This window comes from Paraburkholderia sprentiae WSM5005, assembly GCF_001865575.2.
Taxonomy (GTDB): domain Bacteria; phylum Pseudomonadota; class Gammaproteobacteria; order Burkholderiales; family Burkholderiaceae; genus Paraburkholderia; species Paraburkholderia sprentiae.
This window is the reverse complement of record NZ_CP017562.2, coordinates 1600039-1715381: the sequence shown is the minus strand read 5'-3', so window position 1 is coordinate 1715381 and position 115343 is coordinate 1600039. Positions and strand designations below refer to the sequence as shown.

The following is a 115343-nucleotide window of genomic DNA, read 5'->3' as shown; positions in this document are numbered from 1 at the left end:
GCAGACACGCAAGCTCGACCTCATGTATCTGTCGACGACCGACTATATCCAGCACAAATGGGCGCCCGGCACCGAAGGCGCGAACGCGTTCTACGCGATGATGGACGGCTACCTCGCGAAGCTCGATGCGCTCGGCTGGGTGATCGGTCTGACCGCCGACCACGGCATGAACGCGAAGCACGATCCGCGAACCGGCGAGCCGAACGTGATCTATCTGCAAGACCTGCTCGACGACTGGCTTAACGCGGCGACGGCGCGCGTGATTTTGCCGATCACCGACCCGTATGTCGTGCATCACGGCGCGCTGGGTTCGTTCGCGACGGTCTATTTGCCGCGCGAGATCGACGCCGCGTCGGTGATTGCGCGGATCGGACGTCTGCCGGGAATCGAAGTCGTGCTCGATCGGCACACCGCGTGCGTGCGCTTCGGGCTACCCGAGGATCGTATCGGCGATCTCGTCGTGATCGGCACGAAGCACGTGGTGCTCGGCACGCGGCGCGACGAGCACGACCTGTCCGGGCTCACGGTGCCGCTGCGCTCGCACGGCGGGATTTCCGAGCAGGAAGTGCCGCTGCTGTTCAACCGGCGCGTTCAGCCATCGGGCCTCGGCAGCGAAGGCAGACGGCTGCGCAACTTCGATATCTTCGACGTCGCGCTCAATTGCGTGTCGGCATCATGAACACGGCGCTGCGGGACCATCCCGCGTTCCGCGCTGAAGCGCTGCGGCTGTGCGGCGAGCGCGCGACGCGGGCCCGCACGCTCGACGTGTTCGATCCTTATACCGGCATGCGCGTCGGCACGGTGCCGCTCGCCAGCATCGACGATGTGCGCGCAGCGTTCGACTACGCGCTCGCGTATCGACCGACGCTGTCGCGCTACGAGCGTTCGCAGATTCTCGAGCGTGCGGCGGTGCTGCTGCGCGAGCGCATCGAGCCGGCTTCGGATCTGATCTCGCTCGAGTCGGGGCTGTCGAAGCAGGACTCACGCTACGAGATCGGCCGCGTCGCCGACGTGTTCCGCTTTGCGTCGATCGAGGCGTTGCGCGACGACGCTCAGAGCTTCTCGTGCGATCTGACGCCGCATGGCAAAAAGCGTCGCGTGTTCTCGCAGCGCGAGCCGCTCGCGGGCGTGATCGTCGCGATCACGCCGTTCAATCATCCGATGAACCAGGTCGCGCACAAAGTCGCGCCGGCCATCGCGACGAATAATCGCGTGGTGCTGAAGCCGTCGGAGAAGGTGCCGCTGTCGGCGCTTTATCTGGCCGATCTGCTGTCTGAAGCGGGTTTGCCCGCGCCGATGCTGCAGGTGCTGACCGGCGATCCGCGCGACATCGCCGACGAGCTGATCACGCACGCGGCGGTCGAACTGGTCACGTTTACGGGCGGTGTCGCGATCGGCAAATACATCGCGGCGAAGGCCGGCTATCGACGCGTCGTGCTGGAGCTGGGCGGCAACGACCCGCTGATCGTGCTCGACGACGCCGATCTCGAGCGCGCGGCGACGCTCGCGGTGCAAGGGTCGTACAAGAACTCCGGGCAGCGCTGCACGGCGGTCAAGCGGATGCTCGTGCAACAGCGCGTCGCGGCGGAGTTCACGGAGCTGGTCGTCGAGAAGACGCGCGCGTGGACGTACGGCGATCCGTTCGATGCGTCCAACCAGATGGGCACTGTGATCGACGCCGCTGCCGCGCAGTCGTTCGAGGCGCGCGTGAACGAGGCGGTGGCTGCGGGCGCGCGCCTGCGTGTCGGCAACGAGCGCCGCGGCGCGTTGTATGCGCCGACCGTGCTCGACAACGTCGATCCGTCGATGACGCTCGTGCGCGAGGAGACGTTCGGGCCGGTGTCGCCGGTCATTGCATTCGATACGCTCGACGACGCCATTCGCATCAGCAACGGGACGCCGTTCGGGTTGTCGTCGGGCGTGTGTACGAACCGGCAGGACGCGATCACGCGCTTCATCAATGAGTTGCGCGTGGGTACGGTCAACGTCTGGGAAGTGCCGGGCTACCGGATCGAGCTGACGCCGTTCGGCGGCATCAAGGATTCGGGGCTGGGCTACAAGGAAGGCGTTCAGGAAGCGATGAAGAGCTTTACTAATCTGAAGACGTTTTCATTACCTTGGGAGTAACAGAGGTGGCATTGGGTCTCGACGATATCCGTGTGCTTTTCGAGCGACACGGCAGCCTCGCGTATAGCGGCGAACCGGTGACGCAGCTCGAGCATGCGTTGCAGAGCGGCGCGCTGGCCGAGGCGGAGGGCGCGAGCGACGAACTGGTCGCCGCGGCGTTTTTGCACGACCTCGGACATCTGCTGAACCTGCAGGGAGAGACGCCGACGGAGCGGGGTGTCGACGATCTGCATCAGTATTTCGCCTTGCCGTTTTTGCGGCCGGTGTTGTCGGATGCGGTGCTGGAGCCGATTCGTTTGCACGTCGACGCAAAGCGCTGCCTGTGCGCGGTCGATGCCACCTATTTCGGCCAGCTGTCGGCCGACTCAGTGCGCAGCCTGCAATTGCAGGGTGGGATTTTCAGCGAGGAAGAGGCGCAGGCGTTTGTGCAGAAACCGTATGCAGAAGACGCGATGCGTTTGCGCCGATGGGACGATCGCGCGAAAGAGAAGGATCGCGCTACGCCGGGGATCGACCATTATTTGGTCGTGGTCGAACGGGCGATGCGCGCGCATGCGACTGCGTGAATCGAAGTGCGTTGGGTCGAAGTCCGTGGGGCGCGGTAGGTTGCGCCCCGCGCTTCAAATATCGCTTGCAAGTGCCGATGGCGGCGACTAGAATCCCGCTCTTTCGTGCTCCGGATGCCGGGCACGGAGAAGCGGGAAGCCTTTGATGGCGAGGGTTTCAGCGGGGTGGGCAGGTTGATCGAGTGATAAAAACCTGTTGACGATCCAAAGGAAATTCTCCATAATCCCGCTTCTCTGCTGCTGATGCAGCGACGCCAGACGAAGCAGTGCCGGGTAGCTGTCATGCCGGTACGGCGGGTTGGGCGGACCGATCTTTAAAAACTAACAGCCGATAAGTGTGGGCGCTTGATGCGCAATGCGGCGGCAGGTTCTGCGGAATCTGCTGTCAGGCAGAAGTATCAAGAAGCCTCACACAGTATCAGAGGAAGGTTGATCTGTCGGAAGACGGATTGATCATCGTCAGTACGTTGAGTGAGCGACCGGTTCAGAGATGGACCGAAAACAGTAACAGGTTTGAACTGAAGAGTTTGATCCTGGCTCAGATTGAACGCTGGCGGCATGCCTTACACATGCAAGTCGGACGGCAGCACGGGGGCAACCCTGGTGGCGAGTGGCGAACGGGTGAGTAATACATCGGAACGTGTCCTGGAGTGGGGGATAGCCCGGCGAAAGCCGGATTAATACCGCATACGCTCGGGAGAGGAAAGCGGGGGATCTTTCGGGACCTCGCGCTCAAGGGGCGGCCGATGGCAGATTAGGTAGTTGGTGGGGTAAAGGCCTACCAAGCCGACGATCTGTAGCTGGTCTGAGAGGACGACCAGCCACACTGGGACTGAGACACGGCCCAGACTCCTACGGGAGGCAGCAGTGGGGAATTTTGGACAATGGGGGCAACCCTGATCCAGCAATGCCGCGTGTGTGAAGAAGGCCTTCGGGTTGTAAAGCACTTTTGTCCGGAAAGAAAGCATCCCTGTTAATACCGGGGGTGGATGACGGTACCGGAAGAATAAGCACCGGCTAACTACGTGCCAGCAGCCGCGGTAATACGTAGGGTGCGAGCGTTAATCGGAATTACTGGGCGTAAAGCGTGCGCAGGCGGTGCTGTAAGACCGATGTGAAATCCCCGGGCTTAACCTGGGAACTGCATTGGTGACTGCAGCGCTGGAGTATGGCAGAGGGGGGTGGAATTCCACGTGTAGCAGTGAAATGCGTAGAGATGTGGAGGAACACCGATGGCGAAGGCAGCCCCCTGGGCCAATACTGACGCTCATGCACGAAAGCGTGGGGAGCAAACAGGATTAGATACCCTGGTAGTCCACGCCCTAAACGATGTCAACTGGTTGTCGGGCCTTCATTGGCTTGGTAACGAAGCTAACGCGTGAAGTTGACCGCCTGGGGAGTACGGTCGCAAGATTAAAACTCAAAGGAATTGACGGGGACCCGCACAAGCGGTGGATGATGTGGATTAATTCGATGCAACGCGAAAAACCTTACCTACCCTTGACATGTATGGAATCCTGGTGAGAGCCGGGAGTGCCCGAAAGGGAGCCATAACACAGGTGCTGCATGGCTGTCGTCAGCTCGTGTCGTGAGATGTTGGGTTAAGTCCCGCAACGAGCGCAACCCTTGTCCCTAGTTGCTACGCAAGAGCACTCCAGGGAGACTGCCGGTGACAAACCGGAGGAAGGTGGGGATGACGTCAAGTCCTCATGGCCCTTATGGGTAGGGCTTCACACGTCATACAATGGTCGGAACAGAGGGTTGCCAAGCCGCGAGGTGGAGCCAATCCCAGAAAACCGATCGTAGTCCGGATCGCACTCTGCAACTCGGGTGCGTGAAGCTGGAATCGCTAGTAATCGCGGATCAGCATGCCGCGGTGAATACGTTCCCGGGTCTTGTACACACCGCCCGTCACACCATGGGAGTGGGTTTTACCAGAAGTGGCTAGTCTAACCGCAAGGAGGACGGTCACCACGGTAGGATTCATGACTGGGGTGAAGTCGTAACAAGGTAGCCGTATCGGAAGGTGCGGCTGGATCACCTCCTTTCCAGAGTCGAGCATTGCTCGCGTCAAGTGCTCACGCTTATCGGCTGTGGTTAAGAAAGCAACGCAGACAGGCTCAGGGGTCTGTAGCTCAGCCGGTTAGAGCACCGTCTTGATAAGGCGGGGGTCGATGGTTCGAATCCATCCAGACCCACCATCCTTGTCTGTGGTGCGGGGCCGGGGGAGTGTGCCCGGGTCTGTGTGGGGCCGGGGGGATTAGCTCAGCTGGGAGAGCACCTGCTTTGCAAGCAGGGGGTCGTCGGTTCGATCCCGTCATCCTCCACCAATCCTCAATGCCAAGGGTTCAGCGCGAAGTGAGGCTGAGTACTTGGCATTGGCGATTGAGCCAGTCAGCGCGGTACGCGATGGAATGTGATACCGGCTGTCGTTCTTTAACAATCAGGAAGAAGTAGTAAGGAGATTCACGAAAGCGTGCCTGGAGATGGGTGCGTGAGTAGGTGAATCAGGGTTGTGATTGTATCGATGTATTTTAAAGGTGATCGAGAGATCGCCTTGGAATACGGCGCAACACGAATACTCAACCTGTAGCGAGTGCGTCTGTCCCCTGCGGGGATGGGAGCCACGTCAGCGCCAGGGCGCTAACGTGGGTCGACACAGAGACACACCCGTTATAGGGTCAAGCGAACAAGTGCATGTGGTGGATGCCTTGGCGATCACAGGCGATGAAGGACGCGGTAGCCTGCGAAAAGCGGGGGGGAGCTGGCAAACGAGCTTTGATCCCCCGATATCCGAATGGGGAAACCCACTCCGAATGGAGTATCCATGACTGAATCCATAGGTCATGAGAAGCGAACGCGGTGAACTGAAACATCTAAGTAACCGCAGGAAAAGAAATCAACCGAGATTCCCAGAGTAGTGGCGAGCGAAATGGGATCAGCCTGTACTCTTTATTTGTAGTGCTAGCCGAACGCTCTGGAAAGTGCGGCCATAGCGGGTGATAGCCCCGTAGGCGAAAGCATTATGAAAGAACTGGGTGTACGAGAAGTAGGGCGGGACACGTGAAATCCTGTCTGAAGATGGGGGGACCATCCTCCAAGGCTAAATACTCGTGATCGACCGATAGTGAACCAGTACCGTGAGGGAAAGGCGAAAAGAACCCCGGGAGGGGAGTGAAACAGATCCTGAAACCGCATGCATACAAACAGTCGGAGCCTTTGAAAGAGGGTGACGGCGTACCTTTTGTATAATGGGTCAGCGACTTACATTCAGTGGCGAGCTTAACCGATTAGGGCAGGCGTAGCGAAAGCGAGTCCGAACAGGGCGTCCAGTCGCTGGGTGTAGACCCGAAACCAGGTGATCTATCCATGGCCAGGTTGAAGGCACGGTAACACGTGCTGGAGGACCGAACCCACTAACGTTGAAAAGTTAGGGGATGAGCTGTGGATAGGGGTGAAAGGCTAAACAAACCTGGAAATAGCTGGTTCTCTCCGAAAACTATTTAGGTAGTGCCTCGTGTATCACCTTCGGGGGTAGAGCACTGTCATGGTTGTGGGGTCCATTGCGGATTACTACGCCATAGCAAACTCCGAATACCGAAGAGTGCAATCACGGGAGACAGACATCGGGTGCTAACGTCCGGTGTCAAGAGGGAAACAACCCAGACCGCCAGCTAAGGTCCCCAAATATGGCTAAGTGGGAAACGAAGTGGGAAGGCTAAAACAGTCAGGAGGTTGGCTTAGAAGCAGCCATCCTTTAAAGAAAGCGTAATAGCTCACTGATCGAGTCGTCCTGCGCGGAAGATGTAACGGGGCTAAGCCATATACCGAAGCTGCGGATGCACATTTATGTGCATGGTAGGAGAGCGTTCCGTAAGCCTGCGAAGGTGCACTGGAAAGTGTGCTGGAGGTATCGGAAGTGCGAATGCTGACATGAGTAGCGATAAAGGGGGTGAAAGGCCCCCTCGCCGTAAGCCCAAGGTTTCCTACGCAACGTTCATCGGCGTAGGGTGAGTCGGCCCCTAAGGCGAGGCAGAAATGCGTAGCTGATGGGAAGCAGATTAATATTTCTGCACCATTGTGAAATGCGATGGGGGGACGGATCGCGGAAGGTTGTCCGGGTGTTGGAAGTCCCGGTCGCTGCATTGAAGAGGGTGCTTTGGCAAATCCGGGCACAGGACTCAAGGGTGTGGCGCGAGCTTCTTCGGAAGCGAAGCAACTGGAAGGGGTTCCAGGAAAAGCCTCTAAGCTTCAGTTTCACAGTGACCGTACCGCAAACCGACACAGGTGGGCGAGATGAGTATTCTAAGGCGCTTGAGAGAACTCGGGAGAAGGAACTCGGCAAATTGGTACCGTAACTTCGGGATAAGGTACGCCCTGCTAGCCTGACTGGCCTGCGCCAGAAGGGTGAAGGGGTTGCAATAAACTGGTGGCTGCGACTGTTTAATAAAAACACAGCACTCTGCAAACACGAAAGTGGACGTATAGGGTGTGACGCCTGCCCGGTGCCGGAAGATTAAATGATGGGGTGCAAGCTCCTGATTGAAGTCCCGGTAAACGGCGGCCGTAACTATAACGGTCCTAAGGTAGCGAAATTCCTTGTCGGGTAAGTTCCGACCTGCACGAATGGCGTAACGATGGCCACACTGTCTCCTCCCGAGACTCAGCGAAGTTGAAGTGTTTGTGATGATGCAATCTCCCCGCGGCTAGACGGAAAGACCCCATGAACCTTTACTGTAGCTTTGCATTGGACTTTGAACCGGTCTGTGTAGGATAGGTGGGAGGCTGTGAAGCGTGGACGCCAGTCTGCGTGGAGCCGACCTTGAAATACCACCCTGATCTGTTTGAGGTTCTAACCCTGGTCCGTGATCCGGATCGGGGACAGTGCATGGTAGGCAGTTTGACTGGGGCGGTCTCCTCCCAAAGTGTAACGGAGGAGTACGAAGGTACGCTAGGTACGGTCGGAAATCGTGCTGATAGTGCAATGGCATAAGCGTGCTTGACTGTGAGACTGACAAGTCGAACAGGTGCGAAAGCAGGTCATAGTGATCCGGTGGTTCTGTATGGAAGGGCCATCGCTCAACGGATAAAAGGTACTCTGGGGATAACAGGCTGATACCGCCCAAGAGTTCATATCGACGGCGGTGTTTGGCACCTCGATGTCGGCTCATCTCATCCTGGGGCTGTAGCCGGTCCCAAGGGTATGGCTGTTCGCCATTTAAAGAGGTACGTGAGCTGGGTTTAAAACGTCGTGAGACAGTTTGGTCCCTATCTGCCGTGGGCGCTGGATATTTGAAGGGGGCTGCTCCTAGTACGAGAGGACCGGAGTGGACGAACCTCTGGTGTACCGGTTGTCACGCCAGTGGCATCGCCGGGTAGCTATGTTCGGAAGAGATAACCGCTGAAAGCATCTAAGCGGGAAACTCGCCTTAAGATGAGATATCCCCGGGGCTTCGAGCCCCTTGAAGGGTCGTTCAAGACCAGGACGTTGATAGGTCAGGTGTGCACGTACAGTAATGTACTGAGCTAACTGATACTAATTGCCCGTAAGGCTTGATCCTATAACCGGTGTGTGTCGGCAGCCGTTAGCGCTTCAGCGCTTATGGATGCCCCACCCTGCGCAACGCGCAGGGTCTTATGCAGACCCCACACGGTTGAGACCGGTGTTGTGCCAGAAACACCACAACCCCCCCACACGAATCCCTTACGCTTCTTCCCGATTGGCTGTGGCGCGCCCGGCTGGCTCCAGCCCCGCGACGCAGCAACCCGTCATGCCTGATGACCATAGCGAGTCGGTCCCACCCCTTCCCATCCCGAACAGGACCGTGAAACGACTCCACGCCGATGATAGTGCGGATTGCCCGTGTGAAAGTAGGTAATCGTCAGGCTCCCCAGCACCTCAGAAACCCCACCCGCCGCGGTGGGGTTTTTGCGTTTACGCGCCGAAAAAACAGCAACATGCTGGACTGAGTACGAACAACAAACGTGGTCGGACGCCGTGCCAGCCGTTGCAAAAAAGTCGCATGTTTATCGACGCTTAGTTGCGCACACGGCTTGTGCATAAACGTAACCGCGCAATCGGAAATTTCCAAGGTAGTGTTGCTTCAACGATTAAATCTCAGGCGGTCTTTCTCTCCTGAGTGCGGCGTTGGAGCGCCGCCTTGGTTATTCCACGCGGTCGGGGTTCGATGCACAGCATGGACCACGCTGCCAGTTGCAGGAGAACGTTTCCATCGTAATGGATTGCGTTGCCGTGCGGTCAGAGTTGGGCGCGCAAATTCGGACAGTCGGATAAGCGGAATGCCCGGGGCCTGAGCCGGCGATAATGCCGACAAAGGAACCAGGAAGATGACGAAGAGAACCCGACGGACGCACTCAGCCGCGTTCAAAGCGAAAGTGGCGATGGCGGCCGTCAAGGGCGAGAGGACGCTAGCCGAATTAGAGCAGCAGTTCGATGCGCACCCGAACCAGATCACCGAATGGAAGCGGCAGTTGCAGGAACGTGCCGCCGACGCGTTTGGCGCAGGCGGCACGGCGCCGAGCGAGCCGCAAGTCGATTTGAAGGAGCTACATGCGAAGATCGGCCAGCTCACGCTGGAGAACGATTTTTTAGGCGGCACACTCAACCAGGCGGGATTGCTGAGCGCAAAGCGATGATCGATCGCACACGCGCATTGCCGGTCTCGCAGCAGGCGCGACTCGTTGGTATCTGCAAGATCGAGCGTGTATTACCGGGCGCAACCGGTGAGCAACGCAGACCAGCTGCTGATACGCCGGATCGACGAACTGCACATGGAGTAATGAGATGGTCACCCCCGCCCTATGAGCGGGCTACGCTGTAGGGGTCTCCATTGTGGAGAGGCCCATCATGCAAGACGTGACACTGGTAGGAATTGATCTTGGCAAACATCCGTTTCATCTCCACGGTCAGGATCGGCGCGGCAAAGCCGTGTTTCGCAAGAGTGTGGGGCGCAAGCAGCTCCTGGAGTTTTTTGCCAAGTTCCACGCCTGCACGATGGTCATGGAACCGTGCGCCGGTGCACATCATACGGCTCGCAAGCTGGTCAGCTTGGGGTACCGGGTCAAGCTGATCTCGCCGCAGTTCGGGCGGCCTTTCGTCAAGAGCAACAAGAACGACTTCGTGGAGGCCGAGGCGATCTGCGACGCGGCCTCGCGCCCCGCCATGCGATTTGTGACACGAAAGACGAATCACAGCGGACGCTGTCAGCCCTGCATCGGGTCCGCGATTCGCTGGCCCGTGATCGGGTTAAAGCCGTCAATCAGATGCACGGCTTTCTGCTTGAGTTCGGCATCAGCCTGCCGATCGGCAACGCCGTTATCAAACGCTTGCCGGCGGGTGCTCGCCGAACATTCACTGCCGCCGCACATCGTCGCCATCCTCGAACGCCTGCATGCGCACTTCAAGTACCTGAGCGAGCAGATCGCCGAGATCGACAAGGAGATGACGCGCCAACTTGCCGACGATGAATTCGGTCAGCGTCTGCTGAATTTTCCCGGAGTCGGCCCGATAACGGCGAGCGTGTTGAGCGCCGAGATGGGCGACGGCAAGCAGCCCGGATGCAGCCGGGACTTCGCGGCATCGCTTGGTCTCGTGCCACGCCAATACAGCACCGGCGGCAGAGCCAACCTGCTGGGGATCAGCAAGCGGGGCGATAAAAACATCCGGCGCCTGCTGGTTCAGTGCGCTAGAGCTTACATGCAGCGACTCGGGCGCCAGAGCGGCCCACTTGCCGATTGGGGTCGTGCCTTGCTGGCGCGGCGCCACTCCAATGTCGTGGCCTGTGCTCTCGCGAATAAGCTGGCGCGCACGGCCTGGGCGCTGGCCACTCGGAATACTGTCTTCGATGCGAAAGCGGCTGTCATGCCTGCCTGACCCGCCGATCCCACACTGTTTTACCGAGTACCTATCTGGTTTTGCGACCGCTGAAATTTGATGACGTGAACGGCACACCGGCCTGACGGAAACCCCGAAAACGGGAATGGCGCTTGAAGCCGATGTGTTTTTTTCGGACCGTCAGGCGCGATTCTCATCGTGGCGCGGGGAGCTATCCCTACAACGACGCCGGATAGATTTTGGCAAGCCAACCGCGCCGTCAAAAACAAAGTTGCAAAAACGGGGGTGACCATAGACTCCGATTGCCGGAGCGCGACTGCTGCGTCGCGAGGGACACGAGATTGGCCGCAGGCGCGCGCGCACGCTGATGAAGCGCATGGGTATCGAGGCGCTGTACTGCAAACCGAACACGAGCCGACGCAATGCGCGGCAGAAGATCTGGCCGTATCTGCTGCGGGGCATGACGATCGATCGCGCAAACTGGGTCTGGGCACTGGATACGAGCTATATCCCGATGGCGCGCGGCTTCGTGTATCTGACCGCCGTGGTGGACTGGGCAGCCGGAAGGTACTGGCGCACGCGTAGCGATCACGATGGAGGCGATGCCCGCTGTCGAGGCGTTGGAAGAAGCGTTCGCGAAGTACGGGCAACCTGAGATCGTCAATACCGACGAGGGCAGCCAGTTCACCGCGACAGCGCTCACCGAGGCCGTGCTCAGCCGGAGCATTCGCTTGTCGATGGACGGCAAAGGTGCCTGGCGAGACAACGTGTTCGTCGAGCGCGTGTGGCGAAGCGTGGAATATGAACAGGTGTATCTGAAAGCCTATGAATCGGTAGGCCACGCCCGGCGCTCAATCGGCGATTACATCAATCTGTACAACCAGAGACGGCCTCATTCGAGTCTGGAAGACCGCACGCCGGATGAGGCATACTTCGCAACGCTGCCTGCGATCAAATTGGCAGCGTGACTGCCCCGGACGTTCGACTTAAAAATCTCAGAAGACTGTCCGAACGGTGAGACCATCTCTGTCTCATAAAAACGCCGCCCGTTGATCCAGAGCGTCGTCATCAAGGTTGACAAGGCTCGAGCGCGTGGACCGGCCGGGTACTTCAGGTTCTTTGAACAGCGACTCGAAATATGGGTTGTCGTTGCTTACGCCGGCCCGACTCAACGACGGCATGACACCATCTACCCTGAGCGTGGCCAGCATCGTCGCACCCTTCGCCGCGCGCCGTTATCCGAATGCGGGATAATAGGCGGTAGGCTATATCGATTCGCGCGCGCAGAGCCTCTCAGGACTTCGCTGGCCACCACGCTGCTTTTCTCCGCATAGATCTGCCAGCCAACGAGCTTGCGGCTGAAGACGTCCAGAAACAGATATAGATAAAAATACTTCGCACAAACCGTCGTCGGCAGGTATGTGATGTCCCACGAACACAACTGTTCGGTGCGTCGGCGAAACCGAACGAGGTTTGCCGCGCGCGGACAAGCCGTTCGCTGCACCGATGGGCAGTCTATTGCTCGGCCTTCATCACCCGGTGGAATGTCGATTCGGATGCGACATCTACGGCTCCCATTTGCCCGACCTCAGCAAGCAATGCTTCGTCGCGCGCAATGACCTCCGGCAGATGCGAGCGCAGAAATTCGACCCAAGTGCGCGTCTTTGCATCGATAAACTTGCGCGACGGATATAGCGCATAAACAGTCGACTTCTGCAGCGTATATTCCGGCAAAACCCGCACCAGCGAGCCATCGCGCAACCCCGAAATGGCCGCGTAGAGCGGCACCATGCCGATGCCCATGCCTTCGCGGATCGCCGCGATCAGTGTTTCGGCGATGTTCACATGCACTGGTCCGTTGACTTCCATTAGCTCGCTGCCATTCGGGCCGTCGAGCGTCCACTCATGCGGGGGGAACGCCGGCGTATGGAGGATCAGACATTCGTGATGCGCAAGCTCAGCTGGTTTTTGCGGCACGCCGTGCGCGCGCACGTAGGCCGGCGATGCGCACAGGATGCTGAACGACGTCCCCAGCGGGAATGATACGAGGTCCGAATTGGGCAGCGCCGATGCGCCGATCACGGCAACATCGGCGCTGCCCTCGAACAGATCGGGCATGCGCTGCGATAGTGTCAACTCGACGGTCACGCCAGGATAAAGCGCGCGATAGCGCGAAATGGCCGGCAGTACATAGTGCTGGCCGATGCTCGCAAAGCTATGCATGCGCAGCGCGCCGGTTGGTCGCTCGTGCGCGCAACTGGCTTCTTCTTCCGCGATATCGACATCCGCGAGGATCTGCTGTGAGCGCTGAAGGTAGCGCTCGCCGGCGGTGGTCAGCGCAAGCCGACGCGTCGAGCGATTCAGCAGGCGCGTGCGCAGACGTGCCTCGAGCTCCGAGACTGCGCGAGACATCGCGCCGGTCGTTGAATTGAGCGATTGCGCGGCCGCGGTGAAGCTACCGGCTTCAACCACGCGCACGAACACTCGCATATTTTGTAGGGTGTCCATCAAACCTTCTGTTTCATCACCAAGATCATATTTTCCGTCAGCCACGGAAACCTATTGTTGTCCGTTCTGGAACAGACGTTCTGCACCCGTCGTCTTAATGCGCGCCTCGCACCCTCCTACAATCGGCGCCTCGCCTGCCGGTGTCAGCGATTATGCCCGGAGCCTCTTTCAGCCACCACGTGGGGCGCCTGTTTTCAGATGAAACCCGATCATCCGATCGAACCGTGGGCGGATTTTTTTGGTCCGCGGGGTGTCATGCGGCGCCGACTCGTCCGAGCCAAACTCAATCGGGCCGTGCGCGATTGGGCCAGCGGTGACGGTCTCATCTGGCTGCATCTACTGAAGACAGTCACCGCCGGTCTGCTCGCGCTCGGCATGGCGATGCTGCTCGACCTGCCGCAGCCGCGCATTGCAATGACCACTGTTTTCGTGTTGATGCAACCGTTCAGCGGCATGGTGCTCGCCAAGAGCTTCTATCGGATTCTGGGGACGGCAGTAGGGACTGTGGCCGCACTCGTGCTCGGCGGGCTGTTCGGTCAGCAGCCCGAACTGTACATGCTCGGTATGACCCTGTGGGTGAGCGCCTGTATTGCTGCGGCGGTCCGGTATCGGCATTTCAGGTGGTACGGCTTTGTGCTCGCGGGTTACACGGCGGCGCTAATCGGTATTCCGAACGTCATCGCGCCTCAGGGCCTGTTCCTCGCGGCACTCACGCGCGCGGCGGAAGTGGCGGTCGGCATCGTGTGTTCGAGCGCGGTTAGCGCGTTGCTACTGCCGCAGCGCTCGAGCCTCGCGCTACGACATAACCTTCAGGTGAGGTACGCGAATTTTACCGCGTTCACTCTCGATGTGCTCGCCCACGGGCTCGAGCGCAATCAGTTCGAACAGCGTTTCGCGGGTTTCGTCGACGAGATCGCTGGCTTCGAAGCAACGCGCACATTCGTCGCGTTCGAAGATCCAGCGATGCGCTCCCGCAGTGCGCATCTGGCGCGTCTGAATAGCGAATTCATGGACGCGTGCGCGCGTCTACACGCGCTGCATCAGTTGCTAAAACGGTTGCGCACGGGCCGTGCTGCATCGATATTCGCGGCCATCGATCCGTACCTTGACGAACTGCGGGGCTTGTTCCAGGTACAAGCTGAAGCAGGCGTCGAAGCGTCGCGCGTTGCTGCCTGCCTGCGCCTGTTTCGGGCGAACCTGCCAAGTCGGGTACGCGAAACCAGGCGGCTCCTCGATGCCGCGTCCGCGCAATCGATTGCAGACTTCGACACCGCAGCCGAATTGCTGTACCGCTTCGTTGGAGAATGGATAAATTATTCGGAAACCTATGCATGCTTGTGGCGCAAAGCGGAAAACCGGCAGCAAAACCTGCGACGCAGCTCAAGCCCACATAAAAGCCACCGCGCGAGCGGACCGATCAGCCGCACGAACCACTTCGCCGTTTTGTTCACGTTCTTGCGTTCAGCTGTCGTAATCGGGATCGCCGGTTGGTTCTGGATCGCGACCGGTTGGCCGAGCGGCGGCCTCGCCGTGATTGGCGCAACGCTGGTCTGTGCGTTGACGTCCACTGCGCCACGCGCCACCAGAATGGCTATCCAGATGGCGATCGGGGCCATGGTCGCGACGCTGACCGGCTACATGTTCATCTGCTACGTGTATCCGAACATCGATGGTTTCCCGCTGCTTTGCTCGGTACTCTCGCCGGTGCTCGCGCTCGGCGCATTCGTCGCGACGCGTCGCGGCGCGGCGGGGTTTGGCATCGGCTTTTCAGTGTTCTTCTGTCTGCTTGCCGGACCGGACAACGTCGCCAGCTATGTACCCGATCTGCTGATCGACAACGGCATCGCGCTGAGCGCGTCGATGCTGCTCGCGGGCCTCGTTTTCGCGGTGGTCTTTCCCGCCGATATGCGCTGGCTCATCGAGCGGACCATCGGCGATTTGCGAGCGCAAACAGTGTCGGCATGTAAGGACGGCCTGCCGGGCCTGAACCGCCGTTTCCAGTCGAGAACGCACGATCTGATTTCACAATTGCGCGTGCTGCTGACCCACCGTTCACGACGACGGCGCGACGCACTGCGCTGGATGCTCGCGACGATCGAAGTAGGTCACGCCGTCATCGATCTGCGCAACGAGGCCGCACGCGCCGACTATGCCGACATCCTTCAGCCGCGTTGGCGCAGCGCGATCGAACACACGTGCGACGCTCTCGCCCGGCTCTTCGAACGCCCCGGCCCGCATTCGCTCGAAGGCGCACTCATCGCTGTGCGCTCCGCCACCTGGCTTGCGCAAGACATGCTGCAGACAGTGCATGCCGATTCCGACCGGCGTCACGATCTCCGGCGCATTCTGAGCTGTCTGCACTTTATTCGTAGCGCGTTGCTCGACAAGGACGCGCCGTTCAACCCTCGCTGAGCAAGGCTTCGTGGATCTTTCTGCCAGACGGAAAGATCCCTTCCGGGCGCCCCCGTTTATCCGCGTAGGTGGCGGTCATATAGTTTCGTCACTGCCTCGCAGTACTCGTCGCAGTAGTCGTAAGCCCTGGAGAATGAGATGAAAATGTTGAAGATGGTCCTGATTGCATGTTCCTTGTCCACCGCCGCCGCCGCTTATGCGCAAACCCCGCCGGCCGCGCCCGAGCAGCAGATCGCCCAAGCGGATAACCAGCGCGCCGATCGGGTTGTCGCTCGCAAGCAGATGGAAGCACCGAAGGCGAAAGCCGATGAGTGCGTTGGCCCGATGAGCTTCTGCAACGTCTACTTCGGCAGCTAAGCCCGGTTGCGTCACGCGCAACACCTGTCGCGGACCATGTCACGCGACCCGTCATCTGCTTGCGACGCCGTCAGATCGAGACGCCGCGGCGGGTGCGGCAATCGCCTATCGAGCCAAGGACACCGCAGAGGTGCGCATCAGTGCTCGCGCGCCGTCTGCCGTTTCAGGTAGGCAAGACGCTGCGCGACGCAATCAATCGCGGCGAAGTGATGTTCGTCGATCAGCATCGGCTGCGCGCGAACCAGCTTGGCAAGCTCGTCGTGCGGCTGCGCGATACGGGTCGATGCTGCCGGCCTGATCGGCAAGGGCCACGGCGGCCACAGTTGTGACGATAAAACAGGAAACAGGCAAAAAAAAGCGCCGGCGGCACGAGGCCGCTGGCGCTTCATCGCATCCGATGCCGTGCTCAGGACCCTCGTCGCACGAGCCGGATAATAAACAGCAGAATGACCGCGCCGATCAATGCGGTGATGATCGAGCCGATCCAGCCGCCGCCGAGCGAGATATGCAGCACGCCGGCGAGCCAGCCGCCAATGAACGCGCCGACGATCCCGACGATGATGTCGACGATCAGGCCGAAGCCGCCGCCCCTGACCAGCACACCCGCGAGCCAGCCCGCAATCGCGCCGATGATGATCCATGCGATGATGCCGTGTTCCATATTCGAGACTCCATGGTTGACTGTGAACAAATCACGGTGACAGAGCTTAGTCGAAGGTTACGGGACAGTCCATGTTCGGGACGCGGAATTAACATTATCTGAATTTGCTGCCAGCTAAGTGTAGACGATGCGCCCGAACAAAGGGGCTGGCACCGTGCTTCACTCGGGCGTCGGCTCTGCTTCTCGCGCGGTCCAGCTGACGCTGGACACGCTCTTTTCCATGCTCAGGCGACTCGCCATCTGTTCGAGCTTCGATTGATCCTTCGGATGCATCTTCAGCGTCGCCGTCACGCGAATGCGCCCCGGCTCGTCCTCGACATCCTCGCTCGTCAGGCTTTGGAACGACAGCGGCGCCGAGTACATCGAGTTCGAAATCGCGGTGCGAATATGGATCTCGTCGGCTTCACGGCAAACGATCGTCAGCACGTACTCGCGAACGAGGTCGGCGTTCGACACCGACGTCGAATTGATCATCCGGCTGACCTCGCGCAGCACCGTGTTGGTCAGCAGCACGACCGCGGTGCCCGCGAGCGCCGGCCCATAGTGTCCCGCGCCGCTCAACACGCCGACGGCCGCCGAGCACCACAGTGTCGCCGCGGTGTTGATCCCCTGAATCGAGCCTTTGTCGCGCATGATGACGCCGCCGCCGAGAAAGCCGACGCCGGACACCACGTAGGCGGCGATCTGCGTGATGCCGCTGACGCCGTTGCCGGTCAGCACGCCAAGCGTGACGAACAGGCAGGCGCCGCTCGCGACGAGCGTGATCGTGCGCAGGCCGGCATTGCGCTGGCGCATCTGTCGTTCGAGGCCGATCGCGACGCCGCAAGCAAAAGCGGTGAGAAGCCGCAGGAAGAATTCGAGTGTCATCGTTCAGAAAGGTTGGCGTGCGGGTCGCCGCAGCGTGAAGCCTACGCGTGGGAACGTCACGTCGTCTATCTCGTGCACGGTAAGGGCAGGCCGGTGCGCGCGCGGCTAGCTATGCGCCCGCGCCGGTGCTCGACGATGCGGCATCGGCGTGAGATCGCGCCATCCCGCGCTTCACCGGCAGTACGGCAATGACAATGAAATGTGAACGACGTGCGCCATCGAGCTCTGGGGCAGGACGGCGACAGACAAGACTGACGCGGAAATCCTGCCGCTCAGGCGAGCGGGCAAATCGATACTCGGCTGCTACAACGACTACTGTCCAAGATCGTGATTCCGGGTAAAAGAAGTGCGCGAATTTTAGGGGGCCGCGCAAAGCTTAGTCAAGCCGCGATCGGCAAGGCGTGCGCATGCGGTTTTGCTATAGCGGTATGGCAGAGCGGTCCCGATTAATTAATGCGGACTGCGAACGTAGAGTTCAATCCGGTTCGCCCGGCACGAGTCTCAAGCGCGTGATTTCCGAAGGCGCACCGAGTCGTTTCGGCGGACCCCAATACCCCGTACCTCGACTCGTATACACCCACAGTCCGTTCAGGCGCGCGAGGCCCGCCGTGAACGGCTGTTGCAGGCGCACAAAGAAATTCCACGGAAAGAACTGACCGCCGTGCGTATGACCGGACAGCTGCAGCGTAAAGCCGGCGGCGGCAGCCGCTTCGGCCGAGCGCGGCTGATGCGCGAGCAACACCTTGATCAGCACGTCGCCGGGCGCGCCGGCGAGCGCCGCGACCGGGTCGCTGCGATGCGCGGGGTCATGATGACCCGCCGAGTAATCGGTGACGCCGGCGATCACGGCGCGCGCGCCGTCGTGATCGACGATCACGTGTTCGTTCAGCAGCACCCGCAAGCCGAGCCGGCGGAATTCGGCGATCCACGGGTTCGCTCCGGAGTAGTACTCGTGATTGCCGGTCACGAGGAACGCGCCGTGCCGCGCGGCGAGCCGCGAGAGCGGCTGCGTATGCCGGCTCAGCTGCGGCACGCTGCCATCGACGACGTCGCCCGTCACCGCGATCAGATCCGGCTGCAGCCGATTCACCGCGTCGACGATGGCGTCGACATAGCGGCCTTTGATCGTCGGGCCGACGTGGATGTCACTGATTTGCACGATCGTGAAGCCGTCGAGCGCGGCAGGCAGATCGTCGATCGGCACTTCGATCGTGACGACGCGCGCGCGACGGCGCGCGTTGAACAGGCCGATCAGCGTGGACAGCAGCGCGAGCAGCGGCACCGCCGCCGCCGAGCCGGTGCGCCAATGCGCGATCGCGAGCGTATTCGGCCAGATCGCGTCGATCGTCAGCAGCGACGCCAACACGAGGTCGCGCGCGAACGTCAGCACCAGCAGCGACGAGAAGAAACCCATCGCGAGCAGGCCGACCCAGGCGAGCCGATCGCCGAGCGGCTGGCGCTTGATGCCGCGCGCCATCATGCCGACCGGTATCAGGCAGATCGACAGAACCAGCCACAGCACGCATAGCCCGCGGCCGGCGGCGTCGATCGGCATGTCGGGAATCAGGCGCAAGCCGACGTAGAGATGCAGCAGGATGCCAATGAAGATGATGCGGACCAGAAACGATGAACGTCGCATAAAGAGGATCGGGGGTGGGAAGGGGCCAAAGGCCGACATCAGGACAGCGCGGCGGCGATCGGTTGGCGGGCAACGCATGCGCTCGCGAGGTGGCGCACGCGGCGAATCATTCTACCGATATGCTCGGTCCCCTGCTGTGGCCGCAAAATTCGTGCTTCCGCGCTTCACGACCCGCAGGCCGGAAGGCGCCGGAACCAGCACGACTGGGTTTTCGCCGTGGCAGGCGCGATCCGTGCTTGAAACAGCTCGATGGGACCGCGCGCCAAGCGATTCAATGCCTATGCAAGCGAATTAAATGGGCTTTGAATTGTAATCCTGCGTGGAGTATGCTTGACACAAGCCAGCTTGTTGCCGGGCTCGCGCAGCGGCGGTTCGGCCTCGTCTGGTGCTGTCGCCGGAAAGATCGGGCGGGGGAGGCACACCATGAAGCTGCTCAAATCGGGCCACCAGTTGCATCACGCGCACGAGGTGCATCATGTTCATCATGAGCATCATGTCGGACGTGAGGGCAGCCATGTGATGCTGCCGCTCGTCGGCATCTCGCTGATGGCGATTGCGCTCTACATCGGCGTGCGCAACATCGATTTCTCCGAGCTCGGCAAAAGTGCGCTGTTCGACGTCGTGATGGTGTGCGTCGCTCTCGGCATCGCGGGTCTGTTCGGCGCGGTCGGCGCATGGCTGCGCTCGAATGGCGACGAGGCCGAAGAGGGCTTCTGCTTCATCGGCGCGCTGATCGGCACCGTAGTGTTCTATATCGCGGTGCTGACCTGACGCAATGCGATCCAACGCGTGGCGCGGCAACCGCGGCGCCATCCATCATCAAGGCACCGTCACGCCGTCCCGCGCCGCTTCGTCGAACGACAATCCGGGGCGGCGCGCAATAGCCTTCCGATGACCACCGATCTTTTCAACGACCTGCCGACACCCGACGTCGACTGGTATCCCGACTGGCTCGCACCGGCCGAAGCCGAGCGCCTGCTCGTCCGCCTGGTCGACGAAGTGCAATGGCGCCAGGACATCATGGGCACGCCCGCCGGCCGTGTTGCTCTGCCGCGTCTGACCGCGTGGCAGGGCGAGCCGGACGCGGTGTACGTCTACTCGGGCATCCGCAACGTCCCGCAAGCGTGGACGCCCGCCGTCGCGGAGCTCAAGGCCGCCGCCGAGGCGACCAGCGGCGCGCGTTTTAATAGCGTGCTGCTCAATCGTTACCGCAGTGGCGCCGACAGCATGGGCTGGCACGCGGACCGCGAGCCCGAACTCGGCAGCCAGCCGGTGATCGCGTCGGTGAGCCTCGGCGTCGCGCGCACGTTCGATCTGCGGCACAACCGCAGCGGTGTCGTGCAATCGTTCTCGCTGAAGGGCGGCAGTTTGCTCGTGATGAAGGGCGACACCCAGGCGCAGTGGCGTCATCGGGTGCCGAAGGAGCCGCGCGTGAGTGGCGAGCGCATCAATCTGACGTTTCGCTGGATCACCCCGAGGATCGCGCCAAGATGAAGCAGCGAGCAGCCCTGCTCGGAGCGGCTCGTTATATCAAAATTGGTATCGACGGCGCGAATCATATGATTGGACGGTTAACGCGTCGCACAGTACGCTACATCACGATCCACGCGCCGTAAGGGCCACGAGGGCCGGGCAGACCGCTGGGTCGTCTACACAACAACGATTGGAGACTGTCATGGCGAATACACGACGTGCCGCGTGTCGCGCTCTGGGCGCGCTCGCGCTTTCCGCGAGCCTCGGAGCACTGACGCTGGCCACACCTGGCGCGCATGCCGAGGGTAAACAAATTACGCTCGGTTTTGCGCAGGTCGGCGCAGAAAGCGCATGGCGCACCGCGAATACCGAATCGGTGAAGTCGGCAGCGACGGACGCCGGTATCAAACTCAAATTCTCCGATGCGCAGCAGAAGCAGGAAAACCAGATCAAGGCGATCCGCTCGTATATCGCGCAGAAGGTCGACGTGATCGCGTTCTCGCCGGTCGTCGAATCGGGCTGGGAACCGGTGCTGCTCGAAGCCAAAGCCGCGAAGATTCCGGTGATCCTGACTGACCGCAATATCGATGTGAAGGACACGTCGCTGTACGTGACGATGATCGGCTCGGACTTCCTCGAGGAAGGCCGGCGCGGCGGCAAATGGCTCGAAGACCACTACAAGGACGACAAAGGCCCGGTCAATATCGCCGAGCTGCAGGGCACGGTCGGCTCCGCGCCGGCCAACGACCGCCACTCGGGTCTGGTCGAAGTGATCAAGAACGATCCGAAGTTCAAGATCATCGCGTCGCAAAGCGGCGACTTCACGCTGGCTGGCGGCAAGCAGGTGATGGAAGCGTTCATCAAGACCTACGGTAACAAGATCAACGTCGTCTATGCTCATAACGACGACATGGCGCTCGGCGCCATCCAGGCGATGGAAGAAGCCGGCATGCATCCGGGTAAGGACATCGTCGTGGTTTCGTTCGACGCAACCAAGGGCGGCTTCCAGGCGATGGCCGCGGGCAAGATGAACGTGGACGTCGAGTGCAGCCCGCTGCTCGGACCGCAACTGATGTCGGCGGTGAAGGACGTGGTGGCCGGCAAGCCACTGCCCAAGCGCATCCTGACACAGGAGACGGTCTTCCCGATGAGCGTGGCCGCGCAAACTCTGCCGTCGCGTAAGTACTGACCCGGCGCGCAACGCCGCCGCGGCGCCGCTCGCGCGAGTGCCGCGGCATGGGCGGTGTTCAGGCGCCGGGGCCAACGAAGCCACGGCGCGAAGGAGATGCGCAGTACGGGACGCATCGAACAGGTTTCTCCAGTGGTGCCTGACCGCCCGGGCTGCGTCCTTCTGCAGCGGGCGGTCTCTTTTCAGGAGCATGCGCCCGCGGGAGCATGCCGCTGGAGCCTGCCGAACCATGCATAGCCGATCGAGCGAGGTCCATGACCCATTCCGCTACCGAACCGAATCAGCCGGAGCGCCCCGCGCCGGGCACGCAAACCCAACACAATGACATGAGCGCGCGCGAACCGATTCTGGCGACTTCCGGCGTCAGCAAGACATTTCCGGGTGTGAAGGCGCTGCAACACGTCGACTTCCGCCTGTTTCCCGGCGAGGTCCATACCCTGATGGGCCAGAACGGCGCCGGCAAATCCACGTTGATCAACGTGCTCACAGGCGTGCTCGCACCCGATGCCGGCACGATCCGCCTCGGCGGCGACGTCGTCGCGTTCGGCTCGCCACAGGAAGCCGAGGCGGCCGGCGTGCGCACGCTTTACCAGGAAGTGAACCTGTGCCCGAATCTGTCGGTGGCCGAGAACATCTTCGCGGGCCGGCAGCCGCGCCGCTTCGGCGCGATCGACTGGTCCGACATCAAACGGCGCGCGCAGCACGCGCTTGCGCGCCTCGACGTCTCGCTCGACGTCACGCGCTCGCTCGACGCCTATCCGATCGCCGTGCAGCAGATGGTCGCGATCGCGCGAGCCTTGTCCGTCGATGCGCGCGTGTTGATTCTCGACGAGCCGACTTCGAGCCTGGACGACGGCGAAGTCGCGCAGCTTTTCAAAATACTTCGGCATCTTAAGCAATCGGGCATCGCGATTCTGTTCGTCACGCATTTCATCGAGCAGACCTATGCGATCTCCGATCGCATTACGGTGATGCGCAACGGCGAGCGCGAAGGCGAATATCTCGCGCGCGATCTGTCCGCGGATCAACTGGTCGCGAAGATGGTCGGTCATGAGCGCATGAGCGCGCGTCTGCGCGAAGCGGCGCACGAAGGGCAGTCCGCCGACGATCCGCAGGACGTCGAGCAGGACCACGCGGAAGCAACCGAGGCCACGGCCGCGCAGCCGTTCGTCGAGCTGCGCGGCGTCGGCCGCCGCGGCACCTTGCAGCCGATCGATCTCGAAGTGCAGTCCGGCAAGATCCTCGGCCTCGCAGGTCTGCTGGGCTCGGGGCGTACCGAAACCGCGCGGCTTCTGTTCGGCGCCGATCGCGCCGACAGCGGCACGATGCTCGTCGAAGGGCGGCCCGTGCGGCTGCGCACGCCGCACGACGCGGTGCGCCACGGCATCGGCTATTGCGCGGAAGACCGCAAGAAGGAAGGCATCGTCGCCGAGCTGTCGATTCGCGAAAACATTGTGCTGGCGTTACAGGCACGGCGTGGCTGGTGGCGCAAGATCAGCCGGCAACGCGCGCGCGAACTCGCCGATCTGTGGATCGAACGGCTCGGCATCAAGGCGTCCGACGCCGAGCAGCCAATCGCGCTGCTTTCCGGCGGCAACCAGCAGAAGGCGCTGCTCGCACGCTGGCTCGCGACCGATCCCAAACTGCTGATTCTCGACGAGCCGACCCGCGGCATCGACGTCGCCGCGAAGTTCGACATCATGGACCGGTTGCTTGCACTGTGCGCGAACGGCCTCGCGATCCTGTTCATCTCGTCGGAGATCAGCGAGGTGCTGCGCGTGAGTCATCGCGTCGCGGTGCTGCGTGATCGGCGCAAGATCGCCGAGGTGGCCGGCAAGGCATCGAACGAGGACAACATCTACCGACTCATCGCAGGGAGCGGCGAATGAAGCTATCGAACTGGTTCGCGCGCGACGGTGTCGAGCGTCCGCTGCTGTGGCCATGCGTGACGCTCGCGTTGCTGTTCGGACTGAACCTGGTAGTAAATCCGAATTTTCTGGCGCTACGCATGCTCGACGGCCATCTGTTCGGTGCGCCGATCGACATCCTGAATCGCGCGGCGCCGCTCGTGCTCGTCGCGATCGGCATGACGCTCGTGATCGCGACGCGCGGCATCGATATTTCGGTCGGGGCGGTGGTCGCGATCGCGGGCGGCGCGGCCGCGACGATACTCGCGACCCAGGCCGTGCCGAGCGGTGCGCTGATCGTGCAGGCGCTCGTGGCCGCGCTCATCGTCGGCGTATTGAGCGGCATGTGGAACGGGCTGCTCGTCGCGTTCGTCGGTATGCAGCCGATCATCGCGACGCTGATCTTGATGGTCGCGGGTCGTGGCATCGCACAACTGCTGACCGCCGGGCAGATCATCCCGATCGGCGCACCCGGCTATCTGTTCGTCGGTGGCGGCTACTGGCTCGGCGTGCCGTGCTCGGTATGGATCGCGACCGTCGCCGTGCTGGCGACCGCCGCCTTGGTGGAGGGCACGGCGCTCGGTCTGTTCATTCGTGCGATCGGCGTGAATCCGGTTGCGACGCGGCTCGTCGGCTTGCGCTCGAAGGCGATCGTGTTCGCGGTGTACAGCTTCTCGGGCTTGACCGCAGCGCTGGCCGGCATCCTGATCAGCTCGAACGTGCGCAGCGCGGACGGCAACAACGCGGGCCTACTGCTCGAACTCGACGCGATTCTCGCCGTGACGCTCGGCGGCACGTCGCTGCTCGGCGGCCGCTTCAGTTTCGCGGGCACGGTGCTCGGCGCGCTGATCATCCAGACGCTCACCTACACCACATATTCGATCGGCGTGCCGCCGGAAGCGACGCTCGTCGTCAAGGCGGCCGTCGTGCTCGCGGTCAGCGTGATCCAGTCGCCGGCGGCGCACGCGCTCGCGATGTCGTTCGGCGCGTCGCTCGTCAAATCGCGTGGGGTGGCACGATGACGCGCGTTCTCGAAGCACTCGCACGCGTGGTCGATCCGCGCACGCTGCCGATCGCGGTGACGGTCCTGCTGTTCTGCGCGCTGTTCGGCTTTGGTTCGGTGATGTACACCGGATTCTTCTCGTGGCAGGTGTTGCTCGATCTGCTCGTCGACAACGCGTTCCTGCTGATCGTCGCGATCGGCATGACGTTCGTGATCGTGTCGGGCGGCATCGATCTGTCGGTGGGCTCGATCGTCGCGCTGACGACGATCGTCGAAGCGGTGCTGTCCGAGCACATGCACATGTCGGTATGGCTCATCATTCCAATCGTGCTGTTGATGGGCACGGTGTTCGGCGCGGTGCAGGGCGCGCTGATTCATTACTTCCGTCTGCAGGCGTTCATCGTGACGCTGGCGGGGATGTTCTTCGCGCGCGGCCTGTGTTTTCTGATCACGACCCAGTCGATCACGATCACCGATCCCACCTTCAAGGCGATCTCCGCGTTTCGTCTCAATGTCGGCGTCGGTTCGGTATCGGCGAACGTGCTGATCGCGCTCGCGACGCTTGCGGCCGCGATCTATGTCGCCCATTTCACGCGCTTCGGACGCAACGTGTATGCGGTCGGCGGCAACCCGCGCTCGGCGCTGCTGATGGGGTTGCCGGTCGCGCGCACGCGGGTCGGCGTCTATGCGTTGAGCGGCTTCTGTTCGGCGCTCGGCGGCGCGGTGTTCACGTTCTATGTGCTGTCGGGCTATGGGCTGCAAGGGCAGGGCATGGAGCTCGATGCGATTGCGGCGACGGTGATCGGCGGCACGCTGCTGACCGGCGGCGTCGGCTATGTGGTCGGCTCACTGTTCGGCGTCGGCATTCTCGGCACGATTCAGACGCTGATCACGTTCGACGGGACGCTCAGTTCCTGGTGGACGCGAATCGTGATCGGCGCGCTGCTGTGCGCGTTCTGTTTGCTGCAACGGTTGATCGAGCGGCACGCGAAGTCGGTGCGTCGGCCGGGCGGCACCAACGCGGTCACGACGACCGGGCACGGGCACGGCCGTGACGAGACGTCGACGGCGGCGTCGGATTCGCAAGTGTTGGGAAGGGCGCCCGGATAGGGCGCGTTGTTCCAGCCCCCCGGGACGCGACGGCGCGGCGCATGCCGCGCCGCGCTCACGTTGGTCCGCGCGGCCGCTTCCAGTGGCCAGCGCTGCATGTTCTCGCCGGCTCGCGTCCAGGCCGGCCGATGCCAGCGCGGCATCCCGCATCAGCGACGTGAGCCGTGCGGCGCCCAGCGAGGTCACCCGCAGCACGGCGACCATAGCGTCAACATTTCGCTCACCCCACGCCCGACCCCGAACGACGCCGCGAGCGCGCGGCACAGAGTCCAGCGGTCCACCCGATAGCCGATGCCAGCCGAGCCGATCGTGCCGCCGATCCGCAACGTCGACGCGCCGATAAGCATGTTTCTGTTTGTGTGACCTATTATCAGAAAGAGTCGTGCACAGGCATGAAATACTCGACGCGGTGCGGACGTGAACCGATCGGTTCCGTGTCACGAGCGGCAGCCCCCTGACCCGAATCACCGGAAGCGGGAGAGACGAGGATGAGCTCAGTTGAGAGTGCGACACCGTGGCACGCGATACCGGCCGGCGACGTCGAGCGGCAGTTCAACGTCGATCCCGCGCAAGGCCTCGATGCAACGGAAGCGACCGGGCGGCTGGCCACCTATGGGCCGAACCGCCTGCCGCAAGGCAAGAAGAAGGGGCCTGTCGCACGATTCCTGATGCAGTTTCACAACATCCTCATCTACGTGCTGCTCGCGGCCGGTTTCATCAAGTTCATGCTGGGCCTTTGGCTCGACGGCTCGGTCATTCTGGCCGTCGTCATCCTCAACTCGCTGCTCGGGTTCCTGCAGGAAGGACGCGCCGAGAAAGCGCTCGACTCGATTCGCAACATGCTGTCCGCCGAGGCGCGCGTGTTGCGTGGCGGAGCGATTCGCTTGATCCCCGCCGAGGAGCTCGTTCCAGGCGACATCGTGCTACTTGAATCGGGCGACAAAATCCCCGCGGATATGCGTCTCGTCGACGCAAGGAACCTGCGCACCGAAGAAGCGGCCCTTACGGGCGAATCCGTCCCGGCCGAGAAGAGCACTGCGCAGGTACCTGCCAAGGCCACGGTCGGCGACCGCGAGAACATGGCGTTTTGCGGCACGATGGTGTTGTCGGGCCGGGCAACCGGCGTCGTGGTGGCGACCGGCAGCCAGACGGAACTCGGCCGGATCAACCAGATGCTCGCCGAGGTCAGCGTGCTCGAGACGCCGCTCTTGGGCCAGATCAAGAAATTCGGCTACGTGATCACGGCAGTGATCGCCTGTGTCAGCGTGCTGCTCTTCTCCTGGGGGCACTGGCTCGGACACATGACTTTCGTCGAGCTGTTCCAGGCCATCGTGGGGATCGCGGTGTCGGTCATCCCGGAAGGGCTGCCCGCGCTGATCACCATCACGCTCGCCATCGGCGTGCAGCGCATGGCCCAGCGCAACGCCATTATTCGCCGCCTGCCGGCGGTCGAGACGCTGGGCGCCGTCTCGCGCATCTGCTCGGACAAGACGGGCACGCTGACGCTGATGGAGATGATGGTCACCTCCGTCGTCACGGCGGAAGCGGCCTATGTCGTCACGGGCGACGGCTACGCGAGCGAGGGAGAGATCAGGGCCGACGGCAAGCCGCTCGCCGCCGCACCGGACGTGCTCAAGCTGATGGGCCGTGTGTCGCTGTTGTGCAACGACGCGGAACTCTTCGAGGAAGACGGAAAATGGAAAGTGGAGGGGGACCCGACCGAGGGCGCGCTCTATCCGTTCGCCGGCAAGTTGGGCATGGACCGTGCCGCCGAGACCGTTGCCGGGCCGCGGATCGATGCGATTCCCTTCGAGTCCGAGCACAAGTTCATGGCGACGCTGAACCGTTCCGCCGACGGTGAGATGCTGCTGGTCAAGGGCGCGCCAGAGGTGATCCTCGACCATTGCGACCGGCAGCAGACGGCGCAAGGCCCAGCGCCGCTCGATCGCGAGCATTTCGCAAGGGAGGGGGACCGGCTCGCCGCGCAAGGTGAGCGCGTGCTCGGGCTGGCGTGGCTGTCGGACCCGGGGCTCCGTACAGGTGCCTTGGGGCCGCAGGATCTGCCGCGCACCCTCGTACTTCTCGGCCTCGTTGGCCTCATGGACCCGCCGCGCAAAGAGGCAATCGACGCCGTGCGCGAATGCCACGGCGGAGGCATCCGCGTCACGATGATCACGGGCGACCACAAGATCACCGCGGCGGCAATCGCCAGAATGCTTGGCATCGGCGACGGCAAGACGGCCGTGTCCGGCACCGAGATAGAGGCGATGAACGATGCGGCGCTGCTGGAATGCGTGCGCGGCGTCGACGTCTTCGCCCGCGCCAGCCCCGAGCACAAGCTGCGGCTCGTCAAGGCGATCCAGGCGAATCGGCAGATCGTCGCGATGACGGGCGACGGCGTCAACGATGCGCCCGCGCTCAAGAAAGCGGACATTGGTGTGGCGATGGGAATCAAGGGCACCGAGGTGACCAAGGAGGCGGCGGGGATGATCCTCGCCGACGACAATTTCGCGTCGATCTCCGCGGCGGTGAAGGAGGGGCGCACGGTCTACAACAACATCGAGAAGGCGATGCTGTTCCTGCTGCCGACCAATGTCGCGCAAGGCGCGGTGATCGCGGTGGCGATCCTGTTTGGGTTCGCGCTGCCGATCACGGCCCCGCAAATTCTGTGGGTCAACATGATTACTTCGGTGGCGCTCGGCCTGACCATTTCGTTCGAGCCACACGAGGCAGACGTGATGAGCCGCTCGCCCCGTGCAATCGACCGGCCGATCGTCACCCGCTTCGGCATCTGGCGCATCCTCTTCGTGGGCGCGGCGCTCGTACTCTATACGCTGTCCACTTTCTTCTGGATGAAGGCGCAAGGGGCGTCGGTCCCGATGGCGCGCACGGCCGCGGTCAACGCCATTACGCTCGGCCAGGTGTTCTATCTGCTCAACATCCGGTATCTGCTCGATTCGTCGCTGTCGGTGCGCGCCCATATGGGCAATCGCTATCTCTGGTATGGAATCGCCGGTGTCGTGGTCTTGCAGCTCCTGTTCACCTACGCGCTTCCGTTCCATGCCATCTTCCACACCGAGGCGCTATCGCTGTTGGCGTGGATGTGGCTCGTCGGTGGTGGAGTTCTGTTTTTCCTTGTGGTGGAGATCGAGAAGCTCGTGTTTCGACTCACCCCGGCATTGAGAGGATTGGTGACTTCGCAACAGGAGAGCGTGCCTTTGCGCAATGATCCTGCGAGGTAGACTGCCCGGAGGGGCTGGCCGCCTGCTACATCTCATGCACGCGGCGGAGGATGAAGAACAGATTAGCCGAGACGGCATTCACGATGGGTATCCGCTCGAAAGGCCGGTTCAGCTTCATGCCAATATTGGCAAGTGCGTTAAGCGCTACGCCTCCCTTGATGCCTTTTGCGAACGTGGGAAAGACCTGATGATAGCCGCATTCTTCCAGCACGAATCCCGACCTGAGAAACACGCGTTTCGCGTCGCTGAGGCTGTACAGCCGATTATGGCCCGTGTACTTCTTCATGACTCTGCAGGCGTTTTCGGTTACCGATAAGCGGTTAGGTAAAAACGTGATTATCAGCAAACCGTCGTTTTTCAGCACGCGCCATAGCTCGTCGAGGCTCTTTTGCTCGCGGGCCACGTGCTCGAGTACACCGCTGCCGATCACCACGTCGAATTGATTGTCCTGGTAGGGCAGCAGAAATTCATGATCGAGCGATGCGAAAGATAATCCGGCGTACTGATGGAATTCCGCGAATTGCCCTTCCTCGCAGATGTCACAGCCATATATCTGGATGTCACGGTAGAGCGTGCGGAGCATGCATGAATCCGGGGCATGCCTGCATCCCCAGTCGAGCACCTTCATTCCACGCTTGATATACGGCGCATAGATTTCGAACGCGCGCACGTGGCGATCAAGACTCGCTTCGTTGGCGATGACCGATTGCACATAGTCCCTGTATTCACCGTCCGTACGATGTGCGATGTAGTCCGCGCAAAGCTTGGCATAAGTCGCCCTGACCTGCTGCAATTCACTGCTGGGGATCGTTTCGGTGTCGATGGGTTTATGCATATCTCCCTCATATCAATGCGACAAGGATACGACGAACTCCGGGCCCTACCGGGCCACTGTGCCGGCAATCCCTGGCCCACGTTGAGACCCGCGCAACTCGTTTTCAGAGTGCCGGCTTTTGCTACCTATGTGACATCGGCGTTCAGGCTTCGCAGGACGTTGACCGCACCGATTCCGAACTCTGATGGACCGCGTTGGGCAACACGTACAGCCTCAACTTCCTTGGGTTTCGGGTTTTGCGCAAAACGTGGCGCCATCGGATGAGACTCTCTGCTGCGCACGCGACATGAGCCGCACGCAAGCCGACACTGGAACCGCAGAAAAGCTGCGATAGCGCAGGACGAGTTAGATCGCTCATTCCGCGTAGGCGCGCAGGCGAGTGCGCTCGAGAACGGGTTGAAGCATTTGAAGAATAGCAGTTGGTGCTGCCGCAAGTGGCTGGGAATCTCTACATTTCGCGCCTTATTGTGATGGTTTTGCGCCTTCACGAGCAGCGGCGCGGTCGACGGCGGTGCTGCCGGTCGCAGCGGCCGACACATTGTCGGTCAACCGCGCCAGATTGCACCGAGGCTACGGCCGAGGTGTTCGCGTCGCGATCATCACGGGCGATCACGGCATCCCACGGCACCCGTACGCGGCCGGGCGGGCAGCAACGTAGCGGCGAAGCTTTCCCGGGCAGCAAGAATCGCTCCCAATTCGTCTGCGATGAATGGCGACAGTCGCATGCGTCGTGGAGGGCTGGCGCGTGCGCAAGAATGGCGCGTATGGAAGTTTTTGTCGCTGCGCGCTCGAGTTGTTATGTCTATTTCCACGCGCTCGACTATTTCGATAAGGAAACGCATGCCGGCTACCACCCGCAAGGCCTTTTCAGAAAGATAAAAGCCGCGGCTTGCGCGCGGCTGCCGTTGGGCTGCGATTTAACTGTACAACGCGCCCAGAACGCGTAGCATGGGTCAAGGTGTCATTCGCTTTGCAGCCCGCCTCCCGTGCTCGCCGCAGTGCGCAGTCTGCCGCCCCTTCCTGCGCGCGTGGTGCATGCACCGGCCATCACTATCATCCTACCGGCTCACTTTTGCAGCCATGAGAGTACACAATGACATCCACTTCTCGCCTGTACCGAGGCTTTGAGATTTATCCCCTCGTCTATCCGCATTGCACCACCCAGGCTGGCTACGGACACAACTACGACGAAGGCTTCGACGCCTCGGTTCGTATCACCGCGCCGCACGCCGATACGGATGGTTCGCAGGGCCAGGTTTTCCGCGTACCCGAGAGTCACCCATTCAAAAATTCGGGAGATGCGAGACGCGCATCCACCGTCTACGCCGAACTCCTGATTGACGGCGGCGCGCTCCACCAGTCGACGCTGAGCGAGCGATAAGCACTAGGTCACTCACGCCAGGCGACGCCGGCCTGTGATAGAGCCGGTCGGCGCATCGTGTCGTATGCAACGAAGTCTGGAGCGGTTAGCGCCGGGAGGTGTCATGCTTTCCAATCTGAGCGGTTTTCAAATCGATGCCACGCCCCGGCGGGCAGACGGCGAGTATATTGCGCATGCGAGGATCAGCTGCCGGCTTGCCAATGGCAGGGAATCGGATGTTCATATGAGCGGGGACCTGGCCGGATTCGATTCGCGCGAAGATGCTGTCCAATTCGCCAGACATTGGGCCATCGCCTGGCTTGAGGAACACTACGGGCAGGCAGCTATGTCGAGAATCGACGACCCATCCCGGTGCAACTTGAAAACGACACCCCGTTAGCCACGCTCCAACCGTCTGCGGACCGTCCCCGCCAACCTGTCAAACGGCAACGTACTGGCAGCCAGCGCACTAGCGTCCGGGAAATTCTCCCTCACGATATCTGTCGATACCTGCCCCGGCGGCGCTTCGACCAGCACGTGCGCGCCGATTTCCTGCATCACGGTGAGCGCATCGAACCAGCGCACGGTGTAACGCATGTTGGTCGCAAGATCTTCGCGAATCGCATCGGCCGCATATAACGGGCGTCCACCGCGATTGCCGATATACACACCGCGCGGTCTTTCAACATGCAACGCGCGCGAGTACGCCAGCAGTTCGTCGCTCGCCTGCGCGAGCAATTCGCAATGCGAGGGCACGCTGACCTCGAGCCGCGTCGCCTTGCGCGCGCCGGCCGCGAGCGCGCGTTCGATGAACGCGTCGAGCGCAGCGTCCGCGCCGGCCATCACGATCTGGCGCGGCGCATTGACGTTGCCGACATACACGCGTTGCCCTTGCTCTGCGGCCTGCCGTGCAGCGAGCGTGTCCACCTGCTGTTCGCTCAAGCCGGAGACGGCCGCGAGGCCATAGCCCGCCGGATAAGCCGTTTCCATCAGTTCGGCGCGTCGCCGCACCATCTTCAACGCGTCGCGAAACGCCACCGCGCCGCAACTGACCGCTGCCGCATACGCGCCGATCGACAGTCCCGCGCTGATTTCGGCCGTCAATCCTTCATCGGCGAGCGCGCGCATGAGCGCGACGCCCGCGATCGTCAAGCCCAATTGCACGGCGACCGTCGAACGGCAAGCGTCGGATGAGTCGAGCGTCAGCACATCGATGCCGAGCGTGTCGGAGGCTTCAGCGAGCGTGTCCTGTACCGCGCGATGCTGCGGCAGTCGATGCAGAAACCCTTCGCTCTGCGCACCTTGGCCGGGGAAGAGAAGCGCGAGCATCAGTCGCTGCCATCGTGCGCGACGGCAGCCCACGGATCAGCGATCAAGCGGGGGCCGCCCGCATCGCGGGCAAGCACCCGCGCTTTGCCCGCGGCCCATTCCGCGAGCGCCACGCCACCGGCGGGCGTGTCGAGCTGCGCATCGATGCGGATGCCGATACGCGACGCGAGCATTTGCAGCTGCGCCAGCAAAGCACTCGCGACCTTCAGCGACAGCGGTTCCGGCGCGCGGATCAATAGATCGAGGTCGCTCGTTTCATTGACAGTCGGCACGTGCGTCGCCAGTTCGAACCCGGTGCTGCCAATAGGGCCCCAAGCGAATCCAGAAAGCAGACCGCTCGGATCACGTTGCAACGAACGCAGCGCAACGAACGAGGGCAATGCATCACGTCCGGCATCGGGTTGCGTCTGCGCGAGGGATTCCGGCGCCACGGCACTGATGACATGGTCCGCCTGCACCCATGTGCCGTAGCGTTGCGCTCGCTGCGCACCGCGTACGCCGATCGCGACGAAACCATCAGCGGCCAGCGCGCGTCGGACCACCGCATACGGCGCGCGTTCGAACGCGTCGCGAACCCACGCCGGTTCGTCATCGGCCGGATCCAGCCGTCGCAAGCGCAGCAGATCATGCGGCCGCCACCGCGCGTCGCACGACGTGGCGTGCGCAGTGGAGAAGGGCGCAGCCGCACACACGCGCATCACACGGCATCCCACTGTTCGGCCAGGCGCCGCCGCACCTCGATCGATGCCGCGCGATGTTGCCGCGCCGCCGCCGATTCCCGCCGACGCGCGAGCGTACGATCGCCGTCGCGCGCGCTGCGAATCTGCTCGACCAGCACCGCACGCACGCGCTCGATCTGCGCCGCGTCGGGCGCATCGGCGTCGATGCCTTCGATCAGCTGATCGAGCAGTCCCAGCTTCGCAAACGACGCCATCGAATATGACATCGGCACGATCGTCTCGCCGAGTTCGTCGAGCGCTTCGACGGTGCGGCGCGTGACGCGCGCGGCCGCTTCCTTGCCCATCGCGTGGACCATCGTACCGGGCGCGTCGAGCGCGACGATGCGGTTCGCCTGATAGCCGTGCGCGAGGAACGCGCCCGACATCGCGGGACCCACGATCAGCGCGATCACCGGATGGCCGGCGTCGCGCGCGCTCGCGTACGCGTCGACCGCGGCCGCGCACGCGAGGTGAATGCCGAGCATTTCCTCGCGGTAGCCATACGCCTGGCTCTTCACGTCGACGATCGCGACGATCGGGCGGCGCGTGCTAGCGGTTTTATCGGCTTCGATGGCTTCACGCACCGCACGTGCGAGTTGCCAGCCTTGCTCGAGTCCGACCACGTTGGTGGTCGCCCGTGCAAAGCGGTTCGCGGGATCGGGCACGACCGTGATGAAGCGCGCGGTGTCGTCGCCGAGCGGCGCGTCGCCGCTCCAGACGGGCGCCGCGCTCGACGGTTCACCTGCCAGTGCGGTGAACCAGCGCGCGCCGCGCGTGAGTGTGGTGTCGTTCATGCGTGCTCCTTGTTCGATGCATCGCGGCCCTGCGGGTTGTACACGTCGCGCAGCGTTTCGGGCGTGATGCTCGCCGGATCGATGCGCGCGAGCCGCTGCAAGAACGTGTCGACCTGCTCGCTGCGATGCGCGGGCGGCACGCCTCGCGCGAATGCGGCATGCACGGCGGCGCGCACGGCGTCCGCATCGTCGTCGACGAGCGTGTCGGCGAGCGCGCTCGCGACGCGCTGCTCGCCGCCGATCAATTGCCACACCCGGCGACGATCGCTCGCATCGAGTTCTTCAATACCGGCTTCCTGCTCGATCACTTCGGGTCCGTTCATGCCGAGCCGCCCCTGCTTCGTGACGATCAGATACGAGCACAACGCGGCCGCGAGCGACATGCCGCCAAAGCAGCCGACCATGCCCGCGATCACGCCGACCACCGGCACGTGCGGCCGCAGCGCGACGATCGCCGCCTGAATCTCGGCGATGACCGCGAGCCCCAGGTTCGCTTCCTGCAGCCGCACGCCGCCGGTTTCGAACAGCACGACGGGACGCACGAGCTTGCCGCGCTCGCAGTCGCGCAGTGCCATCTCGAGCGCCGCGGCGATCTTGCTGCCCGACACTTCGCCGATGCTGCCGCCCTGGAACGCCGACTCGATTGCGGCGATCACGGCGGGTTCGCCGTCGATCGTGCCGCGCGCGATCACGCAGCCGTCGTCGGCCTGGCAGACGATGCCTTGCAAGGGCAGCCACGGCGACTCGATGCGATCGAACGGGCCGAGCAGTTCGCGGAAGCTGCCCGCGTCGAGCAGCCAGCGGGCGCGCTCGCGCGCGGGCAGTTCGATGAAGCTTTCGCGCAGCGGCGGCGCGCTATGAATGCTGGCGCTCGTGCTCATACGCTGTCTCCTTCCTCGGCCGCTTCGACCGCTTCCGCGAGTCGCAACGCGACCACGCCCGGCGTCGCGCCGAAGTCGTTGATCTCGATGTGCGCGGCGCCGTCGTAGCGCGTGAAGAAGCGGTCGAGCACGCTCTTCCAGATGTGGCCATAGCCGTCGACGCTGGTGCGCACGACCACATGCGCGGCGAGCGTCGAGCCGCTTGCAGCGGCAGCGGCGGGCGAGAGCAGCACTTCCAGGTCGCCCGAGCCGACCACGCCGACGTGCGCGCGGGTCGTGACGGCGCGTTGCGCCGGATAGTCGAAGGTCAGATGTTCCATGAGGCTCAGCTCCGGCTGGCAGTGCGATGCGCCAGCATGTCGAGAAAGAGGGTGGCGGCGAGCAGATCGGCCGCACCGCCTGGCGATGCGTTCAACGCCAGCAGTTCGCGTTCGAGCGCGTCGAGCGCGAGGCGGCCCGCGGCTGTCGAACTGCCGCCCGCGTCGAGCACGCGCCGCGCGCCGCGCTGCCCGGCGTGCAAGCCGGCGAGTCCCGCGCGATGCAGCAGGCAGGTATCGTCGAGCGTGCTCATGATCGCGAGCAGCGCATCGATGCGCGCGGCGTTTTCGTCGAGGCCATGTGCGCGTGCGCGGTGCAATGCCGGCAGACCCACGTCGAGCGCGTGCGGAAAGCCGTCCTGCGCTTCGCGTCGTGCGCCGCCGACCTGATAGCGCCGACGCGCGCGTTCGCCGTGGCTATCGGACGAAGCGGCAAAGCGGTCCGGGAAGCAGGCGATCTGCGCGGCTAGCGTGCAGACGCGCGAGGTATCGAGATGATTGGGACCGCCAGGTATGTGCGTACGCATGGAGCAACGCGACGACGTGTCGAGCGCCGCGCCTGCAACCAGCAAGCCGATGATCCAGATCGCGCCGCGATGCGCATTGCTACCGCCGGTCGCATCCATCATCTGCTGTTCGCCCGCGCGACCGATGTGCGCGAGTTCGGCGCGCAGCAGCGCCGACGGTTCGCTGCGGCGGCGCGCCGTGCGCGCGAGTGCCACGAAAGTCGGTTCGAGCGTGCGCGCGGAGCGCCGCATGATCGCGAGATCGAGGTCGCGATGCGCGCCGCTGCCGCGCCGGTCGACGAGCGCGGGCTTCGGCGTGAGCTCGGCCTCGTCGATCAGCGCGCTGATCGCGTCGCGCGCGAGTTGTGCGTCGGAAAACGGCGCGGCCGGCGCCGTGCCACATGCATCGTGCAGGACCGAAGCATGCGGCGCGTCCGACCGTTCGAGAAGAGCAGCAGCGCACGCCATGATCACCAGCTCCGGAAGCGCGCGGGCGGCGCGTACAGTCCGCCCGACCACGTGACGAGATCGTCGATGCTGCGCGCCGCGAGCAGCGAACGCTTTGCCTCGCCGCGCCGGATGCCGAGATCTTCCGGATACGCGACGATGCCGCGCCGGCGCAATTCCGCGCTTTTCTCGGGCTTCGCGCGCAGGCCGATCGGCGTGACACCGGCCACCGCCGCGAGCGCCGCGCGCCGCTCGTCGATGCCCTCGGCCTTGTGCAGATGCGCGATGCCCTCTTCGGTGACCACATGGCTCACGTCGTCGCCGTAGATCATCACCGGCGCGATCGGCATGCCGTTTTGCGCGCCGACGGCGATCGCGTCGAGTTCATCGACGAAGGTCGGCTCGCCGCCTTTCTTGTACGTTTCCGCGAGTTGCACGACGAGCTTCTGACCGCGCGACACCGCGCCGTCGCCCTTCAACAGCTTCAGCCACGCCTCGCTCGAATGACGCCGGCCGCGCGGATCGTGGCCCATGTTCGGCGCGCCGCCAAAACCCGCGAGACGTCCACGCGTGACCGTCGACGAATTCGCGTCCGCATCGATCTGCAGCGTCGAGCCGATGAACAGATCGACGCCGTATTGCCCGGCCAACTGACACAGCACGCGGTTCGAGCGCAGGCTGCCGTCGTTGCCGGTGAAGAACACATCCGGGCGCGCCTCGATATACGCCTCCATGCCGACCTCGCTGCCGAAGCAATGGATGCTGTCGACCCAGCCCGATTCGATCGCGGGGATCATCGTCGGGTGCGGATTGAGCGTCCAGTTGCGGCAGATCTTGCCTTTGAGGCCGAGCGATTCGCCGTAGGTGGGCAGCAGCAGTTCGATCGCGGCCGTATCGAAGCCAATGCCGTGATTCAGTGACGTGACGCCATACGGCTCGTAGATGCCGCGAATCACCATCATCGCGGTCAGCACCTGCAAGTCGCCGATATGGCGCGGATCGCGCGTGAACAGTGGCTCGACCGCGAACGGCCGGTCCGCCTGCACGACCACGTCGACCCACGAACCCGGGATGTCGACGCGCGGCAGTTCGTCGACGATCTCGTTGACCTGCACGATCACGATGCCGTGACGGAACGCGGCGGCCTCGGCGATCGTCGGCGTGTCCTCGGTATTCGGGCCGGTGTACAGATTGCCGTGACGGTCGGCCTTGTCCGCGCACAGCAGGGCAACGTGCGGCGTCAGGTCGACGAACATCCGCGCATACAGTTCGACATACGTATAGATCGCGCCGATTTCGAGCTGGCCGTCTTCGAGCAGTTGCGCGACGCGCAGACTTTGCGGGCCCGCGAACGAGAAGTCGACCTTGTGCGCGATCCCGCGCTCGAACAACGTCAGGTGCTCAGGACGGCTAATGCTCGAAATCAGCAGATGCACGTCGTGCAGCTTGTGCGGATCGACGTTGGCGAGCGAGCGCGACAGGAAGTCGGCCTGCTTCTGGTTGTCGCCTTCGAGCGCGACGCGCTCGCCGGGCTGAATCAAGGTTTCGAGCGCATCGACGATGCGGTGTGCGGGCAGCACGCCGTCTTCGAGCCACGGCGCGATGGCTGCGAGGCGGCGGTTCTTTTCGTCGCGGCGGGTCGTCCACGAGCGCGCCGTGCTCAGCGAGGCGGCGGCTTCGGCGGGATGGTTCATCGGCTCGGTCATCGGCTGGGTCAGCTCCCGGTGGTGACGCGCGGGCGTCGGCCGCGCGGTTTCGGTTGATGCGCAAGCGCGGCTTCTTCGCGCGCGCGCTCGGTCAGGAAACGATGCAGCAGCTCGCCGGTGCCGAGCAGATGCGCGACGACCAGCGACTGCGCGGTCGCGATATCACGGCGCTCGACGGCGTCGAGCAGCGCCGCGTGCTCGGTGTCGGACTCGCCCTTGTACGACGGCAAGCCGAACTTCAGGCGCAGATAGCGTTCGCCGCGCCGGTGCAGCAGCTCGATCATGTCCTTGAGCTGCGGCCGGCCGGCGGGCGCATAGAGACACATATGAAACGCGGCATTGCGCGCGACGTAGCGCGACGGGTCTTCTTCGCGCTCGGCGGCACGGCACAAGTCCGCGGCTTCGCGCAGCGTCGTGGCGGTGTGATGCGGAATCGCGAGGCCGAGCGCGAGACTTTCGAGCGCCGAGCGGATCTCGTAGATCTCGCGCGCTTCGTTGGCGGACAGCGGCGCGACGCTCGCGCCTTTATGCACCGCCGCGCGCGCCCAGCCCTCGCTTTCGAGCTGGCGCAGCGCCTCGCGCACGGGAATCGCACTGACAGAGAAATGCCGGGCGATCGCGTCCTGGCGCAACGGGGCGCCAGGCGCCAGCGTGCCGTCGACGATCGCCGCGCGCAGCGCCTCCGCGATCATGTGCGAGGTACTTTCGCGCGGCGCGGCGGCCGGGAGAAATGAACCGGACATCGGGGCGTCCAGGGGAAAACCTTCAGTTGCGTCGGTCATGGTATCAAATATTATATATAAAAAGACGCGCATTTCAGCGCGGGCAAACCCGGAAAGAATCTCGAACCACCTTTCCGACGAGCGCCCGCGCCGTCCTCTGATCGAGTCGTATGAGGACGCTGCCGACCAGGCAACTTCGGCAAGCCACCCCAAGCGCGCCCGTCCTTTTTTCGTTACGTTCAACTATCGTAGGCCGGAGGAGCATGATGAATACAGTAACCGACCGACGAGCGGTCGCGCGTCAGCGCACGCCGCTCAATCGTTCGCAGATCGCAGGGTTCTGGGGCGCGTGGGCCGGCTGGACGCTCGACGGCATGGACTCGTTTATCTACGCCTTAGTGCTCACGCCCGCGCTGACCGAGCTGTTGCCGCGTTCGGGCTTCGCGGCGACCCCGTCGAACGTCGGCCTCGCGGGCTCGATTCTGTTCGCGCTGTTTCTGGTCGGTTGGGGGCTGTCGTTCATCTGGGGACCGCTCGCCGATCGCTTCGGCCGCACCAAGGTGCTCGCCGCCACCATCTTCACATTCGCGATTTTCACCGGGCTCGCCGCGACCTCGACCAATGTGTGGCAGCTCGGCATTTATCGCTTCATCGCGGGAGTCGGGATCGGTGGCGAATGGGCGCTGGCCGGTACTTACGTCGCCGAGGCCTGGCCCGAGGATCGCCGCAAGATGGGTGCCGGGTATCTGCAGACCGGCTACTACGCGGGCTTTTTTCTCGCGGCCGCGCTCAATTACACGGTCGGCGTGCACTTCGGCTGGCGCGCGATGTTCCTGACCGGCGCGGTGCCGGTCGTCGTCGCGATTCTGATTCTGCTGCGCGTGAAGGAGCCGGAGAAGTGGCAGAAGGCCGACGCAAAGACGGTGCGCGCGAAGCCGCTGCGCGAGATACTCGGACCGGCGTACCGGCGTCGGACGTGGGTCGCGTGCATTCTGCTGACGATCGCGATCATCGGACTGTGGGCGGGTGCTGTCTATGAACCGTCCGCGGTGATCCAGCTCGCGGCGCGCGCGGGCATGTCCAAGGGCGATTCGATTCGCACTGCGTCGCTCGCAACCGGCCTGCTGTCGATCGGCACGATCCTCGGTTGTCTCGCGCTGCCTCCAATGGCCGAGCGCATCGGCCGCAAGTTGACGCTCGCGGTGTACTTCGCGGGGATGGCGGTGTCGATCGCGGCGAGCTTCGGCTGGGCGTTCTATCTACCGAATGGGCTTGCGCCGTTCATCGCGTGGCTGTTCGTGCTCGGCTTTTTCGGCGGCAACTTTGCGTTGTTCAGCCTGTGGCTGCCCGAGCAGTTCGAAACCCGCGTGCGCGCGACCGCGTTTGCGTTTTGCACGTCGTTTGGGCGATTCGTCGGCGCGGGCGTCAACTTTCTGCTCGGCGCGGCGGTGCTGCACATGCACACGCTGGGCGTGCCGGTCGCATTGACCGCGCTCGTGTTCATCGTCGGCCTGTTCGTGATTCCGTTCGCGCCGGAGACGCGCGGCGAGACTTTGCCGCAGTGAAGGAGCGCATTTAAACCCCGGTGGGCGCGGCGCGCTTTTACTTCGCGTGACTGCGCGCCCGCCCGCCCGGATGCAGCAGCGTGAGCAACGGCCAGCCCAGATTGACGCCGAGACTCGCGGCGACGATCAGCGCCATACCCGCGAGTTGCGACAGCGACAGCGCGCGGCCGTACACGAGCGCATCCACGACGATGGCGGTTAGCGGATAAACGAACAGCAGCACCGCGATGACGGAGGTGCTGAGCTTGGGCAGTGCGCCGTAAATCAGCACATACGACAATCCCGTGTGCAGCACACCCATGCCGATCAGCCAGAACCACTGCATCGGACCGATATGCGTGAGCGTCAAAGGCGCGACCAGTGGCGCAATCAGCGGCAGGCAAATCGCGCCGACCGCGCATTGCGTGAGCGTCAGCAGATGCGGACGCAATTCGCCGAGGCTCTTCGCGATCAGCGTGACGCTCGCATACAGCAGCGAGCCGAGCAGCGCTTCGCTCAAGCCGATCAGATAGCTGGCGTGGCCTTGCAGATTGCCGGCCGCGACCACGCCCGACGCGAGCACCAGCCCGACGAACGCCGTCGCGATCCAGCCGAGCCGGTCCGCGCCGAGCCGCTCGTTGAACAGCGCCGCGCCGATCAGCACGACCCAGAACGGCTGGACATGAAACACGACGGTCGCGACCGCGATGCTGGTGCGATGAATCGCGTCGAAAAAGCCGACCCACTGCGTGACCATCAGAACGCCGGAGATCAGCGCGAGCACGACCGTGCGGCGCGTGAACTGCGCGCGCGCGAACAAGCCCTTCCACGCGCAATACGCGGCGAGCGACAGAAAGCCGAACAGGCAGCGGAAAAACACGAGCGTCAGCGCGTCGAGCCGCGCCTCCTCGACGAAGACGCCGATCGTGCCCATCAGCAGCCCGCCGCTTGCCAGCGTGATCGCGCCTTGCTGGCGTGAGGTGAGGGACATGCGAAACGACTCCATAAGATGATGCGAGCGAGTATTGCGCCGCTTGCGGGCTCATCACAAACGAATTAAATTGAGCAATTCCATAAGCCTGGTTGATAAGTGGTGAATCCTGAATTCGACGTCGATCTGTTGCGCAGCTTCGTCGCGGTCGCGGAGGCGGGCAGCTTCACGAAGGCGGCGGCGAGCGTGCATCGCTCGCAGGCGGCGGTCAGCATGCAGATCAAGCGGCTCGAAACGATGCTCGGCACGACGCTGTTCGCACGCAACACGCGCAACCTCGCGCTGACGCGGCCCGGCAATACGCTGCTCGACTATGCGCGGCGCGCGCTGGCGTTGCAGGAGGAGGCGTGGTCGGCGATCGTGCGGCCCGAGGTGACCGGGCGCGTGGTGCTGGGCGCGCCGGACGACTACGTGTCGTCGCTGCTGTCGCCGGTGTTGCGGCGTTTCGCGACGCTGTATCCGCGCGTCGAAATCGAGATCGTCTGCGCGCAGAGCACGGCGCTCGCGCCGATGCTCGCCGACAACAAGATCGACCTCGCATTCGTGACGCGCGACCGCAGATTGCGCGGCGAATTCGTACGCAGCGAACCGATGGTGTGGGTGGGGGCGTCGGTCGATACGCCGGTGTTGAAGGCGTCGCCGTTGCCGGTCGGGTTGTACGAGCCGGGCTGCGTCGCGCGTCAGCATACGTTGGCCGCGCTGGATGGCGCGCGCATCCGTTATCGCGCGGCGTTCAGCAGCGCGAGTTTGATGGGGCTCGTCGCGACCGTGGATGCGGGTTTGTCGGTGATTGCGCTGACGCGTTGCAGCGTGCCGCCGCGGCTCGCGATTCTCGGCGACGCGCAAGGCCTGCCGAAAATAGCGCCGCTCGATATCGTGGTCGCGCGCAGCGCGAAATCGGATCGGCCGACCTGCGATTATCTGGCGCAGCAGATGGTGCAGGATTTGTCGTTGCGGTAGCCGCGAATGCCTGCCGCAGCCTGCTAAGCCCGCGAATAGGCGGTCGACGCAAGCGCGCGCGTCACCGGCCGGCCTCAGAAGTTGATGATGGTCCGTACGCCGACGACGAACGTATTGCGCAGCGGCTGCGTCGGGTCGGTCGGGTTCTGGCCCGCGCCGGCGTTGAACGTGTATTGCGCGTCGGCCTGCACCTGCCACCACGGATTGACCTGGTACTGGTAGGTCGCCTCGAGCGCGGTTTCGCTGGTGCGCACGCCGTACGGGCTGCCGTTGAATGCCAGGAAGTCTTGATCGAGTCCGTTGACGTGACTGCCGATCTTGATGTAGGTCAGCGCGAGCCCGGCGCTGTCGTTGTCGCGCCCCTTGAACGGCGCCTTCAGCACCACGCCGAGGTTGGCCGCGACGCTCACGAGGTTGCGATCGCCCGGCGCGCCCATCACGCGCGCGAACACGCCGAGGCTGCGCGGCCCGTCGGGCTCGTGGCGCCACACCATCTGGTCGGCGACCGCGTAGAAGCTGTAGTTGCCGCGGTGATTGGCGGCAATGCCGGTCGAGCCCGGATTCGCGAGCGACAGCCCCATGTTGTCGTAGCGCTGATCGGCAAACGCGTTGGTGTTGTACCAGACGCCCAGCTTGTAGGTGCCCGGCAAAGCGCCGCCGCCCGTGCCGGCCATGTCGCCTTCGGCCGGCTGGTTGATCGCATACTGCAACTCGCCGATCCACAATGCGCCGTTATGCAGATTGAAGTTCGTGCCGCTCCTGTTGTTCGGGTCGTTGCCGAGCGGGTCGCCCGAATACACGCCGGCAAGCGCGGTCAACGAAGGCGTGAGCTGGCCGCGCACGCGCACGCCGAGACCCGCGAGCGGATAGGCGGGACCGCCCGACGGCAGGTCGTACGAGGGCAGTGCGGGCCAGCCGAACATCGTGTTGAGGAACAGCGCCGCATACGTGCTCGTGATGAATTCCTGGTCGAGACTCTGCTGGCCGATCTTCACGTCGACGCGCTTGTTCAGGAACGACTGCTGATACCAGAGCTCCCACAGGCGGGTCGCGTCGTCGGCCTCGATGCCGCTCGCGGTATTCAGCGTGCCGAGCTTGTTCGCGCTCAGGTTGGCGCCGTGAATCTGCAGCGCGCTGACGTTGAAAAGGCCGCCCGGCAGGCCGAACGCCTTTTGCGTATCCATCTGCAAGGTGGCGGTGGTCAGGCCGTCGTAATCCGCGCCGCGTTCGAGACCGCCGCGCAGATTGGCCAGCACTTCGCTGGTTTCGGTCAGCGTGAAGGTCATGCCGTACTTGCCGAGCCACGGACGCAGGCCGCCCATGTCGCCGAGCAATTGCTGGCGGTTCCAGAGGCCCGTCCACGGGTTGGTCTGCGTCGCCTGAATGGTCAGGTCGGCTTCGGGGGCTTCCGGGTTCGCATCGGGATTGGCTTCGGCCAGCGCCGAGTGGACGTCCAACGAGGCCCATGCGAAAGCCGTGCACAGTGCAACGCGCCGCATCGAAGGCAAACGCGTACGATGAGTTGCGCCGGTAGCTGCGGAAGAGTCGCAAAAAGGACGCGCTTTGGCGCGCAGTCCGTTGAGTTGGGCCAACTTCATCGAAATCCTTTTAGTGTTGTTTTGACCGATGTGATCAATGCCAAAGCAGACGATGGCGTGATCGTACTCAGGTGGCTTGCGAGCGTCCACACAAAGTGAGAACGACTCTCATCGATATGACGGGTTCGTCATCACCGGATTGACGGTCTGCTCGTCAACTCCGTGAGGGCGTAAATAGCTAGTAATAACAATGTAATGTCAGCGTATTGAGCACTCGGACCGAACGTGCGACGAGGTGAGGTGTCGAAGCGCACGAGTAACCCCGAAAGTCAAAGTAAGGAGGTGGAAATGAGCAAGCGCAGTCTTCTGGTTTCGTTGCTGGCGAGCGGCGGTCTGTTGCTGGGCGGCGCGGCGCACGCGCAGTTGAATCTGAAGCAGTTCGGCATCGGCGGCGGTGATGATAACTCGGCGGCTGGCGGCGCGTCGTCGGGCGGCATGTCGCAACTGCTGCAGAGCTATGTGGGCGCGAACCAGCAGGTGCTGAGCGGTCAATCGAGTCTCGCATCGGCGATGGGCATGACGAGTGCGGCCGGCCAGGCGCAGCAGGCGGCGGGACTCCTGAGCGGCGGCGCGCCGTCGGTCAGTCAGTTGACGCAGGCCGGTAGCACCCAGCAGTCGCTGTCGCAGAAGCTGACCGATGCGTTCGCCAGTCATGCAAGTGGCGGCGCCTCTGCGACGCCGGTCAACAAGGAAGCGTTCACCGAGGGGCTATCGTCGCTCGGCAAGGGCGTGAGCCAGTATTCGAGCTTGCAGTCGGGGCTCGGCAGCCTAGGTCAGATGAGTCCGTCGTCGCTGCTGCAATCGGGCCTCAATCCGCAGACCGCGCAAAGCGCTTCGTATATCGCGCAATCGGCGCCTGGGCAGTTGCAGTCGCTGATGTCGACGCTGAGCTCGGCCGTGCAGTTCGCGTCGAGCCATGGGATTACCGTGCCGTCGATCGCGACGTCGGCGTTAAAAGGCTTGTAGGCGCATTGGCGCTTCGCCAGGCGCGGTCGATTCAAAGCGATAGCCGCTATGATCGCGCCGAACCTGCCACCCAACCGGAATTCCGCCGATGTTCCACTCCGTCAATCTGGAAAACTACTTCGCTCGCATCGGCTATCAGGGCCCGCGCGCCGCCACGCTCGACGTGCTCCGGACGATTCACCGGCTCCATCCCGCCGCGATCCCGTTCGAGAATCTGCACCCCTTGACGCGCCGACCGGTCAGGCTCGACCCCGCAGCCCTCGAACGCAAGCTCGTGACCGAAAAGCGCGGTGGCTACTGCTTCGAGCAGAACATTCTGTTCGCGAACGTGCTGATGCAACTTGGCTTCAAGATCACGCCGATGCTTGCGCGCGTCGCGTGGGGCCGCGCGCCGGGCACGATTGCGCCGCGCACGCATATGGTGCTGCGCGTCGATATCGACGGCGACGAATGGATCGCCGACGTCGGCTTCGGCGCCGTGACGCTGACCGCGCCGCTGCGGCTGACCGCCGGCCTCGCGCAGGCGATTCCGCTCGGCACCTTCCGTCTCGCCGACGCGGGGCACGACACCGTCTATCTCGAGGTGCTGGCGCCGGACGACAGCTGGGCCCGCGTTTATCACGTCGATCTACGCGCAGTCGAGTGGGTCGACTATGAAACCTCCAACTGGTACACGTCGACCTCGCCGGACTCGAAGTTCGTTCATAACCTGCTGGCGTCCCGCGTGTTGCCCGAACTGCGCGTCGCGCTATTCAACGATCAGTACAACGAGCGCGACGCACAAGGACAGATCGTCAAGGAACGGCGCCTCGCGAGCGCGGCCGAACTCGCCGACTGTCTGCGTGAGCGCTTCGGCATGAACCTGGAGGACATCGATATCGCCGACGTGTTCGAGCGCGTGCGCACGCGCGACGACAGCGCGTAACCCGACCGCGCGAGGAAGCCGCACATGCTCACGCGTCTGATCCTGCAATCGCTGGCGTGGCTGGCGTTCATGGGCGTGCTGCTGTTCGGCGCGGCCGGCACGCTCGCGTGGCCGGCCGCATGGTGGTATCTGCTCGAGCTGGCGGTATTGAGCCTGTGGCTCGGCGTGTGGCTCGCGCGGCATGATCCCGCGCTGCTCGCCGAGCGGCTCGCGCCGCTCGTGCAGGCGCAGCAAAGCCGCTGGGATCGTCTATTCATGGCCGGGATCGGGGCCGCGTGGTGCGGCTGGCTGATCCTGATGGGCTTCGATGCGATGCGCTTTCGCTGGTCCGCGCCGCTGCCGGTGTGGCTCATGAGCCTCGGCGCGCTGTGCGTGTTCCTGTGCATCTTCTTGTGTCGCCTGGTGTTTCGCGCGAACAGCTATGCGGCGCCGGTCGTCAAGATCCAGGCGAGCCGCGGGCACAAGGTCGCCGACACCGGCCCCTACGCGTACGTCCGTCATCCGATGTACGCGGCCGCGCTGGTGTTCTTCGTCGGCACGCCGCTCTTGCTCGGCTCGTGGTGGGGGCTTCTGGCGCTGCCGGTGATGGCGTACGGCATGGGCTGGCGCGCGGTGCGCGAGGAGCGGCTGCTCGCCGAGCAGCTCGACGGCTACACCGAATACATGGCTCGTGTGCGTTACCGTTTCGTGCCGTCTATCTGGTAGCGCATCCTGGTGGGAGCGCCGCCGTCGGACCGGGTAAGATTGCTCCCCGCCGCCGGAGAACCGGCCACGGTGTACGTATGTACCACCGGCGAACCACCGACGAGGTTTGGAGTGAAAACAGCCACACTGGCGCACCGAGCGCCCGCCGCGCAGGCCGAGCAAAAACAGGATTCCGCCATGCGCGATCGCGCTCGCGACACGCCGGTCAAGGCAATGCCCGCCTACGAGCAGATCAAGCGCTACGTGGTCCAGCGCATCAGCGAAGGCGCATGGAAGCCGGGCGGACTGATCCCTTCGGAAGCGGAGCTGGTCAAGGAGTTCGGCGTCGCGCGCATGACGGTGTCGCGTGCGCTGCGCGAGCTGACCGCCGAGCGCGTGCTCACGCGGGTGCAAGGCTCGGGCACCTTCGTTGCGCCGCAGCGGTATGAATCGACGGTGCTGGAAATCCGCAATATCGCCGATGAAATCGCCGCGCGCGGTCATCGGCATTCGGCGCGCGTGCTGTTGCTCGAACCGAGCGACGATGCCGACGCGCTCGCAGCGTTCGGTCTCGCGAACGGCCCCGCGTTTCATTCGTGCATCGTGCATAGCGAGGAGGGCGAGCCGATCCAGTACGAGGACCGCTTCGTCAATCCGAAGGTGTTCCCTGACTATCTGCGCCAGGATTTCTCGGTCGAAACGCCGAATCACTACATGGTGCGGCTCGCGCCCGTGCAGCGCGCCGAATTTCGCATCTATGCGCAGAAGCCCGATGCCTATGTGCGCCGTCATCTGATGATGGATATCGGCGAGCCGTGTCTGCTGCTGTGGCGGCGCACGTGGGTCGGCGAGAACGTCGCGACGTCGGTGCGGCTATGGCATCCGGCGTCGCGTTTTCATCTGGCGGGGACCGTGTAGTCCGGTGCCTGAAGCGCGCTTCATCCCTGGCGCTGCGACGTATTCGGCGAAAAGCGGCAACCGAGCCGGTAGCGCGAACCCGGATGCACGAAACGCGCGAACGTCACGGCGACGCCGTTCGTCCACGTGCGGCGCGTCAGCGTCAGGCACGGTTCCGCGGCGTGAATGTCGAGCAGCTCGGCTTCGGCGGGCGTCGGCAGCGCCGCGTCGACCACGTGTTCGAGATCGTGCATCGGCACGACCGTCAGCAGATACTCGGACGGCTTGAGCGCCGAAAAATCGTGCTGCAGAAAATCCGGCGCGACGGCCGGATTGACATAGCGATCTTCGAGCTGCACCGGCAGGCCGTTCTCGCGATGCACGCAGATCACATGAAACACCGAAGCGCCCGGCGCCAGCGCTAATGCGTTCGACACCGTGACCGACGCGGTCTCGCGCTGCAACAGCACCATGTCGCACCGATACGCGTGGCCGCGCGAGCGGATCTCGTCGCCGATGTGGGCGATCATCAATAGCGTGGACTGCGGCTTGTTCGGCGCGACGAAAGTACCGACGCCCGATACCCGCGTGACGAGCCCCGCGTCGGCGAGCTCGCGCAGCGCGCGGTTGACCGTCATGCGCGAGACGCCGAGCGTCGCGACGAGGTCGAGCTCCGAAGGCAGACGGTCGCCCGCCTGGCGTTCGCCCGATTCGATGACCTGGCGGATGTGCTGCTTGACCTGCTCGTAGCGCGCGGCCGGCGCGTCGTCGCTGCCACGCGCTGTTTTGGGCATGGCGCTGGCCGCGCTAGCGGAGGACTTGCCGCGAGGCTTGTTGCGAACGCTGGTGCTCATAGCGGCTTCGCGTCGTCGGGGCCGCGTGTCCAGAACGCATTGCGGTCGAAATAGTTTTGCAGAAACTGCCGCAGACGCGGCTGCGAGGCATCGTGAAACACATCGCGCGGTTTGCCCTGCACGCCGATGCGGCCTTGATCGATGAACACGACCTTGTCGGCGACCTGCGCGGCAAAGCCCATTTCATGCGTGACCACGGCCATCGTCATGCCGTCGCGCGCGAGCTGCTTCATCACCTGCAGCACTTCGCCGACCAGCTCCGGATCGAGCGCCGACGTCGGTTCGTCGAACAGCATGATGTGCGGCTCCATGGCGAGTGCGCGCGCAATCGCGACGCGCTGCTGCTGACCGCCCGACAGTTTCGCCGGATACGCGTCGCCCTTGTGCGCGAGGCCGACCGTCTCGAGCATCGCATTCGCGCGGCGGCGCGCTTCGTCGTGCGACAGGCGCCGCACGCGCAGCAGCGCTTCCATCACGTTGCCGAGCGCGCTCATGTGCGGCCACAGATTGAACTGCTGGAACACCATGCCGACGTTGCGGCGCACGCGGTTGATCTCGCCCTGCGAGGCGCGCACGCGTTTGCCGTTGCGCTCGGTATAGCCGAGCAGTTCGCCTTCGATGCGCACGTCGCCGTGATCGTAGGTTTCGAGCGCGGCGAGGCAGCGCAGCAACGTGCTCTTGCCCGAGCCCGACGGCCCGATGACGCAGACCACTTCGGAGCGCGCGATCTCGAGATCGACGCCGCGCAGCACCTCGACATCGCCGAAGCGTTTGCGCAGATCGCGCACGTCGATCAGCGGCGCGGCGTTCGGTGCGTTCGCCGTTGCGCTGGCGGACGACGCGGCGGATTGCGCGGAGGAAGACATGTCGGCGATGGCGTTCATAGATGTCCCGGAATCATGCCATGAAGCGTGCGAGGCGGGCTTCGGCCCACATGCCCGCGCGCGAGGTCAGCTCGACCAGCGCGAGGTAGCACACGCACAGCACCAGCAGGGTTTCGACGAAAGCGAAGGTGGCCGAGCCGATGCCGGTCAGCACGAAGGTCAATTCGGGCACCGTGACGATCGACAGCACGGCGGTTTCCTTGCTCAGCACGATGATCAGATTGGTCAGCGCGGGCACGATCAGCACCAGCATCTGCGGCACCTGGATGCGCACGATCGCCTGCCAGCGCGTGAGCCCGAGACAGGACGCCGCTTCCAGATGGCCTTTCGGTACCGACTGGAAGCCCGAGCGGAACGCCTCGGCGAAATACGCGCTGCCGTAGAGGCCGAGACCGACGATGCCGGCCGTCATCGGTTCGAGCGTGAGGCCGATCGACGGGCCGCCGTAGTAGAGCAGAAACAGTTGCACGAGAAACGGGGTGCCGCGCAACAGCTCGATATAGACCCGCAGCGCCGCACGCAGCCAGCGTCCGCAGAACAGTTGCAGCACCGCGATCAGGAAGCCGATCAGGAGACCGATCGCGACGCCCGCAACCCAGCTGCCGAGTGTCGTCGCGAGGCCGGCAGCGATCGGCTGCAGGTTGTGCGTGATGACGGTCGGATCGAACGTTTGCATGGCTCAGTAAAGGTAGGCTCGGGATCGCTCAGGCGTGCTGCAAACGGTGTTCGGCCGCATGCGCGACCAGCGCGAGCGAACCGCAGATCACGAAGTAGATGAGTCCGGCCGCGACATACGCTTCGAGCGGCCGGTAAGTGCTCGCCGCGAGGTTCTGCGCGGTGCGCGTCAATTCGGCGACGCCGACCACCGAGATCAGCGAAGAAGCCTTGATCAGCAGCACCATTTCATTGACGAGCGACGGCAGCGTCAAACGGAACGCCTGCGGCACCAGAATGCGGCGCAGCGTATCGAACGGGGAAAGTCCCAGCATGCGCGCGGCTTCGAGATGTCCGGGCGGAATGCTCAGAAAACCGCCGCGCAGAATTTCGGCAATGTACGAGGCCGAGCACAACGACACCGCGCTGATCGCGGCGACGATCGGCGACACGTTGATGCCGGCGAACGGCAGCAGGTAGTACACGAGCAGCAACTGCACGAGCATCGGCACGCCGCGAAAGAAGAACAGATACGCACCGCCCGCGAGACGCGCGGCGCGATGCTGCGACAGCCGCGCGGTGCACACGCCGATGCCGACGAAGAAACCGATCACGAGCCCCGTCAGCGAAATGCCGACGGTGGCGAGCGCCGCATGCAGCAGGAGCGGCAGACCCTGAACGAAGACAGTCGTGTTGAACATGGATCGCGGCCGGTGGAACGCGAGGGCGACGCATGCTGCGCTATGACGAAATCATCGCGTAACCCGTGACGCCCACGTAAAAACGCTCAGTAATTCGGCGTGGGCTGCGTGGTCGGCATTTCCATTGCGACACCGAACCACTTCTTCTGCAACGCGGCGAGACGGCCATCCTTCTGCATCTTCACGAGCGCGGCGTTGAACGCGTCGGCGAGCGGCTTGCTGTCCGCGTCCTTACGCAATGCGTACGCAAAGTACACCTTCGCACCGAACGGCGGCTGCACGACCGCGAACATCTCGGGACGCTGCTTCGCGACATACGCGATGTTGGTCATCGAGTTCGCCACAGCGGCGATGCGGCCCGCCGCGAGGTCCGCGTAAGCCTGATTGTTGTCGACGTACTCGCGGACTTCAGGCTGCTTCGGCAGCGTGGCCGCGTAGCCCTTCAACTGATCGAGCTGCGCGCTGCCCTTGCCCGCGCCGACCGTCTTGCCCGCGATATCCGACGACTGCTTGATCGACGCATCGTTCGCGCGCTTGAGCAGCGCGTCGGTCGCATCGGCGACGGGCAGCGTGTACGTATAGCGTTCCATGCGCGCCTTCGTGACCGTCAGCGGGCCGCCGACCATATCGAACTTGCCCGCTTCGAGACCGGGCAGCACACTCGGCCACGGTAGATCGATGAAACGCACCTTCACGCCGATGTCCTTGCCGATCTCCGCGAACAGGTCTTTGTTGAAGCCGGCCTGCTGCCCGTTTTCGAGGAAGTCGAAAGGCGCGAACTGCATTTCGGTGCCGACCACCAGTTCGCCGGCCTTCTTCACTTTAGCGAGTTGGTCTTCGGCCTGCGCGGTGACGCTTGCCGCGCACAGCGCCAGCATGACCAGATGACATTTCCAGCCTGCAAGGATACGCATGGGGTTCTCCGGGGGCGAATAGGTGTGGGGTTGCCGGTGGCGTTGAAGTCTTCGTTCTGGACAAGGCAGTATATACCGCGCTTCCAGCGAAAAATAAATGCTCGCGCGACTAGAGAAAAGCCCTGATATCGAGGTGCGCATTGCAACTTGCGGCGCTGCTTTTGGCGGTATATACAACTGCAATAGTGATCCACGAAGGAGAGCGCGATGCCCGTGACCCGCATTCCGATCATCGATCTCGCCGGCGTGCGCGCGGGCGATCCGCATGCGCTGCAACGCGTCGCGAAGGAGATTCATCAGGCGTGCACGACGATCGGTTTTTTCTACATCGTCAATCACGGCGTGCCCCAAGCGACGATCGATGCCGCCGCGCAGGCCGCGCGCAGGTTCTTCGCATTTCCGGTCGACACCAAGCGCCGCGCGGCGGTCAATCATCGGCATCGAGGCTTCAATGCGCTTGGCGACGCGACGATGTATCAGGCGAAGCGCCCCGATTACAAAGAGTTCTTCAGCATCGGCCTCGAATTGCCGGAAGACGATCCCGACGTGCTGGCGGGGCAAGCACTACGCGGGCCGAACAACTGGCCGGACTTCATGCCCGAGTTGCGGCCGGTGCTGTATGACTATTACGAGGCGGTCGGCGCATGCGGCGCCGATTTGCTGCGCGCGGTCGCGGTGAGCCTCGGCATCGAAGCAAATTTCTTCGCGCCGCGCTACACCAAGCGCATGCAGCGCACGCAGATGGTCTATTACCCGCCGCAGCCGCCGCAATCGGATGCAGATCAGTTCGGCGTCGCGCCGCATACCGACTACGGCTGCATCACCTTGCTGTGGCAGGATCAGGTCGGCGGCCTACAGGTGCGCGAAATTGCCACCGACACGTGGATCGAGGCGCCGCCCGTCGATGGCAGCTTCGTCGTCAACGTAGGCGATCTGCTCGCGCGCTGGACCAACGACCGCTTTCGCTCGACGCTGCATCGCGTGATCAATGCGTCGGGGCACGAGCGCTATTCGATCGCGACGTTCTACGATCCGACCTACGGCGCGCTCGTCGATCCGCGCGAACTCGGCGCGAGCGACGCGCAAAGCAGATATCAGCCGGTTACCGCGGGCGACTATATCCTCGGCCGTATCAACGATTCGATGGGCTACCGCAAGAAACTCGCCGCTACGGCACAGCAAGGAACCCCTGCATGACAGAGCAGAGCATCACTGACGACACGACGACACCGACCGCAAGCGCGAGCGCGCCGCTCGCCACGACGCTCGCGGCCTTGCGCGCCGCGCTCGGCGCCGACGCGGTGCGCGTCGGCGAGCAGATCGGCGCGCACGCGATGACCGACTGGACGCGCCACGAGCCGACGCGTCCAGCGGCGCTGCTGTTGCCGCGCACGACCGACGAAGTGTCGCGCGCGCTCGCGATCTGCGACGTCGCGCGTCAGCCGGTGGTGCCGCAAGGCGGTATGACCGGGCTCGCGGGCGGCGCGATCGCGCGTGCCAACGATATTGCGTTGTCGCTCGAACGGCTGGCTGGCGTCGAAGAACTCGACACCGCGTCGGCCACGCTGACCGTGCGTGCCGGCACCACGTTGCAGACCGCTCAGGAAGCTGCCGAAGCGGCCGGTTTCGAACTGGCGCTCGATCTCGGCGCGCGCGGTTCGTGCCAGATCGGCGGCAATCTCGCGACCAACGCGGGCGGCAATCGCGTGATCCAGTCCGGCACCGCGCGCGACCAGGTGCTCGGGCTCGAAGTGGTGCTCGCCAATGGCGACGTGCTCAGTTCGCTCGGCAAGATGGTCAAGAACAACACGGGCTACGACCTGAAGCACTGGTTCATCGGTTCCGAGGGCACGCTCGGCGTGATCACGCGTGCGGTGCTGCGGCTGCATCCGCGCCGCGCCGCACGCCATACGGCGCTCGTCGCGCTCGACGATTACGATGCCGCGGTGAGCCTGTTGCGCCGTCTCGCGACGCGTTTCGGCAACGATATCGGCGCGTTCGAGATCATGTGGCCGGACTTCTACGACTTCGGCGTGAAGCTGACGGGCGCGCGCTCGCCGTTCGACGCCGCGCATCCGCTCTATGCATTGATCGAGCACGCGGGCTTCGATGCCGACGACGCTGGCGAACGCTTCGCCCAGGCGCTGACCGATGCGCTGCAAGCGGGCGCGCTGCGCGACGCGGTGATCGCGCAGTCGGTCGCCGATGCGCGCGCGCTATGGGCGATCCGCGAATGCACCGCGGAGTTTCCGCTCAAGCTCGATCCGATCAACTTCGACGTGAGTCTGCCGATCGGCGAGATCGGCGCGTTCGTCGAGCGTTGCCGTGAGGCGCTCGATCAACGCTGGCCCGGCAATCAATCGTATTTTTTCGGGCATATCGGCGATTCGAATCTGCATTTGACTGTCGATGGTCATTCGATTCCGGGCGTCGATCATCACGCGGTCTATGCGTTTGTCTACGCGATGCTCGGACCGTTGCGCGGGTCGGTGTCGGCGGAACATGGCATCGGAACGCTTAAGCGCGAGTTCCTGCCGATTTCGCGCTCACCGGCCGAGCTTGCGGCGATGGCCGCGATCAAGCGTGCGCTCGATCCGCACGGCATTTTGAATCCGGGCAAGCTGTTCTGAATTTCGATGAGAAGCAAATCAACGACTTCTCCCTCGCGTGCAAGTCCGCCACGTTTTCACGATCAGCAGATAAATAACGATCGCCACGATCAGATCTATCGCCGTCATTGCGCCGATGTAAAGCAGTTCATAATCGGCCATTGCGATACGCCGGCTCCTATCAAAATCTCTTGTTTTATGCTTGGCTTTATTGTCCGAATGCATGGCGCATCGGCCATGCTCCGCCGTCAATGCGCATTCAGATAGCCGACGATCAGCGGATAAACATCGGCCGCCGCGTTCTTGCCGAAGATGCAATCGATATGCCCATAGCCCGGAATCAGATGCCGCTCGTACGGCTCGTCGGGGAAGCGCTCGCGCAACAGGTCGTAAGTGCGCGCGGTGCTCACAGGCAGATAGGTTTCGTTCTTCTCGCCGTGAATGAAGCCGATCGGCAGACGCATACCCTCGAGTCCTCTCATGCCGTTCGCGCCGGTGAAATACACGTCGTCGCCACGTGCATCGACAACGTTGCCCGCACGTACCATCGTGGCCAGATGCTGGAACACCGCCATGTCATGAATGCCGAACAGGTCCTGCAGGTTCGCATGCAGCGTTTCGTTCAGCTTGTCGTGCTCATAGAGCAGGCCATACAGGAACGTCGCGCGATGACAGATCGGATTGCCGCAACCCTCGCCGTGATCGAGCGGATACAGACGCAGCGCTTCGTCGAACAGGTTCGCGGGCCACGAATCTTCCTGTGTATAGGCAGTGAGATCGCGCACGCGCAGATGCTGCATCAGGTCGGGAATATGCAAGCCGGCCTTGATCCGTTGCAGCGTGCCCGGCACCGGATGCGCGGACACCTGCGACATCACCGCTGACCGCACGCCGTCGAGCCCATACAGCAGCGACATGCTGAGCGCTAGGCCGCCCATGCAATGGGCTAGCACCTGGATCGTCGGCGCGCCGGTCAGCTCGCGAATCTTCGCGACGGCGGCGGGAATGTCCTCGCGAGCGATCTTGTCGACGTCGGTTGGCACGAGCACGCTCGGTAGTTCGATGCTGACGCGCAGATCGACGAGCCACACGTCGTAGCCCGACGCGGACAGATATTCGACCAGATTGGTCGGCGTCAGATCGGTCGAAAAGATGCGGCTCGACACGCCCGAGCCGTGGATCAGCAGGATCGGCTTCGAGGCTTTGCCCGCGGCCGGATCGACGTAGCGCGTGAGCTTGAGCTTGGTGCGGTCGGGCGTGTCGAAGTACGTGACCTGCGGCGCCGGCGCGCGCAGCGTGCGTTTCGCGCGCGGTGGGGTAGACGGATCGTAGAACTGCAGCGGCGCGGCCACACCGCCGTATTCGCTGAACAGCACGCCCGCGAAGAACTTGCCGAACTTCAGCGTCCATTCGAGGCGCGTCTTCAGATCGGGCGCGTGCGTGACTTCAAGCGTGCGCTGCTGCTTGAGGAAGTTTTCCGGCGTGATGATCAGCGTCGCGGTGCCGGCGATGGGCGCATCGTCCCGCGCCGACGCGCGGATCTGCGCATACAGCGTGTTGGTCTGCTCCCACAGGTTGATCGGCGATGTGCGCGTGATGATCTTCTTGCCGGTCAGATACCAGGTGTTGCCTTCGGACGCGTCGAGCGTCATCCGGTAGTTCATGTGGCGCTCGTCGACGTCGGACTCGTCGACGACGAACAGGTTGAACGTGCCGTCGCTGATCGTCAGCGGTTGCGCGGAGAGGGCGGGGCACGTCAGCGTGCCGGCGGTGCGCGCGAGATGCCCCGGGTTGCCCAGCATATCGGCGAGATCGTCGGATTCGACCGTCAGCGTAAATTCGATCGGACTCGTCGCGGCTTGTCCCGCCACGTTGGGCGTATAGGTGCCGACCATCGTCTCCGTGAAGCGCAGGCCGATCTTCTGCGCGGGCGGCGCGGCGGCCGTGCCCTGCGACGTGTAATCGATCGACCAGTCGTGCGCTTTGGCAAGCAGCTTGCAATTGCGTTCGGCGAGCGCGGAGATGGTCAGCAGCGGATTGACGCCGAGCGACATCGGCATCACCGCGCCGTCCATCACATAGAGGCCGTCGTGCACCGCGCCGCCGGCCGTGCCGTTGAATACGCGGCCTAGATGATCGACCACGCCATGTTCGGCGTCCTCGCCCATGCCGCAGCCGCCGAGCGGATGCACGGTCACCGTGCGCCGGCCGGCAATCTTCGTCGAAATCGGGTTGCGCAGATATTTGCCGCCGAGCGGCGCGCTCGCCTTGATCAGCACGTCCTCGATGCTCTGGAAGATCGGCTGGCGTCCCGCGTTTTTCCATTCGATGCGCGCGCGGCCTTTATCACCGATCGTGACGCGGCCGCTCTCGTCGTCGTGCGCCATCACGAGGTAGCTTTGGGTATGGTTGAGCGCGCCATGGTACGGGCCGCGAATCAGGCTCTCGATCGCGCGCGCGTCGTAAGCCATGCGCTCGAGCAGCGACGGTGGGCCGGCCGCATCCACGCCTTCGAGCGGCGCAACCGCGCCGAGCATGCCGACGAGCGCTTCGCCCACCGGGCCGGCCAGCGAGCCTTCCTCGATCACATAGCCCTCCTTGACGTCGTTCGCGTCGGCGCGATTGTCGATCAGACCGGTGATGGTCGGCCCGACTGGCGGAATCTGCCCTTGCTGGTGCTCGCCCCAGCCGACGCCGTTGATCGTGTCCTCGGTGTTGTACGCGAAGGCGAGCACGTCGCCGTTGCCGGTGAAATGCTGGCCGAGCATCTGCGAGGTGCTCAAACCCGCGTTGCGCGAGCGCAGCAGCAGCGCGGTCGAGCCGATCGTGCCCGCCGCGACGATGACGATATCGGCCAGCACGAAAAGATCGGGCGCGTCGTAGCTTTCACGGCCGAGCCTCACGAGCTGGAAGTTGACCTTCCATTGTTGGGTGTCGGGATCGCGCAGCACCGAATGCACGGCCGTGCCGGTGAAAATCTGCGCGCCGTGGGCGACCGCGTCGGGCAGATAGTTCATGTGCGTGGAGTTCTTCGCGTCGTAGTTGCAACCCGAGTTGCAATCGCCGCAACCGACGCAGCGCTGCTGCTCGACGCCCGCCGCGTTCGGGCCGTCCTTGAACGTGACCGTGATCGGCGGACGGCTGAAGCGCTCGGCCATGCCGAGCGCCTGCGCCGATTTTTCCAGCGCCCGCAGCTTCGGCAGCGGCGGGAAATCGTCGGGCACCGGCGACGGTGACAGCATTTTCCGGGCGAGCGCATAGCCGTCGTCGCGCCCGGCTCGGTCCGCGCGCAGCGCGGCCGGCCAGCGCGGGTCGTCCCACAGGCGCGGATCGGCCTCGAGCGCGACGTTCGCATTGATCAGCGAGGTGCCGCCGAGCCCGCAGCCCACCACCGCGTTGACGTCCTCGTTCACGTGCACTTCGAGCAGCGCGAGCGGCGAACCGATCTGCGCCTCGGCCATGTTGTACTGGATCTGCCCGGCGCCTTGCAGGGGCGTGCGCGGATACTCTCCGGCCATGAATTCCCGCCCGCGCTCGAGCACGCACACGCGACGGGCCGCGCGCGCCATGCGGCTCGCGGCGACGCCGCCACCGTAACCCGACCCGATCACGACCACCTCGTAATGCGGTTGCAGCGCCGTCGGCGCGCTCGATAAGCGGTTCATCAGGAGCACCTCGTGTGGAATCGGATGCGGGGGAACGGAAGCTCGACTTCGGAACAAAGACGGCGGGCGATGGCAGCTTTTTTATCGTAGGCGGAATATGGGTGCAAAAAAAGCGCGCCGTGGAAGGCGCGCCGAAGTCGTAGCGTGCGACGTTCAGGGTCGCGTTTCTTGTGTGGCCTGTTGGTTGTCCGAACTGTTATGCGGCCACTTCATTGCATTCACTATCGCGCGATTCCGCCGCAAGCAGATTCAGCGCGACCAGAATCGCCGCGCGATTGTCGACATCGATCGCGAGGCCGAGCACGCCGGTGAGCCAGCGGCCAATTTTCGTGTTGGAAAATGCCTCGGCGCCGGCCGTCTTTTTCATGGCGACGCCGAGCTTGAGCGCGCGATAGTGGTAAGACGGCACCCCGTGCTGCGCCGCGACCGCCGACAGACCGCCTTTGCCTTCCGAGCACCAGCCGAGGCTGCCGGCCAGCATGATCCGCTCCGGTTCGTCGAGCGCTTCGATGAACTCGCGCGCCGCGCGCCGCACGCGCTGTTCGTCGAGGCCGTATTGCAGCAGGACGCTTTCCACCGGGTCTTCGAGCGCGTGCGCGTGCAGATCGATCTCCTGGGCGATGCCCTCGGTTTCCATCGACACGTTGCGCTGATGGCACGCGCTACGCAGACAGTCGATGAGATAGCGGCGGAAATATGCGCATACCGCGTAGCTGTTGGACGGCGCGCTGTCGGCGCGCGCGTTGGTTTCGGTGTGGCCGGGCGCGAGGCGCAGCACCTTCGCGTAGATGAACTGCGCGACCAGTTCTTCCTTGTCGTCGCCGAGCGCCTGCAATTCGAGCGGGTGGTAGCTCCGCAACGCGCGCTTGACCAGTTCGACCATCGACACCATTTCGTCCGCGGAGAGCCGGGTGCGTCTGCGCCACAGCTGCGGCAGGACCGCGTCGTCGAGTTGGCGGGCGAACTCGTAGCCTGGGACTGCGCCCATGGAAACCTCCATCACGGTTGGCAGGGAACGCGGCGGGCCGCGGCGCGTCAGCGCGCCAAGCGAGGGAAGATGGCCGAGATACCGCGCTGAAAACGTGAATGCAGTATGGTTCGCGGCGCGGCCTTCGCCTATATGGATTAAGTGTTAGCCGTTGGGTAAACTGCCGGGTAAACCGTCTGACGGATTGCCGAGTATTCGTCTGAAGCGTGCCGCGCCTGGTCGCCCGCTTCGACCCGCCGTTTCACCGGTACGCAGCAGCGCGCCGCCGCGGTAAAACTGCATGGGATCGGCAAAGGAGCTTTGCTCCAGATCCGATCGACACAGGAGAGCGCCCCATGCGGGCCGACCCGATCCAGCGTGCCATCGACGAAGATCTTGTGCGCATGCTCTACGCGCAGGACCCGATCGCGTTCTTTTCGCACTGGTTTTCGATCGCGGTGCTGGTGGCGATCTACTGGCCGCACGTGCCGTCGCCGCCGCTCTTTATCGCCTGCTTCGTCTTTTATGCGCTCGCCAATTGCGCGGGCCTCGCGCTGTGGATCTGCCATCGCCGCTATCCGCAGCAGGTCTCACCGCGCGACTGGATCTATCTGCACGCGCTGCGCGGCGTGCTTCTTTACAGCGGACCGGGTTTCGCCGTGTGGTTCGCGTTCCAGAGTCCGCAGACCGATCTGCCGCTATTGCATACCGTGATGCTGGTGACGCTCGCGGCCGGCGTGTTCATGTCCAATGGGTTCGATCTGCTCAATTTTTCGACGTCGATTCCGTTTCTGCTGTTGCCGTCGATCGTGCTGCATTTCGGCTCGCATACGTTCGAACGAACGATTCTCGCCATCGTGCTCGCGTTCTTCTTCTGCGCGATCAATGTGTATGCGATGAGCTATCGCAAGCTGTTTCGCCAGGTCGTGCAAGCGCGTGTCGATCAGCAATACCTTGCGCAATCGCTGGCCGCGCAAAAGCGCGTCGCCGAAGAGGCGAGCCTCGCGAAGACGCGCTTTTTCGCGGCGGCAAGCCACGATCTGCGTCAGCCGCTGCATGCGATCGGCCTGCTCGCGGCGTCGCTGAACGACCCAGCGGCGACGCCCGCGCAGCACGCGAAGACCGCGGGGCACATCGTCTATAACGTCGAGGCGCTCAATCAGCTATTCAACCAGGTGCTCGATCTCGCGCGGCTCGAAAGCGGCGTGACCCAGGTGATCCGCTTGCATTTCCGGCTCTCCGAGCTGTTCGAGCGGGTGGGCAGCCAGTATCGTCCGCAGGCCGCGGCGAAGGGGCTCGCGCTGCGCATCGCGCCGACTTCGATGGTCGTCTACGACGATCCGGTGCTGCTCGAACGCGTGTTGAGCAATCTGCTCTCGAACGCGGTGCGTTATACCGAGCAAGGCGCTATCTGGCTCGGCTTCCGGCGCGCGGGGCGACAGCGGGGCGGCTATATCGAGGTGCGCGATTCGGGCGTCGGCATTGCACCGGAAGAGCACGAGCGGATCTTCGAGGAGTTTTATCAGGTGGAGAATCCGCAGCGCGACGCGCGTCAGGGGCACGGGCTTGGACTGCCGACCGTCAGGCGGCTCGTCGGTCTGCTCGGCGGCGAGTTGCAGCTGCGCTCGGCGCCGGGGCGCGGCTCGGTGTTGCGCTTTGCGGTGCAGGAGGGCGACGCGAGCGGCATCGTCGCGAGTCTGAACGATCCGGTCGCGGGCGGCCCGGCCGCGCAGGGGCGGCGCGTGCTGTGCATCGACGACGATCCTTCGATATTGGAAGGCCTCGCGAGTCTGCTCGAGCGCTGGGGCTGCAACGTGCGTGGCGCGCGCGACGAAGCCGGCGCGCTCGCCGCGCTCGCGGATGGCTTCGTGCCCGACGCGGTGCTGTGCGACTACCAGCTCGCCAATCGCCGCACCGGTGCGCAGGCGCTGAGCGCGTTGCGCGGCGCGCTCGCGGGCGCGGGGCATGGCAAGGTGGTGATGCTGCTGATTACCGGCGATATGGCATCGGCGGAGCTGGCGGCGCTCGCGCTGCAGGGCGTTCCAGTGCTGCACAAGCCGGTGACGCCGGCGCGGTTGCGGCGCACGCTGGACATGCTGTGGCAGCAGGCGGAACTCGACAAGGAGGAGCCGGCGAGCGCGGTAGCGGGAGAACGGGCGCCAGAGGCTGACCCGGCGCCGTCGCCCGCAGCGGCCGGCTCGCCGCAAACCGAGGCGGGCTCCGGGGCGCGAAGCGAATCGCAGCCATAGGGACTGCAAGCAGCGACGGGTCAGCCTGCGGCGCAGCGCAAAAGCGCTATAACGTCTTGCCTGCCTCCAGCCATCCATTGATCACCGCGATCGCGGTCGAGCGGTTGTGCACGCCGAGTGCCCGAAAGATCACCGACAGATGCACCTTCACCGTACCTTCGGCGACGCCGAGGTCGCGCGCGATCATCTTGTTGGTCCAGCCGCGATGCACGAGCCGCATGATGTCCTGCTGACGCGGTGACAGGTTCTCCAACAGATGCTGCTGGTGCGGTTGCAGCGCGGGCACCTGCGTGATCGGTTCGGTCTGCGGGGCGGCGCTCCGAACCGGCACAACAGCCGATCCATCCGGGTCGGCTGCCGCGCATCCGACCGCCTGCGTCTCGCGCGAGCCGAGCAGACTGAGCGCCTCCATGGGCACATAGGCACCACCGGACAGCACCAGCTCGATCGCCTTCAGCATCACGCTGGCGGGCTGGCGCTTCGGCACGAAGCCGAGCGCGCCGGCCGCGAGCACCGCGCGCATTTCGTCGGGCGATTCCTCCGCGGACAGCACCACGACCGGCAGCGCCGGGTTCGCCCTGAGCAGGGTTTCGAGCGACTTCGCGCCGCTCATCCCCGGCATATGCAGATCGACGATCGCCAGATCGTGATTCGCGTCGGGTCGCGCGGCGCTTGCGAGGGTTTCCCAGCTGTCGGCTTCGTCGAACTGGGCGTCCGGATCGAAGCCGCGCAGCATGCCCTTGACGCCTTGCCGGGTCAGTTCATGGTCGTCGGCTACAAGAAACTTCATGATGTCTCCGCCAGTCGAGCCTGTCCGTTGAGGGCTGCCGCCGTTGCATGGTGGGCCGTTGCATGATTAACCGCGCGACGCGCGTGGCCGGCCGCCGGCATCGTTCGATGCGCTTCGTGATGTTAACGCAAGGTCTCCTGCACAAGGTTCCGACTTGCTACGTAGACGAGCCGCGCGCCGCTTTTTTTGAAGCGCTTGTGCGCGCTCCGGCAAATTATGCCCGCCAGATCGAGACGGTTCGCGCGCCGCTATCTGACCGCAAACAACGTCGCATTCATCAGAAGCTTGAAGGCGAACCCGAGCGACATCGCCGCGGCCACGCCGAAGCACCATAGCGCGATGAACCACAGCCAGCCCGGCAGCTTGCGGCTGGGTGTCGTGGCAGTGGCAGCGGCCGGCGACGTGCCGGCCTGCGTTTCAGTGATAGTGATGTTGGTCGCCATGACGCACCTTGCCTCGAAAGACCCAGTAACCCATCGTCGTGTACGCGACGATGATCGGCAGGATCACCGCCGCGCCGGCCAGCGTGAAGGTCTGGCTCGCGCGTGGCGCGGCGGCTTCCCATAGCGTGATGCTCGACGGAATCGCATACGGCCACAGGCTCACGAGCAGGCCGACATAACCGAGCAGTACGAGTGCGAGCGCGAGCGCGAACGGCGTGTTGTGATGGCGGGCGCGCACCGCGCGATGCATGAAAAACGCACAGATCGCGACGAGGAACGGCACCGGCAGCAGACGGTAGAAGATGCCGTCATGGAACCAGCGTTGCGCGATGCCCGCATCCATCAGCGGCGTCCATAGGCTCACGAGCGCGATGAAGGCGAGCAGCACCACTGTCAACGGCCAGACGACGCGATGCAGCCGGCGCTGCAGATTGCCCTCGGTCTTCGCGATCAGCCAGCAGCAACCGAGCAGCGCGTAGGTCGCGACGAGCCCCAGGCCCGTCAGCAGACTGAACGGCGTGAGCCAGCCGAACGCGTCGCCGGCATACGCGCCATCGGCGAGCGGAATGCCTTGCAGAAACGCGCCCAGCACGATGCCCTGGAAGAACGCCGCGCCCGCCGAGCCGCCGATGAACGCGAGGTCCCACAGATGCCTCGTGCGGCGCGACTTCGCGCGGATCTCGAACGACACGCCGCGAAAGATCAGGCACACGAGCATGAACACGAGCGGCAGATAGAGCGCCGACAGCACGGTCGAATAGACGACCGGAAACACCGCGAACAGCGCGGCGCCGCCGAGCACGAGCCAGGTTTCGTTGCCGTCCCACACCGGCGCGACGGTGTTCATCATCAGGTCGCGTTCCTTTTCGTCAGGGAAGAACGGAAAGACGATGCCGATGCCGAGGTCAAAGCCGTCCAGCACGACGTAAATGAAAAGGCCCAGTGCGATGATTGCGGCCCATACGACGGTTACGTCCATTTTCTTTCTCTTCAAGCGTGGGTTAGACGGCGTCGATCGTCTGATCGGCGGCGGACAGCGGGCGGCGCGCGCGCTGCGCGAGCGTCGGCTGCGGCAGGCCGTGCGGCTGGTCGTGTGACATGTGGCCAGGCAGCGCGGGACCGCAGCGCATCAGCTTCAGCATGTAATAGATGCCGGTGCCGAACACGAGGAAGTAGACGGCCACGAACGTCATCAGCGATAGACCGACCTGCTGTGTGCTCAGCGGCGACACCGCCTGCGACGTGCGCATCACGCCATACACGACCCACGGCTGGCGGCCCGCCTCGGTGGTGACCCAGCCGGCCAGCAGCGAGACGAAGCCGCTCGGCCCCATCGCGACGCACAGGCGCTGGAACCACTTCGCTTCGAACAGCCGCCCGCGACGGCGCAGCACCCAGGCGGCGATCGACATGGCGATCATCAAAACACCGAGGCCGGCCATGATGCGAAAGCTCCAGAACACGACGGTCGAATCCGGGCGGTCCTGCGGCGGAAATTCCTTCAGACCGCGGATTTCGCCGTCCCAGCTATGCGTGAGAATCAGGCTGCCGAGGTGGGGCACCGACAGCGCATAGTGCGTGGTTTCGGCCTTTATGTCGGGGATGCCGAACAGGTTCAGCGGGGTGCCGCCTTTTTCGGTGTCCCACAAGCCTTCGATCGCCGCGATCTTGGCCGGTTGATATTCGCGAGTGTTCAAGCCATGCTGATCGCCGACGAATGCCTGGACCGGCGCGAGGATCAGCAGCAGCCACAGCGCCATCGAGAACATCTTTTTGACGGCGGGATCGCGCCGGCCGCGCAGCAGATGCCACGCGCCGACCGCCGCGACCACGAGCGCCGCGACGATGAACGCCGCGAGCGCCATATGTGCGAGCCGATACGGGAACGATGGATTGAAGATGATCTTGAACCAGTCGAGCGGCACGACATGGCCGTCGACGACTTCGAAGCCTTGCGGCGTCTGCATCCAGCTATTGGACGCGAGAATCCAGAAGGTCGAGATCAGCGTACCGATCGCGACCATCAGCGTCGCGCCGAAGTGCGCGCGTGGACTCACGCGCTGCCAGCCGAACAGCATGATGCCGAGGAAACCCGCTTCGAGGAAAAACGCGGTCATCACCTCGTACATCAGCAGCGGACCGGTGATGGGCCCGGCGAAACTCGAAAAGCCCGACCAGTTGGTGCCGAACTGATAGCTCATCACGACGCCGGAGACGACGCCCATGCCGAAGGCCACTGCGAAGATCTTCGACCAGAACAGACAAAGATCTTTGTAGTAGGCCTTGCCGGTTTTCAGCCAGCGCCATTCGAGAACGGCGATGAAACTGGCGAGCCCAATGCTGAGCGCGGGGAAAACGATGTGAAAAGAAACGGTGAACGCGAATTGAATGCGGGCGAGATCGAATGCCGATAGTGCGGAGTTCATGATTCTGTTATGCGTGATGGCGGATGGCGCAAGCGTAGGGGATCGAAACGAAATGTGCTGCAATGCGAGGTGCGTCAACAAACCGCCTTGTTTTATGCGAGATACGCTTATTGATCGGGCAAGCCGTTGATGACTATCGGGTTTCTTTTAGCGGCTGATGGATGGCCGCGTGCGCGTCATCGCGTGAACTGCGTCAATCGACCGCGCTGCAGCAACGCGTTTCGCGCAGCCTCGCGCGGCAAGGTCGTGGGCCGCATCCGTCGCCAGCCGACAATCGATCCATCCCAACCGACTTCGTCGCTTCGCGTGCTAGCCACGCGATTTTTTTACTTTTACGATGCATGTTGCCGCCTGGCCGTTTCAGCGATTTTCTCTTCAATATTCGTTGCGCATTATCCGTTCGCCATTCGTTTGGTGTTCACCGCGTTTGCCTAAATAGTTTTGCAGCATTATTGCGACGTCGTTGCCGATATTATTTCGGGACGAAATTTCTCGATTGGCCATTACTCCATTGCCGTATCCGCACGGCGTTCTGTCATGCGTCGCGCGCATGCTTCGTGAGCAGCTTCCGCTTCATCCACCTGCCGGCGACGGCAGACTTCATCCACCAGGAGTCAGCAGATGAGCACGATCAAGACGAAAGACGGTACCTCGATTTTCTACAAGGACTGGGGCCGTGGCCGCCCGGTGGTGTTTTCGCATGGCTGGCCGCTGAGCGCCGATGCATGGGATGCTCAGATGCTGTTTCTCGGCAGCAAGGGCTTTCGCGTGATCGCGCACGACCGACGCGGTCACGGCCGCTCGGAGCAGCCATGGGACGGCAACGAGATGGACACCTACGCCGACGATCTCGCCGCACTCATCGAGCACCTCGACCTGCAGGACGCGACGCTGGTCGGCCATTCGACGGGCGGTGGCGAAGTCGCGCACTACATCGGCCGGCATGGCACGGGGCGCGTCGCCAAGGCCGTGCTGATCGGCGCGGTGCCGCCGCTGATGCTGAAGACCGCCGATAATCCGCTCGGCCTGCCGATTGACGTGTTCGACGGCATTCGCAAGGGCGTCGTCGACGATCGCTCGCAGTTCTTCAAGGACCTGGCCGTGCCGTTCTACGGTTACAACCGCGCGGGCGCCAAAGTGTCGCAAGGTGTTATCGATTCGTTCTGGCGCCAGGGCATGGCCGGCTCGATCAAAGGGCTGTACGACTGCATCAAGCAGTTCTCCGAAGTCGACTACACCGAAGACCTGAAAAAGATCGACGTGCCGACCTTGGTGCTCCACGGTGACGACGACCAGATCGTGCCGATCGACGCAGCGGGCCGGCAGACCGCGAAGATCGTCAAGAACGCGACGCTAAAGGTCTATCCGGGTGGCCAGCACGGCATGTGCACGGTGCAGGCTGACGAGGTCAATACCGACCTGCTCGAATTCATCGGTTCCTGAGCGATCGCTAACGTCATGATGTGACCGGTTGGAGGCGCGGGCGGCGGGTAGCGCCGCTCGCGCGGCGCACGCCTGAGCTGCGCCGGCGTCGGGCGAGACCATCGAAAGTCATACGATGTCACATGAAATGGCTCTTCGCATCTCATTGTTTTCTAACGAATTACGAACTCCGCTCTCGGCTGCTTAAGGGTAAATGCGGAGTTGAAATCCGCTTGGCCATCACCGATAGTACGTTATCGTACAACTTGAGTGTGTTATAGGCGACGCGCACGACGCGAGCCGCGACGCACTCAACCCTCTGTCTGTTCTCAGAAAACCTCGCGCGCGGCGCAGTAAAAGGAACCCCTATGAAGAAGATTGCCCTGAGTGGCGCCGGCGGCCAGCTCGGCTCCGTGGTACGTGCTGAATTCGTCGCGCGCGGCGTGCCGTTGCGCTCGGCCGCCGGCTCCAAGGTGCTGACGCCGCTCGTCGACGGCGAAGACGTCATGAACGGCGACCTGCGCGATCCGGCCGTCGTCGACCGGTTGCTGAACGGCGTGGACGTGCTGATCCATTTCGCAGGCACGAGCGTCGAGCGTCCGCTGCCCGAGATCATCGAGAACAACCTGCGCGGTCTCGTCGAAGTCTACGAAGGCGCGCGCCGCAACGGCGTAAAGCGCATCGTGTTCGCGAGCTCGAACCACGCGATCGGTATGTATCCGGTCACCGAACATCTGAGCCTCGACTGCGAACTGCGTCCGGACGGCTTCTATGGCCTGTCGAAGGTGTGGGGCGAAGCGCTCGCGCGCATGTACTGGGACAAGCACGGCATCGAAAGCGTGTGCGTGCGCATCGGCAGCTGCCTGGAGCGTCCGACCGAGCAGCGTCACCTGAGCACCTGGTTCGGCCATAAGGACCTGATGCATTTCCTCGAGCGCTGCATCGAAGCGGAGGACGTCGGCTTCCTGACCATCTGGGGCGTGTCGGCGAATACGCGTAGCTGGTGGGACAACAGCGGCGCCGCGCGCCTCGGCTACGAGCCGAAGCAGAACGCCGAGGACTATGCGCAAGACATCCTGTCGCGCCCGAATCCGCTCGATGAACTGGGCCAACGCTACCAGGGCGGCAGCTTCGTCGGCATCGACTATTCGCGCAAGGCTTAAGTCCCGTTCGGTTGGACGGGAATTGCATCACGAGGAGTAGCAGCAATGAAGATCAAGGGTATTCGCTGGTGGATGGTCGCGCTGGTCGCGGCCGGCCTGATCATCAATTACCTGGCGCGTAATACGTTGTCGGTCGCGGCACCGACGATGATGAAGGAACTCAACATCACGACCGAGCAGTACTCGCACGTGGTCGTGGCGTGGCAGCTCTGCTATGCGTTCATGCAGCCGGTCGCCGGTTTCGTGCTCGACACGATCGGCACAAAGCTCGGGTTCGCGGTGTTCGCGCTGGCGTGGTCGGTGGCGTGCGCGGCCGCTGCATGGGCGACCGGCTGGCGCAGCCTCGCCGTATTCCGCGGTATTCTCGGCCTCGCCGAATCGGCGGGCATTCCCGCCGGCGTGAAGGCGACGAGCGAGTGGTTTCCGGCGAAGGAGCGTTCGGTCGCGATCGGCTGGTTCAATATCGGCTCGTCGATCGGCGCGCTGCTGGCGCCGCCGCTCGTCGTGTGGGCGCTGTTTCACGGCAAGTGGCAACTCGCGTTCGTGATCGTCGGCATCGCGGGTATCGTGTGGAGCGTGCTGTGGATGATTGTCTACAAGCATCCGCGCAACCAGAAGCTGCTGGGCAACGCCGAGCGCGACTACATTCTGAGTGGCCAGGAAGCGAAGCATCAAGATGACGTCAGCACGCCGAAGCGCAACTGGCGCGCGATGCTGGTGAGCCGCGATTTCTGGGCGATCGGTATTCCGCGAATGCTGTCCGAGCCGGCGTGGCAAACGTTCAACGCGTGGATTCCGTTGTACATGATGACCGAGCGGCACATGAACCTGAAGGAAGTCGCGATGTTCGCGTGGATGCCATTCCTTGCCGCCGATATCGGCTGCGTGCTCGGCGGTTATCTGAGCCCGCTGTTCCACAAGTACGCAAAGGTGTCGCTGTTCACGTCGCGCAAGATGGTGTTCGTGGTCGGTGCGCTGTTCATGATCGGGCCGGCGTGCGTCGGTCTCGTCGAGAGCCCATACGCGGCGGTGGCGCTGCTGTGCGTCGGCGGCTTCGCGCACCAGACGCTGTCGGGCGCGCTCTACGCGATCACGTCGGACATGTTCGGTAAGCACGAAGTCGCGACCGCGACGGGCATGGGCGGCATGGCCGGCTATCTGGGCGCCGCCGCGTTCACCGCGCTGTTCGGCGTGCTCGTCACGCAGATCGGCTATAGCCCGCTGTTCGTCGTGCTGGCGGTGTTCGACCTGATTGCCGCGGTCGTGGTCTGCCTGATGGCCAGGAGCTCGGACAAGATGCCGGAGCCGAAGTGGACGTTACCGGATGCGGTGACGGCGAAGTAGTGTGAAGTGCGGTCGGCTCTGGTGGGCCGGTCTGGCGAAAGAAGCGGCGCTCGGGAGTGGGCGCCGTTTTTTTTGCGGCTTTTTCGGCGGTTGACTGAATGCAGATGTTGTGGCGCGAGCATGTCCACAAACTACTCGCTGAGAAGCCTCTTTAATTCATCAAGAAATGAGGCGGTCGTGTAGCCCCACAGTTTCGGAGAAAAGTCCTGGCCATAGTCTTTTTTGAACGCAGTGTCCAGATCCTGCGGGTGTTCGCTCATGAATGAATTGATTTCATGAACCATCTCGAGATGGCTCTCTCGGGGGCAATCCCTCTTGTAGCAAGCGATGATTTCAGGAATCGTATCTCCCCATATATCCGAGTCCTCATTAAGGTATGCACCAAATAGCTGATACATTTTTGGGTAACGGGTTGATAACATAAAATTTTTTCATCCAACGTAAGCGGTAAGAATATAGTATGGCATTCGGTTGTAGGTTTGATATTTCAGAACAACTACAACTTCATTCATGGGCGTGAGTTTGCCTGTCTCTCGCGTAATTCCATAGCCGACGTTACCCGCCACGCGCCGCGTCAGAGTGAGCGGGCCGCCTCTGCCCGAAGACTGCGCCCATTGGCGAATGCTTGTTGCATTGGTACGCATGACTTCAGATATAGCCGATTCAGCGCGTTCGAGATTCGCGAACGACGAAACCTTCTCTCGCTGCGGCTCGAGTCTGAGTCTTTCGCGTAACTGCTCTTCGGTCCGTCCAACGTGCTTCCGGAGTGTGTGTCCGCCAATTCGACTGCCCGCCTTCGCTTCGTGCATTTCCAGACTGATCCGGCCCATCACGATCCGCGAAGCACGTACAGCCTTGATCGAACCGGCAAAGCCAAACGGCACGACCATATCGAGCGACAGACCGATATGGTTCGCCATGTCGGGACTGGCCTTCATCGCTTCGGCGAGTTTCGTCGTGCCTTGCTGAGTGAGCGTCGCCGTATCTCGCGCCGTCCAGATCTGACGCCAGCCAGCGGCTGCCGTGTCCGAGCCATGTACGCCGAACACCACGCATCCGGCCTTGCTTGCCATGCTCGGTTCCGGCATCGCACACAGCGCGCCGGCTCCGACCATTTCCAGAAGGCCGCCGACGAGTTGCAACCCGCCCCATAGCCGGTTGGAAAGCATCTCGCTGGAGCTGATGGACTGACGGGTCAGCACCGCCGCCAGTTGTGGCGCACTGAGCGCGATACGCACGCCGTCCGGATTCGGATCATTCAGCACTCTGAATTCCTCTGTAGTCGTAGGGGCTATCAAGCTAACAACCGGGTACAAAGAGAGGGAATGGGCGAAGGATGATTCTTGTGTCCTGATGGTTCGCTCGACCGGACGTCAGCCGGATTCGATGGCGCATGGGACGGAGGCGAATGCCGGGACAGCGCGATCACTACTCACGCCGTGTGCTACGAAGACGCGCAAGATCGGCGAATAGATCGTATTGAAAAGGCGAAAGCAGCAGCAATACGGCGGCGAGCGTCGACGACGCACTGCGTCTGTTCGAACGTCAGGCTGCTGCCGATATGAGGGGAGGCTAAACGTCGCGAGCTATGCTCACGCGTTGATGGTCATACGCTGGTTAGAAGCGCTCGACCAGACGACGAATTGCGATCGAGTCGGCCATCGGTCACATGCAGACAGACGGAGACCCGATCGGCCCTTTGACCCAGTTAGGTCGCCGCGACTGAGATCAGCATTGCTTTGATCTTTTCCCAATCCCCGGCAATGGGCTCCATCGTCCATTGTCGCCATCTGCGCCGCAAGATGACCGGCAGGCGCGGGCAGTTGGATCGTTTCTCAAGGTGACTCAGAACGATGTTCCGCACTGCCTCAGGGCTCCACGCGTTCCATTCGCCGGCCACGAAGAGATTTGGCAGGAACGCGGGCGCCACCTCATCGCGCAGGATCTTTTGCAACTCGTGCAGCGCAAAACCTGAACACCGCAGTCTTTCCGCGACGTACCGGCAAGCAATCTCATCTGATCCGATGAGGGGGCGAGTTTTTGACTGCCTATCGCTCGCCGTCATGCGCTAGCCAGACAGGCTAACGCACGGCAGGAGCCGGCAATCCGCGGAGACACCGGGCCGGGAGTCGCCATCGCTAAACACGATAAAAGGTGTCGCGTCAGGCGGCGAAAGGCTCACGACCCGGAAGAGGGAAAGGGCATCACACACGAACTATGTACGATGCCCAAGAATGCAAAGTGCAATCGAGCCGGCCGTCAGCCACACGAAAACCGACGGACAACCCGATCGCAACTATTTCGAACCTACGTCAAATCACGCGCTCTTCTGACCGATCTCGTGATTCGCCAGCACTTCGAGCGCGCGCACCATCGCCGAATGGTCCCACGCCTTGCCGCCGTGCGCGACGCACGCGTTGAACAGCGCCTGGCAGGTGGCGGTGTTCGGCAGCGACACACCGAGCGCCTGCGCGGTCGACAGCGCGAGATTCAGGTCCTTCTGGTGCAGTTCGATGCGGAAGCCCGGATCGAACGTGCGCTTGGTCATGCGCTCGCCGTGCACTTCGAGAATGCGCGACGATGCGAAGCCGCCCATCAGCGCCTCACGCACGCGCGCCGCATCGACGCCCGCCTTCGACGCGAGCAGCAGCGCTTCGCCGACCGCCTCGATGGTCGCCGCGACGATCACCTGGTTGGCGACCTTGCACACCTGACCCGCGCCGACCGCGCCGATCAGCGTGACGTTCTTGCCCATCATGTCGAACAGGGGCTTCACACTGTCGAACGTGGCCTGTTCGCCGCCCACCATGATGGTCAGCGAACCGGCCTTCGCGCCGACTTCGCCGCCCGACACCGGTGCGTCGAGATAATCGGCGCCGCTTTCGCGCACGCGCGCGGCGAAGTCGCGGGTGGCCATCGGCGAGATCGAGCTCATGTCGACGACGGTCTGGCCGGCGCGCAGCGCGCTCGCGAGGCCGTTCTCGCCGAACAGCACGCGTTCCACATCCGGCGTGTCCGGCACCATGATGAAGATCACGTCCGCGTGCGCGGCGACCGCGGCGGGGTTCTCGCATGCGACAGCGCCCGCCTGCGTGAGCTCGGCGGGCACGCCGCTCCGCGTGAACGCTGCGAGCGACACGCCGTTTTTCAGAAGGTTGGCGGCCATGGGCTTGCCCATGATGCCGAGTCCGATAAAGCCTGCTTTTTTCATGGAATGCTCCGAAGATGTCGTGGCGGCCGCGTCAAGCCTCTCCCGCCTGTTTCTGCATGAAGTGTTTCTGCGCCGCCTGCGCGGCGCCCTTGAGCAGCCCGAGATCCGCGCAGACCGCGACGACGCGCGCGCCCATCGACAGATAACGTTCCGCGTCGGCCTGCACCGGCGCGAGAATGCCGCTCGACTTGCCGGCCGCCTGCGCGCGCTCGAACACATGCGCGATCGCCTGCTGCACGTCCGGATGGCTCGCGTTGCCGAGCTGGCCATACGAGGCCGCGAGGTCGGACGGGCCGATGAAGACCGCATCGATGCCGTCCACCGCGAGGATATTGTCGATATTCTCGACCGCCTTGCGGCTTTCGATCTGCGGGATCACGCAGACGTTGTCGTTGGCGATCGCGAAGTAGTCGGGCACGGTGCCATAGCGGTTGCCGCGATGGCCGACCGACACGCCGCGGACGCCCTGCGGCGGGTAGCGCGTCGATGCGACCGCCCGGCCCGCGTCGTCGGCGCTGTCCACGAAGGGCACGAGGAAGTTCGAGAAGCCGCTGTCGAGAAAGCGTTTGATCACGACGCTGTCGTTAGCCGGTGGTCGGACGACCGGCGCGCTGCCGCTGTCCTTGAGCGCCATCAGTTGGGGAATCAGCGTGAGCACGTCGTTGGGCGCGTGCTCGGCGTCCAGCAGCATCCAGTCGAAGCCGACTGTGCCCAGCAGTTCAGTGGCGATCGGGCTGGCGAGCGACGCCCAGCAGCCGATCTGGGTCTTTCCCTCGCGCACCGCGCGCCGGAAGCGGTTGGGCAGGGATTCGTAAGGCGTGACGGCGGGCATGCGGTATCTCCTCGAACTGCGATGGATCGGGAAAAGCTGCGACAATGCCAAAGCTGCGCAAAATGCGAGGTTATAAGTCGTCGTATGACTAGCGGCAGATTAGCACTGCCCGCCTCGGTTGTAACGGGCGCGTATACCCGAATGTCCCTGTCCGACAAGCGTTTCCGGTTGCATAGAGCACCCGCAATGTTGTAGGATGACCTATATCTTTAGCCTTCATTCAAGGGAAGCCAAAAATGCCCATTACCGGCGAAATGCTGATCGGTCGCAAAGCAGTGCGCGGCGAAGAAAAACCGCTGCGCGCGTTCAATCCTGCCACGGGTTCCGAGATTGCCGAGCCGGTGTTCGGCAGCGGCACCGTCGCGAACGTCGAGCAGGCCTGCGCGCTCGCGCAACAGGCGTTCGACGCCTATCGTCAACTGCCGCTCGCCGTGCGCGCCGAGTTTCTGGATCGTATCGCGGACGGCATCACCGCGCTCGGCGACGAACTGATCGAACGCGCGCAGGCTGAATCGGGCCTGCCGAAGGCGCGTCTGGAAGGCGAACGCGGCCGCACCACCGGCCAGCTCAAGCTGTTCGCGCAAACCGTGCGCGCGGGCCAGTGGCTCAACGCGACGCTCGATTCGCTGCTGCCGGAGCGCAAGCCGCTGCCGCGCTCGGATCTGCGCATGCAAAAGATCGCGCTCGGCCCGGTCGCCGTGTTCGGCGCGAGCAACTTTCCGCTCGCATTTTCGGTGGCGGGCGGCGACACCGCCGCGGCGCTGGCCGCGGGCTGCCCGGTCGTCGTCAAGGCGCACCGCGCGCACCTCGGCACGTCGGAGCTGGTTGGCCGTGTGATCCAGCGGGTCGCGCAGGAAATGGATCTGCCTGAAGGCGTGTTCTCGATGATCGTCGGCGCGGGCAACTCCGTCGGCGAGGCGTTGGTGGCGCACCCGGCCATCAAGGCGGTCGGTTTCACCGGTTCGCGCGCGGGCGGCACGTCGCTGATGCGTGTCGCGGCGGCGCGTGCGGAGCCGATCCCGGTTTACGCGGAAATGAGCAGCATCAACCCGGTGTTCTTGCTGCCGAACGCTCTGACGGCACGCGGCGACAGCATCGCGCGCGGTTTCGTCGACTCGCTCGTGCTCGGCGCAGGCCAGTTCTGCACGAACCCTGGTCTCGCCATCGCGATCGACAGCGACGCGCTGAAGGGCTTCGTCGCCACGGCATCGGAAGCGCTCGCCGCGAAGCCGGCGCAGACCATGCTGACCTCGGGCATCCACGCCGCGTATGAAGAGGGCGAAGGCAAGCTGGCCGCGACCAAGGGCGTCGAGGTCGTGGCACGCGGCGTCGCCGCGAGCGGGCCGACCCAGGCTTGCGCGGCGCTGTTCGTGACCGATGCGCAGACGTTCCTCGCGAACCCGGCGCTCGAAGACGAAGTGTTCGGCCCGGTGTCGACGATCATCCGCTGCAAGGACGAGCAGGAAATGCTGAAGGTCGCCGAGCACTTCGCCGGCCAGCTGACCGCGACGCTGCTGATGGATAGCGCCGATGTCGCGGCTGCGAAGAAGTTGGTGCCGATTCTCGAGCGCAAGGCCGGCCGGATTCTGGTCAATGGCTTCCCGACCGGCGTCGAAGTGTGCCACGCGATGGTCCACGGCGGCCCGTTCCCGGCAACGTCGGACAGCCGCGCGACCTCGGTCGGCACGACGTCGATCGACCGCTTCCTGCGCCCGGTCTGCTATCAGGATTTCCCGGCCGAACTGCTGCCGCAAACGCTGGCCGACGGCAACCCGCTGGAACTGTGGCGCCGTCGCGATGGCGAACTGACCCGCGGTTGATCGCGTGACGCCGTCCTGAACGGATGCGCGCCCGGGGCCGATCGACCGGGCGCGCATCGAAGTGAAGGGAAGGGCGCACGCAGGGGCAAAAAAAATGGCCGGGAGAGATTCCCGGCCCTTTTTTTGCCCGCAAGTTTCGCGAGAATCAGCTGTTCGCTTCGCTCACTTCGTTCGCGCGACGCAGCCGCTCACGACTATTCGACAGGTGCATGCGCATCGCCGCGCGCGCGCCTTCGGCGTCGTGCCGGCTGATCGCCTCGAGGATGCTTTCATGCTCGAGGTTCACGAGCGACAGATACGCGTCGGGATCGGCGCGCGCGATGCCAGCCGAGTCGAGCCGGTTACGCGGAATCAGCGCGCTGCCCATCTGCGAGAGGATGTCGACGAAGTAGCGGTTGCCCGTTGCACGCGCTACTGAAATGTGGAACTGCAGGTCGGCGTCCACGCTGTCGAGCCCGTTGTGACGCGTGGCTTCGATCGCGTCGAGCGCGGCACGCATGCGCGCGAGGTCGTCCGTCTTTGCGCGTTGCGCGGCGAGACCGGCGCATTCGGTTTCGAGGCTGATGCGCAGCTCCAGAATGGACAGCACGTCGCGCAGCGTGGTGGCGGGCACCATGTCGATGCCGAGCTTTTCGCGCTGCGGCTCGAGCACGAAGCTGCCGATACCGTGCCGCGTCTCGATGACCTTGGCCGCCTGCAGGCGTGAGATCGCCTCGCGAATCACCGTGCGGCTCACACTGAGTGTGCTCATCAGTTGCGATTCGGTCGGCAGTTTGTCGCCCGGCTTCAGCAAGTTGGCCGCGATCTGCTCGGTGACGTAGTTGACGACGAACTCCGCAAGATTGCGAGCGCGTCGTGGCGGTGCCGCGGATGCTAGTGGTGTAGCCATCGAAAACGCTCCTTGTTTGAAAGATCGCTGAGGTCCTGCAGTTTTATTATATCGTCGTCTGACGACTGATTATATAAGCGCCGGATCGTCTCCGGCGCAAATGTCGCGACGACCGAGCCCGTCGCCGGCTTACACCGGGCGCAACTCGACGCGCCGGATGTCCTTGACGATCACCAGATAGCTGATCACGGTCATCAGCGCGTTCGCGCCGACGAACACCAGCGCGCCATTGAACGAGCCCGTGCGCGCGACGAGATAACCGATCACGATCGGCGTCACGATACCGGCGACGTTACCGAACATGTTGAAGATCCCGCCGGACAAGCCGAGCGCTTCCTTCGGCGACGTATCGGCGACCACCGCCCAGCCGAGCGCGCCGATGCCCTTGCCGAAGAACGCGAGCGACATCAGCGCGACGACGATCCAGTCGGTCGACACATAGTTGCAGCCGATGATGCAGGTCGACAGCAGCATGCCGCCGACGATCGGCACCTTGCGCGCGACGGTCAGCGAACAGCCGCGGCGGATCAGACCGTCCGACAGCACGCCGCCGAGCACCCCGCCGAGAAAGCCGCAGATTGCCGGCAGCGAGGCCACGAGGCCCGCGTGCAGGATCGTCATGCCGCGCGCCTGCACGAGGTAGATCGGAAACCACGTCAGGAAGAAGTAGGTCAGCACGTTGATGCAATACTGCGCGAGATAGATGCCTAGCAGCATGCGGTTGCCGAGCAACTGACGCACGAGCGTCCAGCCGCCGGCCTTCGCAACGTCGTCCGGGCCCGTCTTGCGCGCACCGTTGACGAGGCCGCCGCCTTGCTCGATGTACTCGAGTTCGGCGCGCGACACGCGCGGATGGTCGGCCGGATTCTTCATGACTTTCAGCCACGTCAGCGCAAGCACCAGCCCGGCCACGCCCATCACGACGTAGACCATTTCCCACCCGAACGCGTGCGTGAGCCACGCCATCAACGGCGTGAAGACGACCGCGGCGAAGTATTGCGCGGCGTTGAAGATCGCCGACGCGGTGCCGCGCTCGTTGGTCGGGAACCAGCTCGCGACGACCTTCGCGTTCGCCGGAAACGCCGGCGACTCGGCCGCGCCCATCACGAAACGCAGCACGAACAGCCCGGTGACGGCCGCACCGGCGCTGCCGAGCAGGCCGACCGAGCTCTGCGCGAGCGTGAACAGCGACCACGAGAAGATGCTCGCCGCGTACACACGACGAGCGCCGAAACGGTCGAGCAGCCAGCCGGCCGGCAGTTGCGACAGCACGTAAGCCCAGCTGAATGCGGAAAAGATGTAACCCATGCGGATCGCGTCGAGGCTGAACGCGGTGCGCATCGCGGAACCGGTGACGGACAGCGTCGCGCGGTCGGCATAGTTGAGGGTGGTGATCACGAAGATCAGCAGCAGGATCCCGTAGCGGACCTTGGTGCGTGCCGCGCTAGAAGCGGCGTCGGTGGAACTGGCCGTGCGGCTCAAGTCCATGGGTCATCTCCTGATAGTCGGGTGAGCGGTGGTCTGCGCGCCGGGCGGCCCGCAGACCACCTGCCTGTCGTTCACATGCATAAACGCCCGGCGACGTTGCCGTGCCGGGCGTTCGCCGCGGGGCCGTCTATGCGGCCCTCATCGATGAGGCTCGCGAGCTTGTACGCTCGAAGCCGCGGCGCCGGTGCCTTACTGCGGTCCGAGCTTTTTGATCAGCGCGTCGAGCTGTTCCATTTCTTCCGCAGTCAGATCGGTCAGCGGAGCGCGCACCGGGCCTGCGTCGTGGCCGACCAGCTTCGCGCCGGCCTTGACGATGCTGACCGCGTAGCCAGCACGGCGGTTGCGGATCTTCAGGTACGGCAGGAAGAATTCGTCGATCAGCTTGCCGACCGTCGCGTGGTCGTCAGCGGCGATCGCACGGTAGAAGTCCATCGCGGTCTTCGGGATGAAGTTGAACACGGCCGACGAGTACACCGGCACGCCCAGCGCCTTGTAGGCGGCGGCATAGACTTCCGCGGTCGGCAGACCGCCGAGGTAGGAGAAGCGCTCGCCGAGGCGGCGGCGGATCGTCACCATGTTTTCGATCTCGCCCACGCCGTCCTTGAAGCCGATCAGGTTCGGGCAACGCTCGGCCAGACGCTCGAGCATGTCGGCGTTGAGCTTGGAGTTCGCGCGGTTGTAGATGATCACGCCCATGTTGGGCACCGACTTGCAGACCTCTTCGGCGTGCTCGGCGATACCGTCCTGGCATGCTTCGGTCAGGTAGTGCGGCATCAGCAGGATGCCGTGCGCGCCGAGGCGCTGGGCTTCCTTCGCGTAGGCGATCGCCACGCGGGTCGGGCCGCCGGCGCCGGCGAGGATCGGAACCTTGCCCCTGCACACTTCGACGGCGGTGCGCACGACTTGCGTGTAGTCGTCTTGCGTCAGCGAGAAGAATTCGCCCGTGCCGCCGGCGACGAACAGCGCCGAAGCGCCGTACGGAGCGAGCCATTCGAGGCGCTCTGCGTAAGTGTCGGCGCGGAAATCGCCGTTAGCGTCGAAGTCGGTGACGGGGAAGGACAGGAGGCCTTCCGAAACGATCTGCTTGAGTTCCTGCGGTGTCGTCATGTTCAAATATCCAAGGCGTCGGATTGGGTCGTTAGTCGGATCCAACCAGTACAACGGACGTCGTACTAGCAGAAATTTTTGGAAAATCAGATTTCTTATACGTCATCGTACAACAACGAATCCGGTAACTCAACGGGGTTTTGACGGCATAATGCAACGTATAGGGTAAATACCGAACATCCGGGCCAAGTCTGACGTTGTAGGATGACGTATGATTGCCGGCGAAGCAGACTCATCCCGCCTTAAGGATCGATCAATGGAACAAACTCCGCTCTACATACGCGTTCATCCCAATGACAATGTTGCGATCGTCGTCAACGACGGCGGTCTGGGCGAGGGCGCGGTATTTGCCGATGGCCTGAGGCTGCGCGAGCGTGTGCCGCAGGGCCACAAGGTCGCGCTGGCCGATCTCGCCGAGGGCGACGAGGTCATCCGCTATAACGTCGTGATCGGCTATGCGCTCAAGCCGCTGCCGAAGGGCAGCTGGATCAACGAGCACGTGATCCGCATGCCGAGCCCGCCGGAACTCGAAGACCTGCCGATCGCCACCATCAAAGCGCCGGACATGCCGCCGCTCGAAGGCTACACGTTCGAGGGTTACCGTAACTCGGACGGCTCGGTGGGCACGCGCAACATTCTCGCGATCACGACCACCGTGCAGTGCGTGGCCGACGTCGTGCAACACGCGGTCACGCGCATCAAGGCCGAGCTGCTGCCGAAATATCCGAATGTCGACGACGTCGTGAGCCTCGGTCACACCTACGGTTGCGGCGTCGCGATCGACGCGCCCGACGCGATGGTGCCCATCCGTACGGTGCGCAATATCGCGCTGAACCCGAACTTCGGCGGCGAAGTGATGATGGTGAGCCTCGGCTGCGAGAAGCTGCAGCCGGAGCGTCTGATGCCGCCGGGCACGATTCCGATCGCGGCGGCCGCGGTCGTCGACGACGTCGCCGACATCGGCGATGTCGCGCTGGACCAGAACGGCGACGTCGTGGTGTTGCAGGACGAATCGCATATCGGCTTCCAGTCGATGATCACGTCGATCATGAAGATGGCCGAGGGGCACCTGAAGCGCCTGAACAACCGCCGTCGCGAGACCTGTCCGGCGTCGGACCTGGTGATCGGCGTGCAATGCGGCGGCAGCGACGCGTTCTCGGGCCTGACCGCGAATCCGGCCGTCGGTTTCGCGACCGACCTGCTGGTGCGCGCCGGCGCGACCGTGATGTTCTCTGAAGTCACCGAAGTACGCGACGGCGTCGATCAGCTGACCGCGCGCGCCGCCAACGCGGACGTCGCGCAGGCGATCATCCGCGAAATGCAGTGGTACGACGATTACCTGAAGCGTGGCGGCGCGGACCGCAGCGCGAACACGACGCCCGGCAACAAGAAGGGCGGGCTGTCGAACATCGTCGAAAAGGCGATGGGCTCGATCATCAAGTCGGGCAACTCGGCGATCTCCGGGGTGCTGTCACCGGGCGAGAAGGTGCGCGACAAAGGCCTCATCTACGCGGCGACGCCAGCTAGCGACTTCATCTGCGGCACGCTGCAGGTCGCCTCGGGCATTACGCTGCACGTGTTCACGACCGGCCGCGGTACGCCGTACAGCCTCGCCGAAGTGCCGGTGATCAAGGTCGCGACGCGTTCCGATCTGGCGCGCCGCTGGCACGATCTGATGGACATCAACGCCGGCACGATCGCGACCGGCCAGTCCAGCATCGAAGAGGTGGGCTGGGAACTGTTCCGCCTGATGCTCGAAGTCGCGAGCGGCCGCCAGCAAACCTGCGCGGAAAAGCTCGGACTGCACAATGCGTTGACGCTCTTCAATCCGGCGCCGGTGACCTGATCAGGCACCTTGCCCCGTCCAGCCCGAGGCGAGCGCCGGTCCAACCGGCGCTCGCTTTTCTGTTCAGAAGACCCGATTGCAATCACAAAAGCAAAGAGACATGACCGATTTGAACGTTGACCGCTCCGCGGCAAAGAAACCTTTCCGCCGCCTGCTGCTCACCGGCGCCGCGGGCAACCTCGGCAAGCAGTTGCGTCCCGCGCTCGCGCAATGGGCCGACATCGTGCGCGTGTCCGATATAGCGTCGCTCGGCGAAGTCGCCGCGCACGAGGAAGCGTGCGTCGTCAATCTCGCCGGTGAAGCGGCCGTGCATGCGCTGCTCGAAGGCGTGGACGCGGTGGTGCATCTGGGCGGCATCTCCGTCGAAGCGCCGTTCGACGAGCTGCTCGAGGCGAACATCCGCGGCCTGTACAACCTGTACTCGGCCGCTCAGAAGCAAGGCGTGAAGCGCATCATCTACGCGAGCTCGAATCACGCGGTGGGTTTCCATCCGGTGACGTCGGTTCTCGATACGGAAGCGCCGCTGCGTCCGGACGGCCTGTACGGCGTGACGAAGTGCTTCGGCGAATCGCTGTCGCGCTACTACTTCGACCGTTTCGGCCTCGAAACCGTCTGTCTGCGGATCGGCTCGTCGTTCGAGAAGCCGAAGACCGCGCGCATGCTGGTCACGTATCTGAGCTACCGCGACTTCATCGAACTCGTGCGCTGTTCGCTGTTCACGAACCGCGTCGGCCACGCGATCGTCTACGGCGTGTCGAACAATCGCATCTCGTGGGTCGACAACACGAACGCGGCGTTCCTCGGCTACCGTCCGCAAGACAGTTCGGCGCAGTTCGAGCACCTGTTCCCGCCGAGTGCTCCCGACACGCGCTTCGACGATCCGACCCAGCTGTACCAGGGCGGCCCGTTCGTGCTCGCCGGGCCGATGGAGCCGAAGCGGGAGCCCAAACAATGAGCGCGAATCCGCAAGTGGAGCGGCTCGAAGCGGCCGGTCCGTCGCCGGCGGCCACGGGCGAAAGCCCAGTCTGGCGCGTGGCCGAGCAGGCGCTGTACTGGGTCGACATTCCGGCGAAAAAGATCGTGCGCGGCTCGCTCGCGACCGGCCAGCGCACCGAATGGCTGCTGCCGGAACAGGTCGCCTGTATCGCGTTCGATCACGCCGGCACCGTGCTCGCCGGTTGCGAGACCGGGTTGTTCGGGGTGACGCTCGCGGACGTGTCGAAAGCGGCGAGCGGCGAGCCGCTGACAGCGTCGCTGCGCAAGCTCGCGGCGCCCGAATTCCCGCACGGCGGCATGCGTTTCAACGACGGCCGCTGCGACCGGCAAGGGCGCTTCTGGGCCGGCACGATGGTCATGGACATGGCAGCGGCGATCCCGGGCGGCGCGCTGTACCGCTTCGACGAGAAGGGCGTACTGTCCGCGCCGGTGGTCGATTCGCTGATCACGCAGAACGGCCTCGGCTGGTCGCCGGACGGCACGACGATGTATCTGTCCGACTCCCATCCGCTGCGTCGGCTGATCTGGGCGTTCGACTACGACGTCGAGACCGCCGAGCCGCGCAATCGTCGCGTGTTCGCCGATCTGCATCACTATTCGGGCCGCCCGGACGGCGCTGCGGTCGATGCGGACGGCTGCTACTGGATCTGCGCGAACGACGCCGGGCTGCTGCTGCGTTTTACGCCGCAGGGCAAGCTGGACCGGCAGATTCCGGTGCCGGCCGTCAAGCCTGCGATGTGCGCGTTCGGCGGACGCGATCTCGATACGCTGTTCGTCACGTCGATTCGCCCGGCCAACGGTGCGAGCGAGCACGACGGCCATGTGTTCGCGCTGCGGCCGGGTGTGAGCGGGCTGCCTGAGCCGGAATTCGCGGGCCAACTGTAATATTGCTTACGTCAAGCATGCGCCGGGACGAAGTTCTTCTCCCGGCGTTGTCGTTTTTCGGCGCCGTTCGGACCGCCATCAATTTGTCACTCATCGTACAACGTGTGGTGTTAAAGCCACGACCGCATCTGTTCCTTCAGCGAAAAAACCACAGGTCCGCCGACCCCGCCGAATCCGCGTCCATCCAATGCCAGACGCGGCGGGCGCTCGGCGTCATGCCATGCCGGTCATAGCTACCGGCGGTTTTCTTGATGCGGGTAAATACCGTCTGTACAAGTTAAAACCCCTTTAATAGACTTCATATGTCGTCGTACAACATATGAGACCAAACAAACGGCTTTCTGTGTTCGTGTGACAGCGCGAAACGGCGGGTTTCGAGGTCCGACGTGCGGCTGTGCTCTGTGCCGCATGCATGTCCGGAGCCAGCCGGCGCGATTGAAGTAAGTAGTCGAGTCGTCGACTGGAGTGCTGGGTTATCTGTGCCGGGGAAGTCGCACAGCCAGTACGGCTAGCGCCCACGCCTGTGAACGGGATGAGTGCGAAGCCGGAGACGCGTCAAAACCATGTCACATCCGCTATCGATGGGATGGTCTATTTTTCAAGGAATGTCACGATGAACAAGAAGTTTGCCTCTTCCCGTGTTTCGATGATCGTCGCAGCGGCGGCGTTGGCGTTCAGCACGATGTCGGCTGAAGCGCGCGTGTTCCGCGTCGCCGATGTGCACGGCGACACCTTCCCGACGAACATGGCCGTGAAGTACATGGGCGAGGAGATCAGCAAGGCGACCAACGGCAAGGACTCCGTGAAGGTGTTCGGCAACAGCGCGCTCGGTTCGGAAAACGACACGATCGACCAGGTTCGTATCGGCGCGCTCGACATGGCGCGTGCCAACGGCGCTGCGTTCAACGAGATCGTGCCGGAATCGATGATCCCGTCCCTGCCGTTCCTGTTCCGCGACGTCGACCATTTCCGCAAGGTCATGTACGGCCCGGAAGGCCAGAAGATCCTCGACGCGTTCACGGCGAAGGGCATGATCGCGCTGACGTTCTACGAGAGCGGCGCACGCTCGATGTACGCGAAGAAGGCGATCAAATCGCCGGCTGACATGAAGGGCCTGAAGGTCCGCGTGCAGCCGTCCGACCTGATGGTCGACGAAATCAAGGCAATGGGCGGCACGCCGACCCCGATGCCGTTCTCGGAAGTCTATACGGGCCTGAAGACCGGCCTCGTCGACGGCGCCGAAAACAACCTGCCGTCGTACGATGAAACCAAGCACTTCGAAGTCGCTCAGATCTACTCGGAAACTCAGCATTCGATGACACCGGAAGTGCTGGTGTTCTCGAAGAAGGTGTGGGACACGCTGTCGCCGCAAGAGCAGCAGATCATCAAGAAGGCCGCGGCTGACTCGGTGCCTTACTACGAGAAGCTGTGGACCGCGCGCGAAGCCGACGCACAGAAGGCCGTCACGAAGGGTGGTGCAACGATCATCGCGGCGTCGCAGATCGACCGCGCGGCTTTCGTGAAGGTGATGCAGCCTGTGTGGGCGAAGTACGAAAAAACCCCGCAGATGAAGCAGATCGTCGACGAGATCCAGGCAATCAAGTAAGTCTCGCGTCCCGGACGCAATCAGCAATCGCAACGCTTGTCGCAGCAGCGGCGTGAAGGCTCCCGCGAGGAAACTCGCCAGACCTTCCGCCGCGCGATCTCGCGCGCGCGTTCAGATCGCGTCACAGCGGGACGGCTGAATGTCAAGCATAGGTCGGTCGTCAGCAAGGACAGGGTCATGAGTTTCCTGAAACGCCCCAATGATTTTCTTTTTCGCGTGCTGCTGGTCGTGGCGTCGCTTAGCCTCGCCACGCTTTGCCTGCTCGTGATTTATAGCGTGGTGATGCGCTACGTGTTTAACGATGCACCCGATTTCGTCGAGCCCATCGCATTGTTGCTGGTGATCCTGATCGCGATGTTCGGCGCCGCGCTGAAGGTTCGCGAGGGCGGTCACATCGGACTGGACTCGCTCGTCAAGAAATTGCCCGAGAAAGGCCAGGTGATCGCGAAAGGGATTCAGCACCTCTGCCTGATCGCTTTCGCGGTGGCGATTTTCATCGGTTGCTTCGAGATGGCGGAAACCACGATGGGCGACCGCATTCCGATCATCGGCGTGCCGGAAGGCGTGCGCTACTGCATCCCGATCTTCGCGAGCGTGTGCATCGCGTTGTTCTCGATCGAGCATCTGCTCGAGCTGTTCGCCTGCAATCCCAAGGTGCATACGCTCGAACTCTCCGCCACGGAACAAAAGTAGAACCATCATGGAACTTGCTCTTCTTACCGCCAGTTTTCTCGTCTTCCTTTTTCTAGGGGTTCCGGTTTCATTCGCGTTGGGCCTGTCCTGCGTTCTGACGTATCTGTTCGAAGGCCTGCCGACCGCAACCGCGATGCAGTCGATGATCTCGGGCATGAACGGCTTCTCGTTCCTCGCGGTCCCGTTCTTCATCTTCTCCGGCGAGCTGATGCTGCACGGCGGCATCGCTGACCGCATCCTGCGTTTCGCGCAGGCTACGGTCGGCCATTTCCGCGGTGGCCTCGGCATGGCCAACGTGGTCGCCTGTACGCTGTTCGGCGGCGTGTCGGGTTCGCCGACCGCGGATACGTCGGCCATGGGCGGCGTCGTGATTCCGATGATGAAGCGCGAAGGTTATAGCGCCGCCTACGCGGTCAACGTGACCACGCATTCATCGCTCGCCGGCGCGCTGATGCCGACGTCGACCAACATGATCATCTACGCGTTCGCGGCGCAAGGCGTGAGCGGGGTGCTGAACGGCAAGCAGATGAGCGGCGTGTCGATCGGCGATCTGCTGTTCTCGGGTCTGTTGCCGGTGCTGTGGGTGATGGGCCTCGTGCTGATCGCCGCTTACTGGCAGGCCGTCAAGTTCGGCTATCCGCGCCGTCCCGACGGTTCGACCGAGCTGCAGCGTTTCCCGGGCTGGATGGCCGTGCTGCGCACGTTTATCGGCGCGGTGCCGGGCCTGATGGTCATCGCGATCATTCTGTTCTGCGTGGCGCGCGGTATCGCCACCGCAACGGAGGCGGCCGCGATCGCCGTCGGTTATTCGCTGATTCTGACCATCGTCGTGTATCGCTCGCTGACGATGAAGAAGCTCGGCCATGCGCTCGGCAAAGCCGCGAAAACGACCGGCGTGGTGCTGCTGCTGATCGGTGTGTCGAACATGCTGCGCTTTCAGATGGCATATCTGGAGATTCCGGAGGCGATCGAACGCATGCTCGACGGCGCGACCTCGCTGCCGTGGCTGATGTTGTTGTACATCAACGTGATTCAGGTGTTCCTCGGCACGTTCGTCGACATGGCGGCGCACATCCTGATCACGACCCCGCTGTTCCTGCCGATGGCGATGCACAACGGCGTGGGCCCGGTTCAGTTCGGCATCATGATTCTGCTGAACTGCGCATTGGGTCTCGTGCATCCGCCGATTGGCTCGGTGCAGTTCATTGGTTGTGCAATTGGCAATGTGTCGATAGGGGAAACTACTAAGGTGGCGTGGCCGTATTACCTCGCTATCTTCTCGGCCATCAATATTGTCACGTATGTCCCGTGGTTCTCGACTTGGTTGCCGAGCATCATCAACGGCCATCCGGTGTTCTGATCCAAATAAAAAAACGTCTCACCCACACTCAGCGGTGCTCGCATAGGCCGCGTCAGAAAGTTTTTAACAAAGGAGTAGAAATGAAAAAGACTCTCTTAGCTTCGGCCTTGGGGTTGGTCGCCCTGGGCGCACATGCGCAAAGCAACGTGACGCTTTACGGTATCGTCGATACGGGTCTGGGTTGGCAGAACAGCTCGGCTTCGTTGACCACGGCGGCGAAACCGCAGACCGTTGCTGGCAACTCGCAAGTCAAGATGATCAACGGCATCTGGGCAGGCAGCCGTTTCGGTTTGAAGGGCTCGGAAGATCTGGGTGGCGGCACGAAGACGATTTTCCAGTTGGAAGAAGGCTTTAACAGCGCAACTGGCGCGCAAAGCGTGTCCGGTCTGGCATTCAACCGCCAGGCATGGGTCGGTCTGACGAACGCGCAGTTCGGTACGCTGACGGCAGGCCGCGGGTACACCTCGTACTACACGCTGCTCTCGCCGTATAGCCCGACCACGTGGCTGACCGGCGCATACGGTGCGCATCCGGGTGATATCGACTCGCTGGACACGACGTTCCGGGTGAACAACCAACTGGTTTATACGTCGCCGAGCTTTGCCGGTCTGACGGTTAGCGGTTCGTACGCACTGGGCGGCAACACGGGCAGCTTCGCAGCCGGCCAAACGTGGAGCGTGGCGGCACAGTACCTGAACGGCCCGATCGGTATCGCAGCAGGTATCCAGCGCATCGACAACGCGGCAACCGTTGCCACCCCGGCGTGGAATTCCACGGCGTCGAACAACGGCGCGCAGCCGTCCGTCTCGGCAATCAACAACGGCTTCCAGAGCGCAGCGAAGCAGCAGCGCATTGCAGTGACGGGTGGTTACGCGTTCAACTCGCAGTGGGACGTTTCGTTCGCCTACTCGAACGTCAAATACACGGCGGGCCAGGCGTCGCTGTTCCACGACACGCAGATCTGGAATACCGGTGGCGCAGTGCTGCACTGGAAGCCGATCTCGGTGCTGGACCTGGCCGCTGGCTATAGCTACACCCGCGCAACGGCGTCGAACGGCATTCAGAGCACGGCTAGCTACAGCCAGTTCAACCTGTCGCAGTACTACTCGCTGTCCAAGCGCACCGGCCTGTACGCACTCGAAGCGTATCAGCGCGCTAGCGGCCAGACGCTGTCGGGCAACGGCAAGTCGATCATCAGCGCAGTGGCAAGCATCGGTGACGGCCAGAACGGTTCGCCGTCCTCGTCGCGCAGCCAGACCGCGGTTGGCGTGGGCATCATCCACAAGTTCTAAACAGTTACTGAATACGTGGCGGCGCGTTGTTTTGCCGCCACATCGACGCAGTTTTTTTCGCGTCGTCAGTCTCGCAAAGCTGCGCACATCACGTGCGCAGCTTTTTTTTTCGATGCGCCATTTTGTGATATTGAGCGTTTGCCGGCCGTGGGCGCCTGGATTGGGGCGGCATGCCGCGCCGGTTTTAGCGCTACGATAAGAGCCCGGCGCGTCCGCTGCGCCGTTTCGCGAGGAGACGCCGATGCGTGAAATCCGATGGGCCTCGGAAGAGGGCGATGGCATCGAACATCTGGTATTCGATGCGCGCGACGACGGCTTCGTCGTCGAAAGCGTCGTGGTCGGGCAGCGCAATGGCAAAGCGTACGGGCTGCATTACGCGGTGCGCTGCGACGCGCGCTGGCGCACGCGCTACGCGCGCCTGAAGATCGTCGGCGGTGGCGAGCTGGAGTTGCATGGCGATGGCGACGGCCACTGGCGCGACGGGCACGGCCTCACGCTGAGCGCCATCGAAGGTTGCATCGATATCGATATCGCCGCGACGCCGTACACCAATACGTTGCCGATCCGCCGCCTGCAATTGGCCGAAGGCGAGCGTCAGCCGATCGAGGTCGCGTATATCTCGACGCCGGACTTGCAGGTCACGCGCGTCGAGCAGGCGTATACGTGCAACGAGTTGAACGGCGAGTATCGCTATGAAGGCATTTTTCGCGAGTTCACGGCGAATATGCGCGTGGATAGCGATGGTCTCGTGATCGACTACCCGACCTTGTTTACGCGTTTGCCGCGCACGCGTTAGCTTTTGCGGTCGACCTCGTCGTCGGGCGCGGTCGATGCGCCGCGGCCGAGCGTGCGTTGCATCAGCGTCGTGTCGAGCCAGCGGCCGTGTTTGTAGCCGACCGCCTTCAACGTACCGGTCAGCTCGAAGCCGAGTTGCGTGTGCAACGACAGCGAGCCGCCGCTGCCGCCATCGGCGATCACGGCGATCATCTGGCGCCACGGTCCGCTCTCGCAACGTTCGATCAGCGCCTGCAACAGCAGGCGTCCAATGCCGCGTCCGCGATACGCGTCGTTGACGTAGATCGAGTCTTCGATCGTGTTGCGATAGGCGGCGCGCGGGCGATACGGCGTGGCATAGCAATAGCCCGCGACGTCGCCGCCAATCTCCGCGACCATGTACGGCAGTCCGTGGCTTCGCACGGAGGCGAGCCGCACGCGCAGATCGTCGACCGATGGCGGGATTTCTTCGAACGACGCGACACCGGTCAGCACGTGATGCGCGTAGATCGCCTGGATCGCCGGCAGGTCGGCTTCGGTGGCGTCGCGAATCAGCGGGGCGTCGAGCGGAGAGCGGGTCGGAGTCATGCGTGGTCCTGTCGTGGCGCGGGGCGCTGGGTGAGCGAATCCGCGAAATGATGACATATCGATCCACGACTCGCGCAATTCGATCCTGAAAAAAGCGGTCTGCCGTGCGACGCTCGAGCCGCGTCAGACCGCGCGCCGCGCCGGCGCCGCGCGCGAAAAATGCCGTGCGCCTCCCACGCAGGCGACCACGATCATCGTGACGATAATCATCGACGGCGGTACCTGCTCGTGCAGCAGCACGCCGGCGAGCAGCAACCCGAAAAACGGCTGCAGCAGTTGCAGTTGGCCGACCGCCGCGATACCGCCGAGCGCGAGGCCGCGATACCAGAACACGAAGCCGATCAGCATGCTGAACAGCGACACGTACGCGAGCCCCCACAGCGCGGCGGCGCCGACGCCGTCGAACGACGCCGGCCGCGTCCACCACGCGAGCGGCAGCATTAGCGGCAGCGACAGCACGAGCGCCCACGAAATCACCTGCCAGCCGCCGAGATGACGCGACAGCCGCGCACCTTCCGCGTAGCCCAGCCCGCAGACGACGATCGCGGCGAGCATCAGCGCATCGCCGAACGGCGAGGCGTCGATGCCGTGCCGCAGCGCGAACGCGGCCACGGCCGCGCTGCCGAGCGCCGAGAACAGCCAGAACGCGGGCTGCGGCCGCTCGCCGCCGCGCAACACGCCGAAGATCGCGGTGGCGACCGGCAGCAGGCCGATGAACACGACCGCATGCGCGGCGCTCACATGACGCAGCGCGAGCGCGGTCAGCAACGGAAAGCCGACCACGACGCCGAGCGCGACCACCACCAGCGGCAGCAGATCGCGCCGCTCGGGGCGCGTCTCGCGGAACACCAGCAAAAGCAGCAGACCGAGGCTGCCCGCGATCGTCGCGCGCGCCACCGTCAGAAACACCGGATCGAAGCTCTGCACCGCCAGCCGCGTGGCCGGCAGCGAGCCGCTAAAGATCAGCATGCCCGCGAAACCGCTGAGCCAGCCGTTGGTTGTTTTGTCCATTGCCTACATCCTGCGCTGAAAGAGTCTCATGATGCGCGCGATGGCCGTCAGCGGTAAGCTAAAGAACAGTACAGTTCGCACGAACTGTACCGAACATGGAGCAGTACAGATGACGGAAAGCGGGACCAAAGAGACGGTGCCGGGCACGCGCGTCGGCCTCGTCATGGACAATCTGCGCGAGCGCATCGCGAGCCGCTCGTTGATGCCGGGCGCGCGCGTGCCGTCGATTCGCGCAATGACCGACACGCTCGGCGTATCGAAGTCGACCGTGGTCGAAGCATACGACCGGCTGGTTGCCGAAGGGGCGATCGTCGCGCGGCGCGGCTCCGGCTTTTTCGTGTCGGGCCATGCGCCGCCGCTCGCGCTCGCCGATCTCGGACCGCGACTCGATCGCGAGGTCGACCCGCTGTGGCTCACGCGGCAGTCGCTGGAGACCGGCTCGAAAGTGCTGAAACCCGGCTGCGGCTGGATGCCGGCTTCGTGGCTGCCGGAAGATGGCGTGCGCCGCGCGCTGCGCGCGGTCGCGCGCGATCCGCAGTCGCTGCTCGCCGATTACGCGAGCCCGGCCGGCTTGCCCGCGCTGCGTCAGCAACTCGCGTGGCGGCTCGGCGCGCACGGCGTCGATGCGCCGCCCGAGCAGATCGTGCTGACCGACGGCGGCACCCATGCGCTCGATCTCGTGTGCCGCTTCCTGCTCGAACCCGGCGACACCGTGCTGATCGACGATCCGTGCTATTTCAACTTTCAGGCGTTGCTGCGCGCGCATCGCGTGCGAATCGTAAGCGTGCCGTACACGCCGCAGGGACCGGATCTCGCCGCGTTCGAGCGCGCGCTGCTCGAACAGCGCCCACGGCTTTATGTGACGAACTCGGCGATCCACAATCCGACCGGCGCGACGCTCGCGCCGGCCGTCGCGCACCGGCTGCTCAAGCTCGCCGGCGAGCACGATCTGCTGATCGTCGAGGACGACATCTTCGCCGACTTCGAAGACGAAGCCGCGCCGCGCCTCGCCGCGTTCGACGGCCTCGCGCGCGTCGTGTCGATCGGCAGCTTTTCGAAGACGCTGTCGGCGGCGGTGCGTTGCGGCTATATTGCGGCGCGCGCCGAATGGATCGAACCGTTGATCGATCTGAAGCTGGCGACGTCGTTCGGCAATAGTCAGCTCGCGGCGAGCGTCGTGCATCGGATGCTCGTCGACGGCACGTATCGGCGTCACCTCGAGGCGATGCGCGCAAAGCTCGCCGATGCGATGGGGGAGACCGTCAGGCGGCTCGGCTATGCGGGCCTCGATATCTGGACACGGCCGCGCGCGGGCCTGTTCGTATGGGCGCGCTTGCCCGTTGCGCTCGATGCCGCCGATGTCGCGCGTCATGCTTTGACGGCGGGCGTCGTGTTCGCGCCGGGCAACGTGTTCAGCGCGTCGCAAGCGGCGGCGGGCTTTCTGCGTTTCAACGTGTCGCAATGCAATCGCCCGAAGGTGTACGAGGCATTGCAACGGGCAATGGACGCGTGCGCCGTGTCGGCCGACACAGCGCGCGAGCGCGTTTGACGCGAATCGAATCGAACCGTGCGCGCGCGTCCCGGCTACAAGCTCATTTGCACAGCAACAGCATCCGTTCCTGTTCCGAGCAAGGCGTGTGCGGTTTCGGCGCGGCCTGCGCGGCCGCTGCGCTCATTGCGGCGCTGCGGTTCGCGAGACACGCACGCAGATGCTTCTCGACCGGACCGTAGTACTTCCACCCGCGCACGAGCGTCGGCAATTCGAGCTTCACCTGTTTCCATTTCGGATGGCCATGCTCCTGCAGATTGTCGAAGTTCGCGCACAACGAGTCGGCGAAATGATCCAGATTGCTGACGGTGTCGCGCAAGCCGTAATCGTAGGTGACGAGGAACGCTTTGACGGTCAGGCCCGGCACGTCTTCTTTCAGCCAGCCTGGATAGCTGCTCTGGCGGATCGTCGTCGGAAAGTAGGTCTGCTTTGCACGGGTCGTCTCCGGCGCGTTGGGATCGGCGGGCAGCAGACGCAGCTGTGACAGCAGGTCGGGCTTCATGTCGTTGAACAGCTTCGCGGGCTGGCCGACCACGATGATCGCAACGTCGATCTTCTTCACGATCAGCGCGGCGAGCGCGTCCTCGTTGCTCAGATGCACGACGTTCTGCTCGGGAATCGGCTGGCCGAACATCAGGCGATAGAGCGTCGTCGCCGACTGCGCCGTGCCGCTGCCTAGCAGGCCGACGCTGATGGTCTTGCCCTTGATGTCGGCGAGCGTTTTCAGCGGCGAATCGGCACGCACGACGACGTTGATCTCTTCGTCGTAGAGCGGCATGATCAGCCGCAACGGCCGGATCGTCGTGCCCGCATCGGGGTTGCCGGAGTTGGCCATGTCGATGAACGCCTGGTACACGTCGGACTGCACGAGCGCGAGCTTCACGCCGGGCTCGAAGCGCATGCGCTGCACGTTTTCGGCCGAGCCTTTCGATGCCACCACTTCGAGGTCGATGCCGATCGGCTGGGCGACCCATTTCGACAGATCGTTGCCGATCTGGATATACGTGCCGCGCTCCGGCCCGGTGACGATCTTGTAGTGCGCCGGTTCCGCGCCGGCCAGCGAACATACGGCCAGTACCACCAGTCCCAGCCAGCCCGCCAGAAGTCTCTTCAGCATGGTCTTTCTACCCATCGGTCAGGTTGATCCCGCTTCACGCGTGGCGCGTGCAAGCACCAGTGATCCGGCTGCCATGTCATGTTCAAGCTGCTGCCAGGGTCGCTCCGTCTGTTGCCGCTCAGAAGACGCACGATAATGTGCGACTCGGCACAGACGGCGGCCATTTGATCCGGTATGCGAATCAATATTCTTCGCGCGACGGCCGAGTCGGTTGCGTCGCGCGTGAGCGCTAGTCGCTTCGCGGCGTCGCCGCATGCGGCAGAGTCAGCGGCGCCCAGCCGGTCTCGCGAATCACGCGCTCGATGATCACTTTGGCCGCGTCGTTGCCGCTGTCGATCGCGAGTGCCTCGTTCGCGTGCTGACGCGCGCACGGCCACGATTGCTGCGCGACGCAGGCCTGCGCCGCCTGCAGCGCAGTATCGCGACGCTGGACGAGCGGTCGCATCTGATCGGTCAGACCTTGCGCGTCGCGGTTGCCGGGTTGTAACGTTTGCGCGGCCGCGAGAGCGGCTTGCGCGGCGGACAGATCGTTCGCCCGGAACGCGGTCCGCGCGACCTGCACCGCTTGTGCGGCGTCGTGGAATTGCGGTGCGGGCTGAACGGGCGTCGCGGCCATTGGCGGCGCGGCAGGCGGCGCAGGCGGCGCAGCCGGCGTCGCGGCAATGACGGGACCGGCGGGCGCGACGGGCGTGGGCTTTGCCGCCATGACGGTGACGGGTGGTGTCGTCGGCTTGGCCGCGGCCGGCGCGTGCGCGGTCTGCGCTGGAGCAATCAACGGCGCCGACGCGAGCGGCGCGATCATGCCGGTCGTTGTTCCGGTGCCCTGCGTAATCTGCTCCACGCCTTTGTCCTCTGAATCGCCACCGTCACTGAATAGCGTATAAGCGACATACGCCAGGCCGATCGCGACAACCGCGCCGATCACGTACAACACGCGCCAGATCGTCTGCGCGGTGCTGCGCGGCGCATACATCGGATCTTCGTCAGGCGGAATAGTGGTGTCGGTCGACACGATCGCCGTGTGCATGATCGGCTGGTTCGGCAACAAGGGTTCGGACGCCATCGCGGCAGCGGCGATCGCGGGTCCATCCCGTGTGCCGAGCTCGCCGTCGAAGCGGGGCCAGGGCTTGTGCGTGGCGCTTGCGCGGCTGCCTGGAATGCCCGTGCGGATATGCGGATCGTCCCGGTCGAACGGATGCGCGGCGCCACAGTAAGGGCAGGCATCGACCTGTCGGTACAGTGCGCCACCGCACCGATTGCAGGGCGTGGGAAAAGTTTGGCCGGTTGCTGTCTGGGTGGACATGCCGTGGACCCACCTTTGGAAAACGATGCCGTGAAGGCATGCTTCGGATCGTGTTGAGGCTGGAGCGTTGTCCGCGGAATCACGATCGACATGCGCCGGAAGTCGAAGACGTAGGCAGTGCCTGCGTTTCCACTGTTTCCAATATGTGGCGTTTCACGGGGGACGTCAACGCGGTTGGCCCCTGGATTGTGTGCGCTACCGCTCATTCGGAGGTATGAAGAAACCCTGGCTATGCGCTCGAGACGAATGCATGTACCTGTTGTTTCACGCTCAGCGCTTGCGCAACGGATGGTCCTTCAGCAGCCACGCGAGCACGAAGGCGAGCACCACGACGCATGCGGCCGACAGATACACGCTGTGCAACGCGCCCGCGAATGCATGCAGATAGTCGTTGCGCAATGCATCGGGTAGCTGATGAATCGCGGCCGGACCTAACGCGTGCGGCAGTTCGGTATCGGGCGGGATCAGCTTTTGGAGGCGTCCGGCAAGGCCATTAGAGAATACGGCACCGAAACCGGCCACGCCGATCGAGCCGCCGATCGAGCGAAACAGCGTGACGCCCGACGTCGCCACCCCCATGTGCTTGAACTCGACGGTGTTCTGGACCGCGAGGACCAGCACCTGCATCACCATGCCGAGGCCGCAGCCGAGCAGACCCATGTACAGATACATCACATGAATCGGCGTGTCGATTTGCAAGCGCGCGAGCAGCAGCATCGCCACGGAGACGAGGAACGTGCCCATGATCGGGAACAGCCGGTACTTGCCGATCTTACTGATCACACGACCCGTCACCATCGACAGAATGAACAGGCCGCCCATCATCGGCAGCATCTGCATGCCGGCTTGCGTCGGCGTGGAGCCTTTCACGACCTGCAGATAGAGCGGAATGAACGTCACGGAACCGAACAACGACACACCGATGATGAAGCTCACGAGGCTGCTGATCAGAAAGGTACGCTGTTTGAACAGGCCGAGCGGCATGATCGGTTCGACTGCGCTGCGCTCTTCGTGAATGAAGCCCCAGATCGAGACGAGGCCCATGCCGAGCGTGAACCACAGTTGTGGCGACGACCACGGCAGGATCGTGCCGCCCTGGCTCGTGAACAGGATGATGCAGGTCAGCGCGCCGGCGAGAAAGGCGGCGCCCATGTAGTCGATCGTGTGCTTCACGTGGCGCACGTGCGGCTTGAACACCGCGCCGATCACGATGAGCGACACGATGCCGAGCGGCAGGTTGATGTAGAAGATCCAGCGCCACGTCAGATGCTCGACCAGAAAGCCGCCGAGCAGCGGACCGATGACGGTGGCGAGACCGAAGATGCCGCCGAACACGCCCTGGTAGCGGCCACGTTCAGCGGGCGGAATCACGTCGGCGATCGCCGCCATCGTCACCACGAGCAGGCCCCCGCCGCCGAGGCCTTGCAGCGCGCGCAGCACGATCAGCTGAGTCATGTTCTGCGCGATGCCACACAGCGCCGAGCCGACGAGAAATATGACGATTGCCGTCTGCAACACGATCTTGCGGCCGAACAGGTCGCCGAATTTGCCGTATAGCGGCACGACGATCGTCGAACTGAGCAGGTAGGCGGTCACGACCCACGACAGGTTATTGAGGCCGCCCAGTTCGCCGACGATGGTGGGCAGCGCGGTGGAGACGATCGTCTGGTCGAGCGCGGCGAGCAGCATGACCAGCAGCAGCGCCGGAAACAGCAGCCGGATCGGCGGATGGTCGGCGACGGGCGACGCCGAGCGCGGATAGGGCTGCGTGGCGTCGACGGACGGATGGGCGGCGGGTTGTTCCATGGCTGCGATGCGTTGAAATTAATTAACAGAAAGATTAATATATGCGACGTCGCCTCCCACGTCAAATTCAATGCAATGGCAAGGATCTCGCGTAACCACGCCGCGGCGGACAATGCCGTAACGAACGCTGAAGCGCCCGCACGAATTGCCGGCAAGGAGCGGGGCGCGTCGAAGCGCCAGCTCAAGGCCACGCAAACGGATACGCGAAGCGCGAATACCGCAAGCTCCGCGCCGACTGCGTCGGCCGGCCGTCGTCCTGGCCGACCGACGGGTGCGGCGCGCGGCCCCGAGCAGCGCGCGCGTTTGCTCGAGGCCGCGCTCACGCTGTTCGCGAGGCAGGGCATCGTCGATACATCGCTAGGTGAAATCGCCCGCGAGGCCGGCTACACGCCCGCGATGATGCACTACTACTTCAAGACGCGCGATCAACTGCTCGACGTGTTGATCGACGAGTGTTTCGCGCCGTTGCGCGCGAGCCTCGGCCTGCCGTTTCAGGAAAATTCGGACGATCCGGTCGCGGCGATTACGCAGCTCACCGAGCGGCTCGTGCAGATCGCGAGCGATAACCCGTGGTTCGCGTCGCTGTGGGTGCGCGAAGTGATCAGCGACGGCGGGCTGCTGCGCCAGCGCATGCATGAGCGTTTTGGTTTCGCGCATCAAAAGGCGTCGCTGCTGGCGATCGCGCGCTGGCAGGAGGAGGGGCGCCTGAATGCATCGCTCGAGCCCGCACTCGTCTTCGTCACGCTGCTCGGCATGACAATTCTGCCGCTCGCCACCTCGAAGCTGTGGCGCAACGATCCGTTGCGCGGCAAGATCGGCGGCGCGGAGATCGCGCGGCATGCGGTGGCGTTGCTGGCGCAGGGCATCGGGCCGGCCAAGCGCGATTGAACTGGCGGCCAGTGCGGCCCACCGGTCGTCGTGCCCTCCGGAAAGGCCCTAGATTCGCTTTTTCTTCCACTCGTCGAACGCCGCCTTGGTCTCGTCGTTCGGCGGATAGGTGCCGCGCAGCACGGCGCCGGCACTGATTCTTTCGGTCAGAAACGCTTCGAGCTGTTCCTGGTCCGCCGCGCCTTGCGCGACGTCGTCGGCCATCTTCAGCGGAATCACCACGACTCCATCCGCATCGCCGACGATCACATCGCCCGGAAACACCGCGACTCCACCACAGCCGATCGGCACATTGATATCGACCGCGTGATGGCGGATCAGATTGGGCGGCGCGCTCGCGCCCGCGCAGAACACCGGCATGTCGAGCGCGGCGATCGTCGCGCTGTCGCGCACCGGGCCGTCGGACACCATCCCGGCAACGCCGCGCACCTGCAAACGCAGCGACAGAATCGAACCGAACGACGCGCTGCCGCGCTCGCCGCGGCAATCCTGCACGAGCACATGGCCCGGCGGGATGGTTTCGACGCATTTGCGCTGCGCGTACTCCGGGTCCGCGAACAGCTCGAGCACGTCGATGTCTTCGCGCGACGGGATGTTGCGCAGCGTGAACGCCGGCCCGACCAGATTCGCACCGCGCCGCGGACCGAGCGGCGCGACGCCCTGCATGAAGGTGTTGCGCAGACCGCGCTTGAACAGCTGCGTGGTGAGCGTGGCGGTGCTGACGTGACGAAGGATCTCGAGCGTGGCGGTGCAAAGCGCGGGTGATGTGGCAGACATGGTGTCGGGTGGCCTCGGGTTGGGAAGCGGGGACATCGATAGGCGCGTGCGGGTAGCGCGAAGCGAAGTATGCCGCGCATGCGCGCCCCCGATGATAGCGCCGCGGCGCCACCCGTTAGCAGCCCGGCGCCAATACATCGCCGGTTATCGACAGACGCTGCCCAGCCCTCGTTCGCGCAAAGCGAACCGCTGCGACGAGGCACGCGACATGCTTACAGTGTCTGCGGATGCGAGCGACGCCAACCGCACCACAGCGACGCGTCGCGCAAACGATATAAGGACAGAATCGATACCGGGTGGAGCGGGCCGTGCGAACGGGGTTCGTGCGGACCGCGCCGCATAATCGGGTGCCGGCAATCGGCGAGCCGCGGAAAACTGCGGACAGAGTCAGCAGATAAATCGCGGTATGCGTCGAGCGCCGTTTTTTCATCGGCGTGCAATTTTGGCGCGTTACCGTGCGCACGCGTTGTACTCGGGAAGGGTGCTGAGCGATGTTTTACAATCGCGGACCCGTCTGCAACTCGGCGTGAGAAATCGAGTCGGAACCATGGACAGCAACACCCTGGCTGCGCAAATCGGCGGCAATCAGCAAAATGAAACACGAAGTGAAACCTCGGCCCTTTCGGACGGCCTAACCGGTTTTTCAGAGCAACAACACACAATGAACGCAGCAATGAGGCTCGATCACGCCACGATCGTGCTGGTGGAGGACGACCCGGACAGCCGGGAATCGTTGACCTTGTTACTCGAGGCGGAAGGCGCGAAGGTTTGCGCGGTCGCCGATGCGGAAGAGGGCGTCGTCGCGGCGATGCGCTTGCTTCCGGACGCGGTCGTCTGCGACCTCGACTTGCCGGCCATGGACGGCTTCTATCTGATCCAGCGGCTGCGCGACCACGAGATTTGCGGCGGTCATTCCCCCTCGGTGGCGGTGGCGCTCACCGGCCATACCGACGACGCATACCGCCTGCGCAGCATCGGCGAAGGCTTCCAGCATTTCATGACCAAACCCGCGGTACCTGAAGCGCTCGTAACGCTGCTGCATGACGCGATCGACGCCCGCGCGGCGGGGTGATCGACGCTTCGCAGCGCCGCTCGTGGGAGCGGGTGTGTGGACAGGGCAGGCCGATGCGCGGCGGGGAGACGTCGTTTCTGGAAGCAGCGCACGGCCATCGGCGCTTCGCCGTGCATCACACGGCGTTGCGCGCCGCTATTTCGCCGCGGCCACAGGCGCGGCCGCAGTTGTGCTGGCCGCTTCGGCCGCCTGACAGGCCGCGCACAGTCCCTTCAACTCGATTTCGTCGCTCGCCAGCCGATAGCCCGCGTCCTCGATCTGCGCGACGAGCGCTTGCCGCAACTTCGGTTGATGCAACTCGGTGACGCTGCCACAGTGCTGGCATACGACGAGAATGCCGTGCTGGCATTGCGTCAGATCATGACAGACAGTGAACGCATTGATCGATTCGATCCGATGCACGAGCCCTGCCGACAGTAAAAAATCCAACGCGCGATAGACGGTCGGCGGCGCCGAGCCGGGGTGGATCTGGCGCATGTCGTCGAGCAGCGAATAGGCCTTGGTCGCGCGACCCGAGTTCAGCAGCAGTTCGAGCACCTTACGCCGGATCGGCGTGAGCTTTTCGCCGCGTTCGCGGCAATATTCCTCGGCGAGTGCGAGTGCCGCTTCCTGCGACGAGCCGTGTGCGAGCGACGGCTCATGCACATCGTGATGCGCATGACGATCGTGTGCATCGGCGACGGGGGCGGCAGGCGTGGGAGCGACCGGATGGCCGGTCGCGGCGGACTTGGCGGTTTTCATGCGTCGATTATAGAGGCATGCGGGATCGGCCGCCGCGCCGGCATCCGGAGGGCGGACCCGCGCGGACGACGCTCACGAAACCGCCAGTGAACTGGCCGATCAGGTCAGCGGAAAATCCACATACTTCTTGAACCCGGAGCGCGTCGCGAGACGCGAATACCAGCGCTCCAGATTGGGCAGCGGCGGCCGCTGCAAACCGTCGACGCCGAACCAGCGCTTCGCGTACGCGCCGATCACGATATCGGCGAGCGTGAACTTGTCGCCTTCGAGAAAGAAGCGGCCCTGCAGATGCGTATCGAGCAGGCGCCACAGCAGCGTGACCGCCTGCACGTCGGCGGCGAGTTTCACGGCGTCGCGCTCGGCCTGCGGCGTGCGCACGAGCGTCCAGAACACCGGACGTTCCACAGGCTGCAGCGTCGACAGCGACCAGTCGAGCCAGCGGTCGATGCTGGCACGCAGTTTTGGCTCGGCCGGATACAGCAGGCTCGATTCGCCGTATTGCATCGCCAGGTAGCGCAGAATCGAGTTGGATTCCCACAGCACGAAGTCGTCGTCGACCAGCGTCGGAATCTTGCCGGTCGGGTTCATCGCGAGATAGTCGGGGTCGTTGTTGCGGCCGAATTGGAGGCCCGCGTCGATGCGGTCGAACGGCAGCACGAGTTCGTCGCAGCACCACAAAACCTTCTGGACGTTGACCGAGTTGGTGCGTCCCCAGATCGTAATCATCCGGTTAATCCTTTTTCTCTTTACGGTTGGCAAGCCGTGCCTGGCGCGCGGCGTTCAGCCAGTAACGATACACGAAGCGCGTACCTTTGCGCATGACGGCACGAGACCGCCGCGGGCGGAGGCGCATGCCGCGCGAGTCAGCGCGCCAGCGCGCCAGTGCGTTGCGTACAATGGCCGCACCCCGAATTGCGCACTGAGCCGACGCGTGCGGACTCACGCATCCAAACCCACTAAGGCACCGCATGGCCCGCATTGTTCCCGACGACTGGAAAAGCCTCGAAGCGACCGGCGCGGCGGCGCGCGAACGCGAAACGCTCGCGCTGCTCGAAAAGGCACTGCCCGGCGATTACACCGTGTATCACGGTGTGCATTGGACGCGTCTGAACCAGAACTTCTCCGTGTTCGGCGAGGCCGATTTCGTGATTGTGAGTCCCGCCGGGCGCCTGATGATCATCGAGCAGAAGACCGGCTTCCTGCGCGAAACGCCGAAGGGACTCGTCAAGGTGTATCTGCAGACCGAACGCAACGTCGCGATCGCGCTCGCGCATACGATCGAGAGTCTGCACCGGCGTTTTACCGCAGCGTTCGGCGCGGGCACGTATTTCATCGAGGAACTGCTGTATTGTCCCGACCACATCGTCAAGGATGCGGCGATCGCCGGCGTGAATCCCGCGCGCATCGTCGACGCGACGCGGCGCGAGCGGCTCGCGGCGATCATCCGCGAAGCGCTTCCGGCCGATGAACCGCGGCTTCCCTGTGCGTCGAAAATCCACCACTTTCTCGCCGACGAACTGGCGTTGACGCCGGACACGAGCGCGCTCGTGGGGCAGGCGGGCACGCTCGTCACGCGCCTCGCGGGCGGACTCGCGACATGGGCCCGGCGGCTCGAATTCGCGCCGTTCCGTTTGCGCGTGATCGGCACGGCCGGCTCCGGCAAAACGCAACTCGCGGTGCAGGTCATGAAGGACGCCGTCGCGCGTGGCGAGCGGCCGTTGTATGTATGCTTCAACCGGCCGCTCGCCGATCACATCGCGCGGGTCGCGCCGCCGCAGGCGAAGGTCGCGAACTATCACCAGCTGTGCGACTGGATCGCGCGCGACGCGGGCCGCGCGCCCGATTTCCAGTCCGCGCAGGTGTTCGATCAACTGGAGACCGTATTCGCCGACACGCCGATCGAGGCGCGCTGGCAATTCGACACGCTGATCGTCGACGAAGGCCAGGATTTCCAGCAACCGTGGATTGCCGCGCTCGAGCGGCTGCTGCGGCCGGGCGGCGCCTGGTGGTGGCTCGAAGACCCGCTGCAGAATCTATACATGCGCGAGCCGGTCTCGTTGCCCGGCTGGACCACGCTCAAAGAAACCACCAATTACCGCAGTCCGCGCGACATTCTCGACTATGTGCGTGACGTGCTGGGCGCGTCGGTGCCGCTCGCCGCGGCGCTTGCGTCGGGCAGTCCGTTCGACGGCTCGGAGGTGTCGGTGTCGGTCTACGACGAAGCGCAGGGCGCCCAAAGCAGTATCGACGCAACCAAGCGCGCAATCACGCAGGCCCTATCGCTCGGTTTTCGCAAGCAGGACATCGCGGTGCTGTCGTTCCGCGGCCGCGAAAGCTCGGCGATGAGCGCGCTCGATCATCTCGGACCGCATCGGCTGCGCAGCTTCACCGGCAAGTACGATCTGTTCGGCAACCCGGAGTATCGCGAAGGCGACGTGCTGTTCGAATCGATCTACCGCTTCAAGGGGCAGGCGGCGCCGTGCGTGATCTTCACCGAGATCGACTTCGAGACCTTCGACGAACGCATCGCGCGCAAGCTGTTCGTCGGCGCGACGCGCGCGACGATGAAGCTGATCGTCGTCGCGTCGCAGCGGGCCGCACGGCATTTGCAACTGCGCGAGCGCAAGGAGACGTAGCGGTGGCGCGCCGGCGCTGCGTCCGCTCAGATCGCTGCGCTCAACTCCACGCCCTTGCGCTCACCAGCATGCCGGTGCGCGTCAGCGCATCCCACCAGATCACGCGCAGCAACGGCGCCTGCTGCGCGATCAGCAGCGCCTGCACCGGATCGCTTTCGACGAAGTGCGTGACACCCGCTCGTAGCGCCGCGCTCGCCTTGTGCGCGGCCGCGCCGGCGGGGCTGTCGTCGTGCAGGCCGGGCGCGCGCATCACCAGTTGCAGGTGAGCGAAGCCGTGGCGCGCGAGCCACGCTTCGGTGCGCGCGCGATCCATTTCCGGGCGGCCCGTGACGATCGTGAGCACGTGCCGCAGGTCGATGCCGGGCAGTACCTCGAAGGGCAGCAGCGCGTCGCGCTCGGCGAGCGCGGCGGCGAGATCTTCGTCGTAGCGCGCGAGCGGTACGTCGGGCAGCAGAATGCCGTCGAGGTCGATCGCATATGCCGCGTATTCGTGGTCGTTGGCCATCGCGGCCGCGGCGCCGGCTTCGACGCGTGCCCAGTCGTCGCGGTAGCGCTCGGTGTACGCCTGGCGCTCCCATGGAAAGAGGGTGAAGTAGCCGCGCGCGTCGATCGCGTAGTCGGGCTGCACGCGGCTCAGATCATCGACCGCGCCGGTCAGCGTTTTGACCACGAGCCCATGCCGCTGCAGAAACGCGATGCAATCGACGAGCGTGAAACCGCGCCCTGCGATGTCCTCGCACAACAGCACCTTCGATCCCGCGGGCGGGATCGGCAGCGTCGAATCCCATGCGACCGCGCGCGCCTGGCGGTCGTAGCGCAGGAACGCGACCGGCGCGCCGACCGCGTGCGACACCATCAGCGCGAGCGGTGCGCCGCCGCGCAGAATGCCCAAGGCCATCGTGAAACGCTCGGCGAGCAGCGTGGGCTGCAGCGATTCGATCCAGTGATCGAGCTGTTCGTATGTCAGAGGCAGGACCGGCTTGTTCATGACTGTCGAGGCGCCGTGGCGCGATGCAAGGCAATGGTTCGCGGGATGCGCTTCCGGCGCGACTGACGCGCTGGCGCGGCACTGCGGCTAGCCCGCTTTTGAGACAGCGGATTTTGGCGATATTATGCATGCGGGTCAAAGGTCGCGCGTCGGGGTCGCGCGCGTTTGACGGCACGGCACGGCGTAATACTTCGCGTGCAATGAGATCGGCTGGGCGTGTCGCCGCCGGCGCTCCGGCGAATCAACGAAAACGGATAAAAAAACGAAATGGCCAACGTGATTGCAACGCCGCGCAATGCGAGCGGCGGAACTGGTGTGCCCTGGCCGAGGCGCCGGCTGACGCTGCTGGCTGGGCTGGTCGTCGGGTTGGCCGTCTGTTGCGCGTACGCGCAGCCGAGCGCACGGCCGTTGCCGGCGCTATCGCTCGACGTAGAGGGCAAGATCGCCAACACCAACGACGCCGCGCATCGCACTTATCACTTTAGCGAGGCCCAACTGCTCGCGCTGCCCGCGCATACGATCACGACCTCGACCACCTGGACGCCACGCTCGACGTTCACCGGCCCTCGGCTCGCCGACATCCTGAAGGCTGTCGGCGCGCACGGCACGGAAATCGAGTTCCGCACGTTCGACGACTACACCTACAGCGTGCCGGTAACGGACTGCGAACGCTACGGCGTAATCGTCGCGTACAGCATGAACGGCCAGCGCCTGAAACTTAGCGACTTCGGGCCGCTGTTCCTGATCTACCCGCGCGACGCTTTTCCGGATGAACTGACTGGCGCGGTCGGCGACTCGAAATTCATATGGCAGATCAAGGCCCTCATCGTCAAATAGCGCGCCGTCCGTGGCGGCGCGTGTTGTACGTGCTGATCTGGCTAACGGCGCTCGCGGCGCCCGTCGGCGCGATCGGCTATCTCCTGTATGCGAACCTGTTGAATCCGCGCGCGACCGAGCAGTTGACCGGCACCTACGACGGTTTTTACTGGGACGCCGCGCAACTGCAGATTGCGTACGCGCGCTTCGAGAACCAGCTGCTGCTGTACGAGTCCGGTGCCGACGACGACTATCAGCGGCTGCTGCTGCGCTTCCAGCTGCTGCAATCGAAGCTGCGCGTCATGGCCGGCTCGACGCAGCGGCTCGCGTCGCGGCTCGCTTTACTGCAGCGGCAGCTCGACGAAATCAACGCGCTCGAGAATGTGCTCGACGACATCCAGCCCGAGCTCGACGTACTGCCGCGCGAGCGTGCCCGTGCCGTGCGGATCGACGCGCAGCTGCGCCAGCACTGGAGCGAGGTCAACGATCTCGCGCTGTCGCGCCGCTTCGCCGATGTCGCCGATCGCGAGGCGATGAACCGCGACTTCATCGACAAGCGCCGCATGCTGTTCGCGGGCGGTCTGTTGCTGCTGTTGCTGTCGGCCGCAGCGACGCTGCTATTGGTGCTTAACGGCCGACGCCGCACGCGGCTCATGCGTCAGCAACGCGCGGCGCTGGAAGCCGAGCATCAGGCGAGCCGCGCGGCGCGCGAGGCGAGCCTCGCGAAGGACGCGTTTCTCGGCATGATCAGCCACGAGCTGCGCACGCCGTTGCATGCGATCGTGTCGTCGGTCGAACTGCTCGGCTTCAACTATCACTCGGAGGCCGACCGCAAGGTGATTCAGCGGCTCGAAACCGCGGCGCGCCATCTCGAAGCGCAAATGAAGGATCTGACCGATTACGCGCGCCTGGGCGCCGGCAAGCTCGAACTGCGGCACCAGCATTTCGAGCCGCGCGAACTGCTGGCATCGATCGTCGATGAACACACGGGGTTCGCCGGAGTGCGCGGGCTCAAGCTCGAAAGCGAGGCGAGCGGCGTGAGCGGGCTCGTCGAGTCGGACCCGCACCGCATCCGGCAGATCGTCAACAACCTCGTCACCAACGCGATCCGCTACACCGAGACCGGCACGGTGCGCGTCGAATTGCGGCAGCAGCCGGCGCTGCTGGTTTTCGTCGTCAGCGATACCGGGCCGGGCGTGCCGTCTGCGCAGATCCCGCTGATCTTCGAGGAGTTCACGCAGCTCGACGCGTCGCGCGCGCGCCGCTTCGAAGGCGCGGGCATGGGGCTCGCGATCGTGCAGGGGCTGGTGAAGCTGTTTGGCGGCACCGTCGATGTCGCGAGCACGGTCGGGGAGGGCACCACGTTCACGGTGACGATTCCGGTCGCGCCGGTCGCGACCGTCGAACCGGCCGACGTCGCGGCGCAAGCCGAGCCGGGCAGCGCGCGGCCGTGCGTGCTGATCATCGACGATAACCGACTGATCCGCGAGTCGCTCAGCGAAATGATCGCGCACATGGGCTACGACTCGCTGGCACTCGGCAATGCCGACGACGCGCTCGCGTGGCTCGATACACACCGCTGCGAAGTGGTGCTGCTCGATCTGCACATGCCGGAGCGCGACGGCTACACGTTTCTCGAAGACTTCGCGACGCGCGGCGGACCGTCGGCGGGCGTGCCGGTGATCGTGGTCAGCGCGTACGCGCCGGAGGTCGCGCGCAATGGTGCCCATGGCGCGACTGGCGCGCCGTCGGTGTTCGAGGCGCTGTTAAAGCCAGTCCATTACGAGGATCTGAAGCATGCGCTGCAGCGGGCGCTGGCCGCGCATCAGGCGTGAAGGCGTGAGGGCGTAGCGCCGCACACAGGGCGCATCGGCGCCGCGGTTCAAGGCCGATTCAGCCGCTTCGACAGATCGGCGACCAGAATCGCCATGCGCGCGGGCTTCTCGTAGCACGCGACGTCGTAATCGCGGATCACCTCGCTGATCTCGGATTCGCTGGCCTTGCCGGTCAGCAGCTCGCCGGTCAGCACGAAGATCGGTGCGTCCGGATTCTCCGACGCGCGCACCGCGCGAATCGCGGCCGCCGCGGTCTGCGCGCCGAACAGCCAATCGATGATGACGCCGTCGAACACCTGCGTCTGCAACTGTTCGCTGAAGGCCGCGAGGCCATAGATCGCGACCGCCGTGAAGCCGCTACGCTCCAGATAGTCGCGCAGGTTGTCGGCGCTTGCGCGATCGTCGTCGACCACCGCGATGGCGGGCTTGTCGGTTTCGGCGCGGCGCGGATAGATCTCGATCTTGTGGACTTCGTACGCGCTCTGATACAGCGCGCCATCATGACGCGCGACGCGCCATTGACCGAGCCGCGAATACGCGACGAACTCCGGACGGCTACCCGGTTCGAGCGCGGCGCCGACCCATGCGGTGCAGGCGATTTCGGTCGCGCCGACGCAGAACACCGCCTCCTGGGCGATCGCGCCGACGACGCCCGGATCGAGCGACTGCGCGCCGAACAGCTGCGCCGCAGGTTCGTCGAATACCTCGGCGACTTTCTTGATCTGCGACAGAGTCCACGGACTGTTGCCGCGCAGTTTGCGGTGCCCCTGAGAAAAACTCAGATCGAGGATGCGGCATAGCTCGGTGGTTTGCTGGCGCTTGCCGATTCCGTGCCGGCTCATCAACTCGCGCACGCGCTCGGCAACCGCGAGGGAGTCGGGTGAGTGTGTTTCGTTCGCCATGCTGCGTGAAAATCCGCCGGGTTAATAGGTACAAGTGAAGCGCGTTCGACAGGAGCAGGCCGACCTTGCCCATGCAAGGCGCATGAATCGGCGACGCGGGACCGCAAATGTACCTCAAAAATCCACAATTTATGATTTTGTCAGACCGCCCGCGAAGTCGCTAATGCCAGCGACGCAACGGCCGTGCCGATGCATTCTGATGCGTTACGCATCAAAAGCATTTTACCGGTGAAACGGTGACGAAACTTTAGGGAATCCACGAATGAGGACTGCGCAGCACGAGAACTCGGGCTGCATGCCGCGAAGCGCGGGCGCTCCGCCTTCAGCTTGCCGGCATCGTGTCGAGCCGGGCCGCCGAATTGTGAAGTCCTTTGAAAATCCGCTCGGCGACCTTGCCCGGAAAGCGCTCGGGCAACTCCGCCGAGACCCGCTCGATCACACCGGGCGTCTGTTCGATCAGGCGCTGGATCAGCGGCTCGGCGTCGGCGCCATATGAGCACTTCAACGCCATCGCGTTGAAGTGACGCCGCTGCACGTCGCGAAACGCATCGTGCTTGCTGCGCGACCACAGACCCATCGCAAGCCGCGCCTTGTACCAGGACCACTGGTTCGGGCCATTGCCTTCGACCGGCCAGATCGACATCACGTCGTAGAGCGGCGTCAGACGGTACTGGCCACCCGCGAGCAGGCGGATGCTGAAGTTCTTCGCGTGGCCGTCCGGCGCGGCCAGCATCCAGAACAGGATCTGGCTCGCGAGCAGGGTCTCGATGTCCTGCCGCGCGTCGACCGATTGCTGGAGAACCCGCGCAAGGTCGAGCACGCCGGGGCCGCCCTCGTTTTCGTACTTGCGATGCGACGGCACGCCGTACACCTGGCAGAAATCTTCCTGCGGCAGACGCAGCAGCCATGTGCCGCTCGAATGCATCTGCCGGTCGAAGCGTTCGACGGCGAGCACGCGCTGCTTGCCGAACCTGAGCACCTCGGCGTTCGCGACGGGCAGGCCGAACGCGCGCAGAATCCGCAGACACAGCCACTCGTTTTCGACCGAGGTGCTGAGATCGGCGAGCCGGTTGCCAACCAGCCCGAGCGGCAGCTTGAAGATGTGCGTGGTCGGCGTCGCGCCGAGCGGCCGCTGCCATCGCCCGTGGTGCCACAGCAGCGCGGTTTTCTCCTGCGCGCCGGCGAGCGAGATGCGGAAGCCGTCGGCCTCGTCGGGCGCGCCGAGCGGCGGTTTGCCGACCGTTTGCGCGAGCAGCGCCTCGATTTCGTCGTCGGACAGCGGCGTGCCTTCGATCCGCTGGACCCCGGCCGGCGCGTCGTCTTCGGCGAGCAGTTGGACCGCGCCGACGCAGTCGCGGCCGATTGCCTGCAGCAGGTCGAACGCTTCGAGCGTTTCGGTCCGGTAGCGCTGCGCGATGCGTTTGCGGATGACGTCGCTGTCAGGCAGCAGGTTGTCGAAGTAGTTCAGCACCCGCGGTCCTTTATGCGTCATGTTGCCGGGCGTGAACGGCAGCGACAGCGACAGCGGACGTCCCGCGGCCGACGCGATCCACGCGGCGTCGTAGGAAAATTCCATCGGGCCGCGGGCGGGCAGCCGCCAGAGCCCGACGCGCTCGCCGTTGGCCCACACCGACAAGGCCTTCGAAGCGGTTTGCCGGGCCATCTCACCACTCCACGTTCGGCGCCGGCAATGCGCCCGGCTGATTTTTGTCGCGCAACTGCAGTTGCAGGCCGTAGGCGCCGCACAAAGCCAGCAGCTGTGTGATCGTGAGCCCGCTCGCGTCGGTCTCGAGCGCGGAAATGCGGCTTTGGCTCACGCCGACGCGCGCGGCCGCCTCGATCTGCGTGAGGCCGGCCTGGCGGCGGCTGGCCGCCAGCAGCTGCGCGAGTTGGTCCGACGTGGCGATCAGGTGGAGCATGACGGATTATCTGTGGGGCGAATAAACGCAATTTATGCGTTACGCGAATATTTGTCAAATATTTGCATGACGGATAAATGCCGAGTATTCGTGCGACGCATAATTGCGGACAACGGCTCACGCTGCGAAGATGACGCCCACGTCTGCAACCCGCCCACCCAATGACCACGACCTATCCGCTGCACTCCACCTTCACTCGCGCCGATCAGTCATTCCCCGCCCGCGCCGACGTCGTGATCGCCGGTGCTGGCATCATGGGCTGCGCGGCCGCTTATTATCTGGCGCGACATGGCCTCTCGGTCGTGGTGCTCGACAAGTCGCGGATCGCCGGGCAGCAGTCGTCGCGCGCGTGGGGTTTCGTGCGTCAGCAGGGTCGCGAAGCCGCCGAGGTGCCGCTGATGATGGCGAGCATTCCAATGTGGAAAGAACTCGAGCGTCAGCTGAACTTCGATCTCGAATGGCGCCAGGGCGGCTGCCTGTATGTCGCCAGCCGCGATGAGGAGTGGACGTCCTTCCAGCAATGGATCGATGTCGCGCGTCAGTACGGCCTCGATACGCGTACGCTCGACCGTGGGCAGATCGACGCCGTCGTGACCGGTATGCAGGGTCCCGCGCTCGGCGGCCTGTACACGCCGAGCGATGGTCAGGCCGAGCCGCGCCGGGTCGCCGCCGCCTTCGCGGCACGCGCCGCCGAAGCCGGCGCGCTGTTTTTCGAGGGCTGCGGCGTGGTCGGCGTCGAACGCGCGGGCGGCGCGATCGCTGGCGTGGTCACCGAGCGCGGCACGATTCGTACCTCCCGCTTCGTCTGCGTGGCCGGTGCCAGTAGCTGGCGGCTGCTCAGGACGCTGGGCCTGGAACTCCCGCAACAGGCCGTGCGCGGCACCTGCATGCGCACCAATCCGCTGCCGCCGGTCACGGCGTCGACGTTCTGGGGCCACGGCCTCGGCATCCGGCAGCGCGCGAGCGGCGCGATCAATCTCGCCGACGACATGCAAGTCGACGTCGACATGACGCTCGGTCATGTCCGCGCCCTCAAATGGTTTCTGCCGGAACTCTGGACGCAGCGCGAGAAGTTCAGCTTCCATCTGAACGGCGCTTGTCTGCGGGATCTGCGTGAGCGTTTGCCGGGCGGCGTGCCCGACGCCGAACGCGTGCTACATCCGCGCGACCCGCATCCTCAGCCGAACGCGCGCCACGCGCCGCGCGCGCTGAAAAAGCTGCGCGCGCTGTTTCCGGCGTTGCGCGACGCACAGGTGGTCGAGTCGTGGGCCGGGCTCATCGACGTATTACCCGACGGCATTCCGGTGATCGATGCGCCGCCGCAGGTGCCCGGCCTGACCATCGCGACCGGCTTTTGCGGTCACGGTTTTGCGATGGGGCCGATCGTCGGCAAGCTGCTCGCTGAATTCAACGATGGCGGCGAACCGTCGCTCGATCTGTCGGCGTTCCGCTTGCAGCGTTTCTTCGACGGTACGATGAAGCGGCCGCGCAGCATGCTGTAACCGCGTGCAACCCAACACGACACATGCCACTGATGACCGAACCCGTTCTCCGCCACGCCGACGTTCCGTACTACACGCAATGGGGTAGCCCCGAGTGGGTGCGCGACATCGTCGAACAGCAGCGCGACCCGTGCGAAGACCCGCACTGGCAGCGCAGCGGTTTTGCCGACCCCGAGCGCTATCGCTTCTGGGCGCAACGGCTGTGCGGGCTGACCTGCCTCGAATCGGCGCTCGACTACTGGGGCATCGATCACGCGTCGCGCGCCGCGTTGCTCGACGACGCGCTGCGCCACGACGTGTACCGGCTGCGCGACGATGGCGGCGTCGACGGTCTGATCTACCGGCCGTTCGCCGACTGGGCGGGCGCCGCGTTCGGCCTGGAGATCGACGTGCTGCCGCAGGCTTCGCTCGAGGAGATCGCGGCGCGGCTCGACCCCGACACGCTCGCGATCGTGTCGGTGAGCCCCGAGATCCGCTATCCGGCGCGGCCGAACCGGCGGCGAGGAGGGCATCTGATTCTGCTTCACGGCCGGGATCGCGACGGCGTGTGGTTTCACAATCCATCGGGCGTCGCGCCGTATCAGGCCGACGTGTACCTGCCGTTCGCGACGATGTCGCGATTCTATGCGGGGCGGGGGATGACGGTCGGCAGCGGCAGGAACGGCGACAAAAGTCGCGGCAAAAACGGCGCGCAGTAGAACGGCACACGACTGGCCAATTTATTTGCGCTCGGTTACGGTGACGCGATGACCAACCGATCCGGCATTGGACCGTCCCTCTCATGACCCATCCGAGCACGCGAATCTTCGACGCCGCCGCCACCGCGCGGCTGATGCCTTACGCAGCGCTTGTCGACGCATTGAGGCGCGCCAGCATCGACTACGCGCAAGCGCGCATCGTGAGCCCCGAGCGGCTCGTGGTGCCGTTGAACGCCGGCGGCATCATGCTGTCGATGCCCGCCACCGCGCCCGATCTCGCAATCCACAAGCTCGTCAACGTGTGCGCGAGCAACGGCGCGCGCCATCTGCCGACGATCCACGGCCAGGTCATGGCCTTCGATGCCGATACCGGCGAGACGCTGTTCGTCCTCGACGGTCCGACCGTGACGGGCCGCCGCACCGCGGCGATGTCGATGCTCGGCATTGCGACGTTCGCCGGGCGCATGCCGCGCGAATTTCTGCTGATCGGCACCGGCACGCAGGCGCTCAATCATCTGGAGGCGATCGGCGAACTGTTTCCCGACGCGTGCGTATGGGTCAAGGGCAGCGCGCCCGCGCGCGCCGACGCATTCTGCGCGGCGCAGCGTGGCAAGGTGCGCGAGTTGCGGCCGCTCACACAAGCGGGCGCGACGATTCCCGCTTCGGTCGAGGTCGTGATCGCCTTGACCACGAGCACACAGCCGGTCTATGACGAGCCGGCGCATGCCGAGCGACTCGTGATCGGCGTCGGCGCGTTCACGCCACAGATGGTCGAGATCGGCGCGACGACGATCGCCGGCAGCGCGCTGTTCGTCGACGACGCGGCCGGCGCGAAGCACGAGGCCGGCGATTTCATCCAGGCCGGCGTCGACTGGGCGCGGGTGGGGGGGATCGCCGCGGTGCTGGATCAGACGCAGCGCGCACCGGCGGGCCCGGTGGTGTTCAAGAGCGTCGGCTGCGCGGCGTGGGATCTGGCCGCGTGCCGGGTCGCACACGACGCGCTGGCGCGGGGCTGACCGCCAGCGGCCCGGCCGGCAAAAATCGCGCAGGATATTCCCGCAAAAACAGCCGTTTGCCGCGCAAGGTGGCAACTTGCGCTAACCTGCGGCACATGTTGCCGTGCAAACTATCTCAAAACGTTGCACCATAGGCGTTTGCCGGAATAAGCGCCGTCGCGGACGTAAGCCCTAGCCCGTCCGCCGGCCGCCGATTCCTGATCGACGCCTTTTCCCTAGACGCTGCGACCGTGCCATGACGACCCAACAAGCTTCCGCCACACCCGACCTGCCGCTCGACATGATCATCTTCGGCGGCACCGGCGACCTGTCGTTCCGCAAGCTGCTGCCCGCGCTGTACATGGCGCATCTGCACGGCAACCTGCCGCCGGACAGCCGCATTCTGACGATTGGCCGCAAGCCCTGGTCGCGCGATGAATACATCAGCGAATTCATGGAGCAGAAGGCGAAGCCCTTCATCGAAAAGAAAGCGTTCGACGCGTCCGCCTGGGACAAATTCCTGGCGATTTTCGAGTACGTGCGGATGGACGTCGATGCGCCCGAGGACTACCTGCGCCTGAAGGAAGCGTCGCGCGACGGCGTGAACCGCGTGTTCTATCTGGCGACGTCGCCGGATCTGTTCACTCATATCTGCGATAACCTGGCGGCGGCCGGGCTCGTCGACGGCAATTCGCGCGTAGTGCTCGAAAAGCCGCTCGGCCATGACCTCGCGTCCGCGCAGGAGATCAACAACGCGGTCGGCAAGCATTTCGACGAAGCGCAGATCTACCGGATCGACCACTACCTCGGCAAGGAAACCGTGCAGAACCTGATGGTGCTGCGCTTCGGTAATCCGATTTTCGGGCCGCTGTGGCAGGCGCCTTACATCAAGAGCGTGCAGATCACGGTGGCCGAAACGGTCGGCGTGGGCAGCCGCGCCGGGTTCTACGACAAGACCGGCGCGCTGCGCGACATGGTGCAGAACCACCTGCTGCAACTGTTGTGCATCGTCGCGATGGAGCCGCCGGTGTCGCTCGATCCCGACGCGGTGCGCGACGAAAAACTGAAAGTGCTGCGCTCACTGCGGCCGATGACGCCCGAGGACATCGCGCGCGACACGGTGCGCGGCCAGTACACTGCGGGCGCCGTCGATGGCGAGGCGGTCAAGGGCTACCTCGAGGAAGACAACGTGCCGGCGGGCAGCCGCGCCGAAACCTTCGTCGCGTTGCGCGCGCGGATCAACAACTGGCGCTGGGCCAACGTGCCGTTCTTCCTGCGCACCGGCAAGCGGATGCAGAAGAAGCTGTCGGAGATCGTCATCGAATTCTCCGATCTGCCGTTCTCGATCATCCCGAGCGGTGGGCGCACGTACGGCAATCGTCTGGTGATCCAGTTGCAGCCGGAAGAGTCGATCCAGTTGCAGGTGCTCGCGAAAGAGCCGGGCAGCGGCATGCACATGCTGCCGGTGAGCCTGAACCTGGACCTGCAGCAGGCGTTCACCGAGCGTCGCGCGGAGGCCTATGAGCGTCTGCTGATCGACGTGATCCGCGGACGTCTGACGCACTTCATGCGCCGCGACGAACTCGAAGCGGCATGGGCGTGGGCCGAACCGATTCTCGACGGCTGGGCGAAGTCGGGCGAGCGGCCGCGCTCGTATTCGGCGGGCACGTTCGGGCCGGCGGCATCGACTGCGCTGATGACGCGGGAGAACGCCGTGTGGGCGGAGGAATCGCAGTAACGGGGTGTGAGACAGCGCGCTATTCGAGGCGGCTCGTGACGTTGCAGTGGCGTCGCGAGCCGCTTTTGCTTTCGCTGTCGTTTGCGCGTTGATTGTCAGTCAGCGTCACCCACCGACATTCCAAAGGAGGCATCGATGAGGCGAATTCTCCTGGCATTGATCTGGGCGGCAAGCGTGGCAACCACACTCAATTTCGCAGCTTGCGGCAGCAGCCGTCTCGATGCCCGGAGCGATCCGCCGAAGGTGATCATCGACAGCGACTACAACACGCTCGGCGACGACGGCCAGCTCGGCGTGATGGCCGCGCAATTGCAGGCGCAGGGTTCGCTGAAAGTGCTCGGCATTACCGTGGTGTCTGGCAATCAGTGGCTCAAGCAGGGTGTTGCCGATGCGCTGAAATCGGTCGAGCGGCTCGGCGTCGAACAACAGATCGGCGTGTATGCGGGCGCCAATTACGCGCTGTCGCACGACTTCGCGACGATCCAGCAGGAACTGAAGGCATTCCCCGGCGGTGATGGTTATATCGGCGCATGGAGCAAGCCGGAGCCAAAATCGGCGAGCGACCTCGTCGCGCCGCCGGACGGTTTCGCGACGCATACGAACATGCAGAGCCAGAGCGCGATCGACTTCATCGTCGAATCGGTCAAGCGCTATCCGGGCGAAGTGACGATCCTTGCGATCGGCCCGCTGACCAACATCGCGCTGGCCACGCGCGAGCATCCGGAGATCGTGCCGCTGATCAAGCAGATCATCTACATGGGCGGCGCGATCGACGTGCCGGGCAATACCACGCCCACCGCCGAGTTCAACTGGTGGTTCGATCCCGAAGCGGCGAAAACGGTCCTGCGTCTGCCGATCAAACAGACGGTGATTCCGCTCGACGTGACGGATACCGTGAAAATGGACAAGGCGCTGTACGACCGCGTCGCGCACGATCCGGCGAAGCAGACCATCATCACGCAACTGTTCAAGACGCTGAACGGCTATGGTTTCGACGGCAAGAACGGCTTCGAGACCAATTCGAACTACACGACGAACATCTGGGACACGCTGACGCTCGCGTATCTGATGCATCCGTCGTTCGCGACCGAGACCGTCGAGGAGTGGGTGAATGTGGACACGAGCTTCGGCGCCAACGATGGCAAGGCAAGGGGCTACACGAGTTCGCCGCCGCCGGGTTTGCAGAAGATGACCGTCGTCAAACGATTTGATAATCCGGCGTTTTTTGATTTCTACGTCGATCTGTTGACGCGGCCGGTACCGGTGCGGTTGCCGGACTAGTGAACGCGCGAGCGCCGTGCGCCCGCATCCGCTTCACGCGGGATGCAGGCCGCGCAGCAACTGACGCACGCGCGACATATCCTGCTCGACGTGCCCGGCCTTCTCGAACAGCTCCGCCAGCCAATCGACGAACGCGCGCACGCGCGGCGAGACGCGGCGGTTCTTCACATACGCGACCGAGACCGGCATCGGTACTGGTTTCCATTGCGGCAGCACTTCACACAGCAAGCCCGAATCGAGGTAGGGCTGCGCGGCGATGCGGGCAGGCTGGATCATGCCAAGTCCTTGCAGTCCGCAGGTCAGGTACGCCTGTTCGTCGCTGACCTGCACGAAGCCGTTGAGCTTGACCTTGCGCGCTTCGCCATCCACTTCGAAATCGAAGTCGCATTCGCGGCCGCTATGCGGCGACACGCAGTTGACCGCGACGTGCGCGCGAAGCCCGTCGAGATCGACGGGTGTGCCGTGGCGGGCCAGATAGACTGGACTCGCGCAGGTCACTTGATCGAGTGTGCCGAGTTGCCGCGCGACGAGATTGGAATCGGGCAATTCACCGAGCTGGATGCTGCAGTCGATTGCTTCCGAGACCATATCGACGGTGCGGTTGCTGACGCCGATTGCGAGATCGAGATTCGGATAACGGGCGTGGAAGTCGTCCAGCGACGGAAGCACGATTGCGCTGGCGACCGCGCTTGGCATTTCGATGCGTAGGCGGCCGGTCAGATTGTCGGTCGAATTCCGGATGCTGGCTTCCATTTCGTCGATGTCGGCCAGGATTTGCGCACAGCGTTCGTAGTAGGCGGCGCCTTCTGGCGTGATGCTCAGGCGGCGCGTCGTGCGGACCAGGAGCGCTGTGCCTAGCAGGGCTTCCAGGTTCTGGACGATCGTGGTCGCCGTTGCACGCGGGATGTTCAATGACTCCGCTGCGCGGGTGAAGCTGTTGGTGTCCACGATTCGGATGAATGTGCGCATTGCAGTTATTCTGTCGATCACTGGTTTGCTCCAAATGGGTTTCTTTTTTTTGCCTGTGGCTTTTTTGTCTTTGTTCTTTTTCGGTGTTGGCCTTTCCTTGTTGTCTTGTCGGTCTATTAGCGTTGCCCCTGTGCGGGGCGGCACCTACTTTCTTTGCTGCTGCAAAGAAAGTAGGCAAAGAAGACAGCTTTAAACCGCCAGCTCATAAGCGGGTCCCCTGGCTGGGAGGGGGTAGTGGTGCATCTGGAATCCGTGCTCCCGCACATTCCACGGCAGTGACAAAGCCGTCATCCCTCCCGCTGCGCACTGCGTGCGTCGCGGACGGGCATGCAGGGGAAACCCGCTGGTGCTTTTTATGTTGGTGGGGGCCATCGGCCACACCTTGGCGATGCGCCGAAAGACCGATGGTTTTTGTCCGGGGCGTCGGCGCGCGCAGCGCCGCCGGAGGTATGACTGCCTTGTCGCTAACGCCGAATGTGCGAGACCACAGATTCCAGATGCACCACTACGTGATGCAGACCGAGGGACCCGCTTAAGAATTTGCGGTGTAAAGCTGTCTTCTTTGCCTACTTTCTTTGCAGCAGCAAAGAAAGTAGGTGCCGCCCCGCACAGGGGCAACGCTAATAGACCGACAACAAATCAAGGAAAGGCCAACCCCCTAAGAACACAGAAAAAAAGCAAGGGCAAAAAAAACACAAACAACAAACAGAACCCGCGCCGCAGGCGCAAAAAAACGCCACCCGCCGCGCGGCGAAAAAAAGCACCATTACTTCCGCAACGAATCCATATCAACCACAAACCGATACTTCACATCGCTCCTGAGCATGCGCTCATAAGCCTCATTGATGTTCTGCATCGGAATCATTTCGATATCAGAAGTAATGCCATGCTCACCGCAGAAATCGAGCATCTCCTGCGTCTCGGCAATCCCCCCAATAAGAGAGCCCGCCAGCCGGCGTCGCTTAAAGATCAGGTTGAACACCTGCGGCGACGGATGATCGTGCTCCGGCGCGCCGACCAACGTCATCGTCGCATCCCGCTTGAGCAGATTCAAAAACGGATTCAGATCATGCTGCGCAGCCACCGTATTCAGAATGAAATCGAAGCTATTCACATGCGCTTCCATCTCCTGCGGATTCTTCGACACGACCACTTCATGCGCCCCAAGCCGCTTCGCATCCTCGATCTTCGACGGCGACGTCGTGAACAGCACGACGTGCGCGCCCATCGC

98 protein-coding genes, 2 tRNA genes, 3 rRNA genes and 4 pseudogenes (2 of these 107 only partly in view) are annotated in these 115343 nt (G+C 63.8%); 55 read left to right on the top strand and 52 right to left on the bottom strand.

Annotated features, from left to right (window positions below):
• The 11 genes and pseudogenes from phnA to BJG93_RS24500 all read left to right on the top strand — a co-directional run.
• Positions 1-679, top strand: partial view of a phosphonoacetate hydrolase gene (gene phnA, locus BJG93_RS24550; RefSeq protein WP_027193941.1) — the 3' portion only. Its footprint begins 602 nt before the window's first position; 679 of the gene's 1281 nt are visible here — the last part of the coding sequence; the start codon falls outside the window, past its left edge; its stop codon occupies positions 677-679.
• Complete coding sequence (phnY, locus tag BJG93_RS24545) at positions 676-2127, top strand: phosphonoacetaldehyde dehydrogenase (protein WP_027193940.1); 1452 nt, start codon at positions 676-678, stop codon at positions 2125-2127. The genes phnA and phnY overlap by 4 nt, the downstream gene beginning before the upstream one ends.
• A gap of 5 nt (positions 2128-2132) precedes the next feature.
• Positions 2133-2693, top strand: a complete 561-nt coding sequence (locus tag BJG93_RS24540; protein ID WP_027193939.1) for a phosphonate degradation HD-domain oxygenase — start codon at positions 2133-2135, stop codon at positions 2691-2693.
• Between the two features lie 515 nt (positions 2694-3208).
• A 16S ribosomal RNA gene (locus BJG93_RS24535) occupies positions 3209-4741 on the top strand.
• A 76-nt stretch (positions 4742-4817) separates the two neighbouring features.
• Positions 4818-4894: transfer RNA gene (locus BJG93_RS24530), tRNA-Ile, on the top strand.
• A 53-nt stretch (positions 4895-4947) separates the two neighbouring features.
• Positions 4948-5023 (top strand) — tRNA-Ala (locus BJG93_RS24525).
• A gap of 349 nt (positions 5024-5372) precedes the next feature.
• Positions 5373-8254: ribosomal RNA gene (locus BJG93_RS24520) — 23S ribosomal RNA — on the top strand.
• 213 nt (positions 8255-8467) lie between these two features.
• Positions 8468-8581 (top strand): 5S ribosomal RNA (gene rrf / locus BJG93_RS24515).
• The 16S, 23S and 5S rRNA genes sit together here with 2 tRNA genes alongside, the layout of an rRNA operon.
• A gap of 460 nt (positions 8582-9041) precedes the next feature.
• Positions 9042-9491, top strand: a pseudogene (locus tag BJG93_RS24510) (transposase); the annotation flags it as partial.
• 70 nt (positions 9492-9561) lie between these two features.
• Positions 9562-10587 (top strand): annotated as a pseudogene (locus BJG93_RS24505) (IS110 family RNA-guided transposase).
• Between the two features lie 259 nt (positions 10588-10846).
• Positions 10847-11516, top strand: a pseudogene (locus tag BJG93_RS24500) (IS3 family transposase); the annotation flags it as partial.
• Positions 11517-11579: 63 nt separating this feature from the next.
• On the opposite strand, the gene BJG93_RS24495 reads toward BJG93_RS24500, so the two are convergent.
• The 3 genes and pseudogenes from BJG93_RS24495 to BJG93_RS24490 all read right to left on the bottom strand — a co-directional run bounded on the left by BJG93_RS24495 (position 11580) and on the right by BJG93_RS24490 (position 13056).
• On the bottom strand, positions 11580-11759 hold the full coding sequence (locus tag BJG93_RS24495; protein ID WP_154671671.1) for a hypothetical protein: 180 nt from the start codon (positions 11757-11759) through the stop codon (positions 11580-11582).
• Between the two features lie 77 nt (positions 11760-11836).
• A pseudogene (locus tag BJG93_RS36505) lies at positions 11837-12006 on the bottom strand (DDE-type integrase/transposase/recombinase); the annotation flags it as partial.
• Between the two features lie 57 nt (positions 12007-12063).
• Positions 12064-13056: a LysR family transcriptional regulator gene (locus BJG93_RS24490; protein WP_027193937.1), complete on the bottom strand. Its 993-nt coding sequence runs from the start codon at positions 13054-13056 to the stop codon at positions 12064-12066.
• A 255-nt stretch (positions 13057-13311) separates the two neighbouring features.
• Here BJG93_RS24490 and BJG93_RS24485 point away from each other — a divergent pair, with 255 nt between their 5' ends.
• On the top strand, positions 13312-15468 hold the full coding sequence (locus BJG93_RS24485; protein WP_409371911.1) for an FUSC family protein: 2157 nt from the start codon (positions 13312-13314) through the stop codon (positions 15466-15468).
• A gap of 138 nt (positions 15469-15606) precedes the next feature.
• Positions 15607-15825: a hypothetical protein gene (locus BJG93_RS24480; RefSeq protein WP_027193935.1), complete on the top strand. Its 219-nt coding sequence runs from the start codon at positions 15607-15609 to the stop codon at positions 15823-15825.
• A 137-nt stretch (positions 15826-15962) separates the two neighbouring features.
• Here the strand turns inward: BJG93_RS24480 and BJG93_RS24475 are convergent, their stop codons facing one another.
• The 4 genes from BJG93_RS24475 to BJG93_RS24460 form a co-directional block, all read right to left on the bottom strand.
• Complete coding sequence (locus tag BJG93_RS24475; RefSeq protein ID WP_162162763.1) at positions 15963-16130, bottom strand: hypothetical protein; 168 nt, start codon at positions 16128-16130, stop codon at positions 15963-15965.
• Between the two features lie 101 nt (positions 16131-16231).
• Positions 16232-16486 carry a GlsB/YeaQ/YmgE family stress response membrane protein gene (locus tag BJG93_RS24470; protein WP_027193933.1) on the bottom strand — a complete coding sequence of 85 codons (255 nt, stop codon included), beginning with the start codon at positions 16484-16486 and terminating at the stop codon, positions 16232-16234.
• A gap of 159 nt (positions 16487-16645) precedes the next feature.
• Positions 16646-17353, bottom strand: a complete 708-nt coding sequence (locus tag BJG93_RS24465; RefSeq protein ID WP_027193932.1) for an MgtC/SapB family protein — start codon at positions 17351-17353, stop codon at positions 16646-16648.
• Positions 17354-17828: 475 nt separating this feature from the next.
• Positions 17829-18992 (bottom strand): metallophosphoesterase, encoded by a 1164-nt coding sequence (locus tag BJG93_RS24460; protein WP_027193931.1) that lies wholly within the window; start codon positions 18990-18992, stop codon positions 17829-17831.
• A 423-nt stretch (positions 18993-19415) separates the two neighbouring features.
• On the opposite strand from BJG93_RS24460, the gene BJG93_RS24455 reads away from it, so the two are divergent.
• From BJG93_RS24455 to yjfF, 6 genes are all read left to right on the top strand, one after another.
• Positions 19416-19763, top strand: a complete 348-nt coding sequence (locus BJG93_RS24455; protein ID WP_027193930.1) for a hypothetical protein — start codon at positions 19416-19418, stop codon at positions 19761-19763.
• Between the two features lie 120 nt (positions 19764-19883).
• The gene (locus BJG93_RS24450; protein ID WP_027193929.1) at positions 19884-20486 is read left to right on the top strand and encodes an alpha-ketoglutarate-dependent dioxygenase AlkB family protein; all 603 of its coding nucleotides are present in this window, start codon (positions 19884-19886) and stop codon (positions 20484-20486) included.
• A gap of 181 nt (positions 20487-20667) precedes the next feature.
• The gene (locus BJG93_RS24445) at positions 20668-21654 is read left to right on the top strand and encodes an ABC transporter substrate-binding protein (protein WP_034477014.1); all 987 of its coding nucleotides are present in this window, start codon (positions 20668-20670) and stop codon (positions 21652-21654) included.
• 254 nt (positions 21655-21908) lie between these two features.
• A complete protein-coding gene (locus BJG93_RS24440; protein WP_027193927.1) occupies positions 21909-23543 on the top strand; it encodes a sugar ABC transporter ATP-binding protein in 1635 nt (544 codons plus the stop codon).
• Complete coding sequence (locus BJG93_RS24435; protein ID WP_027193926.1) at positions 23540-24583, top strand: ABC transporter permease; 1044 nt, start codon at positions 23540-23542, stop codon at positions 24581-24583. The genes BJG93_RS24440 and BJG93_RS24435 overlap by 4 nt, the downstream gene beginning before the upstream one ends.
• The gene (gene yjfF, locus BJG93_RS24430; RefSeq protein ID WP_027193925.1) at positions 24580-25674 is read left to right on the top strand and encodes a galactofuranose ABC transporter, permease protein YjfF; all 1095 of its coding nucleotides are present in this window, start codon (positions 24580-24582) and stop codon (positions 25672-25674) included. Before BJG93_RS24435 ends, yjfF begins: the two co-directional genes overlap by 4 nt.
• Before the next feature lie 182 nt (positions 25675-25856).
• Here the strand turns inward: yjfF and BJG93_RS24425 are convergent, their stop codons facing one another.
• Positions 25857-26021 carry a hypothetical protein gene (locus BJG93_RS24425; protein WP_154671670.1) on the bottom strand — a complete coding sequence of 55 codons (165 nt, stop codon included), beginning with the start codon at positions 26019-26021 and terminating at the stop codon, positions 25857-25859.
• Positions 26022-26162: 141 nt separating this feature from the next.
• Here BJG93_RS24425 and BJG93_RS24420 point away from each other — a divergent pair, with 141 nt between their 5' ends.
• Positions 26163-28916: an HAD-IC family P-type ATPase gene (locus BJG93_RS24420; protein WP_027193924.1), complete on the top strand. Its 2754-nt coding sequence runs from the start codon at positions 26163-26165 to the stop codon at positions 28914-28916.
• A 25-nt stretch (positions 28917-28941) separates the two neighbouring features.
• Here the strand turns inward: BJG93_RS24420 and BJG93_RS24415 are convergent, their stop codons facing one another.
• Positions 28942-29751, bottom strand: coding sequence for a class I SAM-dependent methyltransferase (locus BJG93_RS24415; protein WP_027193923.1), 810 nt, complete (start codon positions 29749-29751; stop codon positions 28942-28944).
• A 764-nt stretch (positions 29752-30515) separates the two neighbouring features.
• Here BJG93_RS24415 and BJG93_RS24410 point away from each other — a divergent pair.
• The 3 genes from BJG93_RS24410 to BJG93_RS24400 all read left to right on the top strand — a co-directional run bounded on the left by BJG93_RS24410 (position 30516) and on the right by BJG93_RS24400 (position 31511).
• Entirely contained in the window at positions 30516-30698 is a 183-nt protein-coding gene (locus BJG93_RS24410) for a hypothetical protein (RefSeq protein WP_154671669.1), read from the top strand.
• 146 nt (positions 30699-30844) lie between these two features.
• Complete coding sequence (locus BJG93_RS24405) at positions 30845-31132, top strand: hypothetical protein (protein WP_027193922.1); 288 nt, start codon at positions 30845-30847, stop codon at positions 31130-31132.
• A 103-nt stretch (positions 31133-31235) separates the two neighbouring features.
• On the top strand, positions 31236-31511 hold the full coding sequence (locus BJG93_RS24400; protein ID WP_051374139.1) for a hypothetical protein: 276 nt from the start codon (positions 31236-31238) through the stop codon (positions 31509-31511).
• Here the strand turns inward: BJG93_RS24400 and mdcH are convergent.
• The 8 genes from mdcH to BJG93_RS24360 are packed head-to-tail and all read right to left on the bottom strand — an operon-like array spanning position 31508 to position 38592.
• Positions 31508-32440 carry a malonate decarboxylase subunit epsilon gene (mdcH, locus tag BJG93_RS24395; protein WP_027193921.1) on the bottom strand — a complete coding sequence of 311 codons (933 nt, stop codon included), beginning with the start codon at positions 32438-32440 and terminating at the stop codon, positions 31508-31510. The genes BJG93_RS24400 and mdcH overlap by 4 nt on opposite strands.
• Positions 32440-33138 carry a malonate decarboxylase holo-ACP synthase gene (locus BJG93_RS24390; RefSeq protein ID WP_027193920.1) on the bottom strand — a complete coding sequence of 233 codons (699 nt, stop codon included), beginning with the start codon at positions 33136-33138 and terminating at the stop codon, positions 32440-32442. The genes mdcH and BJG93_RS24390 overlap by 1 nt, the downstream gene beginning before the upstream one ends.
• Entirely contained in the window at positions 33138-33953 is an 816-nt protein-coding gene (gene mdcE, locus BJG93_RS24385; protein ID WP_027193919.1) for a biotin-independent malonate decarboxylase subunit gamma, read from the bottom strand. Before mdcE ends, BJG93_RS24390 begins: the two co-directional genes overlap by 1 nt.
• Complete coding sequence (locus BJG93_RS24380) at positions 33950-34834, bottom strand: biotin-independent malonate decarboxylase subunit beta (RefSeq protein ID WP_027193918.1); 885 nt, start codon at positions 34832-34834, stop codon at positions 33950-33952. The genes mdcE and BJG93_RS24380 overlap by 4 nt, the downstream gene beginning before the upstream one ends.
• Positions 34831-35154: a malonate decarboxylase subunit delta gene (locus BJG93_RS24375; protein ID WP_027193917.1), complete on the bottom strand. Its 324-nt coding sequence runs from the start codon at positions 35152-35154 to the stop codon at positions 34831-34833. The genes BJG93_RS24380 and BJG93_RS24375 overlap by 4 nt, the downstream gene beginning before the upstream one ends.
• 5 nt (positions 35155-35159) lie before the next feature.
• Positions 35160-36125, bottom strand: a complete 966-nt coding sequence (locus tag BJG93_RS24370) for a triphosphoribosyl-dephospho-CoA synthase (RefSeq protein ID WP_027193916.1) — start codon at positions 36123-36125, stop codon at positions 35160-35162.
• Positions 36126-36127: 2 nt separating this feature from the next.
• Positions 36128-37798, bottom strand: a complete 1671-nt coding sequence (gene mdcA / locus BJG93_RS24365) for a malonate decarboxylase subunit alpha (protein WP_027193915.1) — start codon at positions 37796-37798, stop codon at positions 36128-36130.
• Between the two features lie 20 nt (positions 37799-37818).
• A complete protein-coding gene (locus BJG93_RS24360) occupies positions 37819-38592 on the bottom strand; it encodes a GntR family transcriptional regulator (RefSeq protein ID WP_027193914.1) in 774 nt (257 codons plus the stop codon).
• A 206-nt stretch (positions 38593-38798) separates the two neighbouring features.
• On the opposite strand from BJG93_RS24360, the gene BJG93_RS24355 reads away from it, so the two are divergent.
• Positions 38799-40097: an MFS transporter gene (locus tag BJG93_RS24355; protein ID WP_027193913.1), complete on the top strand. Its 1299-nt coding sequence runs from the start codon at positions 38799-38801 to the stop codon at positions 40095-40097.
• Between the two features lie 37 nt (positions 40098-40134).
• Here BJG93_RS24355 and BJG93_RS24350 read toward each other — a convergent pair whose 3' ends face one another.
• Entirely contained in the window at positions 40135-41067 is a 933-nt protein-coding gene (locus BJG93_RS24350; RefSeq protein ID WP_027193912.1) for a DMT family transporter, read from the bottom strand.
• 102 nt (positions 41068-41169) lie between these two features.
• Between BJG93_RS24350 and BJG93_RS24345 the strand changes: the two genes are divergently transcribed.
• On the top strand, positions 41170-42027 hold the full coding sequence (locus BJG93_RS24345; RefSeq protein ID WP_027193911.1) for a LysR family transcriptional regulator: 858 nt from the start codon (positions 41170-41172) through the stop codon (positions 42025-42027).
• Between the two features lie 74 nt (positions 42028-42101).
• Here the strand turns inward: BJG93_RS24345 and BJG93_RS24340 are convergent, their stop codons facing one another.
• A complete protein-coding gene (locus tag BJG93_RS24340; protein WP_027193910.1) occupies positions 42102-43625 on the bottom strand; it encodes a carbohydrate porin in 1524 nt (507 codons plus the stop codon).
• A gap of 288 nt (positions 43626-43913) precedes the next feature.
• Here BJG93_RS24340 and BJG93_RS24335 point away from each other — a divergent pair, with 288 nt between their 5' ends.
• From BJG93_RS24335 to hutC (BJG93_RS24320), 4 genes are all read left to right on the top strand, one after another.
• Positions 43914-44591: a hypothetical protein gene (locus tag BJG93_RS24335; RefSeq protein ID WP_027193909.1), complete on the top strand. Its 678-nt coding sequence runs from the start codon at positions 43914-43916 to the stop codon at positions 44589-44591.
• Between the two features lie 88 nt (positions 44592-44679).
• Entirely contained in the window at positions 44680-45516 is an 837-nt protein-coding gene (locus BJG93_RS24330) for an arylamine N-acetyltransferase family protein (protein WP_027193908.1), read from the top strand.
• A 24-nt stretch (positions 45517-45540) separates the two neighbouring features.
• Complete coding sequence (locus BJG93_RS24325) at positions 45541-46221, top strand: methyltransferase family protein (protein ID WP_027193907.1); 681 nt, start codon at positions 45541-45543, stop codon at positions 46219-46221.
• Positions 46222-46332: 111 nt separating this feature from the next.
• Positions 46333-47118 carry a histidine utilization repressor gene (hutC, locus tag BJG93_RS24320; protein WP_027193906.1) on the top strand — a complete coding sequence of 262 codons (786 nt, stop codon included), beginning with the start codon at positions 46333-46335 and terminating at the stop codon, positions 47116-47118.
• A 20-nt stretch (positions 47119-47138) separates the two neighbouring features.
• Here hutC (BJG93_RS24320) and hutC (BJG93_RS24315) read toward each other — a convergent pair whose 3' ends face one another.
• From hutC (BJG93_RS24315) to BJG93_RS24295, 5 genes are all read right to left on the bottom strand, one after another.
• Complete coding sequence (gene hutC, locus BJG93_RS24315; RefSeq protein WP_027193905.1) at positions 47139-47951, bottom strand: histidine utilization repressor; 813 nt, start codon at positions 47949-47951, stop codon at positions 47139-47141.
• The gene (locus BJG93_RS24310; protein ID WP_027193904.1) at positions 47948-48835 is read right to left on the bottom strand and encodes an amino acid ABC transporter ATP-binding protein; all 888 of its coding nucleotides are present in this window, start codon (positions 48833-48835) and stop codon (positions 47948-47950) included. The genes hutC (BJG93_RS24315) and BJG93_RS24310 overlap by 4 nt, the downstream gene beginning before the upstream one ends.
• 13 nt (positions 48836-48848) lie before the next feature.
• On the bottom strand, positions 48849-49511 hold the full coding sequence (locus BJG93_RS24305) for an amino acid ABC transporter permease (RefSeq protein ID WP_027193903.1): 663 nt from the start codon (positions 49509-49511) through the stop codon (positions 48849-48851).
• Between the two features lie 28 nt (positions 49512-49539).
• Positions 49540-50190 carry an amino acid ABC transporter permease gene (locus BJG93_RS24300; protein ID WP_027193902.1) on the bottom strand — a complete coding sequence of 217 codons (651 nt, stop codon included), beginning with the start codon at positions 50188-50190 and terminating at the stop codon, positions 49540-49542.
• A gap of 86 nt (positions 50191-50276) precedes the next feature.
• On the bottom strand, positions 50277-51104 hold the full coding sequence (locus tag BJG93_RS24295) for a transporter substrate-binding domain-containing protein (RefSeq protein WP_027193901.1): 828 nt from the start codon (positions 51102-51104) through the stop codon (positions 50277-50279).
• A gap of 207 nt (positions 51105-51311) precedes the next feature.
• On the opposite strand from BJG93_RS24295, the gene BJG93_RS24290 reads away from it, so the two are divergent.
• Both BJG93_RS24290 and BJG93_RS24285 read left to right on the top strand, forming a co-directional pair.
• Positions 51312-52301 carry an isopenicillin N synthase family dioxygenase gene (locus BJG93_RS24290; protein WP_027193900.1) on the top strand — a complete coding sequence of 330 codons (990 nt, stop codon included), beginning with the start codon at positions 51312-51314 and terminating at the stop codon, positions 52299-52301.
• Positions 52298-53734 carry an FAD-binding oxidoreductase gene (locus BJG93_RS24285; protein ID WP_027193899.1) on the top strand — a complete coding sequence of 479 codons (1437 nt, stop codon included), beginning with the start codon at positions 52298-52300 and terminating at the stop codon, positions 53732-53734. Before BJG93_RS24290 ends, BJG93_RS24285 begins: the two co-directional genes overlap by 4 nt.
• A gap of 227 nt (positions 53735-53961) precedes the next feature.
• Here the strand turns inward: BJG93_RS24285 and BJG93_RS24280 are convergent, their stop codons facing one another.
• Positions 53962-57378, bottom strand: a complete 3417-nt coding sequence (locus BJG93_RS24280) for an alpha/beta fold hydrolase (RefSeq protein WP_027193898.1) — start codon at positions 57376-57378, stop codon at positions 53962-53964.
• Positions 57379-57574: 196 nt separating this feature from the next.
• A complete protein-coding gene (locus BJG93_RS24275) occupies positions 57575-58366 on the bottom strand; it encodes a hypothetical protein (RefSeq protein ID WP_027193897.1) in 792 nt (263 codons plus the stop codon).
• A gap of 335 nt (positions 58367-58701) precedes the next feature.
• Here BJG93_RS24275 and BJG93_RS24270 point away from each other — a divergent pair, with 335 nt between their 5' ends.
• The gene (locus BJG93_RS24270) at positions 58702-60594 is read left to right on the top strand and encodes an ATP-binding response regulator (RefSeq protein ID WP_027193896.1); all 1893 of its coding nucleotides are present in this window, start codon (positions 58702-58704) and stop codon (positions 60592-60594) included.
• A 46-nt stretch (positions 60595-60640) separates the two neighbouring features.
• On the opposite strand, the gene BJG93_RS24265 is transcribed toward BJG93_RS24270, so the two are convergent.
• The 4 genes from BJG93_RS24265 to BJG93_RS24250 all read right to left on the bottom strand — a co-directional run bounded on the left by BJG93_RS24265 (position 60641) and on the right by BJG93_RS24250 (position 64253).
• Positions 60641-61384 carry a response regulator transcription factor gene (locus BJG93_RS24265; RefSeq protein WP_027193895.1) on the bottom strand — a complete coding sequence of 248 codons (744 nt, stop codon included), beginning with the start codon at positions 61382-61384 and terminating at the stop codon, positions 60641-60643.
• 248 nt (positions 61385-61632) lie between these two features.
• The gene (locus BJG93_RS24260) at positions 61633-61827 is read right to left on the bottom strand and encodes a hypothetical protein (protein WP_027193894.1); all 195 of its coding nucleotides are present in this window, start codon (positions 61825-61827) and stop codon (positions 61633-61635) included.
• A complete protein-coding gene (gene cydB / locus BJG93_RS24255; RefSeq protein WP_027193893.1) occupies positions 61802-62806 on the bottom strand; it encodes a cytochrome d ubiquinol oxidase subunit II in 1005 nt (334 codons plus the stop codon). The genes BJG93_RS24260 and cydB overlap by 26 nt, the downstream gene beginning before the upstream one ends.
• 22 nt (positions 62807-62828) lie before the next feature.
• The gene (locus tag BJG93_RS24250; protein WP_027193892.1) at positions 62829-64253 is read right to left on the bottom strand and encodes a cytochrome ubiquinol oxidase subunit I; all 1425 of its coding nucleotides are present in this window, start codon (positions 64251-64253) and stop codon (positions 62829-62831) included.
• 621 nt (positions 64254-64874) lie between these two features.
• Between BJG93_RS24250 and BJG93_RS24245 the strand changes: the two genes are divergently transcribed.
• The 3 genes from BJG93_RS24245 to BJG93_RS24235 all read left to right on the top strand — a co-directional run bounded on the left by BJG93_RS24245 (position 64875) and on the right by BJG93_RS24235 (position 68182).
• Positions 64875-65696 (top strand): alpha/beta fold hydrolase, encoded by an 822-nt coding sequence (locus BJG93_RS24245; RefSeq protein ID WP_027193891.1) that lies wholly within the window; start codon positions 64875-64877, stop codon positions 65694-65696.
• A 347-nt stretch (positions 65697-66043) separates the two neighbouring features.
• Positions 66044-66838, top strand: coding sequence for an NAD-dependent epimerase/dehydratase family protein (locus BJG93_RS24240; protein WP_027193890.1), 795 nt, complete (start codon positions 66044-66046; stop codon positions 66836-66838).
• Between the two features lie 45 nt (positions 66839-66883).
• Positions 66884-68182 (top strand): MFS transporter, encoded by a 1299-nt coding sequence (locus tag BJG93_RS24235; protein WP_027193889.1) that lies wholly within the window; start codon positions 66884-66886, stop codon positions 68180-68182.
• A gap of 131 nt (positions 68183-68313) precedes the next feature.
• Here the strand turns inward: BJG93_RS24235 and BJG93_RS24230 are convergent, their stop codons facing one another.
• The 5 genes from BJG93_RS24230 to garL all read right to left on the bottom strand — a co-directional run bounded on the left by BJG93_RS24230 (position 68314) and on the right by garL (position 72225).
• Entirely contained in the window at positions 68314-68580 is a 267-nt protein-coding gene (locus BJG93_RS24230) for a contact-dependent growth inhibition system immunity protein (RefSeq protein ID WP_082194453.1), read from the bottom strand.
• A 33-nt stretch (positions 68581-68613) separates the two neighbouring features.
• A complete protein-coding gene (locus BJG93_RS24225; protein ID WP_027193887.1) occupies positions 68614-69447 on the bottom strand; it encodes an RNase A-like domain-containing protein in 834 nt (277 codons plus the stop codon).
• Between the two features lie 443 nt (positions 69448-69890).
• Positions 69891-70247 carry a DUF7079 family protein gene (locus BJG93_RS24220; RefSeq protein ID WP_027193886.1) on the bottom strand — a complete coding sequence of 119 codons (357 nt, stop codon included), beginning with the start codon at positions 70245-70247 and terminating at the stop codon, positions 69891-69893.
• A gap of 252 nt (positions 70248-70499) precedes the next feature.
• Positions 70500-71393 carry a 2-hydroxy-3-oxopropionate reductase gene (locus BJG93_RS24215; protein WP_027193885.1) on the bottom strand — a complete coding sequence of 298 codons (894 nt, stop codon included), beginning with the start codon at positions 71391-71393 and terminating at the stop codon, positions 70500-70502.
• Positions 71394-71424: 31 nt separating this feature from the next.
• Positions 71425-72225, bottom strand: a complete 801-nt coding sequence (garL, locus tag BJG93_RS24210; protein ID WP_027193884.1) for a 2-dehydro-3-deoxyglucarate aldolase — start codon at positions 72223-72225, stop codon at positions 71425-71427.
• 236 nt (positions 72226-72461) lie between these two features.
• On the opposite strand from garL, the gene BJG93_RS24205 reads away from it, so the two are divergent.
• The gene (locus BJG93_RS24205) at positions 72462-74045 is read left to right on the top strand and encodes an aldehyde dehydrogenase (NADP(+)) (RefSeq protein ID WP_027193883.1); all 1584 of its coding nucleotides are present in this window, start codon (positions 72462-72464) and stop codon (positions 74043-74045) included.
• Between the two features lie 145 nt (positions 74046-74190).
• Here BJG93_RS24205 and BJG93_RS24200 read toward each other — a convergent pair whose 3' ends face one another.
• The 3 genes from BJG93_RS24200 to kdgD form a co-directional block, all read right to left on the bottom strand.
• Positions 74191-74934, bottom strand: a complete 744-nt coding sequence (locus BJG93_RS24200; protein WP_027193882.1) for a FadR/GntR family transcriptional regulator — start codon at positions 74932-74934, stop codon at positions 74191-74193.
• Positions 74935-75063: 129 nt separating this feature from the next.
• Entirely contained in the window at positions 75064-76422 is a 1359-nt protein-coding gene (locus BJG93_RS24195; protein ID WP_027193881.1) for an MFS transporter, read from the bottom strand.
• 189 nt (positions 76423-76611) lie between these two features.
• On the bottom strand, positions 76612-77529 hold the full coding sequence (gene kdgD, locus BJG93_RS24190; protein WP_027193880.1) for a 5-dehydro-4-deoxyglucarate dehydratase: 918 nt from the start codon (positions 77527-77529) through the stop codon (positions 76612-76614).
• 256 nt (positions 77530-77785) lie between these two features.
• Between kdgD and garD the strand changes: the two genes are divergently transcribed.
• From garD to BJG93_RS24150, 8 genes are all read left to right on the top strand, one after another.
• Positions 77786-79375, top strand: coding sequence for a galactarate dehydratase (garD, locus tag BJG93_RS24185; protein WP_027193879.1), 1590 nt, complete (start codon positions 77786-77788; stop codon positions 79373-79375).
• 100 nt (positions 79376-79475) lie between these two features.
• Positions 79476-80330 (top strand): NAD-dependent epimerase/dehydratase family protein, encoded by an 855-nt coding sequence (locus BJG93_RS24180; RefSeq protein ID WP_027193878.1) that lies wholly within the window; start codon positions 79476-79478, stop codon positions 80328-80330.
• The gene (locus BJG93_RS24175) at positions 80327-81256 is read left to right on the top strand and encodes an SMP-30/gluconolactonase/LRE family protein (protein ID WP_027193877.1); all 930 of its coding nucleotides are present in this window, start codon (positions 80327-80329) and stop codon (positions 81254-81256) included. Before BJG93_RS24180 ends, BJG93_RS24175 begins: the two co-directional genes overlap by 4 nt.
• A gap of 613 nt (positions 81257-81869) precedes the next feature.
• Entirely contained in the window at positions 81870-82862 is a 993-nt protein-coding gene (locus tag BJG93_RS24170) for a TRAP transporter substrate-binding protein (RefSeq protein ID WP_027193876.1), read from the top strand.
• A 177-nt stretch (positions 82863-83039) separates the two neighbouring features.
• Positions 83040-83555 (top strand): TRAP transporter small permease, encoded by a 516-nt coding sequence (locus tag BJG93_RS24165; protein ID WP_034477276.1) that lies wholly within the window; start codon positions 83040-83042, stop codon positions 83553-83555.
• Between the two features lie 7 nt (positions 83556-83562).
• Positions 83563-84915, top strand: coding sequence for a TRAP transporter large permease (locus tag BJG93_RS24160; RefSeq protein ID WP_027193874.1), 1353 nt, complete (start codon positions 83563-83565; stop codon positions 84913-84915).
• Positions 84916-84995: 80 nt separating this feature from the next.
• Positions 84996-86207 carry a porin gene (locus tag BJG93_RS24155; RefSeq protein ID WP_027193873.1) on the top strand — a complete coding sequence of 404 codons (1212 nt, stop codon included), beginning with the start codon at positions 84996-84998 and terminating at the stop codon, positions 86205-86207.
• Positions 86208-86448: 241 nt separating this feature from the next.
• Entirely contained in the window at positions 86449-87003 is a 555-nt protein-coding gene (locus tag BJG93_RS24150; protein ID WP_027193872.1) for a putative glycolipid-binding domain-containing protein, read from the top strand.
• Here BJG93_RS24150 and BJG93_RS24145 read toward each other — a convergent pair.
• Both BJG93_RS24145 and BJG93_RS24140 read right to left on the bottom strand, forming a co-directional pair.
• Positions 87000-87569, bottom strand: coding sequence for a GNAT family N-acetyltransferase (locus tag BJG93_RS24145; RefSeq protein WP_027193871.1), 570 nt, complete (start codon positions 87567-87569; stop codon positions 87000-87002). The two genes, BJG93_RS24150 and BJG93_RS24145, sit on opposite strands and share 4 nt — an antisense overlap.
• 123 nt (positions 87570-87692) lie before the next feature.
• A complete protein-coding gene (locus BJG93_RS24140) occupies positions 87693-88580 on the bottom strand; it encodes a DMT family transporter (RefSeq protein WP_027193870.1) in 888 nt (295 codons plus the stop codon).
• Between the two features lie 109 nt (positions 88581-88689).
• On the opposite strand from BJG93_RS24140, the gene BJG93_RS24135 reads away from it, so the two are divergent.
• Positions 88690-90129 (top strand): aminotransferase-like domain-containing protein, encoded by a 1440-nt coding sequence (locus tag BJG93_RS24135; RefSeq protein ID WP_027193869.1) that lies wholly within the window; start codon positions 88690-88692, stop codon positions 90127-90129.
• Positions 90130-90172: 43 nt separating this feature from the next.
• On the opposite strand, the gene BJG93_RS24130 is transcribed toward BJG93_RS24135, so the two are convergent.
• The 3 genes from BJG93_RS24130 to BJG93_RS24120 all read right to left on the bottom strand — a co-directional run bounded on the left by BJG93_RS24130 (position 90173) and on the right by BJG93_RS24120 (position 94355).
• The gene (locus tag BJG93_RS24130; protein ID WP_027193868.1) at positions 90173-91246 is read right to left on the bottom strand and encodes a TAXI family TRAP transporter solute-binding subunit; all 1074 of its coding nucleotides are present in this window, start codon (positions 91244-91246) and stop codon (positions 90173-90175) included.
• A 229-nt stretch (positions 91247-91475) separates the two neighbouring features.
• Positions 91476-92549 (bottom strand): hypothetical protein, encoded by a 1074-nt coding sequence (locus tag BJG93_RS24125; RefSeq protein ID WP_027193867.1) that lies wholly within the window; start codon positions 92547-92549, stop codon positions 91476-91478.
• Between the two features lie 270 nt (positions 92550-92819).
• Positions 92820-94355 (bottom strand): MDR family MFS transporter, encoded by a 1536-nt coding sequence (locus BJG93_RS24120; RefSeq protein ID WP_027193866.1) that lies wholly within the window; start codon positions 94353-94355, stop codon positions 92820-92822.
• Positions 94356-94430: 75 nt separating this feature from the next.
• On the opposite strand from BJG93_RS24120, the gene BJG93_RS24115 reads away from it, so the two are divergent.
• Entirely contained in the window at positions 94431-95243 is an 813-nt protein-coding gene (locus BJG93_RS24115; protein WP_027193865.1) for a TetR/AcrR family transcriptional regulator, read from the top strand.
• 48 nt (positions 95244-95291) lie between these two features.
• Here BJG93_RS24115 and BJG93_RS24110 read toward each other — a convergent pair whose 3' ends face one another.
• Positions 95292-96020 carry a ribonuclease activity regulator RraA gene (locus BJG93_RS24110; RefSeq protein ID WP_027193864.1) on the bottom strand — a complete coding sequence of 243 codons (729 nt, stop codon included), beginning with the start codon at positions 96018-96020 and terminating at the stop codon, positions 95292-95294.
• A 547-nt stretch (positions 96021-96567) separates the two neighbouring features.
• Between BJG93_RS24110 and BJG93_RS24105 the strand changes: the two genes are divergently transcribed.
• Positions 96568-97092 carry a response regulator gene (locus BJG93_RS24105; protein WP_027193863.1) on the top strand — a complete coding sequence of 175 codons (525 nt, stop codon included), beginning with the start codon at positions 96568-96570 and terminating at the stop codon, positions 97090-97092.
• Between the two features lie 135 nt (positions 97093-97227).
• Here the strand turns inward: BJG93_RS24105 and BJG93_RS24100 are convergent, their stop codons facing one another.
• Positions 97228-97833 (bottom strand): Fur family transcriptional regulator, encoded by a 606-nt coding sequence (locus BJG93_RS24100; protein ID WP_027193862.1) that lies wholly within the window; start codon positions 97831-97833, stop codon positions 97228-97230.
• A gap of 99 nt (positions 97834-97932) precedes the next feature.
• Positions 97933-98559, bottom strand: a complete 627-nt coding sequence (locus BJG93_RS24095; RefSeq protein WP_027193861.1) for a glutathione S-transferase family protein — start codon at positions 98557-98559, stop codon at positions 97933-97935.
• 242 nt (positions 98560-98801) lie between these two features.
• Here BJG93_RS24095 and BJG93_RS24090 point away from each other — a divergent pair, with 242 nt between their 5' ends.
• Positions 98802-100469 (top strand): ATP-binding domain-containing protein, encoded by a 1668-nt coding sequence (locus BJG93_RS24090; protein WP_027193860.1) that lies wholly within the window; start codon positions 98802-98804, stop codon positions 100467-100469.
• A 40-nt stretch (positions 100470-100509) separates the two neighbouring features.
• Here BJG93_RS24090 and BJG93_RS24085 read toward each other — a convergent pair whose 3' ends face one another.
• Positions 100510-101457, bottom strand: coding sequence for a phosphoribosyltransferase (locus tag BJG93_RS24085; RefSeq protein ID WP_027193859.1), 948 nt, complete (start codon positions 101455-101457; stop codon positions 100510-100512).
• Positions 101458-101724: 267 nt separating this feature from the next.
• On the opposite strand from BJG93_RS24085, the gene BJG93_RS24080 reads away from it, so the two are divergent.
• Together BJG93_RS24080 and BJG93_RS24075 are read left to right on the top strand one after the other, a co-directional pair.
• The gene (locus BJG93_RS24080) at positions 101725-102294 is read left to right on the top strand and encodes a molybdopterin-dependent oxidoreductase (protein WP_027193858.1); all 570 of its coding nucleotides are present in this window, start codon (positions 101725-101727) and stop codon (positions 102292-102294) included.
• Positions 102264-104108 (top strand): ATP-binding response regulator, encoded by a 1845-nt coding sequence (locus tag BJG93_RS24075; protein WP_027193857.1) that lies wholly within the window; start codon positions 102264-102266, stop codon positions 104106-104108. Before BJG93_RS24080 ends, BJG93_RS24075 begins: the two co-directional genes overlap by 31 nt.
• A 47-nt stretch (positions 104109-104155) precedes the next feature.
• On the opposite strand, the gene BJG93_RS24070 is transcribed toward BJG93_RS24075, so the two are convergent.
• The 3 genes from BJG93_RS24070 to BJG93_RS24060 all read right to left on the bottom strand — a co-directional run bounded on the left by BJG93_RS24070 (position 104156) and on the right by BJG93_RS24060 (position 106929).
• Complete coding sequence (locus tag BJG93_RS24070; RefSeq protein WP_027193856.1) at positions 104156-105010, bottom strand: helix-turn-helix domain-containing protein; 855 nt, start codon at positions 105008-105010, stop codon at positions 104156-104158.
• A 322-nt stretch (positions 105011-105332) separates the two neighbouring features.
• Positions 105333-106673, bottom strand: coding sequence for a type II toxin-antitoxin system HipA family toxin (locus BJG93_RS24065; RefSeq protein WP_027193855.1), 1341 nt, complete (start codon positions 106671-106673; stop codon positions 105333-105335).
• A 1-nt stretch (position 106674) separates the two neighbouring features.
• Entirely contained in the window at positions 106675-106929 is a 255-nt protein-coding gene (locus BJG93_RS24060; RefSeq protein ID WP_027193854.1) for a helix-turn-helix domain-containing protein, read from the bottom strand.
• Positions 106930-107090: 161 nt separating this feature from the next.
• On the opposite strand from BJG93_RS24060, the gene BJG93_RS24055 reads away from it, so the two are divergent.
• From BJG93_RS24055 to BJG93_RS24035, 5 genes are all read left to right on the top strand, one after another.
• Entirely contained in the window at positions 107091-108431 is a 1341-nt protein-coding gene (locus tag BJG93_RS24055) for an NAD(P)/FAD-dependent oxidoreductase (protein WP_027193853.1), read from the top strand.
• Between the two features lie 32 nt (positions 108432-108463).
• The gene (locus BJG93_RS24050; protein ID WP_051374170.1) at positions 108464-109129 is read left to right on the top strand and encodes a C39 family peptidase; all 666 of its coding nucleotides are present in this window, start codon (positions 108464-108466) and stop codon (positions 109127-109129) included.
• A gap of 83 nt (positions 109130-109212) precedes the next feature.
• Positions 109213-110145: a bifunctional Delta(1)-pyrroline-2-carboxylate/Delta(1)-piperideine-2-carboxylate reductase gene (gene lhpI / locus BJG93_RS24045; RefSeq protein ID WP_027193852.1), complete on the top strand. Its 933-nt coding sequence runs from the start codon at positions 109213-109215 to the stop codon at positions 110143-110145.
• Positions 110146-110380: 235 nt separating this feature from the next.
• Positions 110381-111862 carry a glucose-6-phosphate dehydrogenase gene (gene zwf / locus BJG93_RS24040; RefSeq protein ID WP_027193851.1) on the top strand — a complete coding sequence of 494 codons (1482 nt, stop codon included), beginning with the start codon at positions 110381-110383 and terminating at the stop codon, positions 111860-111862.
• Between the two features lie 135 nt (positions 111863-111997).
• Entirely contained in the window at positions 111998-113143 is a 1146-nt protein-coding gene (locus BJG93_RS24035) for a nucleoside hydrolase (protein WP_027193850.1), read from the top strand.
• Between the two features lie 33 nt (positions 113144-113176).
• On the opposite strand, the gene BJG93_RS24030 is transcribed toward BJG93_RS24035, so the two are convergent.
• Both BJG93_RS24030 and BJG93_RS24025 read right to left on the bottom strand, forming a co-directional pair.
• The gene (locus BJG93_RS24030) at positions 113177-114133 is read right to left on the bottom strand and encodes a LysR family transcriptional regulator (RefSeq protein WP_027193849.1); all 957 of its coding nucleotides are present in this window, start codon (positions 114131-114133) and stop codon (positions 113177-113179) included.
• A 745-nt stretch (positions 114134-114878) separates the two neighbouring features.
• Positions 114879-115343 carry the 3' end of an NAD(P)-dependent alcohol dehydrogenase gene (locus BJG93_RS24025; protein WP_027193848.1) on the bottom strand. 588 nt of this gene lie beyond the right edge of the window, so the window shows 465 of its 1053 coding nt (coding positions 589-1053); the start codon falls outside the window, past its right edge — the gene reads right to left on this strand; the stop codon is at positions 114879-114881.

Bases quoted from the DNA above. Each gene is read 5' to 3' on its own strand.
- BJG93_RS24130 (WP_027193868.1), bottom strand. From the start codon at position 91,246: ATGCTGAAGAGACTTCTGGCGGGCTGGCTGGGACTGGTGGTACTGGCC.
- BJG93_RS24085 (WP_027193859.1), bottom strand. From the start codon at position 101,457: ATGAACAAGCCGGTCCTGCCTCTGACATACGAACAGCTCGATCACTGG.
- BJG93_RS24150 (WP_027193872.1), top strand. From the start codon at position 86,449: ATGCGTGAAATCCGATGGGCCTCGGAAGAGGGCGATGGCATCGAACAT.
- BJG93_RS24235 (WP_027193889.1), top strand. From the start codon at position 66,884: ATGAAGATCAAGGGTATTCGCTGGTGGATGGTCGCGCTGGTCGCGGCC.
- BJG93_RS24160 (WP_027193874.1), top strand. From the start codon at position 83,563: ATGGAACTTGCTCTTCTTACCGCCAGTTTTCTCGTCTTCCTTTTTCTA.
- BJG93_RS24095 (WP_027193861.1), bottom strand. From the start codon at position 98,559: ATGATTACGATCTGGGGACGCACCAACTCGGTCAACGTCCAGAAGGTT.
- BJG93_RS24390 (WP_027193920.1), bottom strand. From the start codon at position 33,138: ATGCGCGTGTGTGCGGCTGCGCCCTTCTCCACTGCGCACGCCACGTCG.
- BJG93_RS24335 (WP_027193909.1), top strand. From the start codon at position 43,914: ATGAGCAAGCGCAGTCTTCTGGTTTCGTTGCTGGCGAGCGGCGGTCTG.
- BJG93_RS24460 (WP_027193931.1), bottom strand. From the start codon at position 18,992: ATGCGACGTTCATCGTTTCTGGTCCGCATCATCTTCATTGGCATCCTG.
- BJG93_RS24305 (WP_027193903.1), bottom strand. From the start codon at position 49,511: ATGCAAACGTTCGATCCGACCGTCATCACGCACAACCTGCAGCCGATC.
- BJG93_RS24360 (WP_027193914.1), bottom strand. From the start codon at position 38,592: ATGACCGACGCAACTGAAGGTTTTCCCCTGGACGCCCCGATGTCCGGT.
- BJG93_RS24325 (WP_027193907.1), top strand. From the start codon at position 45,541: ATGCTCACGCGTCTGATCCTGCAATCGCTGGCGTGGCTGGCGTTCATG.
- BJG93_RS24450 (WP_027193929.1), top strand. From the start codon at position 19,884: ATGACCACCGATCTTTTCAACGACCTGCCGACACCCGACGTCGACTGG.
- BJG93_RS24050 (WP_051374170.1), top strand. From the start codon at position 108,464: ATGACCGAACCCGTTCTCCGCCACGCCGACGTTCCGTACTACACGCAA.
- BJG93_RS24125 (WP_027193867.1), bottom strand. From the start codon at position 92,549: ATGTCCACCCAGACAGCAACCGGCCAAACTTTTCCCACGCCCTGCAAT.
- BJG93_RS24175 (WP_027193877.1), top strand. From the start codon at position 80,327: ATGAGCGCGAATCCGCAAGTGGAGCGGCTCGAAGCGGCCGGTCCGTCG.
- BJG93_RS24265 (WP_027193895.1), bottom strand. From the start codon at position 61,384: ATGAAGTTTCTTGTAGCCGACGACCATGAACTGACCCGGCAAGGCGTC.
- BJG93_RS24280 (WP_027193898.1), bottom strand. From the start codon at position 57,378: ATGAACCGCTTATCGAGCGCGCCGACGGCGCTGCAACCGCATTACGAG.
- yjfF (WP_027193925.1), top strand. From the start codon at position 24,580: ATGACGCGCGTTCTCGAAGCACTCGCACGCGTGGTCGATCCGCGCACG.
- garL (WP_027193884.1), bottom strand. From the start codon at position 72,225: ATGCCCGCCGTCACGCCTTACGAATCCCTGCCCAACCGCTTCCGGCGC.
- BJG93_RS24145 (WP_027193871.1), bottom strand. From the start codon at position 87,569: ATGACTCCGACCCGCTCTCCGCTCGACGCCCCGCTGATTCGCGACGCC.
- BJG93_RS24080 (WP_027193858.1), top strand. From the start codon at position 101,725: ATGGCCAACGTGATTGCAACGCCGCGCAATGCGAGCGGCGGAACTGGT.
- BJG93_RS24195 (WP_027193881.1), bottom strand. From the start codon at position 76,422: ATGGACTTGAGCCGCACGGCCAGTTCCACCGACGCCGCTTCTAGCGCG.
- BJG93_RS24115 (WP_027193865.1), top strand. From the start codon at position 94,431: ATGGCAAGGATCTCGCGTAACCACGCCGCGGCGGACAATGCCGTAACG.
- garD (WP_027193879.1), top strand. From the start codon at position 77,786: ATGGAACAAACTCCGCTCTACATACGCGTTCATCCCAATGACAATGTT.
- BJG93_RS24290 (WP_027193900.1), top strand. From the start codon at position 51,312: ATGCCCGTGACCCGCATTCCGATCATCGATCTCGCCGGCGTGCGCGCG.
- BJG93_RS24055 (WP_027193853.1), top strand. From the start codon at position 107,091: ATGACCACGACCTATCCGCTGCACTCCACCTTCACTCGCGCCGATCAG.
- BJG93_RS24100 (WP_027193862.1), bottom strand. From the start codon at position 97,833: ATGAAAACCGCCAAGTCCGCCGCGACCGGCCATCCGGTCGCTCCCACG.
- BJG93_RS24485 (WP_409371911.1), top strand. From the start codon at position 13,312: ATGCGGCGCCGACTCGTCCGAGCCAAACTCAATCGGGCCGTGCGCGAT.
- BJG93_RS24400 (WP_051374139.1), top strand. From the start codon at position 31,236: ATGCTTTCCAATCTGAGCGGTTTTCAAATCGATGCCACGCCCCGGCGG.
- BJG93_RS24435 (WP_027193926.1), top strand. From the start codon at position 23,540: ATGAAGCTATCGAACTGGTTCGCGCGCGACGGTGTCGAGCGTCCGCTG.
- BJG93_RS24240 (WP_027193890.1), top strand. From the start codon at position 66,044: ATGAAGAAGATTGCCCTGAGTGGCGCCGGCGGCCAGCTCGGCTCCGTG.
- BJG93_RS24230 (WP_082194453.1), bottom strand. From the start codon at position 68,580: ATGTATCAGCTATTTGGTGCATACCTTAATGAGGACTCGGATATATGG.
- BJG93_RS24440 (WP_027193927.1), top strand. From the start codon at position 21,909: ATGACCCATTCCGCTACCGAACCGAATCAGCCGGAGCGCCCCGCGCCG.
- lhpI (WP_027193852.1), top strand. From the start codon at position 109,213: ATGACCCATCCGAGCACGCGAATCTTCGACGCCGCCGCCACCGCGCGG.
- BJG93_RS24165 (WP_034477276.1), top strand. From the start codon at position 83,040: ATGAGTTTCCTGAAACGCCCCAATGATTTTCTTTTTCGCGTGCTGCTG.
- BJG93_RS24480 (WP_027193935.1), top strand. From the start codon at position 15,607: ATGAAAATGTTGAAGATGGTCCTGATTGCATGTTCCTTGTCCACCGCC.
- BJG93_RS24455 (WP_027193930.1), top strand. From the start codon at position 19,416: ATGAAGCTGCTCAAATCGGGCCACCAGTTGCATCACGCGCACGAGGTG.
- BJG93_RS24245 (WP_027193891.1), top strand. From the start codon at position 64,875: ATGAGCACGATCAAGACGAAAGACGGTACCTCGATTTTCTACAAGGAC.
- BJG93_RS24470 (WP_027193933.1), bottom strand. From the start codon at position 16,486: ATGGAACACGGCATCATCGCATGGATCATCATCGGCGCGATTGCGGGC.
- BJG93_RS24420 (WP_027193924.1), top strand. From the start codon at position 26,163: ATGAGCTCAGTTGAGAGTGCGACACCGTGGCACGCGATACCGGCCGGC.
- BJG93_RS24270 (WP_027193896.1), top strand. From the start codon at position 58,702: ATGCGGGCCGACCCGATCCAGCGTGCCATCGACGAAGATCTTGTGCGC.
- BJG93_RS24330 (WP_027193908.1), top strand. From the start codon at position 44,680: ATGTTCCACTCCGTCAATCTGGAAAACTACTTCGCTCGCATCGGCTAT.
- BJG93_RS24415 (WP_027193923.1), bottom strand. From the start codon at position 29,751: ATGCATAAACCCATCGACACCGAAACGATCCCCAGCAGTGAATTGCAG.
- BJG93_RS24060 (WP_027193854.1), bottom strand. From the start codon at position 106,929: ATGCTCCACCTGATCGCCACGTCGGACCAACTCGCGCAGCTGCTGGCG.
- BJG93_RS24170 (WP_027193876.1), top strand. From the start codon at position 81,870: ATGAACAAGAAGTTTGCCTCTTCCCGTGTTTCGATGATCGTCGCAGCG.
- BJG93_RS24425 (WP_154671670.1), bottom strand. From the start codon at position 26,021: ATGCTTATCGGCGCGTCGACGTTGCGGATCGGCGGCACGATCGGCTCG.
- BJG93_RS24215 (WP_027193885.1), bottom strand. From the start codon at position 71,393: ATGAAAAAAGCAGGCTTTATCGGACTCGGCATCATGGGCAAGCCCATG.
- BJG93_RS24490 (WP_027193937.1), bottom strand. From the start codon at position 13,056: ATGGACACCCTACAAAATATGCGAGTGTTCGTGCGCGTGGTTGAAGCC.
- BJG93_RS24135 (WP_027193869.1), top strand. From the start codon at position 88,690: ATGACGGAAAGCGGGACCAAAGAGACGGTGCCGGGCACGCGCGTCGGC.
- BJG93_RS24110 (WP_027193864.1), bottom strand. From the start codon at position 96,020: ATGTCTGCCACATCACCCGCGCTTTGCACCGCCACGCTCGAGATCCTT.
- BJG93_RS24035 (WP_027193850.1), top strand. From the start codon at position 111,998: ATGAGGCGAATTCTCCTGGCATTGATCTGGGCGGCAAGCGTGGCAACC.
- BJG93_RS24340 (WP_027193910.1), bottom strand. From the start codon at position 43,625: ATGAAGTTGGCCCAACTCAACGGACTGCGCGCCAAAGCGCGTCCTTTT.
- BJG93_RS24120 (WP_027193866.1), bottom strand. From the start codon at position 94,355: ATGGAACAACCCGCCGCCCATCCGTCCGTCGACGCCACGCAGCCCTAT.
- kdgD (WP_027193880.1), bottom strand. From the start codon at position 77,529: ATGACGACACCGCAGGAACTCAAGCAGATCGTTTCGGAAGGCCTCCTG.
- BJG93_RS24285 (WP_027193899.1), top strand. From the start codon at position 52,298: ATGACAGAGCAGAGCATCACTGACGACACGACGACACCGACCGCAAGC.
- BJG93_RS24445 (WP_034477014.1), top strand. From the start codon at position 20,668: ATGGCGAATACACGACGTGCCGCGTGTCGCGCTCTGGGCGCGCTCGCG.
- BJG93_RS24350 (WP_027193912.1), bottom strand. From the start codon at position 41,067: ATGTCCCTCACCTCACGCCAGCAAGGCGCGATCACGCTGGCAAGCGGC.
- cydB (WP_027193893.1), bottom strand. From the start codon at position 62,806: ATGGACGTAACCGTCGTATGGGCCGCAATCATCGCACTGGGCCTTTTC.
- BJG93_RS24140 (WP_027193870.1), bottom strand. From the start codon at position 88,580: ATGGACAAAACAACCAACGGCTGGCTCAGCGGTTTCGCGGGCATGCTG.
- mdcE (WP_027193919.1), bottom strand. From the start codon at position 33,953: ATGAACGACACCACACTCACGCGCGGCGCGCGCTGGTTCACCGCACTG.
- BJG93_RS24410 (WP_154671669.1), top strand. From the start codon at position 30,516: ATGGAAGTTTTTGTCGCTGCGCGCTCGAGTTGTTATGTCTATTTCCAC.
- BJG93_RS24310 (WP_027193904.1), bottom strand. From the start codon at position 48,835: ATGAACGCCATCGCCGACATGTCTTCCTCCGCGCAATCCGCCGCGTCG.
- BJG93_RS24065 (WP_027193855.1), bottom strand. From the start codon at position 106,673: ATGGCCCGGCAAACCGCTTCGAAGGCCTTGTCGGTGTGGGCCAACGGC.
- BJG93_RS24260 (WP_027193894.1), bottom strand. From the start codon at position 61,827: ATGGCGACCAACATCACTATCACTGAAACGCAGGCCGGCACGTCGCCG.
- BJG93_RS24370 (WP_027193916.1), bottom strand. From the start codon at position 36,125: ATGGCGTGCGCTGCTGCTCTTCTCGAACGGTCGGACGCGCCGCATGCT.
- BJG93_RS24295 (WP_027193901.1), bottom strand. From the start codon at position 51,104: ATGCGTATCCTTGCAGGCTGGAAATGTCATCTGGTCATGCTGGCGCTG.
- mdcH (WP_027193921.1), bottom strand. From the start codon at position 32,440: ATGCTCGCGCTTCTCTTCCCCGGCCAAGGTGCGCAGAGCGAAGGGTTT.
- zwf (WP_027193851.1), top strand. From the start codon at position 110,381: ATGACGACCCAACAAGCTTCCGCCACACCCGACCTGCCGCTCGACATG.
- BJG93_RS24180 (WP_027193878.1), top strand. From the start codon at position 79,476: ATGACCGATTTGAACGTTGACCGCTCCGCGGCAAAGAAACCTTTCCGC.
- BJG93_RS24300 (WP_027193902.1), bottom strand. From the start codon at position 50,190: ATGTTCAACACGACTGTCTTCGTTCAGGGTCTGCCGCTCCTGCTGCAT.
- BJG93_RS24070 (WP_027193856.1), bottom strand. From the start codon at position 105,010: ATGGCGAACGAAACACACTCACCCGACTCCCTCGCGGTTGCCGAGCGC.
- BJG93_RS24495 (WP_154671671.1), bottom strand. From the start codon at position 11,759: ATGCTGGCCACGCTCAGGGTAGATGGTGTCATGCCGTCGTTGAGTCGG.
- BJG93_RS24205 (WP_027193883.1), top strand. From the start codon at position 72,462: ATGCCCATTACCGGCGAAATGCTGATCGGTCGCAAAGCAGTGCGCGGC.
- BJG93_RS24405 (WP_027193922.1), top strand. From the start codon at position 30,845: ATGACATCCACTTCTCGCCTGTACCGAGGCTTTGAGATTTATCCCCTC.
- BJG93_RS24250 (WP_027193892.1), bottom strand. From the start codon at position 64,253: ATGAACTCCGCACTATCGGCATTCGATCTCGCCCGCATTCAATTCGCG.
- BJG93_RS24355 (WP_027193913.1), top strand. From the start codon at position 38,799: ATGAATACAGTAACCGACCGACGAGCGGTCGCGCGTCAGCGCACGCCG.
- BJG93_RS24220 (WP_027193886.1), bottom strand. From the start codon at position 70,247: ATGACGGCGAGCGATAGGCAGTCAAAAACTCGCCCCCTCATCGGATCA.
- BJG93_RS24075 (WP_027193857.1), top strand. From the start codon at position 102,264: ATGGCAGATCAAGGCCCTCATCGTCAAATAGCGCGCCGTCCGTGGCGG.
- BJG93_RS24200 (WP_027193882.1), bottom strand. From the start codon at position 74,934: ATGGCTACACCACTAGCATCCGCGGCACCGCCACGACGCGCTCGCAAT.
- mdcA (WP_027193915.1), bottom strand. From the start codon at position 37,798: ATGAACCATCCCGCCGAAGCCGCCGCCTCGCTGAGCACGGCGCGCTCG.
- BJG93_RS24275 (WP_027193897.1), bottom strand. From the start codon at position 58,366: ATGGGCGCAGTCCCAGGCTACGAGTTCGCCCGCCAACTCGACGACGCG.
- BJG93_RS24375 (WP_027193917.1), bottom strand. From the start codon at position 35,154: ATGGAACATCTGACCTTCGACTATCCGGCGCAACGCGCCGTCACGACC.
- hutC (WP_027193905.1), bottom strand. From the start codon at position 47,951: ATGAGCACCAGCGTTCGCAACAAGCCTCGCGGCAAGTCCTCCGCTAGC.
- BJG93_RS24465 (WP_027193932.1), bottom strand. From the start codon at position 17,353: ATGACACTCGAATTCTTCCTGCGGCTTCTCACCGCTTTTGCTTGCGGC.
- BJG93_RS24380 (WP_027193918.1), bottom strand. From the start codon at position 34,834: ATGAGCACGAGCGCCAGCATTCATAGCGCGCCGCCGCTGCGCGAAAGC.
- phnY (WP_027193940.1), top strand. From the start codon at position 676: ATGAACACGGCGCTGCGGGACCATCCCGCGTTCCGCGCTGAAGCGCTG.
- BJG93_RS24090 (WP_027193860.1), top strand. From the start codon at position 98,802: ATGGCCCGCATTGTTCCCGACGACTGGAAAAGCCTCGAAGCGACCGGC.
- BJG93_RS24105 (WP_027193863.1), top strand. From the start codon at position 96,568: ATGGACAGCAACACCCTGGCTGCGCAAATCGGCGGCAATCAGCAAAAT.
- BJG93_RS24155 (WP_027193873.1), top strand. From the start codon at position 84,996: ATGAAAAAGACTCTCTTAGCTTCGGCCTTGGGGTTGGTCGCCCTGGGC.